Here is a 115,343-nt window from a genome sequence, read left to right as displayed (position 1 = left end):
AGGTCATGAGCCTAAATAAATTTATCCACCATCTTCAAATCATGCTTCAACTGAGCGAAGGGGATAGTGGCTAGAGGTACCTCTATGGGTGAACAACGGCTCGTCACCCCCTACTTAGCGCAAAACCCCGCCATCCGTTTCCGAAGAAACAGAACAGCAGGGTTCACTGCGAAGTCCCGCAGGACTGTGTTCGGCTTATAAACGCCGTATCCCATCACGGGATACCGTCAATTTCTCGTATCCATCTTCGGTGATCAGATACGTATCTTCTACACCGACGACACCTCGCCCAAGGAAGGTGAACTTGGGCTCGATCGCGATGACCATGCCGGGCGCCAGCGGGTATTTGAAGCCCTTGGCGAGAACGGGCAACTCGTCGATTTCGAGCCCGATGCCGTGACCGAGGAATTTTACTTGGTCAGCGCCGTACCCCATGAAGTGGGCGCTCAGCCCTGCTTCCTGGACTTGATCCAGCGCGAGCAGATACAGATGCTCGGCGATGGTGCCCGGCTGCAGCCTGGCTTCCGTGGCGCGGAGGACCTCCTCCGCCACGTCATAGGCTCGCTGCAGCTCAGGGTCTAGATCTCCGATCACAAGCGTACGCGTCTGATCGATTAAGTACCCGTCGATGGTGCAGCCGATATCGACGAGGATCGGTTCGCCGCGCTGAATCAGCGCGCGGCCCGAGCTCTGCGGGCTGGACGGGTGGAGCCCCGTGCCCCCGGCCGGCCCGTCAAAATAGGTGGGCACCGCTGCCGAAGCGCCTGTAGCGACCATTCCGGTGATTAACTCGGAATTGTACGCGCGCATGCGCATCAGCCCTTGGTGCCCGCGCAGCCTGAGCTGATGCTCGATGAGCGCCATCAGCTCAAATTCCGCCATCCCCTCACGAATGTGGGGGATGACCGCCTCCAGCGCGCCGTCCGCGACGCGCGCTGCCTCCCGAATCGCCGTGACTTCGTCCGGCGATTTGATCATGCGCTGCTCTCGCACGAGCAGCGAGCCGTCCTCCCAGACCGCGCCGGGCAGCGCGGTCTGTAAGCGCATGTACAGCTGGACGGGTAATACGTCCAGCTCTGTCGCCACACGCAGCGGATCTCCCGCCGCTGCGTCACCGCCAATGCGAGCGCGAAGCCGCTCGCCGAGCGTCTTCCAAGAGCCGAGCGCTTCGACGGCCGCTGCCGCTTCCTCCTCCGCTCGGACCAAACTTCGACGGACGAGATAGATCGCTTCGCCCTCCGTCGGAATGAACAAATATCCTGTCTGCATCGAGCCGCAGTAGTAATATATATCAACATTGTGCGTGACCAGGAAGCCTGACCACCCTCGCTTACGCATCTCATTTTGCAGCCACTGCTGCCTTTGCTCAAAAATTGTCATAGAAATCGACTCCTATACGCCGTAGATTCACACCTCACCTCCATTATACATCCAAATAACCTTTATCGCTCTACCGGTACTCTAACTGTACTCTACCGGTACTCTAACTGTACTCTACCACCACTCTTCCACTAGCTACATCTACCAACTCCAACGAAAATAACTGGATTTCCTGTATCTAATTTGTTCACTTTTGAGCTCATTTGCAGAATAAATGGATTTCCTCCAGCTATTTTCATCGAACTTTGCGTAATTGAGTGTTTACGAGGAAATTACCTGTACATTTTCCATCTATACTTCAATACTTGTCTTTTTCACTCGAATTAGCTGTATGTTTTCCAGTTAAACGGCGCTGGCTAAGCCGATCTCACTCTTACTCTTACTCTTACTCTTACTCTTACTCTTACTCTCTCTCTCTATCTCTCGTTTTCGTTTTCGTTCTCGTTCACCCMCTGCGACATGGGGGCGTGGGGTATAATTGAGAGGGGCGAGTGTGATTCCGAGTGCGAATGAGGATGGAGATGAAGTTGTAGTTGTAGTTGGAGTTGGAGTTGGAGTAGCAGTTGCAGTTGCAGTTGCAGTTGCAGTTGCAGTTGCAGTTGCAGTTGAAGTTGATGTTGAAGTTGAACTTGAACTTGTAGTTGAACTTTGAACTTGAACTTAAAGCCCTAGCTCAATACACCATCTCCGCCGAAGACTTAATCGTCCACGTAATCGGCTGCAAAATCGCATACGTCCGCGGAAAAGCCAACCGAATAAACATAATGACACCTGGTCGTTCCAGCGTAACCGTGTAATCCTGTGCATCATCGCGATACGTATAGGGAAATATTTCCCCCTCATTAACAACCTTAAATAAGTCAACCACCACGGAGCTCTGCAAAAACGTATCCGGCAAGGGCTCATTATCCGCATTTAATCGTAAATTAGCCTGCAAGTACGCCATTGCAGCCTCTATTGCTCTCGTCTCATCAATCGCATGAATTCCTTGTGCAAGCTTCGCTGCATCACTTTGCTGAGCAGCCGCATGCACAGCATTATTCAGCCCATGTTTTCCCTGAAACACGGTATGCATGGCCAACTCTTCATCCGTTTGTAGCCCATAGAGCGACATAAACACTACGCTCATTAGCACCATTAATAGCAGCTTATACACGCCATTCCCTCAACTCTCACGGCACATATTCACTCATTTTCATACCCGTCGCACCCATTCGATCGGAAGCCATCGGCACCGAAATGCCGACCAGCTGATCAATGACAAAAAGCCGCTGATACGGATACGTAATCGTTAACCGCAAGCCCGTTCCTCGCCAGACTGGTGCACTTGCATCCATGCCACCAACACCTGAGTTGGTAGCCACCATATAAGCAAGCTCATCAACCAAGAAACCTCTTTCCGCCATACGCTCCTTGGATTCGGCTATCATCGCTGCATTGATATACCCATGGCTGCCATTCGCTCCGACCTCGAGCAAATAATCGACTTCCTTTTGCAGCACCGCCTGCCGAACGATAATGATATGCTTGTACACTGGCGCGAACATGAACCAACAGAGCAGAGACGCAAAAAGAATAAACACCAAAATCTGTTTCATGGATTAATCCGTTCAATGGATCCACTAATTCTAGCCCCGCTGTCGCTAACCTGCTTGCGAGTTCCCGTACTTCCCCCAACAACATCCATATAGATGCCGATAACAACAATCATCAGCAGCACTGTTACAAGAATAGACCTCATAAATAACCTGCCATCTCTATGGTGTAAGTGCTGTAATATTCGTATTCGCTGTCGTCCCATGGGTCCCGATATTTCGTCTCATTCCTGTTGATCCATCATTAATAATCGTTGTAAACAATAAAGCCACCACAATCAACATCATCACCGTTACCAAAATATTTCTCATCTTCTCGCTCTCCCATCGCATGTTAGTTAATTGCATCAAATAATCGTTGCCCTTCGGCGATCCAAGGGTACATAAACACCCGAAAAGTATTCAGAATCGGCAGACCTGCAAGGACAAACAGCACATACGATACCGTTTCCTTCTTGCTGTCGCGAATCAACTCCATCTTCTCTTTGTAATCCTGAATGCGCTGCTTTAGCAGCTCATAATAGCCCCCATGTTCATTCAACCTGAGCGCATTCAGCGTTTCGCCAAAGCTATGAGCTTCTTCCGTTCCTAGTCTCTTTTTAAAATGGGAAATCGCTTCTTCAGCCCCTTGATACCATTCATTGAGCAGCAGCTGAACATGAGCTCGAGTCGATGTCGTCTGACCGACACATAAAGACAATTTGTCATGCAAATTCAATTTCGAATCATTATAGTACAAGAGCTGTCGACTGATCGCATAAATATCCCGCACGATGCGCTGAGATCGCTTTTCTTTGAGCTGTGCAAGCACTTTGCCATCCCATATAAGAAAAATCGATACGACTGCCGCTCCAACTAACACATACGCAGGCTGCATATGCACAGTGATCCAAGGTCGATCGAAAGCCGCATATCCCATACAGCCTGCCAACATTGTTCCTGCTAAAAGAAATCTTCTCGCACCCTCATACAGGTTCGCATTCAGCCAAATTCCGCATCCCAACAACAATTGGCGCTTCGCCTCCACCGCTTTCGTGCTCATCCCAAGCATTTTATATAACCAGTGAGGTATTTGAAACTCTCTTAGCGCACTTTTTACTCGTAATAATCGCCATCTTCTCTTGCGTGCTGGTATGTACCTTAATCCCTGATAAATCATGATCATTAAAAGTATAAATAAGAGCAAACGCGAAGCGTACTGCAGCATTAACAGTTGGGTATTGACCAAAACCAAAGCATTCACCTCCTCACATTCTTCGCATAGACAAATAGATTCCCATCAGAAATGATACAAAAATTAGTAATAGTGCATCCAAAATCATATTTCTACCAGCAGGATCGATCACATAATATAAATAGGCGTTATCCGCATTTACTTTAAAGTTAATCCACATGAATAAGACCATAAACCCGATTGGTGTAAAATTGGCAATGCGAATTTCCAATAGTCGATTTCTTTCCATCTGATCAAAACGCTGTGCTTTCCGCATGTCGGTGATCAGTTCCTTCAAGCTATCTCCGACAAAGCTCCCCTCTTTCAAGGCCACTCGCATGATTCCTGTAAAATAGTCCGCCCAGATGTGCCCCAACGTCAGATTGAAAATGCGCAAGCTTTCCTCGGTATCCCTTTGCGTCATTAGATGTCGATATAATTGCTCGAAAACAGGCTTAATCGGGTACAAAATACGATTTTCCTCTATACAATACTTCAGCGCAATTTTCATATTTTGATTAGGGTCCATCATGTAAGACTGGAAAAACACCTCAACAGCCGGAAGAAACTCTAGTCTCGTTCGCAAACGAACACTTACCAACTTCACCCGCAGCAGCAAATACGGCAGCGAAGCGCCAATCATCGTCATAATAAGTGCGCCTTTGAAGGTTTGAAAAAAAACGCCACCAACCAACAAGCCGAATAACAATCCAATTAAACTTATCGTCAGCATGGCTTGCATGCTTAGTCTAGATTCGACGGATTCCAGCAACTCCTTCATATGCTTGTATAGCCAGCTATATGTCTCCAAATAAGTAGATATTCTCGCGCTAACTGTGGCATTTCTTACATAGTGCAGCCTGAACCTAGCCTTGCGTTGTCTAATAACCAACTCTAACAGAGCACGAAAACCGACATAAATGAGCACAAATAACAACAAGAGAAAGACATATTTGGCGAAAATCACGGTTCAAAACCGCCTTCTTTCCCTTCATTTTCGATAAATCCGTGCTCCCGGAGCAGCGAATACTGTCTACGATCTACCTTCCTTATTTTTCGCGATGCATGAAGCGACAATTTCCCGGGAAATGTCCATTTGCCTGTCGAGTTGTCATAAAGTGCTAAATCCGTGACGAATACGCATTCATTTTCATAGCGATATTCGACGATTCGCACAATCTTTCTCTTCCCGTGAACAACCTGCATTTCAATGCCGATATGAGTCACAAATTCCGTAATCCTTTTCGTCAAACGCTTCGAATCCATCCCTCTGCCATCCAGCATACACATGTCAGTAATCGCATCCGGTACATCTTCCAGTTCACTCACATGGACTGTCGTCAAACTGCCCTCATGGCCACGCGTACAAGCACGAACATATAAATTAGCATCTTCATCCCTAATTTCTGCGTGACAGATGCGCTTTGGAGACTGCCGCAATGCCAGTTTAAAGGCCTGTAAACCCGAATGCCTCGGATCTTCCTCGTCAATTTCGTATTCGACGATATTTTTATGAGGAAAATCTCGCTTTAAATTCAACTCGAATCGGGATTCTATCGTGATAATTCGTTCGGTATCGTCCATTTCGGCAATGAGCGCCTTAATTAAATTGGTTTTTCCTGAATTTGTCGGTCCAATGACGACCAAATTGAAATACGTGTGGATGAAACAACGAAGTAACACTTCCATGCGGGAATCCATCGTGGCCAAATCTGGGGAAGCAAGCGAAGCTAGGTCAAATCTTTTTACCGTATAAAAGCGTATCGTTAAGGTAGGTTCCGCTGTAAATCCAAAACCAGTCATGGTCACACGCGACCCATCCTGCAGAACAACCTCCGCCCAACGCTTTCTAGGATTGAGGGTATCGTGGTTAAATAACACTAAATTTTGTTGAATTCGCTCTAATTCTCGGATGGATGGAAGCTCGTAAGATGATGGCGTCGCCATTCCTCCACGCACTTCAAAAATCTGCCTCCCCACAACCTGAATCTCTTCCAATCCTTCCTTCTGTTTGAGAACGAGTTCAAGGACATTTAAGCCAATAATTTCGGCAAAAATCGCTTCAGGAAGCGTCGTATACCCACTTGTCCGAGGCGGGATGTCCGAAAGTCTCCTTTTCGACACGAGATCATGAATAATGGCCAGCAGCTTGCCACGATCCTCTTCATAGCCTAGAATCGCGCGATTTAGCGTCTCGTTATACAGTTGCTTTTCAGTCTCTGATCTACCTTTCAGGGCAACCAGCTCACTGCGAATCTCTTGCACCCATTGCTGGAAAAAGGCTTCCTCACCTGCGCTCGCTTGATCCTGAACGCTGCCATTTCCACGTACTCCGTTAGTCTGTTCGACCACTCTATCGCCCAAATCATTAGCGTCAGCTGTGTGTATTGTCGGGTAGCGACCCAATCCCAACACAGCCTCTTCCGTCCTACGTTCATGCATGTAGGTAATCATCGAAAACCTTTTTCCACTCACTCCCTTACCCTCCTGATCATGATTTAGCTGACCGCGCGTTTGCCGGCAATGAGCTTTTGGAACCATGTTTCCTCACGCACACTCGTCTTCTGAGACAGCTTGTAAAAATCAGCAAATTTCCGCGCTACTGCCTTCACCTCATGATGCATGGGATGGGCCGGGCTCAACAGTTCCATCAGTTTACCTTGGTTGCAACGCGCAAGCGCATCCCCGTGTCGACTGACATGTCCAATTAAATGAAGCTGCGTTTCTTTCCGAATATCTTTGAGCGTGAACTCGCTTTGCTTCGCATGCCGATCCGTTTGTACGGCCATAAGCTCAAAAGCATCTGGCTGCAAGCCGAATACAGATCCAACCTGCCTAATCCACCTCGAGAAATCCTCCTGAAAATGTGAAATATCCCCTGTCGTGACGACAATTTTGCTATCAGCTTCCAGCAGCCCGCTTACGGTCGCTGCATTATCCCAATACGCGCTAACTTCGATGATACAGATGTCAAAAGCGCCTCGCGCCACACGCAGCAAATGAATTATTTCTGATGGCGTAAAGAATTCCGCCTGTTCACGCAGCATATTGCCATAAAGAACATGTAGGCCATGTGCCTCTTTCGGCTTATCACAAACGTGGAGCAACCTTTCTGGCGTTAAGCTTTGAGCCTTCAGTTCCGCCCTCAATCCATCTAACGTAAAAAGGTGCTCTTCACGCCCCAAATACCGATGGAGCTTTGAACTTTTGAGATTCAAACACAAATATCCTACCTTCTTTGAAGTCTCCATCGCGAGTGTACAAGCCACCCCAAACGACGCCAACGTCGTTCCAATGTTCGGTGTAGAGCCAACGAACGTTATTAATTTACCAGAAAGCGCCTGATTCAATTGCCCCCCGTTTGACCCATCTACCCAGGCGCGGATTTCATCCGCAATCACAGCCGTACTGCGCCCTGGAAGGATATAATCCAACTTCATCAGCTTGCACATTTTCACATACTTCTCGTTGATTGAGGCATCGTGATAATTTGAAAGCATCACAATGATTTTCGTTGTTGACTCTTGCCCTAGCATGGCTTCAAGGAACTCCTCCAGCTCCCCGTACGAGAGCTCCCGATCCGAAAGGATGACATGGGAGTACGACTGTTCCAATGATTTAGACTGTAAATCATTCGCCTCCGTAAATATTCGCCACCCGAACGGTTTGGCATACACCACATTCGTTAGCTCATCTATTAATCGCTGATCTTTCGACACCAGCCCGATTTGCACTTGGTTTCACCTCTCTTTTTGCCAAACTTCATGTTACTCTTGGACTTGAATTGACGTGGAACTAAAAGCAATGACCAGCTTAGCCTTCTTCCCTGAGCATAATTGATCAATCTGGAGCCATTCATTTTCCGTCAAATTCAAATTGATCTGATCTATAGCACCATTAGCTTCCAGTCTGGAGGTATACATCTTCTGCTCATCTCCCTGGGCCTTGGATAGCAAATTGGAGTTCTTCGGATTGTCTACCTCGACATTGGCGGATGACTTCACAGAAGCCACCGTAATTTCCTTGTCACCAAACAACCTGCGTGAACTGCCATCGCTCCCCGACACGTACATACGAACACGATCTCCCGCACGAATACCATTCGAAACCGTAAGCAGATACTCTTTGGGAATTTGAAAAGTGGCCTGTTGCTCATTAGGAAGGAGATGATAACGATTCAACTTCCACTTCAGAATGGGCTCCTGTGTGCCTAAAGGAATCATGGATTCCTGCCCAACAACATCCGTAAGCTTAGTCATCATACTCGATGTGTAACTGCCTTTCTGAATCGCCTTGAACTCGACCATATCTTCATGAATGAACTGACCCGCTCGAATAAAGTCCTTCGGCACTACAACCTGAACCGTCTGCTGCAGCTCGACCTGATTCACTTGCAACACATATACCCCGTATACGAGCAATCCAGCCAGCAATGCTGCAACCACACTAATCAGCAGGCTTCTCCTGCGATTCAATCGATCACCTCCTTCCTCCCAGCTATAAACACAACGAAAAAACGCAAACCCCGGAGAATTCATCTCCGACATTTGCGTTCTTCGCAAATCAAACTATATGATCATCAGTTCGAAACAATACACTAAAAGTATCACATAAACTTCCAAATTTCAACATCTATTTACATTAAATTTAGGGGTAACAAATGAAAGCGCTCTGCTATTTGTTATACCCGAGCGCGCGCATGATGAATGCCGTCGTTTGCCCGATCAGCGTCTCCATGTCTGGACGTTCCTCTGTAAACATCGGTTCGAAGAACTCTCGTTGCTTGTAAAAAAACATAGCTCCCAACACAAACATGAGCGTACTATCCAGCCCTTCAAACTCATAGATTCCATCTTGTCTACCCTTGTCCAATAAATCACGAACCTTTTTCCACAGCGGGAAAACAAGCTCCMTCATTTTATCCACTCGCGGTGTAATCGTGATAATCTCCATTTGAATCAAGCTAATCAGCTGCGGATCTTCGTTTCGGATTTTGACAACTTCTCTAATCACCTGTTGGATGCCAGCAAGTGGATCTTCCACTTCATAAAACTCCGTTAATTTAATAATAGGAAAAAACTGCTTAAATATTTCATGGAAAACGCTCTCTTTTCCACCAAAATAATAAGAAACCAGAGCCACATTGGCCCCGGCCTCCTCACATATTTGACGTACGCTAGTCGCATCATATCCATGCTGTGCAAACAGCTTTTTCGCGGCCAATAGAATTTTCATTTTCATATCTGACTCTTGATGAACCATGCCTAGCGCCCTCCTAATTCTACGTTAAGCGTTTGATGGAACACGACCTACCGCTGGAGCTGTCTTTACTTTTTTCGCAAATACAACCACCATATCAATAACAAGCGCCACCGCGGCAATCACAAATAAAAAGCCAACTTCGCTGCCAACACCAGGTCCACCGAACAAAATATTCATCAACCCGTTCACTGCATACGTTGCCGGGAAGAAATTACTGATCGAATGATAGAAATCTGACAGAAGCTCTCTCGGCACAATCGCACCGGATGAGACCAACTGCAGGGATAACATTGCAATGTTAAATAGCATACCTGCGTTCCCAAACAAAGTCAAAAACATTTGAGCAACTAGAGCAAACGTCAATAAGAACAACGATTCAAAGCCCCAAAGAGCAACAAATCCTTTATCTACATGCCCTCCCAACGAAACAACCATGATGGCACTGATGAGTCCAACGACAATCGCAGCAACCACCGTAATCCCGATACGTGCAGCCATTTTTTGCGTTTTAGATAGAGAAGCACCTAGGAGATTTGTCGTTACACTGAAGTTCATCCMCATAATCATCGTACCCACGATGGAAGCTAGCACAAGCATCATAGGCAGCATTTGATTTGGCATATCCTTTACTTTATTGGTGCTTTGGATATCTGAACTCACTTTACTCGCTAACCCTTGTGCAATCTGAGTCGCTTGCTCAGCCGGTAGCTGTGGGTTCATCTGTGTCAAGACAGCCGATGCCCCAGCCGCTACTGCTTCTTTATTTACCGTTGCCGTAATGTTCCCCGCCACAGCTTGCATGACTGACTTCGTCATCGACGGATTCGACTCATTAACCGTATAGGTGATTGGGGCAGTCTGTCCTGGCGTTTGTAATTTTTTCGAAAAATCCGGCGAAATGTGCATAACCATTTGCACTTCACGCAGGTTTAGCTTGCTCTGAGCTTCTTCATTTGACGCGATAACCTCCGTTTGGAAAGGGAGATTGCTTTGCAGGCTTTGAACAATTTTGCCACCCATGGCTTGATCTTCATTCACGATCGCAATCTTCAAATTCTTCGTATTATCCGAAACTCCCGAATACCCAGTCATCCATATGATGCTAAACAGCAACTGAAACGTAATCGCTGTAATAATCCCTACCTTGGTTGTTGCAGGCTTCAAAAAAGCCGCTATTGACGATCCCATTTCTACCACTCCTCTTATTAAACAATCATTTAAAACGAATGTTTAAATGATACGGGAGGAAGGATTTTTTGTCAACTGATTAATAAGAAAAAAGCCATGGCTATTTTCCATGACTTCTCCTATACAAATGACTTGAAGGAGGAGCTTTCGTACAAAACGACAGAGTCAACAAGCGGGTTTGGATCTATCTGACTAACCTGTGGTCAGTCATTATTACAACAGCCTTCTTCTCCATTCAAGTGCCCGGACCGCTCGATTTTCGTTTTCAAATATTTCTCGTTATACTCGGAGACATCTCCCCAAAGCTGCACCCGATCCTCTACATCCAGCCCCGCTTTACTAAGCGCATCTAATTTTTTTGGATTATTTGTGATCAGTGTGACCGGCTTCGTTCGAAGTGCTTTTAACACCTTTATAGCGTCGCTATAATCACGTGAATCATCCACAAAACCAAGCTGAAGATTGGCATCCACGGTATCATATCCGTTTTCTTGTAAAATATAGGCAAGCGCTTTGCTGAAGAGCCCAATACCTCGTCCTTCATGATTAGCCAGATAAAATAACGCGCCGCTTCCATGATCGGCAATATGTTTCAACGACTGATGAAGCTGATATCCACAGTCACATCGCTTACTGCCAAAAATATCTCCGGTATGACAGATGGAGTGAAACCGAATCAAGGCATGATCTGTATGTTGAAAATCTCCATGAACAAGTACACTCGATTGTTGATATTCCGCTAAATTAGCAGCAGATAATTTGGCGACAATACGCTCAAAGTCTTCCGTCACTTCATTGCAATTGAGCCAGCAGTACCAATTAAACTGGATGGTCTCCCCAAATAAGTTAACCGGCAGCTTAATGGGTCCGACAAGATATACCGCCCCTTCGCCCTTTTTGATCAGTTTTATTTTCTCTTGTAAAAGTGAAATCACTTTAGGATCAAATCTTTGAGCCACTGGCATGGATATTTCTCCTTTTCAATTTGCAATTGGGATTTCCGACACATGATCATCTATCTTTCTTAATTCCCTAACACAACCATCAAATAAATAATGAGCACGATTGCCATACAGCCAGCGAATTTGTAATTTGGCACGGCCACCTCAAACACCGGCTTCTTAAACAAACCCGCCAGTAAATTGTTCACGGCCGAGGCTGGTGATATGGGATTGGATAAGCTCCAGCTTCCCAACAGCAGCACTCCGAAATACAATGGACTTATCTGCACGCTCGCCGGATCGATGCCGCCTGCAAGAATGGTTACCGGCACAATCGGGTGAAGACCAATTAACGATGATCCCGCTATAAGAACCACCGTGAATAGCGAGAATGTAATGGTTACCGACAGTGGTATTTGCTCGAGCATTGCCGGAATTGAGGAGCCGAAACTGGTTGCGCCAATTGAACCGCTAAAAAATCCGGCAGCCAAAAATAGCGTGATTTCCTTCTGCAAGGCGGGTAGCGTAACGGTAACATGATTCTTCAACCCTTGCCTGTACACGGCCATCGCTCCCTTAGCCATGCACCAAATCAGCGGAAATAATACCGCTGCCATACAAATTAACAACACCATTGGCAACTGGACAAACCGTTCCAATATCAAAATGGCGATAATTGTGGATATTAAATATATGCCAAGCCCTTTCGGAAACACCGCACTCCCCTGCTTCTCAGCCATTTCCTGTTGAGGTGGCTCCGTTTCAGCCGCCCGCAGCTCTCTGAAATCGACCGCCAAACTTACGACAAGACTTAGGACAGCTAATCCGAGCATATAAGGAAGAACGGAAGACCAAGACAGATGAAGAGCCGATGTCACGAGCGTCATCGCAGCAAAATACGGCGACCATAGTATCGCCCCCGCGAATCCCCTGTTTAATGCATTGGCAAGCAGCCGAGACATACCGGGTTGCGGCTTTACAAACACCATTTGATATACGACAGGAATCGAACCGACGTTGATAAACACACCCATAATTTGTGTAAGAAATTGCGTTCCTATGAATAAAGCTGCTTTGCTGCGAAAGTTTTCTTCGTAGAAACGCTTCAGAGCTTCGACGTATTCGGGAATCCGGACTGGAATCCCGAACAACGGCGCGAATAGAAAAAGCGTTACGATCGTCACGTTAATTCCCGCTGACTCAAACCAAACCGAAGCCTCCACTTTTTGAAACAACATGAGGACAGTTCCGACAACCATAAAGGATACTGTAAGCCAGAAAGTTACCCCCTTCAGATTCGGCAACAATAGTGCGATTGCCAAAAAGACAAGGCATCCCAGAACAGGAGTTAGCATCTCCAACTGCGTCAGTTGCTGAACAATATAAACCGCGGCAATGGAGAAAATAATTATTCTCTCCATTGCCGCTTTACCTGCGGATTTCATCCGATCCGCCCTCTTTCATTTAGCTTCATTAGTTAAATTGCCAACAGCTTAAGCTTAGGTTGCCGTATTGGTAGCTGCGGTGAAGCAGCTTTGCCTGGCGATTGGAGTCCCCGGATCCCATTGCAAGCAACAGCGGAATAAAATGTTCGCTCGTTGGCACGGCTGCTTGGGCATTGGGAGCTAGCTCTTGATATTGAAATAACGCTTCTGTATCCCATGACTCAAGCTTATTCTGAAGCCATTTATCGAACTGCTCGGCCCAATCGTCGTTACCTTCAGACTGCCAATTCAATCTTCTTAAATTATGAACGGTTCCTCCGCTTCCGATGATGAGAACATCTTGTTCCCTAAGTTCCCCTAGCGCTTTGCCGATCTGATACTGTTGCTCGTTACTCAGATATCGATTCACGGATAATGCGACAACCGGGATATCCGCCTCCGGATACAGCAGCTTCAAAACCGCCCAAGCTCCATGATCAAGTCCCCTACTCTCATTCAGAACACTCTGAATGCCTTGCTTTTCAAATAGTGCTCGAACATGCTCGCTTAGCGAACGATCGCTCTTAGCCGGGTAGGTCATCGTATAAAGTTCATCTTGAAATCCGCCAAAATCATAAATGGTTTCATACGCCTCAGCAGCGCTGACCGTCTGTTTCGACTCTTCCCAGTGAGCGCTAAAGAGCACGATTGCTTTCGGTCTAGGTGTATGGTCCTTAAAGTTTTTAAGCATTTGTGTGTATGCGTTGTCCTCAAGTACGATCGACGGGGCGCCATGCGCGAAAAAATAGGAAGGCATCATATCGCTTCTCACTCCTTAATTATAGTCAAACCAGCATCCTGCTTAAGCCAATTCAGAAAATCAAATTGGTTCTCTTCCGAAACGCCGTGGTCGGTAGGATATAATTTAAATGTTAGGCGCGGCGCTTGATCCTTGAAATATGCCGCCGTCTCGTGACCGATCCGAACTGGGAATACGGAATCATACTCGCCATGTGAAATAAATACCGATACATCCTTCACACTTCGCAGCGGATACTCCGACTTCACAAAGTCAGGAACGTACCCGTTCAGGGAAACGATTCCCTTCAGCTCAACTCCCATCGTAAGTGCTAATGTCATCGACAGAATTGCACCTTGGCTAAACCCCAGCAAATACCGTTTGCCTGTATCGATTGGATATTTTTCCGTCGCATAATAAATGAAAGCTTCGAGTTGTTTTGCCGCTTCATCAAACATCTCACGGATGGGATTGCCTAAGCTTTTCAAATCATAATACTGATAACCCGAGCCAAGGAGTAGATTGCCGCGGATGCCGATTATGATGAAATCATCTGCCAACGGAGCGACCAAACCGAACATATTTCTTTCATTAGAGCCCTTGCCGTGCAAGGTAAAGATGACTGGATATTTCTTGTCCGGGTCCATATTGGCTGGTAAATGAATGTCATAGTGATAAGTGGGATTCATAAAAATCCTCCTTCGTTGTAAGTTATGCTCAGCGTTTGTTCATAATAAGACGGTCGACTGAGAGCGTCGATTGCTCACCAACAACCAGATACAACAAAACCAACATAAATCCAAGATCCAATTCATAACCAGCCATTTGCCCATCTCCCAGAAGTCCTACCGAAAGCTTCGTTGTTACAATTGCACCCATTAACATAATTACAAGCAAGCCAGATACATAACGAGTAAACAATCCCACAATCAGCATAATACCGCCGACAAGTTCAAGTATTGCTACGAAATAAGCTACAAATCCTGGTATACCGATTGAGCTAAACCACGCCTCAACATTGCTGAGTCCCATTTGAAGCTTATCGATTCCATGCATCATAAATATGATTCCTATCACCACACGCATAATGATTGAAATAACTGCTGTTTTCGTCATTCGTAATCTCTCCTCTATAAAATATATTAGTAATAAAGAAATAAAGTTTATATAACTAATTTAATGCAAAATACATTGACTTGTCAATATGAAAATTGCTAATATAAAATTATAATTCTTATTACTAATATTTAAGGGGGGTGCATGAGGATGGATATCGGCTCAACTATTCGAGCGATTCGGAAGAGAAAAAATATCACCATCGCTCAAATTTGCGAAGAGACCGGCTTGTCCCAAGGCTTCATGAGTCAGGTTGAAACTAATAAAACTTCCCCTTCTATAGCAACGTTGGAACATATAGCGCAGGCTTTGAATGTGCCATTAGCTTATTTGCTCCTAAAGAAAGAAGATCGCATGAATATTGTTCGAAAGAATGAACGAAGAACCACAACAAGCGGCTCCGAATTTCTGAAGGTAGAGCACCTGAGCTCTACGAAGAACGTTAGAATGATGCTTGTAGAGCTCCCACCCGGAGCCTCTACAGGAGATACACCTCATGCACATGAAGGTGAAGAGGTCCATTTAGTTATTAAAGGCAGCATTTACGCAGAGCAAGGAGAGGATGGGGCTGAATTCGGAGAGGGCGATTCGTTCAGTTGGAACGCATGCACACCCCATGTGGTAAGAAATATAGGGGAAGAGACGGCAATCGTACTTATATCGATCTATACAGAAAGTGACAGCGGACGAGACCTTATATAAAAGTGTAAACTAAAAAAACGCCATCGTTTGAGCACAAGCGGCCAAATTGAGGGCGTTTTTTATAGTAGTTACTAATGCAGGGTATACATAATGATTTCAACGCTGGGCCTTGGCATGAACGAATAATAACAAATTATTTTTATTGGCGTTTCGTTTCTATGATTTAGATGACTTCTTTTCTCTTATACAAATGTACGTATAAAATAAGTCCCGTTATTGCACATAATGCTGCACATAATCCAATAAAGCCGTAGCCAGCTTGAAGTCCTCGAAGCAAGCTTATGGGCGAATCCTCCCCCACCATGTGTTTGACGAGCCCTGTGATTCTCCCAATGAGATAATTGCCTATTACGCTGCCTATTCCCATCAACGTTACCGTGAATGTGATAACCGTATCACTACCCTTCGGATATCTCTTGGCGATAAAAGCCATCACTGTTGGATAAATCATCGCAATGCCTATACCAGAAGCAGCAAACATGAACGCGACACTTTCCCCACCTATTATGGCAACTAGGGTACATAATGCCGAAAACCCTGAAGAAATTATGAGGGATAATACAAACCCTATCCGGTCTGTTAGTGGTCCAATAAATAGCCGGGCCAGTGAGAAGCATAAGAAAAAGATAGACAACATGCCAGAAGCATTAACGGTATCCCAGTCATAAGCTTTTTCTAGAAAGTTAACGAGCCAGCCGCCTACAGCCAATTCTGATACAACTCCAAACGTAAGGACCAGTACCATTAACCATAATACCCGGTCTTTCAACAAGGCTTTTAATGAAATACGGTCTTCATGCGAGACATCATCTACTGGGAATGTACTGAACAACGCAATCATAATCGGGATCACAGACAATAGCAGCATCACCAGGTACATCCCGCGCCAATCCAGCGTGTGGCCAGTAATCGTCACCTTCATAAGGCCAGTTGCGATAAGTGGAGCGACCGTTGAACTTAAGCCGTAAAAGCCATGCGTCATATTCATCATCATGCCCGTGTTTTTCACGAAAATCCGAGCGCTTAGAATAGCCAGGCCAATCTCCAACATCCCATTGCCGATATACATTAGGAAATACGATGCTGAGAACAACGTGTAAAAATGAGAGAAATAGATTAGGATGCCGGATACGGCCATAGAGGCGAACGCGGCAACGGTGACCCATTTGATCCCCCATATTTTGGTCAAATATGCTGTAAAGGAACAGGCTATTAAATAACCTAGGGCATTCAAAGATAATAAAGTGCCGAGCTGGGACTCATTCAACATAAAATCGAATTGAATACGTGGTATAGCCGGACCTTTTATATTTTCCGAGAACCCGAAGATGACAAATCCAATAAAAATGGTTGCCAGCTGCATGGCGTAAACTTTATTGAACATGCCTAAACTTTTCTTCATTCTTTGTTTACTCCTAACTTGTTATCTTTTCTGGCATAATACCATTTGTTGAAAGCCATTAAAGAAAGTTATATGAGTAATTTGGTCATTACAAAATCAATTTGTTCTTCATCACCCATATAGAAAGAGTGAGATCCTGTTTGCACAAATCCCATTTTCTTATAGAAAGCAATAGCATTCTCATTCTCTTCCCATACCCCTAGCCAAACTTTCTTCTTATCACGTTCCATTGCAGTATCTATCGCTTTGTTTAGCAAATATTTGCCAAGTCCATGCCCTTGAAACTTGCTTTTTATATAGATCCGCTCAATCTCAAGTGAGTCGTCACCCATCTCTTCAGATTGAGCATCATTGGTGTTGACCTTTAAATACCCTGCAACTTCATCATTCAAATAAACAAAAAAGAATTCCGAAAAGGGATCAGATAATTCTTTTTCTAGCTGTTTTAAGTTATATGCCCTTTCTAGATAAGCTTTCAAACTTTCAGGTGAATTTTGATCCTTAAATGTCTCGGTAAATGTTTCAACACTAATTTCTTGAAGTTTGCATAAGTCGTCAAAGATACACTTTTGTAGATGTATTGTCATTCCACTTTGTCGCTCCTTTTTTAAAATCAATAATTCCTCTTGTTTCCCTTTTTTACGAATTCCCAGTCTTTAACAACATTTTTTCTTATTCTCTGAAGAAGAAAAAAAATAGTTTCTACTTCTCTTTCTGATAACCCGTTTAGTGCAACGCTATTAGAATAGTCATGTTCACTTTTTATAAAAGGATACACATTTTCGCCTTTCTCTGTTGGAAAGAGCTTTTTAATTTTTTTGTTCAGTATGTCATCTCTCTTTTCAATAAACCCATTCATTTCGAGTTTTTGAATGGCACGAGCTGCTGTTGTTCGATCTACCTTTACCATTTCAGCTAACTTTTCTTGAATGATTCCTGGGCTTTCACATATCCGTACAAGATACAAAAACTGACCTTTTGTAAGGTCATACTCTTTAAATTCGATATTACTAATTGAATCTAATGCCCTAGCGATCATTCCAATCTCACGAAGGATTTCTTTCATAATTAAGCTCCTTAAACCATTTATTATGTTGCAAATTCAACATAATCAGTAGAACTATACTACCCCAATTATGTTGCATTTGCAACATAATAACATTCATTAGATCCAAGATATAACAGAAAATATGCAAAAAAGCCCCTATAAAGGGGCGTGGTCAAAAAAAAGGAAAAAACATGTAATCAATGCAGAGCGCACTCGCGATGAAAGAAACTAAAATCTAATGTCCTCCATGCTCCCTCTGAATTTACTCATATTTATACATTTCAACGTTCAGCGCCGATGGTTTATTTTTTATGGAGATCCTACTCGCTTCATCGCCGTTAAGTATACTACTTGTCATCCATACATCCTTATCGAAGGTCCCTTCTTCTATTCTGATATAATCGACCTTAGCGTTCTCACCACGTTTAGGAAGCCACTCTGCCGTGAACCTTATTCCTGCCAAAATAAACTCATCTTCGGATACTTCAATGACAAGTCCACCGGAGATCGGTTTACCTTCTTCTTCTCTTTGGTAACTAATTTTTATTTAATCACCCGAACAGGACCGATAAGTCCGCTTGGTTCCTGCTGCGCATAAGCCGACAAGAAATCAGGGCACTCTTTCACCATCGTATTCGTAACTTCTACGACTAACTTATTTTTACCCTTGTGTATAAGGCCATCGATTGCTAAAGAGTATGGAGGACAAATACGAACACCCGCTTCTTGACCGTTGATCCATACTTGTGCGGTTTCATAGACCTCACCTAACTCTAAATGAAGACCTTGATTCGCCGTATCATGCCACTCAAATTCTGTTTCATAACGGAAGGTTCCCGAAAATCTCGGCAAGCAATCTGCTCCGCTCATATTGGTTAAAGCCACTGTTTCTCCCCATTCCTCAAAATGAGGATATTGTTCCGCCGTAGCAATGAACACCGTCCATTCGCTGTTTATCTCAACTTCCGAACCACCTGCATATTGCGGTGATCGATCATATCCTTCAAGGTCAGTACCATGGATAAGTACGATGGATTCATACGGATGAAGAACAATGTCCACTGTTGCGTTCGCACCGTTCTCCTGCTCTTCATTGATCCTTGTCAGTCGATTGATAAAGGCATCATAAGCATATACATCACCTTTGAGAGGCAAGACAATCTTTCTGCGAATGGTTTGATGCGGATGTTCGTTAAAGAACATAAACACGTCCAAACCATCATGTGCGTATTGGTAATTCCGAAGATAGGGTTCATAAGCGTCAGTCTGAATCTCATAATGTCCATCCACGATAAGCTGTTGTGCCAAATCGTCTAGTGCAACAACTCTTACATGTTGGTGACCAGCAAGCCCAGCTAGTTCAACGGAAACCTCACTGCCTTCACTCGATCGTATCGGCAGCCCACCGACAAAACGTATAGCTAAACCTAGTTCGGCAAACTCAGCCAACCGGCGAATCGCCGCTGCTGGGAGCGCTTCTGCATATGGCACGATAAGGCATGCAAAATCCTCGTTATGAACATGCAGCTTGCTGTCCTTCACGCTTGCTGCTTCCAGAAGTATATCGATAGGCAAGATATCGCAGTCGATCTGATGCTGCATCAATTGCTTCACTGGCTTCTGAAAAAGCATCGCTTCCCCCGACCATTCAGCTTCCGCATGATATACGACAGCCGCAGTGGCTACATGCCTTCCGCCTGAAATCAGGTGACTCATCCGATTCATGTAATGATTTAAATGTTTATAATAGCGGTACTGAGGATTTTTCCCGCCCGCATACATATGCGGTGGACAATCTGGATCCGGATCCTTTTGGGTAAAGGCATGCGGAACAAAATAATTGACGCCGCGGACCAGCATATGGTCTGTCAGCCATTTCATGAGCTTCAAGCCCTCCGCCCAGCCGTACGCCCCATACACTTCACACATCGTCCTGCCTTGCTTCTTCGGATCGAGGTGCCCAAGAGATACCCCAAGCTTGGCAAGCCCGTAGTGGAAAAATTCACTATCCGTATCCCCGCCCGGTTTGCTAAAAGATAGTTCATCAAAGCCGGGAACGATCTGCCAAAGCACCACATCGAGGCCAGACATATCTTGTCCCCACATGGAACGGAAAAAATGTCCAGCTCCTGAGCCAAGTCTGGCATGCACGTTGTTGTCTTCCAGAACATGTCCAATGTATTCGACTCCACGGGCTCTGCACCACTCTCCGATTTGGCTGCAAAAGTTGACCGCGTAGAGATTGCTAACTATATTCATATAGGTGTACCGCACAATTTGTGTCTGTTCTCCTGCGTCATGCCAGAGTAGATGAAGGTGTTTGCGGTAATCTGCGCCTAGCGCACGCTCAAACATTGCTGGCAATTCACTACTCCATGGAAGTGGCACGCCTTTTTTGCCTGGTCTTGAAGTGAAGTCGAAAGTTGTCTTGTCATTGTAAAATCCAGGTTCATCCGAGAAAAAACCAGCAAACGTTTTGCCGAAATCAGCCTTGTATCTTTCATACACAGCCTCATACACCGAATCGAGCAGAATACGAACGGAATCTCGATCCAGCGGGTTCAAATAATCTTCCTGTTGCAGACTGCCGCCATCCTTATTTTCTGTGATAATAAATACGCGCCAATACCCTTCAGGGATATCCCAGTACAGAATACCGTCTTGCACAAGATCCGTGATATCTATACTATCGCTGAGTAAATCTCCACTTGTTGGATGACGGCGGACCGCGATAACAAAGATTAGTTTATTTTTTCCAGTTGCCCGCTCCGGAAGTGAGATCGTTGGTCGAAGTCCACGCATCAACAAGGTATCCAGCAGCAACGATGTGCCTTTGGCAGGGCCGAGCGTATCGATGTAGCGTTCAGCCAAAAACTTGCGATGAAGATCTTCAGGAGCTTCCTTCACCTTGCCTGCCGCATGTCCTGTTGGAAAATGATCATCATCCAGCAACCAAACCTTCATGCCCCGATTTCGAGCCTCATCCATAATAATGTCCATATCCGCCCACCATTTTGGCCCGAGAAAATCCGGATGAGGACGAGCTTCAATGCATACCGCGCCGATGCCTGATTCATGAACACGGGCTATTTCTTCCCGGATCACCTGCTCTTCCTCCCCATGCTGCCAGAGAAAAGGAAGGATGTAATTACGTTCTTGACCTTCAAGCACTTCCCTAAGTCGATTGCTCATGCTAGCCTCCTGTTATTGAAATATCCGCCCGTCTTCGAATCGAAGCAAGGCGGATATTCTTGATCAAACGATTATTTTTTTAATTTCGCATACCATTCTCTCGCGAGCTTCGTTGCTTCTTCGCCGCCTGATTTGTTCCATTTGTCTACAAATTCGTCGAATTTGCTGATCGGATACTGCCCCGTAATAATCTTGCTTGCGTATTCGATATACAAGTTGCGATTTTTGATGTCCGGGAAGCCCTCATAGATGGTAGCCGGCAAGCCATCACCGGCAATGGGCTTGACGTATTTCTGAGCTTCTTGCATATTTTTGACAGTCTGATCAATCTCCCACATGGTGTCTGCCGATGCAGTACTCTTAAGGAGGTCGATCGTAAAGTCAAGTGTCGCCAAACTTGAAGTCGTATTAAATAGCCCAATATTCTCTTGAGTACTCTTGTCCTCCGGAAGTTTCACGGCCTTTCCATCTTTCATCGTATAGTGCATTCCTTCTACACCAAGATAAAGATCTTTCCAAATCTTCTTATCGTACATATTGTTAAGCAGCTTTAATGAGGCCATCAGTTTCGTCTGGTCTTTGTTGTTCTTGACAACCCACTGTGGTTCAATCCTCCTCTTCTGCGTATAAAAGCCCTTATATCCTTGGACTTCCGGTACGGGAAGTATAGAGAACTGGCCCTTCACACCAGTGTTCTTTTGCAAAGCATCCAAATTAAGATTTTGTGTCTCCACCCATTGGAAGTAGTTACCAGCCTTGTCAGAGTTAACCTTACCCTCCCACTTGGACTTGTCGTTAAGAAGAGTTTCCTTATCCAATAATCCATCTTTATATAATTTTGCAGCGAATTCCAAAGCAGCTTTCATATTCGGCGTTACCGCGGAATAAGTCAGTTTACCGTCGTACAAGTCCCAATCCGGGTAACCTTCGAGCATGGCTACACCGTACATAGCAAACAGATGGTCCATCCATCGCGCCTCTTGACGACCGCCGGTCGGAACTTCATCTTTCTGACCGTTTCCATTGGGATCCTTATCTCGAAATGCCTCAAGTACTTTTACATATTCCTCTTGTGTCTTTGGCATCTGTAAGCCCAGCTTATCCAACCAATCCTGACGAATCATGCTAGCGTATCTTCCGTAGTCTACTACCAAAGGAATGTAATAAACTTTGCCCTGACCAGTAGGGTCATTTGCTTTGACAACATTCCAAACATCCTGAGGAATGGCTTGCCATACATTCGGTGCATATTTGGGCAAAAGTTCTGTCAGATCTGCGATAGCACCGTTTTTGGCCAAGGTGGTCTCGGAGCCCCCATAAGGTAGAAACAAATCGGGGGTTTCACCAGCTGCGATCTTCAGGTTCAACTGGTTTRAGTAGTTAGTACCTCCACCCCATTCCACATACGGGTTAATTACGCCCACACCTAACTTTTCCTTCAGAAATGTGTATGTCTTGCTGTCTTTGGTGATGGGCTTGAAGCCGACATTGGTTCCCCATACTTCAATATCAACAGAAGATTCTTTGCTATCAGTAGTTTGGTTCTGAACGGATGATGTAGATCCCGCTGAAGAGTTCGTATTTCCGCTACAGCCAGTTGCAGCAGTTATCGCAAGGATACTTACCACTGATAATAACCCCATCTTTTTAAAATTCATGTATTCTTCCCCCTCAAATCAATATGATATGTTTAAGGCTGTTTGCCTATAAACCGGTATGGGCGTTTTACCCTTTTACAGAACCAATCATGGCTCCTTTGACAAAGTACTTCTGCAGGAAAGGATAGACCAAAACGATTGGAATAATTGCAAAGATAACAGTCGCAGCTCTAAGTGTACGCTCGTTATAGTTCAGATCACCTATTGCAACGGGACCTGCCATAATCGCGTTATCATCGGTAATGAACTGCCGTATCTTAATCTGCAGTGGGAACCAATTCGGATCTTGCAGGAAAAAGAGCGGGTGCTGGAACTGGTTCCACAACACGACACCGTAGAATAGCGCAAGTGTCGCCAATACAGCTTTGGACAGCGGAAGAACAAACTGGAACAGCATTCGGAAATATCCACTGCCCTCAAGGAAGGCCGCCTCCTCCAATTCCTTAGGAAATTCCTTAAAGAAGCTTCTCATAATGATCAGATTAAACGGATTCAATATATGCGGTACGATCAGAACCAGCGGGTTATTATAAAGCCCGATGCCCCGAACTGTTAGAAAGTAAGGTACAATAGGTGCCTTGAAAATCATCGCGATCACCACTCCAACCATAATGACTGGCCCCCACCGAAACTCCGTCTTCGAGAGCGGATACGCGAGCAAAGCAGTCATCAGCAAAGCGAGCACCGTGCCGATTAGCGTCGATCCGAGCGTTAAGAAAAATGCCTTCCATAGGTCGGGGCGATCGATGATATGTCCCCAGGAGGCTAACGTAAATTGCTTCGGCCAAATCGTTACCAGATTCATATCGACAGCGCTCTTGGAGCTAAACGATGTAGAGATCACGGATAAGAGCGGTATGAGAGCTATGATTGACAATAGGATGAGAATAACCGTAATGGAAGCACCGAATGCTTTTTCCCGTTTCGATTCAAACATGTCTACCAGAGCCCCCCATCCGAAAACTTCTTCGATAGCTTATTAAAGATGAATACAAGAATAAATCCGATCACTGACTGAAACAAGCCTACCGCAGTAGCGAAGCTATATTGAGCTTGCTGAATGCCTGCTCGGAACACATAGGTATCGATAATATCTCCAACGTTGTAAGTCATCGGTGTGAGAAGATTAAACACATGATCGAAACCTAGATCCAGGAAGTTACCGATTTCCAATAGAAACAGAATCAGCACAGTAGGCAGCAGAAGCGGAAACGTAATGTGTCGGATTTGCTTGAATTTGGACGCGCCGTCAATCATAGCTGATTCATATAGCTGGGGATCGATAGAGCTAATCGCAGCCATATATACCACAGTGCCCCAGCCTGCATCTCTCCATATGGCAGTGATCACATAAATAGGCCGGAAGTATGCGCTTTCTTGCATGGCAAGCACAGGATCAACACCAAACCACCCCATGACGATATTGAATAATCCGCTGGTAGAAAAGAAGTCAAAGACGATACCGCCAACAATAACCCAAGACAAAAAGTGCGGAATGTACAATGAAGTCTGAATTCCTTTTTTCAGCGTAGACTTTCGAATCTCATTGATCATCAGCGCCAACAGAACGGGTACCGGGAAAACCAAAACGATCTTAAGAAATCCCAACATCAGTGTGTTGCCAAACACCCGGACGAAGTCAGGATGGTGAATCAGGGTCTCAAAATGCTTGAGCCCTACCCAGGGACTATCGATAAATCCTTTGAAAACCGAATAATCCTTAAAGGCGATAACGACACCAGCCAAGGGAATGTATTTAAAAATAAAGAGAAAAATCAACCCCGGAATCGCCATGACATAAAGTGGCCAATATACCTTCATTCGATTAAAAGCCATTGTTTTCAACTTGTTCCCCCCAGTATCTAGTTGCTGAATTCGCTTACACAGTTACTATACATTCTGGCAGAAAAGCTCTCAACGGGACAATTATGTGAAAAAACAGGTCATTTTTAAGGTGCATTGAAAAACCATGTCTTTTGGAGTGTCTGGACTGCCTAAGTACCCAAAAATTCTCCAAATAATAAACTGTGACAACTTCTGGGCAAATAAAAAGATTGCTACTATTCGGCCTCCTTAAGCCGATGGTTGCAATCTTTTCCATGTCTAAGCGATGGTTGTCATCAGTCATACATTTAAATTTTAGGAAGATTTTTACGATATTCACTTGGCTTGCAACCTGTTAGCCTCTCAAACAATCGGGCAAAATGCTGCGAATCGGAGTAGCCTACCATTGAGCTGATTTCGTACACTTTCAAATCGGTATTCTCAAGCAATTCTTTCGCTTTGTCGATTCGGATCCCCGTCAAAAAATTCACATAGGTATCACCCGTTTTTTGTTTGAAAAACTGACTTAAATAATGGGGGCTGATGAAAAAGCGTGCGGCTAGATCGGCAAGACTAATCGGCTCATTATAATGAGTCGAAACGTATTCCTTAATCTCGTCGATGATAATCTTCTTCTTGGGTATATTATGCTTCAATTTGAACGAAATAATTCCACGGATAACCTCAATCATCCATTCCTCCAAATGTTCCAGCGTCCGAAACCGCGAGATGCCTTCTAAAGACAGGATATGGCGGCTCAGGAAATCGTTATGCTGCAACTGCTGAAAAGACAATTTGCGCACGCTCGATAAAAGGATATTTAAGCAATGAAATTGAAGATCTGCCGGACTTATGCTAGCTTGCGCTTCCATCCCACGAAATACCTCTCGAATGGTGTCCACGCATCCCACTTCGTCCATACTGTCGAGACCAGCCTCCAGCTTGGCTATCATATCTTCAGGAACAATGTGACTCCGTCCCGTCAGACTCACGATCTCTTGAAACGGAATCACGGCACCTGCTCCCTTGATAATTTTGTAGCTTAATGCATGACGTGCTTCATCAAAGGATTGTCCGATTTCGAAAGCCTGCTTCTTAAGAGTACCAATTCCTACTGTCATGGACAGGCTTAATTCCCGGTACACTCCCGCCTTCATAACATATATCGCCCGGATCAATTCCTCGTAATTGATGGATCTATCATGGGTAACTACCACGGCCACCTGAGCTCCTGTATAACGAAAACGGTACACTTTCCGGTACTGCCTCAGGGAATTGTCTATTTTAAAATAGAAGGATTGAAGTCCAAATTCCTTCAACGCATCAACATTACCGTCAAATTCAAGCAGAACACATGCGCAGTTTGTCCCTACCGTTGGGATCTGGGCAATCCGAAGAAGCTCTTCCACAAGGTCTGTGTGATCACTTCCGAGATCAAGAATGTCGCGCAAAGCGCTCTCCTGTATCCGGCTGTGAGCCTCTTGCTTTAAATCGTCAACCTCCCGAAGTTTCGCTCTCTCCGTACGAATCGAGTCCATAACCTGATGAATACAGTCACGCAGTTGCTTCTCAATCACAGGTTTATTAATATAAAATTGCACTCCGAGTTGCATGCCTCTTCGAGCGTACTCAAAATCGGCATATCCGCTTAGGAGAATGAATTTAGTTAGACTGCCCTCGTCTTTTAGCATTTTGATCATGTCGAGACCGTCTGCTTGCGGCATTCGAATATCCGTAATGACAATGTCCGGCTGCAGCTTTCGAATTAAATGGGACCCTTCCAAACCGTTATAAGCCTCACCGACAACCTCACATTCCGGAATAGAGCGACCGATCATTTTTTTGAGACCGTTCACAATGCCCTTCTCATCGTCCACCAAGATCAATCTCATCCCAAAGCACCTCTTTTCTATTTTCGCACCTTACTCTCCCTGAACCTTGGGGATTAAAATCTCAACCACCGTTCCGCGATGAACTCCGGAACGAATCGTCAAATAATACCGGTCTCCATATTGAAGTTTAATGCGTTCAGTGATATTTTCGAGGCCTAACCCTTGATTTTTCGGCTGATCGATCTCCTCGAGCTTGTATTTGTCCGACTGCGCATTCTCAAGAGTAGCTAACAGCTGGGCTTGCTTCTCTAAGGACATACCGCTCCCATCGTCTGTAATCCGGATGAGGATATCCCGTTCTTCGGTCCAGACACCTTCAATCTCAATATGCATAGGCCGACTGTAGTCCAAGAAACCATGATTGATGCTGTTCTCCACGATAGGCTGAATTACGAGGGGGATGATATGGCAATGCAGCATCTCCTCGGGAACCCTAATATTTAATTGGAACATATTATCAAATCTGATATTTTGAAGCTGCAAATAATTAGCCGTATACTCCAATTCATGCTTCACCGAATGGTGGCTGCCTTCCTTGCCTAAAGCAAGCCGAAACATGCAGGCCAAAATCGTTATCATATCGGCTGCTTCCTCGTCATCATTCACTAGAGCCTTCATGCGAATCGATTCGAGCGTATTGTAAAGCATATGCGGGTTGATCTGATTCTGGAGCGCAATGAACTTGGCTTGGCGCTGTTTGATCTCCGCGATATACACGTCTTTTATCAAGGAGCGTATCGTTAAAATCATATTGTTGTAACTGTGTACGAGACTTCCAATCTCGTCGCCCGCCTGCTCTTGCTCTATGGGCATATATTGGCCTGCTTCCGCCTGCTTCATGCTTCTGCGGAGCGCTTTAATAGGTCTTGTGATCGTAAAGCTTAATCCAAACGAGATGAGCGTTATGATCAGACTGCTCAACACGATTACGATTACGGTCATTCCTTTGATCTGATTAATTTTCTGCAGCAGTTTTGAGCGCGGGATCTCCGTTTTAATTAACAAATTTCCTTGAGCGGTACTTCCAGATAAAATAATCCGATCGTCGTCTCCGTTATCCTTGAGGTCTCCGATGCCGGATTCGAGAACCTGCTTCCATGACAACTGACCACTGGCCGCGTCGGAATGGTAAACGATTTCACCTTGACGATTACTTATGATGACACTCATACCATACTTATCCCGAGCCAGAACGAATTCATGTTCAAGCTGCAGCAACGCGGATGGATCCAAATCTATGAGAAGGAGGCCCGCGTACGCTCCCCCTGAGTTGAACAGCACCCTTCCTACAGTCACTACGGCCCCCGCCGCTTTATCCTCATAATAAGACCGGTCATGCAACCCTGTAATAAAAAACGGCTCAGCTGAATTGCGAAGGTGCTTGTACCACTCCTGGGATAACAGCGCTTCCCCATTCACTCTGCTCGTTGCCGCCGAATAATGATAAACGCTGTTATCTCGGCTGACCAGCATCACGGTACTGATTTCCGATTTAAGCATTGTAACTCTCATCAGCATGCTCTGGACGGCAACCCTCTGGTTAACCAGCTCGTTCATGGATAAACTTTGTTCATCTCCGAGGCTGTAAATCAATTTATTGTCAACCAGAACTGACTTCGTGACCTTATCATATTCTTTCACAAATTCATTCAAAGATGTTCTAATTTGGGACGTGTACAAAGCGGCGAATTCCTGAGAGGAGTTTTCAAGGGCAGCTGCCGATTGGTAAAATATAATGGAGCTTACACAGAGCAGAGGGATGAGACAAGCCAGAAGGTAACCTGCCATTAGTTTGTTTTGGAACTTCATGTTTCTTATCATGAGATTTGCCCTTCGTCTCCAACTTTTCCCCATAATTTTTACCCTTCCTTTGCTTAGCTATGTACATGCCTAGAAATCGACGCTACCGAAGTATCTTATGTAAAAAGTGGGTATTCAATTATTCTTGCGTTTCACTGGTGATGTAAATCAGCACATTTTGTATTCGTTCACAACAGAATATACTTTAATAATCTTTAGATATCAAAGGGGCATTTGTACGTTTTTGCAGGGTCATTTGTACGTTTTTTTGATTTCACTTTCAAAATGGCCATGGAAAAATGCAAATGTTGTTGATTTCATGCATTCCGGCTCTCATTCTTCTCGAAGCAACACGTAGAGCATACTTGTACCTCTTTACAGAAAATACGAAAAAGCCGGAATTACCGGCTCTGTTCGTTACACTTAATAGAAGTTTAAATCAGCAAAGTAGTATTATTACTTGCTCTTGTTAATTCTGGTGAGCTCTCTATTTAGTGCATATAATAGCTTGTCAGTGAAGTGTTCAGGTGCCATTTCAGCCAAGGTATCAATCTTAAATCCTTGCGTCATGCTAAACGTTGGTCTCTCCCTAAAACTTTCCCCTAAATATTTATTTAAGACCACTTCCGCATCTTTATTCTCAAAAAGCTCTTTAAACGTGCAACGCGTCGAATAAACAAAGTCCGTGAACTGTAAGTCTTCGATCTCTCCATCCAAATCAGGAATTTGGAACCAGTTCGTAACTTCGCCGCCTTTTTCCTCCACAGGAGCTTCATAACTTGGATTCGATTCTTTAACCTTATTAAATTTGGCCATATCTACGTATTGAGCATTATTTCCGGTAGCTACTGCACGTATGTCATTCATGCCTTCAACCAAGGATACATGCTCGAAAATGAAGACCCTATCCGTACTGGTTTTATTTTGAAATTCGCTTCCATTTACATATAGCACTACGTTATCACAGTTTGAATAGACCTTAACGGTAATGTTGCTCTCCGCTCTATCGACAAAGCGCTTACTGGTGATATGAACGAATTTCTCCTCAGACCAATGCGCTTTGTACATATAGAACGCATCCTTCTTGATCTTTCTGTCATAGGAGACAAGCCCCTTGTTGTTCCTTCCCTGGACGCCACCTTCATCTCTAATATTCGCTCCGAAATCAAACATGTTCCATACATACGTGGCCCAAAGATAAGGTCTCTTCTCGAAAGTCTTCCAAACCGTTTCGTGGAACAATGCATGATATTCTTCCGTGTAGTCTTTTACCTTGGGATCCGCACTATGGTATTGGACAATACCTTCTGCCCCGTATTCGGATATACAAAGCGGCACATCAGGGTTAATGCGGTGAAACTTATCAAGCCAAGGTGCAAAATCATCCGCGTGACCGTGATACCAACCATAATATTTATTGTATCCGATCACATCCGTCATACGATTATATTCATCTTCCTCACTGACAAATAAAACATTAGCCATTGTCGTCAGGCGAGTGGGGTCCTCTCTTTTCGTTAAGTCATGCAACTCTTTAACAAGTTTTCTGACCTCTGGTCGCTCACCGCCGATTTGAATTTCGTTCTGTATCCCCCAGAATACGATGGAAGGGTGATTATAGTTCTGCCTGATCAATTCGACCATCTGCTGCTTCGCATTGATCCCTTCTAATTCGTTCTGTGACATTACGGAAATGAAGGGAATCTCAGCCCAGACCACCATACCCTCTTTGTCGCATAAATCATAAAAGTATTGGCTGTGCTGGTAATGGGCTAATCGAATGGAAGATGCTCCGATTTCCCGAATGTAGGCCATATCTTCGACTTGTTCTTGTTCCGTAATTGCCCAGCCCATATCCTTCCTGTCTTGGTGTCTGGATACACCATGCAAAGGCAGATGCTCGCCGTTTAAGAAGAAGCCCTTTTCAGGATCAACATGGAAGTATCTGACGCCAAAAGGAATTGATACTTCATCGATCGTGTCATTAAAGCTAGTCATCGATAGATTGGCACTGTACATATAGGGATTTTTTCTACCGTTCCAAAGTGTTGGATGGTCAATGACGCAAGGCATCTCTTCTGATCGAGCTTCTCCTGCAGCCAGTATAACTTCCTTAGAGGCATAGGTTACACGATGATGATCAGCATCAAAAATATCTGCCCACAGTCTCACTTTTTTCTCTTCATTACTGTCATTTACAAGATTTGCTCTAATGCTTAGTTGAGCTCTTTCCTTTGATACTTCTTCCTGAACAATATAAACCCCCTGTGAACCATGGTCCATCAAATCAAAATGAACAGGATTCGTGACCACCACTTTCACATCGCGATAAATCCCCCCATAGAAGGTAAAGTCTGCTTTCTGAGGATACACGTCATCCACAACTCGATTGTCCACTTTTACGGCAATTACATTTGTAGCTCCATGTTTAACTACGTCTGTCATATCAAACCTGAACGTGGAGTACCCGCCTTTGTGCTGCCCCACATGCTGACCATTTACGTAGACATCCGTAATACTGTTAGAACCATTGAATTCAATAAACAACTGACTTCCCTCGTAAGACGGCTCAACCACAAAAGCCTTTCTGTACCAACAAGCGCCTTGATAATATTCGTAGCCATTCGCCCCATCGATCGCATTCCAGGAATGGGGAATATTCACCGTATGCCAATGATCATCCTTGTACAATTCGCTTGCAGCGTGTTCTTCGTCCCCACGAATAAATCTCCAAGTCTCGTTAATCTCTATACTTTTTCTCATTGTACAGCCACTCTCCCTATCAAAATTGTAAACTGATATTCGCCGCTTCCTGCCGTACATACAATTCGGCCATCTTCATACCGGGCATCTGGGAATTCGGTGAATACTTGCTTAAGATCGTCTTGATTGCCTGGAAGCATGATCGTCGCCGTCGTATTCGCCGGTATCTCGAAACGATAGGTTACAGCCTGATTCGTCTTTTCCCAGCTAGATGCAATGGTTCCATAGAGGGACTCATACGTCGCGGATGCATGCGTCAGCGTTCCTCCAACCATGGGTTTCAATATGAAATGCTTGTAGCCTGGTTTCTCCCAAACAGGACGTATTCCGGCTATGCCCGCAAATAGAAAATCGCATACAGCCCCATACGAATAATGATTCAATGATCCTGATAGTTCACCGTCAGGCTTAATTCCTTTCCAACTCTCCCATATCGTTGTCGCACCATTGCTGACGGCGTACAGCCACGAAGGACACGAGTCCTGCTCTAACAATCGGAAAGCGATATCAGCATGACCGTAATCCGCCAACACCTGAAGGATGAAAGGTGTCGATAGGAAGCCAGTGTTCAAGTGATAATCCTGTTCAACAACCAACTGCGCCAGCCTGTCGGCGACTGCTTGTTGTTTATCTGCATAAGCCAAGTCAAATGCTAACGTACGAACATTAGGTGCCTGCCTGCCTTCCAATATAGAGCCATCAGCTTTAATAAAATACTGATTATATACGCGTCTAATTTTCTCATAAAGTGCTTGGTATTTGGCTTCTTCCTCCGTCTTCCCTAACACAGTCGCCATTTCAACCAACAATCGGGTGGAATAGGCATAGTAGGCAGTTGATACATCAGGGTGGTTTCCTTTGGTTTTGCTCAAAACAGCCATGAGATCACTGAACTCCGTATCCGTTTCAAGCCACTCTCCCCAATGGAACCTCGTATCCCAGATGTAATCAGCATCACGTTCTCCATCTGTATAATTTTGATAAGCAGGCGTATCTTGGTATAGCTCATTCGCATTCTTCGCGCTAGTATCCATGTAATCGACCCATGCCTTCGCTGAGTCAAACTGTCTCTCTAAGATAGTCTTGTCTCCATAACATAGATACATTGTCCATGGAATGATAACAGCCGCATCGCCCCAGCCTGCAGAACCATCAAGAATACTGGCAGTTCCAGGTTTGGGCCTGCGCATGCCCACCATCGGGTTTTTATTTTGCTCCATGAATCTTTGCCATTCCTCCATGCTGTGATGCCCGATAACAGTTGGCACTGTGCTGCCGACCGAACCGTCAGCAAATTGTTCCGCTGCAACGTCGGCCATCCACTTTTCAAAGAATGGATACACGTTCATGAAATCAGAAGCCGTTCGACAGAATACTTGGGCATCCCCTGTCCATCCCGCTCTTTCCCGGGTTGGGCAATCGGTCGGCACCTCCATAAAGTTGCCCTTCTGGCTCCATTTGGAGTTAGCTACCAACTTCGTGATTAGCGGATTCGAGCAGGTGAAGTCACCCGTTTCGTCCAAGTCGGAATACACGGCCACTGCTGTAAAATTCTCAGGTGTTAGTTCTCCCGAATAATTCTTAACGAGAACATAGCGAAAGCCGAAAATCGAAAACCGTGGATGATAGCTCTCCATACCATGTCCAGACATAATGTAACGAACCTCTTGGAAATCCTCCAATGTTCCATGATCTGAGAGATTCTGTAAGGTAAAGTTTCCATGCTTATCTAAGGCTTCCCCATGGACTAGAATAATCTCAGTTCCTGCATCGCCTTGAACCTTCATGTCAACCCAACCTGCGATATTTTGACCAAAATCGAGAATCGTCTCGCCATTTGGTGTTCGGATTACTTGTGGCGTAAATCTTTCTTTCTGTTTTACCGGTACGCTTCGGGTAGCAATCAAATTGTCGAAACCATCCTCAGCTGCGAGTTGGACAGGATCCCAAGTCGAATCGTCATAAAAAGGTTGATTCCATCCCTCTACATTAATTCGGGCATCATAAAGATCTCCGGCTTTCATATCCGATTTCAACAAAGGACCATGGGAAGTCTTAAAAGAGCCGTCACTGCCGATGATCTCGCGGCTTCCATCTTCGTAGTCCAACACGAATTGCCCCAGAAAAGCTACTTGATAGCCAAAATTGTTCTTTAAACTTGCTCCACCCGTAGTCCCTCTCCACCAGCCATCCCCGAGAATGACACCTAGCGCATTGGTACCTTCGAGCATGAATGAAGTTACATCGTAAACTTGGTATTGCAAGCGCTTGTAATAGGAAGTGAACCCGGGCGTGAACAGTTGATCCGTACCCTCGATTCCGTTCAGATAAAAGCTGTACAACCCTTTTGATGTCAGGCAAGCTCTAGCCGATTGGAGCCCTTTCTTTACCGTAAATTCCTTCCGGATATACGGAGCCGGCTTATAGGCGTGAATATCCACTTCTTTCTCCGGTTCAATCCAACGAGCCTTCCAATCCGCAGCGTTCAACAATCCAGTTTCAAAGAAAACAGGATCACTGAACGGTGACTCCTCCTGATTACTCCAAACTTTAACTCTCCAATAGATCCGTTCAAGCGATTTTAATTCCTGACCCTCATACAGAATACCCTGCGATTGGTCCGTCTCAACCTTGCCGCTGTCCCAAATCATGTTAGTGAAGCTCTCGGTTGCAGATGCTTGCACTTGATATCCGGTTTGTATGACGTTCCTGCCGTCACAATGGAGCTTCCAGCTCAGACGCGGCTCTTTTGTATCCAATCCCAAGGGATTTTCCAAATACTCCGTTCGCAATGACACTGCTTTCAACATTTCGGTAACCTCCCAAAGCTAAGATTGATAATTAGGTGTATATTGAAACCAATCGTATAAGGCAGGAGCTACACATGGTTTGCCATTACCCGTCGCATACAATCCGAAAAACACACCTGTAAAGCCGCCAGCTATCTCGGTGGAGACGAGCGAGCACTCCCCCGTACCGAAAGCCTTACGTTCTCCATTCGGTATTTCGTAGAAAAATGAATACTGGAAAGGATCTGCATCCAAACCGAGAATGATTTCTGAGCCTTCAAACTCTTCTTCCAGCTCCACTTTCCAAAGTGATCCGATTCGCCTGCGAAAGATTACTTGGCGACGTCCTTCAACCCCACAAGTAAGTGCTATTTCATAATGGAACCGCTCATTCATATAAACCGTAAGCCCAGCTTCATCGCCTTCCTGTAAAGGATCAAATGACATTAGCGTAGAAACGCTGCATCGAAAATGCTGCTGTCTCCGTCCGATAAATGCCGGAGAACCGATATCATTTAAGGTCAATGCTGAGCCTTGAAGTGTCAACCAACCCGGTCTTTTTTCCAAAGACCAGTCCGCGTCCTGCGGATTTCTTAAGAAGTTCCACTCCAGCTGCAACCGGTCGGAATTAAAATCATCAATACCAGGCGCCAGCATCTCATCGCCTACAAGTGGAAGCGTTCCAGCATCCATCTTCTCGGCAATTCTACCGTCTACCCCGATCACAGGCCATCCGTCCTCAGACCAGGTAACTGGAGCAAGGAAGGTCTCGCGTCCCAAATGATGGTGCCGCCCGCTAAACGGAACGGATACGGGACGAATCCCTAGGAAAACGGCCCACCAGTTACCATCCTCCAGTTGAACGAGATCTGCGTGGCCCGTTGCCTGGATGGAACTCCCCGAACTTCGGTGGGTCAGGATAGGATTGTCAGGATTGCTCTCAAATGGCCCGTATGGCGAGTCGCTCCTTGCGATCGTAGCCATATGACCGTACTCAGTTCCTCCCTCTGCAATCATCAAGAAATACTCCCCGTTTATTCGATACAGATGCGGGCCTTCCGCCGATTTACCGCCTGTGCCTTGCCAGATGAGACGCCGTTCCGATAACAACTTCCCTGACTCTAGGTCGATTTCTGCTTGATAGATCCCCTTTGGCTCGTCCCCGAAGAAACCGCCGGTTCCTGTAATGTAAACACGCCCATCTTCATCGAAAAATAAGGACGGATCCACGCTCGGCCAATCCGGCCATATCGGTTCAGACCATGGTCCTTCTGGATTTTCCGCCCAAACATAGAAATTGCGGAACATTTTAACATTCGTTGTAATCATATAAAAACGGCCATTATGGAAGCGAATGGTTGGCGCATAGATGCCCATTGAGCTTCTGCACCCTTCCAAATCCAACTGGCTTTGGCGGGTAAGGCAATGTCCGATTTGTTTCCAGTGGACGAGATCGCGGCTATGAAAGATCGGCACTCCCGGGAAGTATTCAAAAGAACTTGTAACCAGATAAAAGTCTGCTCCTACCCGACAAACACTTGGGTCAGGATGGAAGCCGGGAATTACCGGGTTTGAATATTGAATCGTCGAATCAACCATGCTATCGCCMTTTCTTTGTTTAAATCTCTACTAACATCTTAATGTCAATCTAGATGCGGCACTAACACTCTCACGACACATCCATAACGTTTTACCGACTTCCTGAGATGAATTATTTTGCCAATAAAAAAACCAGGCCCATTAAAATGGAAACCTGGTCTTAACGTTCTTATTTTTTGTTTGCAACCGCCCAAGCATCAAGCTGCCTTTGCTTTTCCGCAATAACTTTATCGATACCCGCTGCTTTCAGTTTAGCTCTGAAATCGGGTAACTTATCGGCTGGATCGAGTGTTCCTGACTCTAAACCTTTTGCATACTGATCTGTTACATTTTTAAGAGCAATAACCTCATTTTTTACTGGTTCCGAATTGAATGTAAATCCAAGTGCTTTAGATTTGATCGCTTTTTGATTAGCTTCTGCAGTCAATTTCCACATGTCTTGTAAGTCTGACTTCATTAGATAGGCGATGGATGGATTGGCGTAAATCCAACTTTGAATCGAATATCCAACTGTCTTGGAATCAATTCCTGCAGGGTAATCGATTGAATTCTCTGACGCCTTCACATAGTGCTTTCCTTCAATGCCATAAATAAATAAATTAGCAAGATCCTTGTCCGTGTACATCAAATTCATAAGCATCATGACACGTTCAGGATTCGTAGAATTTACGGAAATAGTCCATAAACCACCTTGCGTATTGGACGTAGTCGAATAAATATTAGACATCAAGGGCGCATACACGAGCTCTTTGCCGTTCGCACGGATTTCCGATTCCAAGTTGCCAGGTCTAAGGCCGATGAAATAAGAAAATGCCTTGTCAGCCTTCAACAAATCTGAGGCGTTAGCTTGGGTTGTAGCAGCATCCTTGTTGATATAGCCTGCCTTAGCCCAACTATGAACTTTATTCAAATAGTTTTCATACTCTTTGGTCTCGAACAAATTCACGACTTTCAAACCATTGTCATACTCAGGCAACACACCTAAGCGATCCCCCAGTTTATCATACCAGACATAAACATCTGATGGCATGGATAGTCCTGCTCCAAGTGGAGCGATCGTTGGCTCATTTTCCTTAATCGTCTTATACACCTGATCCAAGTCATCAATCGTCTTAATGGATGCTATATTAATTTTGTACTTTTCCACTAAGTCTTTCCGCATCAGTACGCCAGGAACTCCTGTCGTGTAATCCTTATAGACAGGCACGCCATAGGTCTTCCCATCTATTTTAACACTAGACAAGAAGGCAGGATCGATCTGTTTTTTAATTCCGTCGCCATACTTATCTAACAGATTGTCGATTGCAACAAAATTTCCAGTTGCTACACTCGAGCTGTACCCAGCACCAAATTCAAATGACAAATCCAGTTTCTCACGGCCAGAAGTCATTAAATTCTTTTGTTGAGCCCATGCCCCGATACTAATAGGTATGATTTTGACAGTTGCGTTAATTTTAGCCTTTGTAATTTTGCTAATTTCATCTTGCACGGCTTGGGTATCCTTCGGAACTGCTCCGAACGCCGGCATGGCAATTGCGATCTCATAAGGATCTTTTGTCGCACTGTTCGGAGTTGTGCTGGAAGCTGCAGTTGCACCACTATTTTCATCCGTTTTCGAAGATGAACACCCAGCAATGACTCCTGTTAACATAACTGTGACAAGCGACAATGTCGCCAACTTTAATTTCCTTTTCATCTCTTATCCCCCCAAAGTATCAATCATTTACACCTTCATCATATCGTTCAATGAAGTGGGCGACTAACACTCTACCGACATCATAATAGCGTTTTCACGACTTATTGATCTTTGTTATTTTGACTTCGATATTCCATAGGCCCTAAGCCAACGTGTTTTTTAAATAGTTTTGTAAAATAGGAAAAATTCGTATATCCCAGCGTCGATGCTATTGCGCTTACAGGACGATCTGTATGTGATAATAACTCTTTCGCCACTTTGACTTTTTCAATCACAATATAATCCGATAAAACGTATCCCGTCTCTTTTTTGAAAATTCTCGTTAAATAATCGGGATGTAGAAAGACTTGATCTGCGATCATTTCACGTGTCATATCTTGATCCAGGTTATGTGAGATAAATGTTTTCACAATCTGGACTATTTTCTCTGTTTCTTTGATCGCTTCTGCATGAATCATCGCTTTGTTAACAGCATGACGAGCCCAGATGAGCATATCTATGATAGACCGCCCCGCCGATTCCGAGATCTGTCTTGATTTTTCATCACCAAATAATTGATTGGCTTCAATCCCTTTCAAGTTCAAAAAGGAGTAGACGACTTGGGTAAAATTTTGATTGAATTGGTGTAAAATATCAGCATTGATTCCTTGGTTTTTGACAAGACTGTTCAAAAGCGTTTCCACTTCATGAACGACTGCATCCTTCGTCGCTGTTTTCATAAGTGAGGCGACTATGCTAAGTGTTGGCAGCTTTGTTTGGGGCATAGAAGTGCCGTTATCAGGCTGAAGATAGACTTGGTTTACGAAAGCAACATTATTCCGATCTTGTCTCCTTAACTCTGCTACCATTTCGGCCATTTCATAAGCTTCTACGGCGTTTCCAAAATAACATGAGAGATCACAGTAAAAATAATCGTTACACGAATCGATATATTCTTCACAAGCTCGGAATAGTTGTTCGTACTCCCAATTCGTGCCCTTATTTGCGACCATGATCAACAAGAGCATTCCCCGATCCAAGTGAAAACATATGCCGTTTGAACCGTTACCGATGATCATTTCTTCGGCTGAATTTTTCAGGGCATACGCTAGAATCTTCTCGTCTCTTCGATTCAACTCTTTTTTCCACTTTTGAACCGAAATGAGAATAGGGAGAAAGACCGATTCTTCCGTTATAGGAATGTGATGCAATTCCACTTGATCTCGTATCGCGGAGGGCTGGCTCGGTATGGAATGGCTGATCAAGTCCACCCAGAACCTTTCAATAATAAAGGAATGATGCTTGAGCCATAGTTGATGGGATTGACTGTTTCTATTGAACTCACTGTTTCGATTTATGATGTCCTGCGCCTTTCGAATGGCATTTTCCAAGTCAGTTGCACGAACAGGCTTAAGTAAATAATCAACACTACCCAGTTGAAGCGCTTCTTTCGCATATTTAAAATCAGCATGACTTGTGAAGAAGATCGTTGCTGTATTCGGATGATGCTCTCTCACCCAAGTTAACAAATCAAAACCGCTGCCTTGGGGCATTTCGATATCACACAACAAAATATCGATCCTTTCCCTTACGAAAAAGTCTTTGGCTTGTCTGACATTAATGGCTGTATGCAGTCTGCTGATGCCTAATTTATTCAGATCAAGGTCGGATTTAACCCCTTCAATAGCCAGAACTTCGTCGTCTACAATGAGCAGATGATATTTCATCTCGTTTCCTCCAATCCGGGGTTAGTAGGAATAATTATTTCTATTTTAGCTCCAAAGGTTTGAAGATCGTTATCATATAAGATAGATGCGACTTCACCGTACAAGAGTCGTAATCGCCGTTCCACATTCCAAATCCCAGTATGCTCACCTCGCTCATTTTCCACACTTCTGCCTGCCTGCAGTTTCTCTAGTATGTCGTTCTTAAATCCTGGTCCTGTATCTCTTATGCTTATTTTCATTCTGGAGCCATGCTCTTCAATCAGAAATTCAATCTGAATCTCAATGGTGAGCGGCTCATCCAACGTAACGGCATGCTTAATTGAATTCTCAACAAAGGATTGAATGACGAGCGGAGGGATCGGGACATCTAATAAGTAATCCGGTGAGTGGATTGTCCACTTCAATTTTTCCGGAAAACGTAAATTCTGGATCTTTAAATAATTGCACGTATGTTCAAGCTCATCTTTAAGCGGCACGAAAGACGTATTGCTCCGGAACATAAATCGGAAATATTCGATTAGAGACATGGTCATATCCAAGATCAAATCATAATTTTTAATTTTAGCCAGATTATAAATAATATTGAGTGTATTCAAGAAGAAATGAGGATTGACCTGCAGTTGAAGCCGCTGTAATTCCTCTTTTTGCTTATTCAACTGCTCCTCGTAGACGTTAATTCGGAGCCGTTCAACCTCGGACATCATGGCATTAAACGCCCCACCCATCAGTTGAAATTCTCCCGAAGTATTGCTAAGCTCTACCCTACTGCTCCAGTCACCTTCTCGAACTTTCTTCATTGTGCGCAGTAATCGATAGAGTGGAACTAGAACAGATTGCCTCATGGCATACAGACCTATAGGGATAAAGAGAAATGCAGCGATCGTGATAAACCAAACTATAGACTGCAGATAAGGAAGCTTGGCTAATATATAATGGTCGGGTATCAATACATTTAAACTGAAATCCCCTCGATGAGACAGAGCACCAACCACAAGAAATTTCTTTTTCGTGCCTGAAATGTAATATTCATTTGCTTTCTGTTGAAGTTCAATCCCATATTCACTTACTAGTTTTGAATCGGAAATAGGTTCACCTTGTGTATTGGCTAATATAACCTCTCCCTCTTCTCCAATTTGAAGCGAATGAAAGGGGGTTACCAATTCCTCCGTATTAATCAAAGCGCCAAGGTAGGTGTCCCCAGCACGTACAATATCAACAAGGTAATTAACCTGGTTAATTTGGACATATTTCCAAACCTTAGAAGGACTTCCCTTTGAAAATAACTCAGAATGCATATAGGCAATCAGATATTTTTCAATAATGTCATTTCCCTTAATGTCTGAAGCATTCTTCTTAGAAATAGTTAAGAAATCTTGCCGATGATCCGTATAGGCAAAAAATGAAGTAATGGGATCGTACAAATTAATATCTTTACTTAACTTGTTAAACAAATATATTTTAGCACTGTAATACTCGCCATCAGCCTCCTCTTGGCTAAGCGATAACAAATCGTATCCGGTACCGGCAACCGTACGCATATACGAATCAATGTCGTCTAATTGAGAATCACTCTGGTTCGTATAAAGGTTCAACGTGTTCTTATAAGAATCCGCAACTTGACCCCTAACGACATGAATAGCATAGTAGTTGTTGTATAAGAGCATCCCCACCAGCGGCATCGTCATTATGAACACGCTGACAATTAACTTAACTCTCAACGAGGCTCGTCTCCAGTACCATGCGGGTGTATTCATGATCGTTTCGGCTCCTTTTATTACTTAAATTTAAATTTCAGATCTATCATACTCTTATAAGAACAGGCAACGCCACAACCATAATAAGTCAGTTGTGGCGCCATCGCATATAGGGGAATCCAATTGGCACCTTATCCTTTTACAGCACCAATCATAATTCCTTTGATAAAGTATTTTTGGAAGAATGGGTAAGCCACCAAGATCGGGAGAACCCCAATGACAGCAATGGCCATTTTCACAGCATCTGTAGGCATTTGTTGCATAGCATCACTTGCATTATTCGTCATATTCGTGCTTATGAATTGGATATCCTGCATGATTCGATTCAGCAGATTTTGTACACTGTACAGATTAGGATTGGTAATATAGATCATACCTAGCTGCCAATCATTCCAGTACATGATACATTCGAAGAGCCCGATCGTTGCCAATATAGGGCCCGATAGCGGAAGTACAATGGACCATAAGGTCCTATATTCGCCGGCTCCGTCTATTTGTGCGGATTCGATCAAAGCGCTAGGAATCGTCGTCTGGAAGAAGGTTCTCATCAACATCACGTAAAATCCGTTCATCAGGAGCCCCGGTACAATTAGTGCCCAGATCGTATTTTTAATATGGAAGATCTGTGTATAAACCAAGTAGGAGGGAACCAGTCCTCCATGAAACAACATGGTAAAGAAGACGATAAACATAATCAAATTGCGATATGGGGTACCACTTCTGGATAACGGATAAGCTAAAAGAGCCGTCATGGTTACCCCTAAAACAGTTCCGACTATCGTAACGAAGATTGTCACTCCGTAAGCCCGGGCGATCTCTCCCCCTCTTTCGTATAAATATTCATACGCAGCCGTACTAAACGTATGCGGGATGAACGAATAACCATACGCGATGATATCATTCTGATCCGTTAACGAAGCGGAAATGAGCAGTATGAACGGGAGAATACAAATGACGGTGAACAAGAACATCGTGATATGGCTGAGCCATGTTAAACCTCTACTCTCTTTTTTCATGGGTGTCTACCTCCTTAAAGTTTTCTGCGGTACTTCCTGATTACGCATCTTGACGAGCAGAAAACTCGCTTCGGAAGCATTCGCTTAGAACAATGCGCTATCTTTGCTGTATAGTCGCACCATATAGTTTGCAAGCATAACAAGTAAGAATCCAACGAGAGATTGATACACTCCTGCTGCTGTGGACAAGCCAATATCGCCATTGCCCGTTAATCCTTTAAATACATACGTATCGATCGTGGCGGTTGTATTAAATAATGCACCTGAATTCATCGGAACCTGATAAAATAAACCGAAATCCGAGTAGAAAATCCTTCCGATACTGAGCAGCGTCAACATGATAATGACTGGTGTTAGAATCGGCAAGGTAATATGTCGGATCTGCTGCAATCGGCTTGCACCGTCGAGTCTAGCAGCTTCATAATACTCTTCATCAATTCCCATCAATGCTGCAAAGAATACAATGCTCGAATAGCCAACACTTTTCCAGAAATGAACCATTGTTAGTATCCAAGGCCAATACTTTTCCTCGGTGTACCAAGAAATTCCATCCTTTATTCCGAACCATGGAAGTACGGTGTGATTTATGAATCCCGTATCCGCACTTAAGAGGGCGTATACCAAATAGCTGACGATGACCATGGAAATCAGATGCGGCAGAGTAATCACACTTTGATAAAACTTAAGTAATACTTTGTTTTTGATCTCATTCAACAAAATTGCACAGGCTAAAGATAAAAAGGTTCCAACGACTATAAACAATAAATTGTAAAGAATGGTATTTCGGGTAATAATATAAGCGTCCGATGTCTTAAAGAGATATTCAAAGTTTTTAAATCCAATCCAGTCACTTTCCAAGATCCCCTTAGCAAAGTTTATTTTTTTGAAGGCAATGACGATCCCGAGCATCGGGATATAATTATTGAACAACAAGTATAGAAGTCCAGGTGCCATCATAATTAGAAGTGGCAGGTATTTACGGAAACGATTTTCTTTTTTCTTGTACGGGATACCCACCCGCGATACAGTTGCCGATGCTTTTTCCATCTTAGAAACCCTTCCTTTCCGTTTATTATTTCTCTCATGTCTTACCTTGATTTTAAGGGATACGATCCCTTCCATCTAACAATCTAACGACCACATAGTAACGTTTTAACGACTTTCGCTTCTTCGAAAAAAAAGACTGATCGGGAATAACCCGTTCAGCCTATTATTTGCTTTAATACGACGTCCAACCACCGTCAGCCGTGATGACAGTCCCATTCACAAACTTAGAATCCTCAGATGCAAGGAATAGAGCAACGGTAGCAATTTCACTAGGATCTACAGGTTCGCGCCGTTGCGTACCCGCTCCAATTTGGAACTCCTGTAAAGCTGCCATGTCCATATTGCCCATCGAATTCATGATACTGGTTAGAACACCGCCTGGTGCAATAGCGTTACAGCGAATGCCGGATTTCGCGTACATGTAACCAACATTTTTAGTAAGCCCCACTAGACCATGCTTCGAAGAAGTATAGGCTACTCCACCTTTGCCCCCAGTTATTCCAGCGGCGGATGCAATATTTACAATGACGCCCCCTCCCTGTTTCAACATGAACGGAAGCGCTTTGCGAATCGCACGCATTGGACCTGTCAAATTAATGCCTATTACCCTGTCCCACAAATCGTCTTCGATTGTTTCGATTAATCTGAAGCCATCCATGATTCCTGCATTGTTTACGAGAATGTCGACTCTTCCGAATGCTCCGGCAGCTTTGTCCACCATCGCCTGGATCTCCTCTTCCTTCATGACGTTAGCGACCACGCCTATAGCAATCCCACCATTTTGCCTAATCGCGTCCACAACTGCCGAGATAGCTTCTTGATTCAGATCAGCTACTACGACCTTGGCGCCTTCCTCTGCATAAAGTTCTGCTATCGCTTTACCAACACCTGAAGCGGCTCCTGTTACTATCGCTACTTTACTTTGCAGTTTCATACCCATTTCCCCTTCCTCCTCTTTTTAGATTGCGTTTTCTTTAGCGATGTTTCCAAGATGAATACCACTAGGCTTCGTGGTACGCTCCTGTGTATTACGGTCCACTTCAATTAATCCGAAAGTCTTGGAGAACCCAAGCTGCCACTCAAAATTATCCATCAAGGACCAATGCATATAGCCCAAAACTTGGAATCCGTCCGCAATACAATCTTGGACACCTTTCAGAGCTTGATTAATGAAAGCAACACGTCGCGTATCATCATCCGTTCCTATACCATTTTCAGTAATCATAATCGGCATTTTAAGATGCTTACTTACATAACGAACAACTGCCCCAAGTGCCTCCGGGTAAAATTCGTTCCCCATCTGTGTCGTCTCTGCATCTTCAGGTATGGGAAGAAGACCATCCGGTCCATATACAGCACGCGTATAGTTTTGTAACCCGAAAAAGTCATCATCATTCAGGTATGGAACAAATTGAACAAATTCCTCTTGCCATGCATCCCTCGCATTTTCTTCACCGCCAGGAACACTTTGGATGTCGTAGAGTGACAAGGTAACTCCTACTTTGGTTTGCGGACTAATCTGCCGAATAGCTGCTCTTGCTTCCACATGCGCCCCAAAAATAACTGCCAAGCCTTCCTCCGAACGTGGAGCTAAAAACGAGTGAACTTCGGTAGGAGGGACTCCAAATGATTTACTTAATCCCGTAAAGTATTTTTGCATTTTCTCTGCCATGTTCTCCATATTCATGCCGACTTGTGCACCAGGAGAACCAGACTTCATTGCGTATCGCTTCATAATCTTCTTAATCCCAATGGAGATATTCGCCTCATTAATTGTGCATACATAGGGGATCAACTCGCCTAATTCACGCATGACATGGGTACAATATCGTGCAAAACGGGCAGGCGTATCCGTCGACTCCCAACCCCCTAGACTAATGAGCCATTGTGGTGAGCTGAAATGATGGAGAGTCACAATCGGAGTTATGTTATTTTCTTTACACGCGAGTAGAACTTCCCGATAATGTTCGATCTCTGACGCTTCAAATCGTCCCTCTTCTGGTTCAATTCGAGCCCATTCAATGGAGAATCTATAGGAATTCAATCCCAATCTAGCCATCTCAGCAATATCACTTTTAAATCGCTTATAGTGGTCTACTGCGCTGCCTGATGGTTCCTTGAACACCGAGCCCTCCAAGTTTTCCATCAGCCAAAAATCAGAATTCGTATTATTGCCTTCCACCTGATGTGCTGCAGTGGATGCCCCCCATAAAAAGCCTTCTGGAAAACGTGCCATGTTTGCTCCTCCTCAATTTCGATTAATTGCTGCAATCTCATTTTATAAGGATCTTATAGCGGCAACTAACAATCCAACGACTCTTCACTAACGTTTTGACGACTTTCTAAAAACGAAAAAGGAGACCTAAACGCTAGGCCTCTACAATGAAAAATATTTATTAGAATAGTCGTTTGAGTACCATTATGATGTCGTCAAAACGTTAGTGAAGAAACATCGATTAACGTAAAGTTAAACTGAAAAGTTATACTGAGAAACCCGAATTACTAAATCTACTTGAATCTTAGGAGGATTTTATTCATGACAGACTTCACTAGTGTACAAAACAAAGTAGCCATTGTTACTGGCGCTTCAGATGGCCTTGGCAAGGCAATTGCTATGTGCTATGCAGAAAATGGGATGAAGGTCATTGTATCGGATATTAATGCCGAAAAGGGTTCTAAGGTAGTAGAAGAAATTAAAGCTACAGGTGGAGAGGCCTCTTTCTTTCAAACGGATGTCAGTCAAGAGGAAGATGTAAGAGCAATGATCGACTTTGCTATTGAAACCTATGGCCGTCTAGACGGTATTGTAAATAATGCCGGAATCAGCGCCGAGAGTAGGCCGACTCATGAATATTCAATATCTGAGTTTGATAGGTTAACATCTATTGACCTAAAGGGTGTCTTTCTGGGAATGAAGTTTGGAATCGAGGCGATCCTCAAGTCCAAATCACCATCAGGATTCGTAGTCAATGTTGCATCTTTAGCTGGTTTGTTAGGTAATAGTTCCATGGCTATTTATACTTCGGCCAAGCATGGTGTTGTAGGTCTTACCAAGAGTGCAGCACTCGATTATGCACCTTACAATATTACAGTCAATGCGATTTGTCCCGGCACAATCAAGACTTCAATTTGGGGAGATGCACCTGAAGAAGTTATTCAACAATATGCAAAGTTATTATCCCCGAATGGAAGATTAGGAGATCCTACAGAAGTGGCACATTTAGCCTTATTTTTAGCCTCAGATTTGGCACGTTACATTAGTGGTTCAGCAATCACAGTCGATGCGGGCTCAAGCGCTGGTAAGCTTACTCCTACTCAATGGTCTCATCCAGAGATATTGGAATAAATGTATTCTTTACGAGTAGATCCCCGCAAACTCCGCACGCGGCAATTGCTTAGGGATGCCTATGTTGACTTGCTTGGTTCTTCAGCCTTAATTGACTCACGATAAAAAAACCCTTACAGTAGGCAGTATCTAAGCTCATGAGCTCAAATACTCTCCGCCGTAAGGGGAAGATTTATTTCTAGGCTGTTGCTTCGACTTCTTCATGCACGGTTTTGATTTGAATCATAACCGTATTCGCATCCGTCAACACTTCAATGCCATCCTTGAAGATTAGGTCGGAAACGAGAAGCTTGTCGCCAGTATCAAGGCCACTGATATCCACTTCCATGGAAGTCGGCAAATCACCAGGCATACAACGCACTTCTACTTCATAGATTTCGATCTGCAGAACCCCACCGGATTTAACCCCGATTGCCTCTCCAGAAAACTGGATAGTAACTTTGCTATCCATAATTTCAGTCATATTCACATGATGAAAGTCGATATGCAGCAGATTGCCCGACATCGCATCCTTTTGGACGCTCTGAACAATAACTGGAATTACTTTCTCATCGGATGTATTGCCTTGTAGGATAGCTCGTGGATGTTTTTTCAAAATATCCAACATTTCTTTTTCATTTACTTCTACAGACAAAGTATCTTTACCAATCCCATACAACACAGCCGGGATGCGCCCCTGTTTTCTTGCTTGATTCATGTGGGACTTTGTTTCACCAGTGCGCTTGTTCAATTGAATAAATTTACTCATTTGTTTGTTTCCTGCTCTCTTTGACCATAAATTCTTGTCAAAATGATTATACCATGACCATAAAATCTAGTCAAACTTTAATAAATCAATGACTTGCATATAAAAAAGAAGACTTGAGAGAACTCACTATCCCGTTCCTCAACTCTTCCTAATATGACTTCCTCCCTGTCGTACTGAAACKGGGCCATTATATTGTATACATCGCGAAGGGTTATCATAAAACGTTTCCAGAAGCTGTTTGCAACTCTCCGTTTTAATCGATTTCCATGTCATTGACGTCCTCTTGATAATCCATTGATGCATCTATCGTCCAATCACTTTCCTCATCCATTTCGATGCCAATGAGCTGCCCAGGCTGGACATTAAAATACAGACAAAGCTTTAGCAATAATTCCCTAGGATACTGTACCATCTCATCCTTATACATACGACGAACGGAGTCAAAGTGGTAGTTAATCTCTTTTGCAAGCCTACGTATCGATAATTTAGGATCATGATTTTCCATGACTTCTTTTAGTTTACTGCGTATGACTGACACACATACACCTCCTCCATAAATATACAGGGTGTGGATTGGAGAGTCAACAAATTGACAAGAAAAAATGGTCATGTTATAGTGATAATAGAAAGAATTTTGAATTTTCTGAAAATAACACACCCCTTCGAATTTGAAAAAGGAAGTTAAATAGCTAATAAAGAGGACATAATGATTTAATGAAGCGAAAAAATCGAACAATGGATGAGGTAGATTGAATGTTATATCCTTCAATTGATAAGCTACTTGAAATTGGTAGCAAGTATTCGCTAGTTGTCGCTTCTTCCATGAGAGCAAGATCTCTACGTGACGGTGCAAAATCAGATTTGAAAGGTCAAAAGTCTCACAAACATGTGGGTGTTGCGTTAGAAGAACTTTACGGCAACTATATCATTTTTGAGAAAACGGAGACGGAGATAAAAAAGTAAACCACATTTATTTTCTGTATCAATCATTTGCTAAGCCATTGATCGACTTGCGCTTGCACGGCAAAAGCATCTGCTTCCTCGGGTAGGTTTTTATACTCTGCCAGTGTACGTTCAAATTGTTGTTTTTTTTCTTCAGCAATTTCTTTGAGTGCTGGTAGTTCTGATCTTTTACTCAATAATTCCGTTTGTTTAAGTTTAGCAATTTGCCTGTCCTCCTCATTTTTGCTCTTATCGAATGTCTCTTTTAGTTTCCGAAATTCCTCTCGCAATGTTTCTACCTGCTTATTAGCATCAAAATATGTTTGAGCTGCTAAGATAAAAGCCTGTTGTGTATAAATCTGTGTACGCTTCAGAATATTATTTCTTTCTTTCGCGCCACTACCGAAAATACTCGTATGATAGCGTTGTGCAGCCACATTTTCTTCCTCAGTCAGCTTCGATCTAGCATTGGCATCAGCCGCCGCGATCAAAACATGATCAGGAATTTGTTTATATGGCGGATCCGGTAATTTTTGCGCGTGTATATATCGAGCAATAAGGAAATATTGCTCACCATGCCTCGCTTCATGGTATAGCGTAGAAGCCGCCTTTTCAGGCTCCTTCTCTAATGTTTCCTCAGAAATGCCAGCCGACCATGTTGTCGAGTCGAAGTTGCCATTCTGGGCAGTTCCTTTCGGAATTACACGTAATGTCGGCACTGGAACTCCGCTGCTCGCAAACATCGGCTCTATACCCTCTACTAATTTTGCAGCCCTTGTTTGGGCATTCATCGCTCTCCAATCACTTTGAACGCCTTTAACATGACCTGCATAACTTTTCATTGCATCCTCTGTATGCAAATTGGGTCTAGATGGACGCTTGTCTATCTCATCTTCTAGATCCATTTCTTCTTCGCCATATCCCGCTGATCCACCCCAGCCCGGATTCATCGTCCGTTCCACATTACCCCTAATAATACAGAAATGGTACTCTCGATTATTTTTATTATGTCCTCGGAACCAATGCCCGCGAGCATCTGTCCCCAAATACGTACCAATCATTGTATTCGGGTTGCCAAATGGCAGTGTCACGACATACCACTGCCCAACATCGCTGGGCAGTAATGTCTCTGATGGTTGACGTTGTATCACATCTGATCTCATCATTTGAGTAACTGCCCTGTTCCCAATCGTTCTCTGCAGGTGATGGATGTGGGAGGCAGGTCCTCTTGATGTCATGTTTCTCCGCACAATGTTTTCTTGGTTGGCCGAATTAATCTGTGCTTCGTTATTTCGATAAATCGGAGATTTCATTCTGGCTCCTTTAAATCTTTTATAGGGAAATTATTCTATATTTAATTCTACCAATTCTAGTGTTTTCATGACAAGTGCTGATACACCAGAAGCCCTCCCGCCACAACGCTCTTATTTTCTTAACATTTGCGAAGCATTAAAGTTTAGTCAAAAAAAGAGCTGTCCCTATGTAATATACATAGGAGACAACCCCTTGCCTGCTATAGAAGCGCTAGCTTTGTTTCATGTATGATGCCTGTGTAGCCTTCAGGCACGGAAGCACGAACAGCTATGCTCTCTGGATAACTGATGTGAAGTACTATCGTTTTGGTGGATTCGTCCACCGTCCAAGCCACGTCGATTCTTCCCCCAGCAGGATGCGGAACACTGCCCTTCGCCCACGTCAAACCGCTTGGTACAGGCGCAATTTCTACCTCTGTCCAACCTGGTGCGAGACTTCGTACGCCAAGCACTTCCCTTCCCAAGAAGTACGCCGGAGCGGAAGACCAAGCATGACAATGGCTGCGCGTAAGCATGTCGGGATTCGCACGATTTTCAAGAAAATTAGGATACTGTTCCCAACAAGTTGTTGCCCCATTGCGAATCATCATACCGTAATTATGACGAATATCCCCAAGCACACGTTCGACTTCTCCTAATTTAGCTAGTGCTTCATAATAGAAGAACGACATAAACGGGCTGCCAATTTGGACAAATTTGTCCGGCGGGGACACAAGGTAGCTGTCAATAATCGCTTTCCTGTTCCCTTGTGCTACACCCGTTAGGGAAGCTACAACATGTGTTTGCATACTCAGCACATCGGAGCGCCTTCCATTGGCGTGGATGCAATCGATGTACGCCAATTTGTCAGCGTCCCAGAGATGTTCATTGATCGCTGTCTCCAGATTTAGTGCCGCTTCATCGAACGAAGCTGCTCCCGCTTGATCCCCCGATATGCGAGCCATACGAGCTCCAACTCTAAGGGTATGCGCGAGAAACATATTCTGATGAGACACAACGCCGTCATTTGGTTGATCGATCGGCGACCAGTCGAGCAGATTCCAGCCTTTGACAGCAAAGAGACCCCGATCATCGATCTTCGCTAGATAATGTTGCAAGGTGAATTGGATATGCCCGTACATCTCTGCAGCAAATGCTTCATCCGCAGTTTGTTCATAGTATTCCGCACAGGCAATCGCCCAGAAGAACGTCCAGTTCGGGATCACACTGCTCCATCCGCTCGGTACTTGGTCCGCGAATAACGGGGTTTGGTGACTGGAACCTGGCACAAGCTTCAAACAGCGCTTGAGAATATCCTGTACCCCATATAGATAGTTGCTGACAAGCGCCTCATTCCGGCTGTCCCCCACCCAGAATACCTGCTCATATGCCGGACAGTCTACGAATGTATCTTCCATACATAGCTTCGTCGTGTGCCGGGAGATTTCCCAGATATCATTCAGGAGTTCATCGGGGCAAGTAAACTGTCCTACTTCCGCTACAGGGTAATTACTCTGTATCATGTTGACGCCGTAGAGCTTGATCGGTTTCTGTGCACCCCGTACAGTTAGGGAAACATAGCGGAAACCTCGGCGAATCGGTGTTTCATAACGCTGACGGCCAGCCTTACATACATATCTGAGCGTATGGTCAAGCCCGAACATATCCTGCCTGTACGCACCAGACATATATTCGAAGCCATACCAATCCAGTACAACGCCCTCCTCGGCTTCTACTTCAAAGCCTAAGTAACCGGAGTATTCCTTCCCTAAATCGAAGAGTACCTCGGTATCATATCCTTCAAATACAGGTACAATCGCTGCTTCAGCGTGCGGAATGACCGCATTCTGCAATTGGGCAGGAACAGCGTACCGAATGTTTTCTTTTCTCCAAACACTCAGAGCGAACACATCAACCTCAGACACATATTTAGAATCTATCGGCTTGATCCACTCTTGGTATGCGCGCAAATCTTCTACACTTCTCACCTTGTCGCGGAACTCCAGATAGGTGCGATGCTCCCGATTCAGTTCACGTGTATGTTGATGATCAAGCAGCTCGACGGCATCAAATGGTCCTATTCGCAGCCAATCCGAAGTCAGCTCGTCACTGTATGCAACTGGTGCTTGAAACGACACCACATGGTCTTCTTCCGCATATAAGCCGATTTGGAGCTTACCCGTGTGAATATCACTCGACACGTCGATGAACAACAGATTGTCTCCTGCTTGCAGGTCGATATCGACATAGCGTTCTGGAGCAGAGCCGTACATCTGATCACTATCGATCCACTCGCCATTCAGAGACAGTGCCTTTAAACACTCCCTACCTTGCAAGAACCCTATAGTTGCCTGACCCGCTTGGGTGGAACGAATCAAGGTTGCTGCGTAGCCTAGAAATTGAATGCGATTCGCATGATCCTCACTACCGTCTATCCAAGCGTTACGGACATCAAGGGTCGCAGTGACTTGAAATGACTTTACCTTCGCAAGTGATTCAACCCGAACGGGTGCAATGATTTCCTCTGTCAGCAGTGGTATGTCACGCGGCTTTAAAGCGATCCATGGCTCCATGCCGACAGGGCCGAGCACAACGGAACTCGTCCAGTCTGCCGTGTCATACACCTGCCCTGTCCATGCCGAATCCCATAAGGATGCATCCACATATTCCGCAAAGGCGTGCTGACAGGATGCTCGCGATGAGCGGGTATGATGCCCCTGATGTAAAGAAGTGATCCACGTAGCATCCGTCGCCGCGAGCACATTTCCCTCGGAATCGTTCAATTCCGCCAACAATCCACCGCGCCCTCGCACATAGTAAAAGGTTGCAACGCCGAAATGGTTCACGAAAACGGCTACCGTATTGCTTTCGCCTGGTTGTAGCAAATGTCCAATTTCATACGTATCATAAGACTGTTCAAAAGGCCAAGAACGAACCGGACCCCGCCCGACTTGCGTGCCATTCACATAAAGAACGTATCTCGAATCCGCCGTAATTCGGAGTGAAAAGCCGTCACTTCCACCTTCACCAGCTGGAACCATGAACGATTTGCGAAAGCATCTCCATTCATTCCTCGGGCTCTCTTCCCCTTCGCCCCATATCCACTTTGCCTGCCAATTCGTCAACATCATCCAAGTAGACCTCCTAGCATTCCTGATTGCTTCATTCTCCTCTAATTATAAAAAATGGTGTGAGCAATGTTATAGGTTTATGACGACATCTCGTGGGTATATGATGACACTATCCTAACCAAATCAGCTTCCCATGGAAAACGGCAGCCAATGCTGGCTGCCGTTTCAACACTCTTATGTGGTTTGTATGTATGATTTGGTGCCCTAACCTTATTCATCCTATTTCAAAGGAATGACCATATTCCATGTATTCGCAGCACTTGTAAATTCACCAGGGCCGTCAGCTGTCGCAAAAAACATATGGGTGGGTTCGTTATTTTCAAATAAAATAAACGGCCGCTCCAGGCTCCCCATGACCTGCTCCGTGCCATCATCCCACTTGATACTCCGAGAGTATGACTTTTCTCCCTCAAGAGCTTCCCAGTGTATTCCATCCTGTGAACTTGCCAGAATTCCGCCATGATATTCACCGCAAATGTTGCCAATCATATCCTTCGCGATCATTTCATAGCCGCCCGGCACCTGATAAATAAAAGGATCCTCCAAGCAGAATTTATCTGTTGGAAACACAGTCTCATCTGCTAAAGCCGTGTACGGTCCCCTGTAATGATCGGCCTTCGCAACCCCAAACGACATGGTTTGACTGTGTAAAAAGGTAGAATACGGCCTGGATTTGTAGGTTCTAGTCTTATACACCAGAAGTACGGATCCATCTTCATGAATGCACGGCGCAGGATTAGAGGTGAAGAAATTATCGAACTTATCCGGTCTTGGCTGTAAGATGGGAGAATCCATTCGTTCCCACGGCCCGTATACGCTCTTGGAAACAGCAATGCCAATCCGCTTATTGGCTCGCGCTACGATACATCTTGGATCATGAAGATCATAGGTCTCTGCCTCTTCAGGCGATACATCCATAAATGGGTGCGTGGACCCCATATAGTACAAAATATACGTATCCTGATGCTTCACGATATGCGGGTTATGCGTACTTCTGCCGTCCCAGTATTCCGCTCCTCTGAAAGGAAGAACCACTTCTTCAAATTGATAAGGTCCTTCAGGCGTGTCCGAAACGGCTCGCACCACCTCTGACGCGACTAGCCAGCCCGGATGCATCGGCAGGTATTTAGGCCATCTGGAAGCAAACATATGATACCGGTCATCCTCGCCCTTCACAACAGAACCGCACCATACCCAATAGTCATCCATTCGGAATCCACCAGATCGTGGTGAGGGCAGCATTTGGTTAGCTAACATACATCTTTCCTCCTTGGGTAACGAATTGGATCAGCAGCGTGCCTAGATGGACTAATCATTCCATATATCCCGAGTCGCTGCCAAAGCAACATCCAGTTGATCCCTTAACGCCTGTACAATATGCATGTTTTCCTGTTCATTTGCGATATTGTTCAACTGATACTCATCGCTCAGATCATCGTATAACAGATACGATTCTTGCTCTGCATAGTTTTTGCTAACTAGAAACGTGTATTGCCGGGTCTTCAAACCCCGCATATTCGTAAACGGATTAATGAATAAGCCTATTGTCTCCCCATACTCGACCCCATAGAAATAGCCCGTTTTGTTATCTCCCTCACAATCATTAGGGATGTGATCGGCAAGCCCCATCATGCCTAGCAAAGTTGGCATAATATCGGGAACATTGAAAATAAAATCAGCTCGGCTAGGTTTGATTTTCCCCGGATACCTGATCACGAAGGGAACTTTAAAGCACTCCGCATACCAATGCGGTTTCCCAGCTAAGTTATGACTCCCCATCATATCGCCATGGTCTGACGTAAAGACAACAATCGTCTCGTCCTTTATCCCCTTTTGTTCGATGGCTTCCAAGATTCTTCGGAACTGATCGTCAACCCCTGTAATGGCCGCAAAATAATTTTTCACATGTTCCTTGCCATACTTCAAGCCATCGTGGGGATGGGATCCGATACGTGACAACGCCTCCGGCGTTTGATCGGTCACATTCGGTCTAACCAATAAATCCTCCGCGCTTTTTCCTTCATACATCGCCACATAGTTGTCAGGCACCTGATCGAAGGGCGGATGCGGGGGATTATAAGCGACAAATAAAGCAAAGGGCTTATCGTCATCCCGATACTTGCCATCTGCATTCCTAATATATTGAACGGCTACATCCGTTTCATGCTTGACGGACCATTCGCCTGGCTTCTGTTTGTCCTCAATACCTGCATTATTCTCCCAGTAGTGCGGGTCCAGATGATTGTCACTAGCACCGTAAGCATGCCAAAAGCGAAAATTGTGCCTCCGCTCTGGCAGCGTATACGAGTCCCACAGTACGCCGTCTTCTCTGAATCCCTCTGTCAGAGACGCTTGGGATGGCTCTACAGGATCTAGATGCCATTTCCCAATGTAGCCCGTCTCAAATCCTTGCTCACTCAACACATCGGAAAAGCAACGCTCGGATTTTTTCAGATATACGCCGTAGACGTTTCGGTTGCTATTGCAGTTTGCAATAACCCCAGTTGAATACGGATATTTCCCCGTAAATAGCATGCCTCTGTAAGGGCTGCAAATTGGAAAGTTGCTTAGCGCATTATCGAGCACCAAGCTTTCTTGGCTAAAAGCGTCCAGATTCGGCGTGATGACCGGGTCCGCATGCATGAAGCCTAGTGATTGCTGCCTCAATTGATCTGGGAACACATAGACCAAGTTAGGTCTTTTCATTGCTGCATCTCTCCCACTTGTGTTACTTAAAGGCGCTGCCTTCGGTAATCCCCACCCCAAGCGGTGCTAATTGGCCGTTTCCTGTCACGGGTGCAATCCGGCCATCCTTACTTGGATCTGTGTATTTCCCGAACCATTCCCCGAGTCTTCGTCGCAAATCTTTCAACACCGACTCGCATGCGGCATCATCAATCCGGTTCACATCCTCATTCGGATCATTTTGCAAATCATATAACTCGTGCGGACCGTAAGGATAACGATGCACATATTTCCAAGCTTGGGTGCGGATCATACGAACCGGTCCGTATTCGTCATAGATGACAATATCCTCATGACCGTCGTCCTCTTCTCCCCGCAATAGCGAGAGAAAACTGCGACCCGGCAGCGGGTACGGATCGGGATTGGACAATCCCGCATAGGCCAGCAGTGTAGGAAATATATCGTATTGGCTAACCAGTTCACTACGAACAAGTCCGGCAGGGATTACGCCAGGGTGACTGAAGATGGCGGGAACCTTAACGGACGTATCGAACATATTGAGTGGGAACGTTCCATTGCCTTTGCCCCAAATGCCGTGATGCCCCATATTCATACCGTTATCGCCCGTAAAAATAATGAGTGTCTGCTCCCTTAATCCCTGTTCCTCCAGCCTTGCGATGATTCTGCCTATGCCATCATCCATAGCCGTAACAGATGCATAATAGCCGCGAAGCAACTCCTTACGTCGTTCACCTTCGCCATGCGGTGCAGAAGTGATTTGATTCACGTGCAGCGGCAGCTCAGGAACAGAGTCGAACGGGCAGTCCTCATACATGGACACATAGGAATCTGGGTGCTCAGAGCGATCCCAAGGAGAATGCGGGGCTGTATAGTGAACGCTCAAATAAAAAGGATTGTCTTGCTGGGAAATTTCATTCAGAAAGTCCAGTGCCCGATCCGTAATCAAATCTGTCACATAGCCATCCATTAGTGTAACCTCGCCATTTTCCACCATATCAGGCTTCATATACGAGCATCCGCCTCTGGCGATGGAAAACCAGCGTTCGAAGCCTTTCTGCGGGACCGCGCTTGCGCCCAGATGCCATTTCCCGCTCAAAGCACAAGCATAACCAGCTTCGGCTAACAGCTCCGAATAGGTCAGCTGACCAGCCAAATATTCAATAGCTGTACGCTCGTCAGCAAAAATCGGCTGACTTTGCACCTCTTCCCGCAATTCACTCCGATTCACATTGCCGGAGCAAATCCAGTCATGAACGCCGTGCTGCGACGGCATACGGCCAGTCAATATAGAAGCACGCGCCGGCGAACATACCGGCGACGTGCAGAAAAAATGATCGAATCGCATCCCTTCGGCTGCAAGCCGATCGAGATTCGGAGTGTGGATTTCGTCGTTGCCCGCGCAGCCTAGAGCCCAACTCCCCATGTCATCAGCCAGTATCACAATGATGTTCGGTTTCCCACTCATTTCGTTGATTTATACCGATCGTAAACTTGTTGGTAAATTTTCACCATTTTATCCATACCCATGTCGTTCAGCTTTTTCACATAATCGTCCCACTCTTTGTCGATACCACCGGAAAGCATCCATTTCGCGTACATTTTACTTACATAGGCATCAATATCTGTCAAGTAGCGGGAAATCTGATCGCTTTCTTCCGCCGTAAAGTAGGTTTTTGGGAACGCATTGTCAACCAGGTATTTGCCGTATAGATTGTCGATGTCGACCTTCGAGCGAATTGATGTCTGTGGAGGCGGCACAATCTTATCGGTGACAGATTTAGTGAGTGCCCAGACAGAATAAGCGGTTGGCGGCACCTTCATGAAGTCTTCCGAGTTAGCTCCTTGCGGAAGGGCAATCGCATCGTATTTACCATCCGAGCGCTCTTTTAAGCTGTCGCCTCCGATAACCCCTCTGCTCATTTGCATCGAAATTTTCGGATCATAGGTGTAGTCAATCCAGCGAATCGTCGCTTCCGGATGTTGATTCTTGTTCGTAATGGCGAATGATCCTCGCAGCAAAATACCGTTTGCATATTCCGCCCATACCGGATCCTTACCGTTGGGCCCTTTCAGCGGCGGCAGCGATACGTAGTCCTGGTTGGCTGGATTCCAATCGAACACGACGCCTACAAGCCCTTTGCTTTCTTTGGCCGTGAGCACCTTGCCATCCTGTGTAAAGCTTTCTGGATCTGCCAAGCCTTCGGCGAAAAGCTTGTTGAAATATTCAATGGCCGCCTTGTACTCCGGCTGTACCGCTGTGTAAATAACTTTATTATTTTCAACAGCTAGGTGATTATTACCCGCTTTATGTACATCGCGATCAATTCGTCCGAAGGCGCCGAAGAAGGAATTTACATCACTGTTCCAGTTTTGCAGGAACGATAGCGGGATTTGATCCTTCTTACTGTTACCGCCTAAATCGTTCTCTTTAAAAGCTTTTAGCGTTTTATAAAGCTCGTCGGTCGTTGTCGGCATTGGCAACTTTAACTGGTCAAGCCACTTTTTATTGATAAACATCGTCGATTTCGTCCGTGAATAGCTTTCGTCGATCGTAGGCAACGAATAGATGTGCCCATCCGGCGCGGTTAATTGCTTTTTATAGGTCGGATTATCTTGCAGTAGTTTCTTCATATTAGGGGCATATTTCTCGATCAAATCCTCAAGCGGAATGAGAATACCCTGAGAACCGTACTTCACAATATCCGTGTCTTCACTGAGAATACCATGCGCATAGAAAGCGTCAGGCAGCTCACCGCCGGCGAATAAGAGGTTCTTCTTCTCTGTCCAACTGCTGCCCGGGGTCAAATTCCAATTGATATGAAGGTTTGTCGTAGCCTCTATATCCTGGAATAGCTTGTAGTCGTTCAAATCCTTGCCTGAAGGCGGTTTAAACCCCGCAATATTTAGCGTCAGCTTCTCTTTGGCGATCGGGAAGCCGCTCACGTTCATATTGGACGGTACAGTTCCTTCCGACTTGCCGCTCACCTCTGGTGTGCCTTTGTCTGAACTGCAGCCTACAAGTGCAACTGACATGCCTAACACTAATCCTAGTGAAGCTTTTGACCATTTGTTTTTCATCTTTTTTTCCCCTTTCTGATTAAGAAATGAACCTGCCTATAGTAAGCGAAGAAAACGCGATTACCCTTTGACGGAACCGACCAATGTGCCTTTGACGAAATACCGCTGCAGGAACGGGTACAAAATCATAACGGGCAAGCTGGATATGATAATAATACCGTATTTCATCAACTCCATCCGTTTCTGCTGCTCCTGCGAACCATCGAGCATACCCTGCATATCGGAGCCCTCATTCATAATCAAGATATTACGTAGTATGATTTGCAGCGGCTGCTTGGCGTTGCTTTTCAAATAAATGAGTGCTTGGAAGTACGAATTCCAATGTCCTACGGCGTAGAAGAGAACGATCACCGCTACGATCGGCAGTGCAAGTGGAATAGCAATTTTCCAGAAAAATTTGAGATTAGAACACCCGTCCATCTGAGCTGACTCGAGCAATTCCCCCGGTATGTTGGTTTGAAAAAATGTCCTTACAATAATCACATTAAAGACCGAAACCGCATTCGGAATGATCATCGCCCAAGTCGTATCCAGCATGTGCAGCTCTTTGACAAGCAAATAACTGGGAATAAGTCCGCCGCCAAAGAACATCGTAAATACAAGCAAGAACATAAACACATTTCTACCAATTAGATCCGAGCGGGACAGCACGTACCCTGCCGTGATCGTGAGCACGACGTTAATCGCCGTTCCCGTGAGTGTATACCAGAGCGAATTACTGAAGCCCATCCAGATGGAGGACTCGGCAAGCAGCCGCTTGTAACCGTCCCAGGTTATATGTTCAGGAAAGAATAACAGCTTCCCGGAATACACCAGATCAGGATCCGTAACAGACGCGGTCAACACAAAATAAAGCGGATACAAAACTAACAACACCAGAATAGAGATGAGCGTATAGTTGCAGATATCAAACAGGAGATCCGCTCTTGTTCTCGCCAGTTTCATCGGTTCTCCCCCTTACCACAAGCTAGTTTGTTTTAACGATTTTGCGATTTTGTTCACGCTGATCAGCAGAATGAAGTTAATCACGGTATTGAACAGCCCTATGGCTGCGGAGTAGCTGTACTGCCCCTGTACAAGTCCGGCTTTATAGACATACGTCTGAATAGTCTCCGACGAGTCAATGTTGAGCTGATTTTGCATCAGATACACTTTCTCGAATCCAACGCTCATCATATGGCCCATATTCATGATTAGCATAATGATAACCGTCGGCATGATGGATGGAATATCCACGTGGTAGATACGCTGCAGCTTGGATGCACCGTCAACGGTTGCCGCTTCATGCAGATCTGGGTTGACGGCAGTTAAGGCTGCCAAGTAAATAATCGTCCCCCAACCAACGCTTTGCCATACGCCTGAGAATACGAAAACAGTTTTAAACCATTCAGCACTCCCCATAAAGAAGATTGGCTTGATGCCAAATATCCCGATTAAGCTGTTGACCGCACCTGTTTTAGGTGATAGCAGTAGATATACGATACCGACTACGACAACGGTAGAAATGAAATGGGGCGCATACGTAACCGTTTGCACAAAACGTTTGAATCTTTCACTCGTTAACTGATTGATCATCAGTGCGAGAATGATCGGCGCCGGAAATGCGACAAGCAATTCATAAATAGAAATGCCTAGCGTATTTCTGATAATGGTAACAAGCTGGTACGATTCAAAAAATCGCTCGAAGTTATCGAATCCTACCCACGCGCTTCCCATGATGCCTTTTACCGGGTTGAAATTTTTGAAAGCAATTTGGAGCCCGTACATCGGGAGATAGTGGAAAATAATGAAATAGGCCAGCGTAGGCAAAAGCAGTAAATATAAATCATAGTTACGGATGATACGCTTAAAAATTTGTTGTTGTGTCATGTTGTTCATTCACCTCCGCTAGCTGTTGACCATTTGGTAATATTCATTCTTCATGCCTCATTTGTACCACCCTTTTAGACCGTCCGTATATAAGTGAGATCGCTACATGGACTATGCCATTCTTGCTATTGGCCTAATTCGGCCAATAATAAGCTATTTTTAACTTGTCTATATGCCGATTTCAATACGAAATAGTAAAAAACGCCTCTTCTAAGAAGAGGCGCCCCAAGATCATACCATCATCGATGCTGTTTCCGATACTCACCCGGTGTGACACCAACGGTCTGTTTAAACTTGCGAATAAAGCTAGAGACATCACTATAGCCAATTTGCTGAACAATATCTTTGACGGAGAAATCCTCTGCCTTAAGTAGTCGTTTGGCATGATCGATTCGGACCTCGTTCATATAGTCCATGATGGTCCTGCCCGTCTGTTCCTTGAAATATCTGCTCAAATACGATAAAGATAACGAGAAATGCTCGGCGATCCTCTGCACAGAAAAATCATATTCCCCACAGTGCCGTGAAATGTACTGCGTGATTTGCTGGATCAATGCGGATGGATTCGCCGGCTTCTTCGATTCAAGCAAATCACAGAAGGTCGCACAGGCGGTCGTCAGAAGATCCACGATTTCATCCAATGTCATATACTCCGTCAGCGTCAGCACGTCGGGAAAGCTGGCGGTTGCCCCGCCTGAATTGCGTTTATCCGCGTAGGCAATAAACTTACGAATCATATCGTAACAGAGCTCTCTAGCCACAAATAGCGTAAGTCCACTCTGTTTCATCCGCGTGCCAATTTGATGGACGGTTTCGGCGACTCGGCCAGCGTTTCCGTGCTGCAGCACGATTTCCAAGTCCTCCAGCACTCTTCTGGGGCTTAATAGATCAGCATGGTCGTGCACGAGCAGTTCATCGAAGAAAATGACCCGCTGATTGCCTTTGATCAGTTTATAATCGATCGCTGTTGAAGCCTCCAGATAAGAACGGCCCGCTTGCACCAACTCCGCATATCGGTTGCCCACTCCCATCGTGATGGGAGCTTGGAACACGGCTGTCAGATGCTCATGCATCTGATTCAGCCACTCCCTCCAAGATTCCGGCGAACAGCCTGATGATACAATAAACAGCATACGGTGATCTTCGAGACTTTCTTTGCGATACCCGACAATTTGCCCGCCGAACCAGGCTTCCACCTCTTCATGCAGCCTGCCTTTCATTGGTACAAAAGAAGCCGGAAATTCCAACATTAACACAGCGGTTTCTGGGTAAGGAAGCAGGAATCCAATCTCTTGCCCCTGTACATTTAAAGCTTCGACTGAGGCGAACTCGCCTTTCAATAAACTGGCAAGCAGGTGCTCCATAACAGCTGAACGATTGGCTTCCAGCTTCAGCCCTAGACTTCGGTTCGAATCAGCCATATCATGAATGACGTTACCGATCATTTCAAAGACGTTCGCTCTGCGGAGTGACTGACCCCGAATCGTCTCCACAAGCGCAGCTAGCCTTTTAACCGGATTATAATTAAAGATCATGAGCACATAGACGAGCACACAGCCTGCAAGGAAAATGACAGCCATCCAGGTCCCCCACTGCCAAATGGCTCGGTTAATCGGTGCCACCAAGGTAGATTTAGGAAGCATCGTGACGTAAGTAAACCCACTTTTGTCCGATTTCTTGTAAGAGGCTGCATAGGTAATATGCTGAATCGTAATATCCTGAGATTTGGCATTGCCGTTCACGATTTGGCCGAAGAAACCGGGATCTTGCAAGTAGTCAGTAGGCGTTTGAGCCGCTATGACACGCCCATATTGGTCGAACACAATAGCGTTGCCATCCGGTACCGGCAAACTCTTGAGCAGCTCGTTTTCTTTTAATATGAAAAGTACCGTACCGTAAGGGTGTAGACTGTTAATCGGAATCGGAACGATGTAGCTAACAAGCCGCTGATCGGGAATTCCTGAGATTTTAACGTCCTCCGCTGGCCTGAGCCGAGGGGCTGTCAAAAGATTCATGTCATCATTAAACTGCACGGAGGTCCACTGCTTATACTGATAAAATTCACCAATGAATGCATTGACCTTATAAATACTTGTCGATGAAAGCAGAAAATCGGTCCCCCGAATATAGAGGGCAATCTCTCGGATACTCTCATCTACAACCTTACTTTCCAGCACTTTCTTACCTTGATACACGTTGAAGTAATCATGAGTCAGCACATATGGAGATAGCTCAGATACACCTTCTAATTGACCTGCAATCCGATTCAACAGGATCATCTTCTGATCCATCCCATCCTGCAATTCATTAAGAAGCGCCTGATTGTTCCTTTCTACATCGCCGCCAACGATATGAACCAGTTGATAGTAGCCAGTCACCCCTAATACAAGCAGCGGAAGCAAAAATAGCGCCATGTAGGAAAAAAGATAACGATAAAAGACCGGTAGTTGGTTAATTGCCGTTTTCATCTTTTCGCCCCCATCTCGATTTTGTTTGAACCGTTTCTAAATGATTACACGATTGGAACCAAGACAAGTTCCTTTGGCATGCCATCTTGGCAGATTAGCTCAACGATACTGCAATCCCCCTCACCTGCCAAAACTTGAATTCCTTGATCAGGTGACGATAGCATCCACTGTCCTTTTAGCGTAATTCGCATGGCATGGGTTATGCTTTCTGCATGCACCCACTTGCGTGAATAAACACTGACTTCTTTCTGAATCCCGCTTCTATCGTATTGATCCGTTTCGATTCCTTCATATAAACGAAGATCCGGATCTACTGCACTCATCGTCAATGCTCCGCCTTCCTCGCGGATCATGACCATCGCTGGCGTATCAACTGCCGTCACGTACCCGATCCCCAGACAATCGTCCGCTTCGAACAGCGCGTATGCGGTTGTACAGCTCTCTGCATCGAACACCACATGTGCTGATCGATCCCGACGCAGTACCTTATAAGGGGCTGTATCCGAATGCGCCATCTGCTCATAAAAGCGCTGAACCTGTTCGCGATCCGTATCAACCAGGATTGCATACTCGTAGCTGCCCTCATTCGGTGAAGTCCCATGATCCAACCATGCTGCAGCAAAATCGCCTTGTGTATCAACATCTGTTGATTGATGTTTGGAATGTTGTGTTGCTTTCGAGACAGAAACCGTCTGTCCGGCTGCCATATAATACCCGTTTCCTTTATTGTCCAACATCCATGCGGGATTGTCTAATTGCTTTTTTTGGAAATAAGGGAAATCATAATTCGGCGCCGCTTCGTCAATCCAGAGCGGATCTTCCCTGATAGGCAAATGATTCTGAAACAGCGTCGTTTCTGTCACACTGGCTTCATTATCGTTTTCGATGCCAGAACCCAAGCAAATAATGCGATTATCGAAGAAAAACGCCGACTTGCGGGCTCGATGACTTCCCTCATATTTGGGATGCTCATGCAGCTTCATGGCAAACATCCCGTTGTGCCCTTCCAAATGAAGTCCGCCTGCAAAGGTCTCATCCGAAAGGAGCATTTCCTCAAAGCCGCTGAATGTATCTACATTGCAAACGTTAGCGCGCAGCTCCTCTAGCGGCTTATGCACGGTTGTCGTCCCCGGCCATCTATTCCAATCCCAACCATCCTGCTGATAGCCGCTATCTTGATGATTGACCGGCTCACCACGGCCCATAATCTGGAGATGACCGTGGGAAATGTAACGGCCGTACAGATTCGCGTTCACATACGTTTCGTTCGCCCACAGATAGCGGCTGTGCCCGCGCATGCCGGCAAGCCAGGAACCACGCCGATGAATGGCCAGCGCGGCGTAGTTCATCGTCCAGTGACCGTTGGGTTCTGGTTCCTGTACAATACCCGCTTCTTTAAAGCGATGTGCCGCTTCCGTTCGCTCTCCTGGGTCTAGCAGCCGCAGGTAAGCTGCAGCGACTTCTGTATCTACCTCGCTGCGACCATCAGGCGTGCCACTCTCAGCTAGAAAAGCAAAAGGCTCCGGGTCGAGCACCCACTTGCCTGTAGGATGTCGTGCAGATAAGGAGATCAGCCATTCCCGTTTGTTGCTGTACAGCCGCATAGAGAGAAGGGCTTTTCGTATCGTCTCATGTGCTTCTTGGCTTACACGGAACCGGGTACCTTTCAATACGTACATCAACGGTGTCACGCCTTGAAACCCGCCTACTGCATAGGCAGGGTAATGATTCACGTGATGATAGGCAGACCCGTCGATTTTATACGCTGCACGCAGACCTGGAGCAGGCAATAACGACTGGGAGAGCCAATCGCGGAACGCTTTCAGGTCCCGTACTTTTTCAGGTGTGTCGTCCATGATAAGCAAGGAAGCGAGCATCCCGTGCAGTGTCGTGTTGTAGATGTCGATGTTGCCTTCTACTTCTGCAAGAGGCGTATGTGTGCGGCCCACGCCGCTGAACCAGCGCATCGTCCGCTGTGTACGCTCCAGGATTCCCGCCTCTTGAAGCTCAGCTCTCATAAGAAAAACGGCAGGATAATAATCACGGAAGTTATAGCCAAAATGATGGACGGTTCCTTGCGAGCTGCCGTACGTCCAGCCTTGATCCTCCATGTAGTCCAGTACTGTTATAAACATTGCCTGCAGATCAGCTCGCTGTTCCGCCTCCTCGCAAGACCGGAAACAGACCGCCGTTTCCAGCAGGAACTGAGTAATCTTACTTAGCGGTACACCGTTGGAAAGGCGTTTCAGCTCCTCCTTTAACAGAGGCGGATAATGATCAAAGAACAGCTCGATTGGACGGCCTGTGAGAATTCCACCTTTGCGCGCGATCCCATATTCGGCGAAACGCTGCTGAAGCAACGTGATCTCATCCTTCAACGCACTCCTTTCCTTGAAGAAGAGCGCCTCGAATCGCTCGTTCATCAGCTCAAAAGCCTCTTTCTCTTCCTGCATGACCGCTGATGGGATCGCATGCTTCGGAGTCAACTGTTCAAATGCATATAACGCAAGCCAATGTGCGTTTGCAGATACATCGGCGCGAAGGTTTACCAACGGCACCTGGAAATCCCTTGTATGGAACCTAGGATCGATCGGCGTGTTCAACATCATCTGATCGATGAACAACGTTCCTGGCTGTACGCCCATTGGCATCCGAATTGTAACCGTATCCATTTCTGGGTGAGGGATCCCCGTCATATCCCGTTCATAAGCAACCCAAGCGGTTCGCCAACCACTGAAATTCAACCCAAATTGAAAGGAGCAGTCCACCGCTTGCCCACCGCGCCCGAACTCGAATACAAGTTCCCCCTCTACTGGAGAAGCGTTATAGATCCAGATCGTAAACGAGTCGCGCGCCTGATCCTTCGTTCCTTCCTGAAACGGGCGATACCCTATCGATTCCGTGACGATCACGGATGAATTTTCTGTATAATCCCACTGCAAGCTGTAGTTGCCATCCTTGTAGTACTGATTCGTAATGGACAAGCGAGAATGCCTGTCACAGGCAAAACAAGCTGGGATACCGCTTTCAAAACTGAAAATAGTCATTCGTCTTTCCCCCTCTTCTACACCTACTCTGTCAAAGTGATTCATAAGAAAGTGTAGAACAGTGCCCACCCGCGTGTAAATCGGCGGTTTCCTTCCACGCATATGCGAAATCTGAACACAGAGCCGAGGCAAATCCAACTTTATTAACTCCTAGCCCTGTGGTTTGCGATAAACATGAGTCCGAATGAGATGAATATGATAGTTGCTGCCCAGCACCAGGCAAGAGTTTGATTACCAGATTCAACAGCGATATAGATGGCGGTAGGCAAAGTTTGGGTTTTGTGAGGGATGTTGCCCGCAATCATAAGTGTGGCACCGAATTCTCCCAGGCCTCTAGCAAATCCAAGAATGTAAGCTGCCGTGACAGAACGCCACGCCAAAGGCAAGGTTATGTAGCGTAGAACTTGCCACTCATTTGCACCGATGGATCTCCCCGAGTCCTCCAAATCTTTGCTGACTAGTGAAAACCCTGTTTTCATCGTTTGATAAACTAATGGAAAAGCCACCACGATCGATGCGATCACAGCAGCCCCCCATGTAAAGATAATAGACTGATCGAAAAATCTCTCCATTAGGTATCCAATCCAACTCTTTTTGCCCAATAGGACTAATAAGATAAAGCCTACAACTGTCGGAGGGAGCACTAGTGGCAGAAGAATGGCCGTTTCAAGCAACGTTTTCCCACGAAACTTACGCCGCGACATTCCCCAAGCTGCTATTCCCCCTATGAACAGAACGAAGATGCTGGATACAACGGATACCTTTAACGAAAGTAGGATCGGTGAAACAAATTCTGTCCAATTCATCTGTTCCATCCTCATTTAGGAATAGAAAATCCGTATTTGATGAATACATCTTGTGCTTCTTTCGTTTGGAGATAACCATAAAAGTCAGCCGTTTCTTTGCTGTGTTTTGTTGCTTTTACAATACCAGCAGGGTATTCAATCGGTGTGTACGATTTTGGATCAACACTGAATGCTACTTTGACACTTTTGGAAGTCATCGCATCCGTTTTATAAACAAAACCTGCTTCCGCATTCCCAGACTCTACATAGGTAAGTACTTGGCGTACATCTTTGCCCTGTACGATTTTGGCTTGAAGCGTGTCCCACAGTTTCGCGTTAGTCAAAGCCTCTTTAGCGTAGCTGCCAGCCGGAACGGTCTGAGGTTCTCCTACTGCCAAATGTTTGATATTTTCATGGGTTAAGTCTTCTGCTTTTTGAATGGCTACTTTACCATCTGCTGGAACTACGACGACTAGTTCATTGATTAACAAGTTTTTTTGTTGTGTTGGTTCGATCAATTGCTTGTCGATTAGGGTCTTCATATTTTTGGTTGCTGCCGAGAAATATAAGTCCGCAGGTGCCCCTTGTTCGATTTGCTGTTGCAGCGCCCCTGAAGCTCCAAAGTTAAAGTTGAGTTTAATTTGTTTGTTTTTGGTCTCATAGTTGGTTTGAATTTCTTTAAATGCATCCGTTAAGCTTGCAGCTGCCGATATAGTCAGCTCTACTTTCTCGGTCGGCACTGGTGTTGCTGTAGGTGCCACAGTTGCCTGTGTTGGTGTTGTACTTACTGCGGGTTGTTCCTTTTGACTGGAGCAACCTGTGATGATCATGGTTGCGACAACAAAACAATATAAAACATAACTAAACCTTCTTAAACTTAACATTATGTCCCCTCCAAGGTTAAATTTATATCTATTTGATTATAAATAGAATTATATAATTACTCATAATTATATAAAACCAGAATTAATTAGTAAACAACAGGATTGAAATACCCTATTTATCAGCTTATGATAGATGATGGTGGTTCCGTACGGATGCAGGAGTAAATCTACGCTACTTTTATAGAAGACAAGCTTATGGAGGTTTACAATGACAGCTGACATGTCCTATACAACGGAAGAAATTTCTAAACTTTTGAAAATATCCAAACTAACCGTTTATGATTTAATAAAAAAAGGCGATCTACCCGCTTACCGTGTTGGCAAGCAGATGCGCGTGGATGCATCGGATCTTGAAGCCTATAAAACACGTGCAAAAGATGGTATGGTTTCTACGATTAAAAGTGAGTATGTCGAACCCGTTACTCATCCTTCTTTCCAAGCCGTTTCATCTTCCAGTCGCTCTCTTGTGATAACTGGACAAGATGTTAGCTTGGACATTTTAGCCAAACATATCGAAAAAAACATATCTCATTACAGACCACTTCGTTCGTATGTTGGTAGTATGGACAGTCTAATCTCCATGTACAAGGGCGAATCCGATATTGTCAGCACGCATCTGCTGGATGGAGACACTGGTGAGTATAACCTTCCTTTTATCCGAAAATTACTGATTGGTTCTTCGTACATTGTTGTGAATCTCTTGTCACGATCGGCCGGTCTATACGTTCAACCGGGAAATCCTAAACAATTACATGGTTGGGCTGATCTTAAAAAGCCTGGGCTTCGATTGGTTAATCGCGAAAAAGGCTCTGGTGCACGTGTTCTGCTAGATGAACAACTCCGACTTCATGGAATTCCACAACAACAGCTACATGGTTATGAGCAGGAGGAATCTAATCACTTAGGCGTGGCTGGTAAAGTTGCTACAGGTGAAGCTGATTTCGGTGTGGGGATAGAGAAAGCAGCCTCTATGGTTAATGGCGTTGAATTCATTCCGCTTATTCAAGAGCGTTATGATCTTGTCATGCTAAAAAAACCACAAAATCTTGCATGGATTGAACGTGTCAAGCAAATCTTGCAATCGGAATCCTTCCATAAAGAGCTGCGTCCTATCCAAGGCTATGATTTATCGCAGACAGGACGCATTTTATTCGAGACTTAACTTAGCTTCTAAAAAAACTAAAAACGGCAGTCTATGGCCTTTACTAGGTCTAGTCTGCCGTTATTTTATTTTCGTATGTTGTAGGGATATTCAAGCTTTTAGACTAGATAGATCTATTGGGTGAATCGTCGTTTGATCATCCAACTGCATTCTTTGATCAATTCGCATAAAAGGAATACCTTGATTTCTGCATTCTTCTACGAATTCCTTCAATGCTTCCAACATGTACATCGGTGCATATGGATTCGCCCCTAATGTCTGTCCACTATCGTGCAGCACGATGATGTCGTTATTTTGCAGCCTCGCAAACAGCTTTTTCTTGATCCTATCTGTTCCCCCGCTGCATCGCCAGTCGCCAACCATTAAGGACCATAATACGAGTCGAAATTGTTTCATGTGCAGAAAATCAAATATGTTAATAATCCCCCACGGCGGTCGATAGTAGATTGGTTTGATTCCCAATATGTTGTCGATCACGTTTACGGTATCTTGCAATTGCTTTCTTACCTTTTTCGGGGTCAGTACAGCATTGGTCCAATGCCTATAATTATGAATGCCTATCAAATGCCCTTCTGCATGCATCCTTCTGATGATTTCCGGATACTTCGCTGCTTTAGCACCAAGTATAAAAAAAGTCGCTTGAATACCATGTAATTTTAATATATCTAAAAGTTGAGGTGTGAATGCCGGATCTGGCCCATCATCAAACGTCAGCGCAATCCCAGTCACTCCCTTCCCTTTACGATAAGCGCTAAAACCACCTAATCGAACAATGGCTGTCGGTATAATTGTATAGACTAGAAGTCCGATAAGTATCGTCCATATGATATGCGATCCATAATGGCTGTTGTGTACATGTATCCTCATCTGGGCCCTCCTACGTAACTTCTAGATCGACAATGGGATCGCTTCCCTAGCCAATCTATGTGTAATATCACTGACGATATGAGCAGCTGCTTGACTTCGTTGCATGTCTGCCATACGTTTTCTTACCTCTTCATATAGGCTTGGACGTCGGAATAAATAATCCATATTCGAGACTAATTCCTCTAGGCTATTCGAAATCGAGGCCATTCCCCGACTCGAGAGGTATAAAGCATTCTCTTTTTCCTGTCCTGCATGCGGCTTATAAATGAAAAGTGGCAAGCGAAGGACAATGGCCTCGGTGATTGTCAATCCTCCCGCTTTCGTTATGATACAGGCAGCTTGTGACATCCATTCGTGCACGTTGTCGACATATCCTAATATGCGAATACGAGGGTTCGTTGCAAATATTTCAAGTAGTCTTTGACGTAACTTCTCATTGTGACCACAAATGACAACCAAACGAAATTGAGCAAACATGGCTAAGGCGCTAATCATGTCCTCCATATAGCCATTTACGCTGTTATCGGTTGCCATGATGAGAATGAGATTTCCTTTGCGACTTCGAGCTATTGAACTTTCCATAGCAAATTCTTGACGAATTGGAATGCCACTTACCTCTACGCGTTCCTTATTAACGCCATGAAAAACAATCTGCTGCTTTAATTCCTCTGTAGCCACATAGTATTTATCGACACTCGGATGCAGCCAACTCGCATGCAAAGCATAATCCGTAAGTACGGTGAAGTTCTGAATCCCCATGGAGCTGCACACTTCAGGAGCCGCCCCAAAGGGGAATGTATTAACGACCACATCAGGTTGCTCTTCCTGAATGAGCTCTTTTAATTTCTTTTGACCTAAATAGGTCATCGATTTCTGAAAGAGCGCGGTCTGCTTCGTTTCACGAGTTAAGTAATAGCACCAGCCATAATAATCAAGACCAAAGCGTGAGCTTCTAACACTGGTGTTAATCAATGTAGTCGTAATTAAATTGATGAACGGATGCCCCTCTTTCATGAGGTTAACGATTTTTACATGCTCTATTCCTTGCTCTATGAATTGCTGATACAAGGCCTTGGAAGCCTGTAGATGACCATTCCCGTAGCTAGCCGTAAGAATTAATACACGAGGATTAGCGTTCATGCAAATGGAAACCACCTTTCATCATCAACATTTCAGGAGAAACTCCTTATTGCGTCTAAACTTTACTTGATGAACATGAGAGGAAAATGAGAAACTAAGCATCCACTATCTGGTGGAGAGGGAAAGTCAGTTGTACACGTGTTCCTTCACCTTCCACACTCGATATCGCCAGGCTTCCCTGATAATTGAGAACGAGTTGCTTTGCTATCGCGAGACCAAGTCCCGTGCCGGCAATCTCACGATTTCTCGCTTTATCGACCCTGTAGAAACGATCAAATACGAATGGTAAATCAGCCTCCGGAATCCCAATGCCATGATCTTGTACACTGATTTGCACCTCATTTTTCAGGCGGATTCCTTCAATAACAATCCGTTTCGTCAAACTCGTGTATTTGACTGCGTTATCCAGAATGATCATCAGCATTTGCTCCACATGCAACGGATTCATCAGTAGCATAACGTTTCTAATGGTTTCCGTGTTCGCAATAAATTCGAATTCAGCATGCATGACTTCAAAGCGTTTCAACGTCTCCTGAATGAGCGGCTCCAATTGGATTGGCGTGATGCTATCGCTTATTAAGTTGGCTTCTACTTTCGTTAAGGTTAGCAGCTCTTGTACCAACTTTTTCAACCGCCTAACTTCTTGAAGTGAAGCCTCCAAGGATTCATCAAGAACAGCAGGGTCTGATTTCCCCCATCGATTCAATAGAGACAAATGGCCTTCCACGATCGTAATCGGTGTTCTTAGCTCATGTGAGGCATCTTCTACAAATTGTTTTTGCTGAAGAAAAGAAAACTCAAGTTGATTCATCAATTCATTAAATAGCTTGGCTAAGCTAGATAACTCGTCACCATTTTGAATATCGGTAACACGTTCGGAAAGTCCTTTCTCTTTGACGCTGCGAATCGTTGACGCCAGTGCTCGTATCGGCCGCATAAACTGCCTAGAAATCGCTAAACCACTGATCACGCTGATAAACACCGCCAAAATACCACCGATCAACATTACCCATAACAAGGTGTCACTGAAGTGATCGAAAGTTTCCAAGTTACTCGCCAGCTCTATGGTTCCAACGAAACTCCCCGCGACTAACGGACTGCGGTATATGAGAATATGATCTTCTTTGTGCGTCGTCGTGTCGTAAAGCTCTGGAATAACCACTGACTTGGGTACAACCCAGTTCGTTACAAAATGATTCGCAACGGCTACTAGCGGCTTACCCTCTTTGTCGAGGATACGCACCAATTGGTTTTTCCCCGACATTTTCTCGATATAAAGTTGGCTGTCCGCAATGGGAAAGTCGCTAGTTGCAGCTAATTTATCCTGGAAATAGTCTTGGAGCTGTACCATATTGACTTGGATTTTATCTTCCTCTTGTTTCATCATCCACTGTTTCAGTACTAAATATTGCGCAAAATTATAGGAGGCAAATAGCAGAAAGATCAGCAAAGCAGCTCCCAGCATGAGCTTCCATTTGATAGGAAGACTTTGAATTAACCTCGTTAAGCGTCCTCTCATCGCATCACATATCCTATTCCCCGAACAGTTTGAATACAGCTATTTTCGCCATCTAGATCTAATTTGTTGCGTAAGTATCTCACATACACATCAACCACATTCGTTTCCACCAGGGAATCAAATCCCCATACTTGGTCCAGCAGCATATCTCGCGTAAGAACTAGATGATGATTCTTCATAAACATGACTAATAAATCAAACTCCCGCTTCGTCAGTTCAACGAGCTGCTTATCTTTATAAACCAACCTCGCATCCAAATCCACCATTATATGTTGAAAAGTAAGCTGTGCATGCTGCACATTTCCCTCAAGTTCCATGCGGCGAAAGATAGCCCTGATACGTGCTAACAACTCTTCAATGGCAAAAGGCTTCGGAATATAATCATCCGCACCGCTGTCTAAACCAGAAACACGATCCTCAATACTATCTCTCGCTGTAAGCATGAGGATTGGGGTCTTTTGGGCAGCGCGGATTCGACGACAGACCTCAATTCCGTTCATTTGAGGCAGCATGATATCTAGAAGTATCAGATCCCAATCTTCTTGAAGGGCAAGTTCTAAGCCCGTTTTCCCATCGTAAGCAGCTTTCACCATGAAAGCTTCGTGTTCGAGTTCCAATTGGATGAATCGGACAAGATTTTTTTCATCTTCTATTAATAAAATGCGCTTCATTGCGGCATCTCCCTTCACGTACTGTTCTCCTTACTATAAGTGAAGTATATGAGAAAACAATGAAAATACAAAACCTGCCAATCGGCAGGTGGTTAGATTGATTTTATGCAACTTTGATATCTGCATGTGTATCTTGTGACTGTGCAGGAAAACCTCCACGGAACACAACGAGGATAACAATAAAGATGGTTAATACCAAACTAACCGCACCGCTGCCAAACCCCATTCCTCCATTACTTTGCGAGGCCGATAACCAGTCCGCAAACGAAGCACCCACCGGGCGCGTCAAGATATACGCGAACCAAAATGCGAAAATTTCTTTCATCCCAAACATGAAATACCCCACAACTGGAATGATAAGCATACCTGTAAATAGCAGCCCGGAAGTGAAGTATCCCAAGTGCATGCTCGTCGCGGTCATATCTCCTGCAGAAGTACCAAGAGCAAATGTCGTTAGAACAGTAAGCCAATAGAAAATCTCACGGCGACGTGTGAAAATACTATGCACCGATAACGTTTTTTCCTTGTAAAACCAAGTGATGAGTATTGCAGCTAGCGCCGCTATAAAGAAGATGGTCGAAACGATATAGGGAATGCCCAGTCCTACTCGCACAACGTCCGCGGCCATTGTGCCAAAGATGCTAACCATGATGACGACTAGCCAGTAGACCCCTGGCACATATTTGCGCACTTTGAACTGTAAGATCATAGCTGCTACGAATATAAGAACACTAAGCGGAGCTGAAATCAGCGGATTTAGATGCTCAAATAGGTAGTCAGAGGCGACTTCTCCCATGCCAGTTGTCAGCAATTTGGTGATCCAAAAGTAGAGTGTAATTTCAGGAACCTTGGCAGCCAATTGTTTAATGTGATTAATTGTAGGTGATGTAGAATTACTCATTATTGATCTCTCCTTACCCTTGAAGTTCCGAAATATTATGTGGCGACATATTAACGTCTTGAATTTGCTATACTATCCTTATCTTACTTATCAGAGAATTGGAGCTTACTTGGCAATGAACTCAAAATTAAAAGTCACTATTTTCCTTATTCTAAGCATTATTTCTGTTCTTTGCTTTGCCGTGGTGGCTTCCCTGTTAAAAGGGCAGTCGATTGCACAATTCGACAGCAGCGTGATCTCTTCGATTCAAGGCCTTGAAAGACCCTGGCTGACTTCCGTCATGAAAATTTTTACGTTCATCGGTTCTACGCCAGTGGTTGTCGTCATTTCAATAGTCTGCCTATTCCTCTTCTTCAAATTCCTGCATCACCGACAAGAGTTAGTTCTATTTCTAATCCTTGTGGCGGGGACGGCCATCTTGAATTTGATTTTGAAAATGATTTTTCAAAGAGAGCGCCCTTCTCTTCACAGGCTCATTCAAGAAACGGGATACAGCTTTCCCAGCGGTCATTCCATGGAAGCTTTTGCGCTGTATGCTGCACTTGCTTTTCTACTGTGGCGACATGTCCCTACAAGACGAGGCCGAACGATCGTCATTTTGATCAGTATTCTCATGATACTTATGATTGGTATTAGCCGAATTTATCTCGGCGTCCATTATCCGAGTGACGTTGTTGGCGCTTATTTTGCCAGCGGCTTCTGGTTTACCTTTAGTAGTTGGATCTTCCAATGGTATATGGAAAATCGCGCTAAAAGAGTTCGTACATCAACCGCCAAATAATATAATGACTTCGCTTGGAATTGGAATACAGGCACTTTCTAGAAGCATGCCAATGAAAATACCAAAATCCCATAGCTTCGTTATGCAGTAACGTCTTTTTTCCTAAATACAAGCCATGAGCAAACATTGAAAATTATAAAGTAGCCGATAATAACTTTGACCGAGAAAGCGAGTGTCATTCCTGCTATATTGGGAGCACCATTCAAATATTGTGTTAGATCCGTATTTTCAAATAAGTAATATTTCGCCCAGTTATATTGGCTCAAGAATCCAACGATGCTCGTCCCCGCAAACATAATACCGATAGAAAGCGCGATAGCGATCGAACTGCTGCGTGAAATCGTAGAAATCATAAAGGCCAACGTGACAACCAACACCATTTGAATACATTGATATAAATAGGTACTAATGGCATGTTTCACAATGCTGGTTTCATGAGCAATCGTATCGCTTGATGCGTAGACATACGGAGCACTTATATCTTTGAATCCATGCAAGAGGCCTGACACTAAGAAGGCTGTAGCGAACAAAATAACAAATAACAAAATCGAGAAAGTAAATGCAGATATATATTTGGACAGAAGAATTTTGGAGCGAGATGAGGGCCGTATAAGTAGAAGTTTGATCGTACCATCGGTGAATTCTCCGGCTACACTATCGGCTGCAATAATAACCGTCATCAAGGTGACCACAATCATAAGACTTGAAGCATTAAGCATGTTCCCCCAAAGTGTTTCTTCCGTAGGCGGAATATTATGATCAATATGATACTGATTCACATTGATACGCGAAGTAACACGTGTTTTCCATTCAGGCCCTCTGTTCATATTAGTTAATTGCACAGTATCATTTTGAATCTGTTGCTGCATATTGACTTTCCAGTTCGCATCAGCCACTTGGGTAGGCTTCACACTGTATTGTTGGGCAATCAAGAAGCATACCGTCGTGAGTACGAGACCAATGATTAATAACCACGTACGCAAACGTTGGTATATCTTCATATTTTCATTTAAGAGCAGATTAACCAATGGACTCACCGCCTGTCATTTTCAAAAATTTATCTTCCAACGTAGGGGAGTTCTTTTTAATCCCATAGAGCTTGATACCAGCTTTCATTAAACGTTCAGCCACCAAGGCAATTTGCTCTCTTTCTAGCCAGCAGACTAATCCGTCCTCCGCTTTCTTGGCCTGTGCCTCTGGGAAATCAGTAAGTGATTGTACAGCTGCATCTAAGTTGTCTACTTCGAAAGTTACCGAGCTGAGGAGTCCCTCATTCATTAAATCTTTTATGGACTGCACCTCGACTAATTTGCCATTTTGGATTATCGCTACACGATCACACATAAGCTCCATTTCGGAAAGTAAGTGGCTAGACACAAGAACAGAAATTCCTTCTTCTCGTGTTAAGGTGTACAAGTAATCCCTTAACTCTCTAATCCCCGCGGGATCCAGGCCATTGGTTGGTTCGTCTAGAATGAGCAGGGATGGTTTATGCAAAAGCGCTTGTGCAACACCTAACCGTTGTCTCATACCTAACGAATAGGTTCTAACTTTATCTTGGATGCGATTTTCTAAGCCAACCAATCGAATGACTTCTTCGATTCGTTCCTTGGTCACACCGGGCACCATTCGGGCAAAATGGATCAAATTCTTATATCCGCTTAAATACTTGTACATTTCAGGGTTTTCAACGATCGCCCCTACTTTGAGGATCGCGTTATTAAAATTCCTTGTAATGCTATCCCCATCAATGAGAATATCCCCATCCGTGATGCTCATTAGGCCAACCATCATCCGAATGGTCGTTGTCTTTCCAGCCCCATTTGGCCCCAGAAACCCAAATATTTCGCCTCTAGGCACATTAATATTTAATTTATCGATGATCGTTTTATTCCCGATTCGCTTCGTCAAATTTAAGATTTGAAGAATAGGTTTTACCATGACAACAAGCCTCCCTTTGCATACTCACACGCAGTTCTACTGCCCTTACTATAAAGATGAATCATGAGAATCTTATGAGAAAAAGAAAACGAACCTACCACCTTTCCGAAGCATAAAATGCATGGTCAATGCGTTTATAGCGATAGGTAGAAAAGAGTGGTATCCCATGACATGCAAAATACTCGTCATCGAAGATGAAGAGCGAATAGCAAGGCTTCTACAGTTAGAACTCCTACATGCCGGATATTCAGTTGAGGTTGCCAATGAGKGGTCTGATGGTTTAAAGAAATCATTGCATGACGATTGGAGTCTTATTCTTCTTGATATTATGTTACCTGGCATGAATGGTTTTGAATTCATTACTTCCTTCCGTAAAGTGAATACAGAAACACCTATCATTATACTAACTGCTTGCGGTACGCCTGCCGATATTGTGAATGGCCTTGATCTTGGCGGGCAGGACTATGTAACTAAACCCTTCCACATGGAGGAGCTATTAGCGCGTATTCGTGCTTGCATACGCCATCATAAACGGCCGCGTGAACCTTATAAAGACTATAATAAAAGTGATGCATACAGGTATTCGCTTCAAGGAACTAACGTGAACCTTAGGACACGAGAAGTATTAGTAAACGGCGTTAAGATCGATTTAACACCCAAAGAGTTCGAGCTTCTTATCTATTTGATCGAGCATCCGAATGAAGTTCTCAGCCGGGAGCAAATCATGAATGATGTGTGGGGATATGCTTTTCTGGGGAATTCCAATCTGGTGGATGTCTATATCCGTTATGTCCGCAAAAAACTGCATACTTCTTTCCCACCGATCCGAACCATTCGCGGCGTTGGTTATATTTTGGATATGTAACCTATGAAAATAAAAACAAAAGCCGCTCTGCTGTCCTTCGTTTGGTTAATCGGAATCTTATTACCCCTCATATTTGTTATTTACTATTTTTACGCACAGTTCGAAAAAGACGAGGAAACCGAACTCTTACAACATGCCGCAAATGAAATCTTCAAAAACATATCTTCTATAGACTTGCTATTCGAGGAGAATAACCTGCTTCTGAATTCCTATCTCCCGAATCACACAATGATTCGCGCCATAGACAAGACATCTGTGATAAAAAACCAAGCTTCAAACCGTTTTGAATTATTGGCTATACCTCCTCAACACGCGGATATCCAAGAGGCTTATTTAGATACGTATCACCAAGAAAAAGTCATGATTGTTCGAGAACCTATTCGCAATGGAACAGAGATTATCGGAACCTTGGAGATCATTTCAACGCCAACTGAGTTAGAGCAAAGCTTATATCGCTTAATTCTAATCATTGGTTATGTTGCATTAGGCGCGATACTTCTATCACTTTCAGGAAGCTTCTTATTGTCTAGACTGCTTTTCTTACCCCTTTCTCGCATGATAAAAATTATGAAAGAGATTGAATCCAGTCTGGAGTTTAGAAAATTGCCCTTAAATCCCAAGTCAAATGATGAGCTTTACCAACTGTCAGAGACATTTAATCATATGATGGAACGAATTGAGACTAGCATGCGGAAACAGCGGCAGTTTATTTCCGATGTCTCTCATGAATTTAAGACCTCGCTTACGATTATTGAAGGCTATACCTCCCTTATTCAGAGATGGGGCTTTGAAAATATGGAGCTTCATCGAGAAGCTCTTGAGGCTGTGCATGCAGAGAGCAACCGAATGAAGCATGTTACGTATCAACTGCTCGAATTAGCCGAATTGGAACATGAATCGAAGCTCATCTATTGTAACTTTGATCTCATCTCACTTTATACAGAGACTATTCAGCTTCTGCAGCCACTCTCAAGTAAGAAGATCCTGCTTTTCCCGGCTGATAAAAGTCTATTCATAGAAGCGGATCGTTTACAGATCAAACAAGTACTGCTAATTACCTTGGATAATGCTTTGAAATATGCGAATCAACGTATAGACATATACCTCGAACATCAGGAATCACATGTCTGTATCCGAATTGTCGATGATGGCATCGGTATTCCTTCCGAAGTTTTACCTTTCATTTTCGACCGATTTTATCGTGTAGACCGATCTAGGAGCCGGCAAACAGGTGGATCTGGCTTAGGCCTAGCCATAGCCAAATCGATCATAACCTTGCATGGTGGGACCATCCAATTGAATAGCGAACGGAATTGCGGAACTGAAGTTATCATTTCCCTCCCATGAAGAAACCCTCTACGAGTTAGAGGGTTTATGATTCTTTTGATTCAATACATACTTCGCATATTTCATTGGCGTTTCATAGGTCCGATAAAAGGTTGATCTCATCTTTGCCTTTTGGAAGGAATAGCGCTGATCTCGCCCGTTGATTTCTATTAATTTAATAGCGCCTTGCCGATCTACTCCGATATCTAGACCGACGTCCGCCAATTGAGGCAATTTCCCGCTCAAATAAGTCATAATCTGCAGTGATGCTTCACGGATAGCAGCCTTCATCTGTTCGGGCTCAAACCCGCTCGCTCGGAACAACTCCTCGACCTTTTTTACCTTTCCACCTTTGGCCACATTCGTTACATGTCGTCCTGTCGCAGCAATCCTGCCAATCATTCCGATGAGTTGCCAACTCCCCGTGCTGCCGCGTTGTACAGTTACGCGCAAATCATAGGGTCTTCCCTCGTAGGTTGCTACAGGAATGGCTTCTTGAATCATATATCTCATCTTCCCCACATACCTCGTGATCGTAGAGACAGCTTTTTTACTAGATAGCAACTTGGGTGACCCTTTTTTCCAGTAAAACAGCCATTTCCCGCTCTTATGCTTTTTAAGTTTCATAATCCCTTCGCCCACACTGCTATTCGTAGGCTTGATATATAAAGAGGAATAATTCTTCATTGCCGATTGCAGCTGAGCTTGTGTAAATGGCATTGATACAGGCAAATAAGCTCGTAACATTGGATTCTGATAGATCAGTTTATAAATCCTATACTTGTCATATCGATTTTGTCGATTGAATACAAAGCTGGCTTGCGATAATTGCTTGAGCTTCCCATTCTCCTTGGACGAAAAAGTAATGACGCGGTTATGTGTTACTTCAGGAATAGGACGGCGTTCCAGCTTGTATGTCTTTTTACGATAAATAAACCCAGATGCTGATCTACTCCCTAAATGATCTAACGACATGTAAAAGAGTCTTAAGCCAAGCTGCTTTGCCGCTTTATTATAGAGAGCAAGCCGCTCATTCCCCGTTCTTCTGCTTGGGATTCCTTTGAATGTTTGCCGATCTACTAAGATACCAACCGTATCAAGCATAGGTGCACCACCATTCAGATATGAACTATGGTACAGTATATGACCCTGCGATTTCAGCCATCACGGTAGCTACCTACGAAGTTAGATTAGAATGTTATCATAAACGGGATACATGAACTAGGTTTGTGGGCCTTTTTTGTGATGTCAATGATTTTATGCTCAGTAAACTCTCATCGTTTTCTAATAAACCTTTCTCTAGCCCTGTGAGCCCTCTATTACAGCGCTAGTTAGAAATCCTTAGGAGGTTATAAGTGTGTTAAGGTTATCCCAGGCCAAGTGAACGCCTAATACACGATCCTTAAGGAGGATATCCAATCATGAATACTATGAAAACGAATCGCCTGAGAAAGTCGCTATTAGGAATTACACTTAGTGTTTCCTTATTTGCTTCTATGACTGTCATGGCTGTCCCACATGCAGCTCACGCAGCTACATCTAATACGGTATCTACGGCATCAACTTCCGCCTCTACCAAGGCTAACAGCATCATTAGCTTGGGTAAAAGATACCTTGGTGTACCTTATAAGTTCGGCTCTCAGAAAGGAACTACACGTACATTTGACTGTTCTTCCTTTACGCAATATGTCTATGGTCAGTATGGAATTACGTTGCCACGTTCTTCTAAAGAGCAGTCACAAGTAGGTACTTATGTACCGAGAAATCAACTACAACCAGGAGATCTAGTCTTCTTCTATTCCCCAATTCATCACGTCGGTATTTATATCGGGAATGGCAAGGTTATGCATACGTACGGCAGCCCGGGTGTAACGATTACGGATATGAACGCTGGTTGGTGGAGCACGCATTACAAGACGGCTCGCCGCGTAATTAAATAACGATAACCTAAATAACAAGACCTCCTTCACTTCATTAGTGAGGGAGGTCTCTATGCCATACATCATAGTAGATTCTTCGCTTCATGATCTCTACACTTTCCGGGAATGATAAGAATATGCTCTAAGATACACTAAACGCGAAAACGATAGCCAGCTCCCCATACGGTTTCTATATACTGCGAGTTGGACGGTTCGATTTCAATCTTCTCTCTTATTTTGCGAATATGGACCGTCACGGTTTGGGAATCCCCCACGGCATCCATGCCCCAGATACGTTCAAAAAGGTGATCCTTACTAAACACCCGATTCGGATTCATCGCAAGGAAATACAGCAAGTCGAATTCCTTGGTCGTTAGATTGATTTCTTGCTCGTGAACGAATACGCGGCGCGATCCGTTATCAATGAGCAGTCCATGAATGCGGATCTCATCCTTATATTCCTTCGTCCCTATTAAACGATCGTATCTTGATAAATGCGCTTTGACCCTAGCGACCAACTCTACAGGCTTAAATGGCTTGGTAATATAGTCATCCGCACCTAGTCCAAGACCACGAATCATATCGATATCTTCTTTTTTGGCGGTAACCATCAGGATAGGAATTTGATGCTTTTCACGGATTTGCTTACAGACTTCGAACCCGTTAGTCAGTGGCAGCATCACGTCAAGTATGATGAGGTCATACTCCCCGGTTAGCCCCAGCTGCAGGCCTCTCTCCCCATCCGTCGCGATATCGACCTTGTAGCCACTCACTTCTAAATAATCCTTCTCGAGTTGCGCAATAAGTTCCTCATCTTCGACAATTAGAATTTGTTTCATGCTGATCCACCATCTTTGAGCCTTCTAAGCGGCAATTTTATGGAAATACAAGTTCCTTCATCCTTCACACTGCGCGCCCCAATAGTTCCTCCATGGCCTTCAATCATTTGCTTCGAAATCGCGAGCCCAAGTCCGCTTCCACCTTGTTGACTGTTACGAGACGGGTCTGCCCGATAGAACCGATCAAAAATATGAGGCAATGCTTCAGCGTCAACGCCAATTCCGTTATCCGTGATTTCAATCATGACGTATTCCCCTGTTATTTTCGCATGCAAAGTAATGTATTTCTCCGATTTGTTCAAATATTTCAACGAATTATCCAAAATATTAGCGAAAACGCGTTTAATTTTATCCCGATCCAGTGAGACCAGAACCTGTTCCTGCAGAGTGATTTCCGACTTATAATGAACGCCTTTTTTACCAAGTTCAAAATCCAATTCATCTGACCAGTCCAATAAAAATGAGGCGAAATCTACGATTTCAAAGTTAAAAGGTACACGCTTCAAATCCAATTTGGAATATAAAAATAATTCATCAATTAAATGATCCATCTCTTCCGCTTTGGCCGAAATAATTTCAATATATTTCTGCTTTTTATCTGGTGTATCCGCAATCCCGTCGCCTAAACCATCCACATAGCCCCTAATGGCCGTAAGTGGTGTACGAATGTCATGCGAGATGTTAGAAATCAGCTCTTTCCTATTTTCTTCATATTGAATCTGGGTTTGGATCGATTCCTTCAATTGTTTCCGCATTTGTTCAAAAGCAATGCTTAGTTGCCCGATTTCATCTTTATTCGTGATGTGTACTTGAAAATCAAGATCTCCAGCTTGAATCCGTTTCATGGCATTTTTTAGCTTACGAAGCGGCTGGACAATACTTCTTGAGACATAAATCGTTAGAAGCGTATGAGTGAGAATCAGAATAATAAACAACATTAGAAATAGGATCGGAAAAAACTTTTGGGTAAAGTTAACGAGAGGGCTAACTGTGGTGATAATAAACATACTGCTGGGCTGCTGCCCATTATCCAGAAAATCAAATGAATTGACTTCCAACAATTCCTTGCCATAACGCTTAGCATCTTCATGCTCCGGACGACCCGGGTGCTTAAATTCAGGCAATTGCAAGAGAATATCCGAGCTTTTTAAAGTCGGGGATACATAGATCAGCGTATTGCCCTTGCGAACAATTAAGTTTGCCTGATTGGTTTGAAGATCTTGATCAAGTTCTGCCAAGTAGCTCAAATCTGTCAGGATATTCGGATTTTTCTCCGAAGTTCGCTTCAATTCTTTAAACGTATGCTCCACATTCTGATCCTCAAAGAGTCCGACCCCTGTTCGCAGTTGATCACGAATGCCCTGGAAATCACCGCGGAAAACAAGAACGAGTAATGCAGCCGTAATGATCATCATCACGAGTGGAACGAGCAGCATGGCCGCATAGGATAGCAATAATCTCAGCCGAATGGACATGTTTGGTTTCCCCGCATTAGACTTCTTTTTTATCGAATTTATAGTAACCTATTGCCAAAAATAATAACCAACTAGAGAGTAAGAACAAAAGTGAGGTCACTAATCGACCTGATGGAACGGTCTGACTTAACCATAACACATGCCAGTCTGTATAGGAAAATGGTGAGAAAGCAGATACAGAGCTTAATAGGAATGGCGCTATTTTCGCTGCCGCGTACAAGACGATGGAGAAGACCATAAAGCTGCTTGCGCTTTTAAAAAACTGTGCTACAAAAATAAATACGGCTGACAAGGCAAACATCGAAACGAACGCTGCTAGATAAGCAATGAAGATGTGGAAGGTATCTGTGAAACCAGCTGATGTCCCCGTAAACAGGTTGCAAATGAAGGTCACGATGCCAAGAATAATCAGTATGCCTGCTATACCTGAGCCTAGCGCAGCGATTTTCGTGCCATAGACTTGATAGCGTGAATTCGGGCGAAGTAAGGCAAGTTTTAATGTTTTAGCCGCGATTTCATTCGGGAACAAATCGCCTACCATGGTGAAAATAAACAGCGGAATCCACAAGCTTGTATAAATGCTCAGCATTTGTATCGGGAAAGTCTGGCTCACGGCAATAAGCCCTAGAATAGGCTGTAAGGCATGGAGCGAAAGGGCAAGCAAGATCGGCAGTAAAGCTGAAAGAACGACAAACAGCACAATTTTCTTTCGATAGAACATTAAGTAAAGTTCGTTTAAGTAACCAGCGCGCCAACTATGCACAATCGAGCCCCTCCTTTTCCTCCGACAACTGCAGTTCATCAATATAGAATTGTTCTAAGGATTGATTGCTTTGCAATAAGTCAGACACGTACCCTTCTTTTTTCAACTGTCCTTCTACGACAATCCCAACGCGATTACACAACTGCTCCAACTCATGAATCATATGGCTCGAAATGAGAAATGACGTCCCCTTCTCAGAGGAAAGTTGATTAATTAACTTACGGAACATTACCGTGCCTTCAATATCCAAACCATTGGTTGGTTCATCCAAAATGACTAACTTCGGCTCTGGAAGAATGGCTGCGGCAAGTGCTAACTTCTGCTTCATGCCCGTTGAGAAGCCTTTAATTTTCTCTTTGCGAACCTTGAACAGGCCAACTCTTTCCAACACTTCTTCCATGCGAGCGCGTGTGACTTTGGGGTAGAAGCGTGCAACAAGCTCTAAATATTGCCAGGCACTTAGGAATTCATGGAAATCAGCAGATTCAATCATACTGCCAACTTGCTGCATCCCTTGTGCGAAATTATCGGCAAGATTGGTATTAAACATAGAAATCGTCCCTTGATCAGGGCGAATAAGTCCCGTAATTAGCTTAAGAAACGTCGTTTTACCAGCGCCATTGGGCCCAAGTAAACCATAAACATCCCCTTCATGCAACTGGAGATTCATATCTCGAATTCCGCGATCATTCTGATATACCTTACTTAAATGGGATGTCTCTAAAATCGTATTCATCAGGCTTCCCCTTTCTTTATGAGATAAGCAGATAGGCTAGAATCCTAACCTATCTGCTTGATGACATGACTAATTGCGATTAATCGTTCGCGTCATGCTCTTTTCCATGTCTATCATGCTTCACCGTTTGCATGGTTTTGCCCGTAAGATCAATTGTATCCGGTGTTGTATTGTTGTAATCGGATAGATCTGCTTGCAAATGAAGCGTAACTTGATGTGCAACACCGCTATCATCTTTACCAGAAACCGTTAGATCCGCTTCTTGATGGGAGATATAATTCGCAGCATTAACGGTTGCTTTAATGGATACACTTTCAAGTTTAATATCTTGTGTCAACTGCGGCGCAGCATTTTTCAAGAAATCTTCATTGAAAGGTAATTCGTTCGCATCCGTGCCATTCGCTTCTTTTTCGCCATCGTGTTCATCCTTGGTTGCTTCTTTCAAAGCGATTGGTGCTAGGGCATTAACAACCGTAGGGATTTGAGCATTCGTCAGTTGAACCGAGATATCCTTGGATCCATCAGCTTTCGTGTCAACAGTTACAAAATCCTTCAAATTCCCAACAAGTGCATCAATCACGGTTTCAACTTGTTGAGGAATCTCCGTTTCGTTCACAGATTTCTCCTGTTTGTGTCGCTTCTCCATTTCTTGATTTACGAAGTACACATCGCTTGCATCAGTCTTAAGTACGGTTTGATTACTTTGCTTATAGAAGCTGAGCGACTGGTCTGTCCCATTGGCTGTCACTTTTGCAGTACCGCTTGCCGTTTCTGAATCCAAGCTAAGCTTGAAATTGCCGCTTGCATTTGCAAGCACTTTGCCATTGTCTTGCAAGGAAGCTGCCGCTTGAACCGCTACGTTTTGGATCGTTTTCGTATTCTTAAGTGCTGACTTATAAGCGTCATAACCCGATGTACTTGCTAATGCACTAAATCCCGTTGTTACCATGACAATAGAGCTAATGCCAACAGCGCTGCCTAACAAAATCCACTTCTTTTTCATGTTATCCTCCTAATAGTTGGTATGATGGGCTTACACCTAAAGGATAGACAAGAGAAATGAAGTGCTTATGAACCGTTTCTTAAATCTTTCTTAACTCTGAGGTTTGCTAGCCAAAAAAAATAATTTCCTTTTAGACTCCACTCCAAGTCACTCCACTTTATTTGAATATGATAATGGGTATGATCCAAGCCAATTCCCAAGTAAAGGTGCTGTGTTGACAATGAATCGTGCAAGAACAGTAGGAAGTAAATGGGTAAAAACGAAAGTTCTATTACGCCATAAAGAACTGCGCAAATTTGTTCCGGAAACAAGAACCTACAGTCAAACCAACCTGCTTCAGATGTTAATCAAACATAAGATGGTTTATGTGAAGCCCGACCATKGTACTGCTGGGAATGGCATTATTCGAGTGGTGAAAAGTGATAAATACCACTTAAAAGCCGGTAAAGTTGCTAAATCATTTGGAACGTTTCAAAGCTTATTCGCTGCTCTGAACAAAGCCAAGTTAAACCGATCTTACCTCGTTCAACAAGGCATTCATCTGCTAACCCATCACAAGCGAATATTCGATATACGTATTATGGTGCAAAAAAACCAGATGAAAACTTGGGAGACTACTGGTTATATCGGTCGAGTGGCGCATCCCAAAAAAATAGTGACGAACTTTCATAATAGCGGGAAACCGTTACCCTTAGAATTGCTGCTTAGTTCCTATGTAAATGGACAGAAGAAAAAGGATTATATCCATAGCCTGCGAAATTTAGGATATCGAATTGCTAAGCACTATCAGACGAGTTATCCGAGATTCAAAGAGATTGGTATCGACATTGGCATCGATAAAAAATTGAAACCATGGGTACTAGAAGTTAATACATCACCGGATCCCTTTATTTTCAACCAACTACAGGATAAAAGGATGTTCTTCAAAGCTCTGCATTACGCGCGAGCAAACGGTCGGTTCTTACGTCTGCGACGGAAGTAAACCCAAAAACTCCAATCCATCTTAAACATGGGATTGGAGTTTTTTTGCTTTGGAGGAGAATCGAAGCTAGCAAACCACCTCTTTAGCTCCCCTTTCACTTTCTACTAATCTTTCCAGCTCGGAGAGCTTTCAAATAAGTATTTCTTACGCTTTTAATTTTTCGATACATCGTTTTATCTTTGAGTTTGTTAAACAACTCATGAGATGGATAGTCAAAATTGACTTCAATGATCCATAGTTTGTGATGTTGATCAATACCAAAATCGATGCCAATTTGAGAAGAATATTTGTATTTATTAAATCGATTACATATACGATGGCTTAAACGAATTAGTTCATGAATAATTCTTTGTTTCTGAATAGGGGATAAACGAAGTGATATGTCTAACGCATTCCCAATCGAAGTTGCATATCCCCCTCCCCTATTTACGTTCGTAATCACACTAGATCGCCCAGCAACTTTGGCTAACATTCCTGCATACTGCCACTGATTCTGTGCGTTTCGCATCATCATGACTCTGATATCAAAAGGTCTCGTATTGAGTATTGCTAAATCAATCGTTCTCTGGATGATATATAGGCCTGTGGATGTTTGCTTTTGTATGGCGTTATACGTGGACTCAAGGTTCCTAAAGGATCGGACATCCCCTTTTACTTTAACAAACCTAAACTCTTTTTTCGTAGACCAAACTTTTATTATACCTTTGCCCATGTGAGACATATTCGGTTTTATGAAAACGGATTGATACCGTCTCATTAAACGATAAAAAGAACCCCGATTCAATACCGATGTCGGCGGTAAGTAAGCTCGGATCTGCGGATCCTTTGAATAAAATAAGTGCAAACCTAACTTACCAGGCATGCTATCCTCTCCCCTATCTCAATCTCCACTTTTAAATCTCAATTACTTCTTTATATTCTTAAAGGAAGGGGTTTGAACCCTGGAAAAACACAAAAAAGAAGATGGTCGTTATAAACGTCCATCTTCCAGCTTCATTTCGTATAGTCAATGTCTGCGTATTCTTTAGATTAAGACAAATCTAAGAATTTGACGAAGAAAAAGAAATCTAAACACGATAAAACCTCTTTCATTCATGAATTTAATTCTTATTCTGTTTAACCCTTTTGCCACGACGCGCGCATTAAAAACGGTGATTGTTCCATTGGCGTTTCTATAAACTATGCCATAAAACTGGTTAACAAAAAGCATCATATATCAACTCCTTTCAAATGAGTTAATATATCTTATTCTTTTGATTCATAGATGTGAGGGCGAGTTTCATAGATTACTATGGTTAAATTCTCTAATTATATTTCTGCGCAGCATACGAAGAGTCTCCAGAAGGATCACGTTCAAGCTGAGCCATATACCACCAAATACATAACCCGCGACAACATCACTTGGATACTGGACATAAAAGAAGATACGACTGATCCCGACTAGCAAACATAGCGTAATTACTACMAAGGTCACTGTTATGCGAATGTTTAGATTCCCTTTATGTCTGACTAGTAAGTAAGCTGCGAAGCCGCATACCGTCAAGGAAATTAAGGTTTGCTCACTAGGAAATGTATAGGGAAATTCATGACTACCTGTGGAAGGTCCAACATGCTGAAATAACACACGCAATCCCTCATCCAGCGCTTCTCCTCCCATAATAACGAAGGCAAAACACATCAATTCAAGCATGCGATCCTTGCCCTTCCATACTATCAAAATTATGGTTAGCCCAATTAATGGCGTGAACACATAATAAGATCCCAGCAGAGCAAATCGATTCATCCAGTCCCCCCAGCTTGGGTCAAACGCCTCATGAATAATAAAGCTAACGACTTCATCAAAAAGCCTGAATTCATTCTCTAAGTACTCCTGAATCATGCCAATCATGAGGGATAGGCAGGCAGCAAACACTGTAAAAGCAGCAATGACAATAAACTTTACTTTCCCCATCGAATGAAAATGAGATATCCCCTTCTGAAGGCTGCTTGTCAGCAGTTCAATAAATCGAATCTTATTTCTCCGATAGACATATACGAGCAGAAAAATGAGGGCCGCAATAATCCCTACATAAATCAGGTATCGATTAAGCGTATGGTGGTATTGCTCCCACTGTGGACCTAATACCTTGCCGAGCGATATAAATACTGTCACCCAGATGAAAGCTCCAGTATAGGTATAGCAAGCATAAATCCGGAAAGGGATCCGCGTGATCCCAGCAAAGTATCCAGTAAAATGCCGAACGCCAGGAATAAAGCAGGCTACAATCAACAATTTATTGCCATACTTTTGAAACCAATTAGATATTTGGGAAAGCCTGTCAGGTCCAACATGAAAGCGAGCGCCGTATTTATTAAAAAATGGTGTGCCTAAATGAAACCCAATCCAGTAGGATAGCGTCACCCCGGTGGATACACCAGCACCAGCTGTCAATATGGCAACGATCCAATCTAGCTTCCCCTGAAAGATAAGTAGGCCTGCATAGCTCATCAAGACTTGACCGGGAAACGGCAAAGCCAGCATTTCAAGTAATAGGGCAAAAAAGAGCACCCAATAGCCATATTGCTCTAACCAATTTGTTAAAAATCCCAAATGAACCGCTCCTTCCCCTTGTATTCTGAACGTATTCCATGCAAAATAACCCATCTTAAAAGAAAATAAAGCGATCGAGCTATCCAATCTTCCTACTCTGAAAACTTCTGAACTGCTTAGGAAGTTAGATCAAGTTGCCTTACATGGCGCGGCTAAACTAGGTCCTTCCTATCGATGGGTAAATACGTTTGGCTTCGATATGGCTCTCGATACGAAAGGACGCGTTTGGATCATTGAAGTCAACCTAGCCCCACGCTTGAACTCAAGACATGAAATGTGTATGCGGTGGTACCTTACTGGTCCATTATGACTTAGAATTTGTTGCCAAAACAATGACCAAAGAAGCTCCGCCGAGCCTTCAGGCGATGAGGAAATACCTTGCGAGCCTAAGGTTTGACCAGCTTCAGCAATTTGTTGCTTGGATAAAGCGATCGCTGTGCCGCCGCTTTGTTCCACAATGGACAGAATGAGGTTCTTGGGCAGGCTTATTGGCCCTTTGTGATGCGGCTGGCTGCGTCTCTCCGATTCCGTAGTCCTTTTTAATACTTCGCATGCCATGAAATATGCAGCTGGCGGTGTGTCAGATTCATTACCTATCATCAAAAACTATGAGGAGTATCTCCGTTTGCGCAATGCATAGATGAACCTTTTTGAAGCAGGATGCGTGCATGAAAGCAAGTTAACCCATTAAAAAAATATCCATAGGCTGATCACTTTTCAAAGTGTCCAGCCTATGGATATCTACCAAACTCACGCCCAATTTGAGATACGTCTTCGCTTGCCTTTTAGCAGCCAACTTATTCCTACGAAATTAATCATAGTCTTATTAATTCCTGAATCTTTACATAGTTAATCTTCTGTTTGCAGCTTTAATTCCTCCAAAGCTTTTTCAATATTGTCTTTGAGGCCTGGATCCAAATATTGCGGTGCGGACCGGTTGACAGGCGATTGAAACCGCTGCATAGCTTCCAATTCTGCTTCAATCAACATGACTTTCTCTTCTGCGCGTGCAAAGCCTTTAGATACATTCTCGGTTTGGAAGGAAACGACGGTTTGAGACATCTCCTTCAAGGAGCTAGCCACATTTGCTCGTGACGCTAACAATAAACGACGATGGTTGAATTCTTCAGATTGAACAAGCAATTGAGCGATTCTTTCCTCAAGCACCTTCGTCTGCTCTTGGATCGTTGCATATTGTGATTGGTAAGTGGCCAGTTTTTTCTCTTGCAGCAGCTTCTCCTGAATGGCCAGCTTTGCAATGTGCTCTTCGCCTTGTTTTACAGCAAGCCTAGATTGGCGGTCTCTTTTTTCAATTTGATTTTCGGTCTCAGCGATTAGCGCGGCTTGTCTTCTTTCTATGAACAACTGATTCGCTAATGCTTTTTGTCCTTTCGCAAGTTCTAGATCGAATTCGCGCATATATTGATTCACCATATTGAGAGGTTGTTCACACTTATCTAACAGTCCGTTCGTCTCCGCTAAAAACAACTCTTTCACTCTTCTTAAGATACCCATATTAGTTTGTCTCCTTTGAATTGATTTGTTTGTTTTCCCATTGATCCAAGAAATCTGATGTGTTGATTATGGCATGCGTACTATTCGTTTTGAGCATTCCGCCATTTCTCTTTCTTCTTCTAATAATCCAGAACAACAGTCCAGCTGCTAGGACGGTTCCGCCTATCGCCATGCCAGCTTCCATTCCATCATGATGCTCATGGCCACTTTCTCGCATGCCTTTCTCATGTTGTTCACCTTTACCTGCCAACGCCTTATCGTTACCTTTCGGAATATATTGCTGGGCAATTTGTTTATCATGGTTGAAGGCCTCCTTAAAGTCAGGCCTGTCCATCTTTGCTGCCACACCTACACCGGTTCCGATTACTCCGGCAATCACAACGATAAGAAACACTTTTTTTATCCAAGTCTTACGTGGTTTCATTCTCTACATCCATCCTTTCGTTTCGTAGTTGATCTTGTTCATGTTCTTCACATAAGTAACTATAACTTTGAAAAGTAAAAGTACGGTAAATGAAAAACAAAATGCCCTCCTCTTTGATATCAAGAGTAAGGGCACCGCTTATTCAAGGTATGTGAACTTCACTGTAAAGGTACTTCCCTGATTGACAACACTCTCAACTTCAATTGAGCCGTGATGTGCTTCCACAATCCACTTTGCAATTGATAATCCAAGTCCCGCGCTACCTTCATCCCGAGAGCGATGCTTCTCTACTCGATAGAACCGGTCGAATATCCGCTGCCTTTCCTCTATAGGTATGCCAACACCTGTATCTTGGATAGCTAAGCTCCATTGTTTAGATTGTTGATCGACGGCTACAACAACGTTCCCATTCTTAGGTGTGTATTTGATCGCATTATCCAAAAGAATATATACCAGCTGCTTAATGCGCTCAATATCACCTATAACGGACAACTCATTCGGCAAATGCGCGTTCAAAACAATTCCCTTCTGGTTGGCAATTGCTTCAAAGGCTTGTACCCACTGGCGCATCCTAGGGACTAAGTCAAAAACAACAATCTCAAATTCGACAGATCCAGAATCAGAACGCGCTAATAACAGCAAATGCTGAACCATACGGCTCATCCGTCCTACTTCTTCTTTCATATCCACGATGACTTCTTTCGTATACGAAGTGAAATCCTTCCCGTTTTCTAGCTCTATGACATCCAGTGAGGTGTTCATAATACTTAACGGAGTTCGAAGTTCGTGTGAGGCATCCGCAAGAAATTGCTGCTGCTGCCGATATGACCGCTGAATGGGAATCATCGCCTTCTTGGACATGGTCAAGCTTAACCATACCGCTGCGATAAAAAAGATCACAAGAATACAAAGAAACACGATTAGAAGATTTTGAAATACATCCAAATAAAAAGTCACATCTTTAGCAACGTAAATCATACCTTTCTGGCCGTCTTGCAGAATCGCTGGACGTGCCCCAACAAATAGCAGCCTGTCCCTATCCATTAACGTTTTACCCTCACGATGATTATGAGGAACAGACAGCCATTTTAAGCGAAACTCCTCCTTATTTGGTCGCCATTCTTCAATCGTTTCTAGATTAATGCTATTGTTCGGCGGAAAAACTTCACTGCCCCCAGCCACTTTCCCATTGCTATTCACCAGATAGTAAAAGTATAAATCCTCATGATCTGAACTAGCTAGATCGGGAATCAGTGGGCTGCCATTTTCCGTCGCATACATCGTAGTTCGAATCAATTGACGATTCTCTCGGTATGCCATGGCACCAAAGAAGACAGAAACTATGATCGAGAATAGCACCAAGAATAGAATGATTAGCCAGGTGTAGGTAAAGGTTAATTTTCGCTCAGTTTGAACAAATACATCAGCCTTTTTCAGATATTTCATTTTCAAATCGATAACCAACCCCCCTGATGCTGTGAATCAACGGCTGTTCAAACTCTGATTCCAATTTATCGCGTAGCATCTTTACTGTAACATCCACATTTTTATAGGATACGTCACTGCCAACTCCCCATATACGATCTAAAATAACTTCCCGCGTCAAAACGTAGCCACTATTTTGAAGAAATAAATCAAGCAGTTGATACTCCCTCTGACTGAGGATAATCTCTTCATTATTTTGAAATAATTGATGGGAACTCCGATTTAATGAAAATGCTCCGAATGTCACAACATCCGTTTGAATAGGAGCAAAATTGCGCCGTGTCAAGGAGCGAAGACGCGCGAGTAATTCATCCATCTCAAAAGGTTTCGTTATGTAATCGTCTGCTCCGGCATCCAAACCAACAATCTTATCTTGAAGTGCATCTTTTGCCGTTAACAACAGAATAGCTCTACCATAATTTCCGGACCTCAGTTTCTTGCAAACAGCAATGCCGTCCATTCTGGGCATCATCCAATCAACAATTAGGACATCATACATGGATCCTTCTGCATAAACCAAAGCATCTTCTCCATTTTCTACCCAATCAACTTGGTACCCGCCTTTTTTTTCAAGGACATATTTCACCAGCTTTCCAAGCTTTAGATCATCTTCTGCAAGTAGGATATTCACTTCATTCACGTCCCTAAGAAATAATGATAAATTAGCACATGGAGCCGCGTGCTGTTCAACTCCTTATTGCAGTTGGTATTTAAAAAATTAAAACAAGAAAAGAACTCCTTTCGGAGTCCTCTTCGACGGTGAATAAATTGATGGTACTCTTGCCTTGAACCTTACTTTGCTCGGTCTCTACCTCATCACACTAATTGCAGTACAAGACTACATTAATGAGCTCACGGCACATCGCCTCGCTTCAATATGGATTCAAAAACAACTTCCCTGGTGTTTTATCTTTGAATGTTCTGGGACACGACACCTCGCTGTTTTCACCGTCGAAAAGTAGTATGTCCGCTCTGAAAAGGTTATATGTAACATGACTTGATTATCGTATTGTATCACCACTTATGACTCTTCGTTACCGATTGAACCCTGGAAGATTAACAGTAGAACTGAGTATCCATACAAAAGTCTTGAGTAACGATGTATTCTATCAATTCCTTTCTCCAATCCACTTAAATTATGAGTACAAATTAATACTAATTACTCCATACCATTTCTTTCTCTCGACATATCATAATAAATACATTTGATTATATGGAGATGAGCGAATGACAAACCAAATTGAAGTGTTAGTCCAACGAATTCTGGTGATTTGTTCAAAAAAGCAGTGTAGATTCGTTCATGAAAATACGGTTCACAATCGTAAAGGCTATCTGAAATCCAACAAGCTGATGTCAATATGAAGCCCTATTCTGTTGTCTGGAAAGGACCTATACACAAAAGAAGCGGGCTTGGTCGTGCAAGCAGAGCGTATGTCCGATCACTAAAGCGCCAGGGTGTTACTGTTGGAGTTGGTACTTTAAGACATGGCATAACGGTAAAAAGACGAAAAGCACTTATTTATCATCATATTCCTAGTCATATTCAATGGAAGAAAGAGCGAAGTCTTTATGGTCGAATTATTTTGAATACCGTTTGGGAAACAAGCAGGATCCCCAAGAGATGGCGTCCCCATATGAACAAATTTGATGCGGTTTGTGTACCTTCACAACATAATAAAAGGGCATTAAAGAATAGCGGTGTAAAAATACCGATTTTTAATGTTCCTCATGGTGTAGACATTAGGGAGTTTCATCCGAACAATAAGAAGTTGACCTTGCCTCGTGCGGCGGGAAAATTTACATTCGTGTCTGTCTTTGGCTTCCAGCATCGTAAAAATCCAGAAGGCTTGCTGAGGGCTTACTGGGAGGAATTTTCATCAAAGGACAACGTTATTCTTGTAATCAAAACGAATGGATATGCAGCTTATGAGAATGAGCAATGGATTAAGCGTCAGATATCGACATATAAAAAAAGGCTTGGTATCCGCAAAGATACAGCCCCTGTTGTCATCATTGGCAGGCGACTCAATGAAAGCCAGCTGAAGGGTTTGTATACGCTCGGTAATGCCTTCGTTCTCCCCACTCGTGGCGAGGGTGTCGGACTACCTTTTCTAGAAGCGTTGGCGAGCGGTGTGCCGGTTATCGCAACAGGTTGGGGCGGGCAAATGGACTTCCTTACACCCTCCAACTCGTTTCTAGTTCCTTTTAAGTTGAGGAGCCCATCAATCAGCATGAAAAGTCGGCATGCCATCTCAAGAAAGTTCAGCCATCTTTTTGCGCAAAAAGGACAACTATGGGCGGAACCGGACCTACACAGCTTGAAGAAGATCATGAGGAAAGCTTATGAGAATCCAGGACTTTGTAAAGCAAAAGGACTCCAAGGCAGAAGAGATATGTTTCAATTATCATGGGATCGAGCGGGAAAGTTACTGAAGCGTGCTGTTGAAATTGTAATGCAATCTAAGAATTAAGAATGCAGGGTGATGTTCCCCAGGGAAGGAGAAATTGGCATGCGTATAGTACTATTGTGCGGGGGCTCGGGAAAAAGGCTATGGCCTTTATCCAACGAGATTCGCTCCAAGGTGTTTCTTAAACTTTTGAAAGCCGAAAATGGTGCCAGCGAATCGATGATTGGGCGAATATGCAGACAATTGGATGAGGTGGGCCTACTACAATCCACATGTATTGTCACTCATCAAAGTCAAGTTGAAATTACGCGTAACTATGTTGGTGAACACATTCCGATCATAGAAGAACCTTATAAAAGAGGAACATTTACAGCAGTCGCTTTAGCTGTATGTTATCATCATGAGATCATGCAAGTGGATCCGAATGAAACCATTTGTATTCTTCCAGTAGATACTTATGTTGATACCGATTTTTTTCGGCTACTCCACTCCTTTCCTGTAGTCCTTTCACATTCTAAAGCAGATCTTGCTCTCCTTGGTACGAAGCCAAATCAACCCTCTGATCAGTTCGGATATATTGTTCCAGTTCTCCCAAAGGAGAATGATGAATATGCTTTCGTGCGCCAGTTCATTGAAAAGCCTAATATACTTGCTGCCAGTCAATTAATTGAGCAACACGCTATGTGGAACTGCGGTGTATTTGCATTCAACTTGGCATTCATGTTGACGTATTTGAAAGACAATGGACATCCTGTCAAAGTTGAGTCTTGGTTAGCAAATTACGAAAAACATGCAAATCTAAGCTTTGATCGAGAAGTCGTTGAGCACATACAGCCTGTTGTTGTCATGGGCTATGAAGGTCAATGGACTGATTTGGGAAGTTGGACCTCGCTTAGCAGTCATTTTGAAAATAGAGTTATCGGATCGGGACGGATATCAGATGATTCCGTGAGTTCCCATCTCGTCAACGAACTTCCCTATCCCATTGAAATTATTAGCGTTCCCGATATCATTGTTGCTGCAAGTTCTGACGGAATTTTGATCGCTAATAAAGATAAAGCTAATCAAATCAAGGATTTACTCGCTCAAGTGCCTCAGTTACCGATGTATGGAGAAAAAAGATGGGGTTCCTATCAAGTACTGAATTATTGGAAAAATGATAATGGCATTGAAACAATGATCAAGAAAGTGTGTCTCAACAAAGGAACCTCTACGAGCTATCACCTGCATCTCAAACGCCAAGAAATCGTGACGGTTTTGTCAGGTAGCGCGGAAATCCTTATGGAGGACAAACTGTATAGGCTTGTGGCAGGCGAAGCTTTACAGATTCCAGCAGGCATTAAACATGGAATCAAGGCAGTTACCAATCTTGAGTTGATGGAAGTCTTGTTAGGTGATGAACTTGTACAAGAAGATACCACTCGTTTTACTATAAACTGGTAGAAAGATCTAGCTGATTTTCACAAGAGGCTACAAATTTCAATTTACCATTACGGACTAATTATTAAGTTTTTCTGAATTTAGTAAGAGATATGGCATATAAGACAAGCCAGGACTGAGCATTCTCTGTCCTGGCTTGTCTATGTTGCTAAGGCTTACATTCCTTATGTTCAATGGATTCATAGAGACGGATTACGGACTCCGAAACCTTTTTCAGCACTTGCAGACGCATAGTCTTATTAATGAAGATTCCGACGACAGTCCCAGAAATCGCGCCTCCAATAATATCTAATGGATAGTGAATCCCAGACCAAATCCGGGAAAATTCGATGAGCGCGGCAAGAACAAACCAAGCCCGTCCTTCTTTTCGGCGCTAAAGCCAAATAGAGGCAGCTACCGCAAAAGCTGCAGCTGCATGAATAAACGATTTCTCATTCTCTTCTCATCTGGAGCAAGTAGACTAAGTAAGTCTAGGGGTTTAAAAAATCTTGAAAAGGGGATTGAGGATGAAACCGATTCAATCGAATGAAATAAAACGGATGTTAAGTAAAGTCCCAGAGGTCACCATTTATTTTTGGATCATAAAAATCTTATGTACCACAGTCGGGGAAACTGCTGCTGATTTCCTCAACGTAAATCTCAATTTTGGATTAACGGGTACCTCCATTGTAACTGGCGTCTTGTTGCTTGCAGCCATGTATGTTCAGTTTAAGTCCAAGAAATATATACCGGGCATCTATTGGTTAACGGTATTCTTGATCAGCATCTTTGGCACACTTGTTACGGATAATTTAACAGACAACTTGGGGATCCCTCTTGAGGTAAGCACGATCGTTTTCAGTGTAGCCTTAGTATTGACCTTTGTTTTCTGGTACGCCAACGAGAAAACACTCTCGATTCACTCCATATTTACGAAGCGAAGGGAAGCCTTTTATTGGTTAACCATCTTGTTCACATTTGCACTGGGGACGGCAGCTGGAGACCTCATGGCTGAAAGCTTGGGACTTGGTTATGTCGTAACAGGCGCCATCGTTTGTGCGGTGATTGCCGTCATGACTGTCGCGTGGCGAATGGGGCTTGATGCTGTGCTAGCCTTCTGGATTGCTTATATCATGACGCGTCCATTGGGTGCTTCAATCGGGGATTTCCTTTCCCAAACACAAGATAATGGCGGGTTAGGCTTAGGTGCAACGGTAACAAGCGCAATATTCATTGTGGCGATTCTGCTATTGGTCATTTACCTTTCTGTCACGAAGCGAGATTTGATACCAACGCTATCAACATCAGCCAAGACAGCAACGGAACCCAAACGATCCACCGTTCTGTGGCAAGTTGTCGTGGTAGTAGCTGTGCTAGTGATCGCGGCAGGTACAGGCTATTATTTACGGCATAATAGTCTCCAAGATGCCTTACCGCAGGGGTCTTCCTCTAGCTCCGTCACGCAAGCTTTCCCACAAGATGACATTTCGAATTTCCGTAAAATTACGGAAGATACATTAAGTCTTGTTCAAGCAGGAAATCCTTCAGCCGCAAAGACACGCGTGACTGATTTGGAGACCGCTTGGGACAAAGCTGCGGCCCGGCTTAAGTCAATAAATAAAACGAAATGGAATACGGTTGACAGTGCCATCGATAAAGTATTAAGACAAGTACGGGCTGTTCATCCAGATGCTAATGCGTGTAAAGCGTCACTTGAAGCACTGGTATCCGTACTTAACTAATACATTCGAAAGTTTAACACACTTACTTTGAGACAGAAAAGAAACGAAAGGCAATTGGCCCTTCGCTTCTTTTCTGTCTTCATTTAAAATTTAAATTAAGACCATGTTTGTCAAAAATCCTCTTCATGACCTCAATGGCATCCTTTTCATCAGGTCCATGAATATCAAGCTTATACGCTTGATTGTTGAATAGCGTAACGCTCAGACCCAGAATGCTTTTCACATCAATAAACCTCTTGCCCACCTGAATGACAATACTGGATTGAAACTGATTCGCCGCTTGATTGATTTCTACAATGGCTTTTGTTTCCAAACCACCCATACGAATCCCTCCACTTTAGTTCCATCGTTGGCATCCGTTTCGGTAGGACTATTCCGCCTGTCGGAACTCACGCGGTATCCGCCTGGCTGTCCCTGTTTGAATAGCCGCACGGATGACGGCTTCACGAATCCGTCTAACCACTTCCTGATTAAACACACTTGGAATAATATATAACTTGTTCAATTCCTGCGGTGTGACCACCGACGCAATCGCGGCGGAAGCGGCCAGCTTCATTTCTTCATTGATTGTAGAGGCTTGGCAGTCCAAGGCTGCACGGAATATACCTGGAAAGCACAGCACATTGTTAATCTGATTCGGGAAATCCGAACGCCCCGTTGCAACGACACCTACGATATCTTCGATTTCATCGGGATGAATTTCAGGCGTTGGGTTCGCCATCACGAACACCACGGGCTTAGCCGCCATCCGCTCAACATCCCCCCGCTTCAGCAAGCCTCCTGCTGAGAGGCCGATGAACACGTCTGCTCCTTCGATGACGTCATGCAGGGAGCCCGACCGGAGGTTAGGGTTCGTCCGCTCCGCGTATTCCGTCCAATGCGGGTTGGCGTACTCTTTCGTACGTACCAACGCACCTTCTCGGTCAACCCCGATCAGTTCCTTCACGCCTGCAGCCAGTAAAATGTTGGAGCAAGCCATTCCCGCTGCGCCAATACCGCAGACGACAACTTTAGCTTCACTAATCTGCTTGCCGACTACTTTCAACGCATTGATGAGCCCTGCATACAACACAACGGCCGTACCGTGCTGATCATCGTGAAACACAGGGATGTCCAGTTCCTCACGCAGCCTCGACTCAATTTCAAAGCATCGTGGAGAGGAGATATCCTCCAGATTAATACCACCGAAGCCTGGTGCCAAATGCTTGATGGTTGCGATAATTTCTTCGGTACTTTGCGTGCTTAAACAAATTGGAAAGGCATCAACATCAGCAAACTGCTTGAACAACATCGCCTTGCCTTCCATGACAGGCATCGCCGCATAGGGGCCGATGTTCCCAAGACCGAGCACGGCGCTGCCATCGGATACAACAGCGACCGTATTTCGCTTGATCGTCAGCTTATAGGCGTTAGTCTCATCTTCATGGATAGCCATACAGACCCTGGCTACATCCGGCGTGTACACACGGGACAAATCGTCCCTGTTTTGGATCGGTGATTTGGGCTTCATCTCGATTTTGCCGCCGAGATGAAGCAGGAATGTGCGATCCGACACGTGAACGAGTCGTACACCAGCGAGATCCTTCATCCTAGCGACAATACTGTCCAGTTGGGACTGTTCAGAAGCGGATACGGTAATGTCTCGAACCGTCCAATTCACACCGGTTTGAATAACGTCAATCGCGATTACATCCCCGCCGTTTTCGGTAATTAACGTAATTAATTGACCGAAATGGATTTGCTCAGTTAACAATTCCAGACGTAAAATAATACTTTTGCCAGCCATCGTATTTTTCATATTGGTTACCCTTCCTCATTCACAAGTACATTTTTACCTCTAAGCTTCATTATTAGTGGAATGGTAATCCAGATCAGACCGATGATGAGAAATACAAGTGAAACCGGTTTTTGCAGGAAGATCATGAAATCACCATTTGAAATGGTAAGTGCTCTACGCATGTTGTTTTCCATCATTGGCCCCAAAATAAGACCAAGCACGAGTGGTGCTAGTGGATAGTCGTTTTTAGACAAGTAGTATCCCACAAGACCACAGCCCATAATGAGCATTAAATCAAACGTCGAATACTGTACGGCATACACGCCGAATACTGAAAAGACGATAATTAACGGAATTAAATACTTAGCAGGTGTTTCAATGACTTTGGCAAACACTTTGACCAGCGGCATATTAAGAATCAGCAGCATGAGATTGCCGACGAACATACTTGCAATAACACCCCATGCTAACTGTGGGTGATCTTGGAATAGCAATGGACCTGGCTGGACGTTGTACATAATGAAAGCACCCATCAGAATAGCCGTCGTTCCTGAGGATGGGATCCCCAATGTCAATAGCGGAATCATCGCGCCACCCGATGCAGCGTTATTCGCAGCTTCTGGTGAAGCCACTCCTTCAATGGCTCCCTTACCGAATTTCTCTGGATTTTTACTAATCTTCTTCTCCACGATATAAGCGAAGAAAGAAGCAAGAATAGCACCAGCGCCAGGCAGTAAGCCGATGAAAAAGCCAAGCACAGAACCACGCGCAATCGGTGCCGCGCTGTCTTTCATATCTTGTTTTGTCGGTAGAATGCGATTGATCTTAGCAATCTCGCCATCGTTTCCTTCACGCTGAAGGATGGTTTTGAATACTTCACCGACAGCAAATGTACCCACGGCCACAGTCAGGAATTCCAAGCCTTGATATAGCTCAGGAATACCGAATGTGAATCGCTCCACGCCTGACACGTTATCGATGCCGATCGTTGCTAACAACAGACCAAATGCCGTCATCATGAGCGCCTTTACCATCGATTTCCCAGCCAGTCCGCTGATTGCGAGCAAGCCAAGCACCATCAAGGAGAAATATTCCGCAGGTCCGAACTTGATCGCGACTGCCGATAAAGGACGGGCCAAGAAGATAAGACCGATCAACGAAATAATGCCGGCAGCGAAGGAACCGATTGCTGAAATCGCGAGCGCTGCTCCGGCTCTTCCCTGTTTGGCCATTTGATAGCCATCGAGTGTTGTGACGACTGAAGACGATTCTCCTGGTGTGTTCAACAGAATCGACGTCGTCGAGCCTCCGTACATCGCTCCATAATACACACCTGCCAGCAAAATGATGGAACTCGTAGCGGCCTCTTCTGGACCTAAACCAGCTGTCATTGTTGCCGTGATCGGGATCAAGAGAGCTACACCGCTCATCGGACCAATCCCAGGAAGAACGCCAACTACCGTACCAATCAATACGCCCAAAAATACAAAAATAACATTATGCCACTGCATCGCCGTGCCTAAACCGTTCAACACATAATCCAACGTGCTCATCTTATGCCCCCCCTAACCATGTTGGAAATCCGGGAAGCGATCCATCCAGCAGATTCACATATAAATAATACACGCCATATGAGAAGCAAGCTGCGATCAGCAAGGAAACCCATACTCTACCTTTTTGCATCGTTTGAAATCCAATCATTAGGAACAGGAACGTGGAGATCACGAACCCGATATCTTCAAGGAAATAGGCATATAACACAGCCGCGATGAAAATAATGAGAAATCGTTTGTAATCCAAATTTTCTTTGCCCTTCTCAGCACGCTGCTTACGGAACGTCTCATAAATAAGACGCAAACTCATCAAAGACAAGAACGAACCCAAAATCATCGGAAAAATATTAGCACCTACATTACTACCATAAGCACTTGTTGAAATACCTAAGGAACCGATCACAAAGGCAAGGCCAATGGCGAAAAAGACGATGCCTGCATATCGATCAAACGTTGTATTCATTTCTCTGCCTCCTACCCTACTAAGGGCAAGGGAGAAGAGGTCCTCTTCTCCCTTGTCTCGTTAGGTTTTATTTCTGCATACCAAGCGCTGTCAGCATGTCTTTAAGTTGCGTTTCTTGCTGGCTCAAGAAGGCTTTGAAATCATCCGCCTTCTTATAGTCCGTTTGCCAGCTGTTCGCTTGCATTTCTTTTTTCCAAGCATCGGAATCTACCATTTTCTTAATCGTATCTTCCCAGTATTTTTTGGCATCCGCTGACATGTCCTTCGGTCCGAAGAAACCACGCCAAATCAGGAATTCGGCATCAACGCCTTGTTCCTTCATCGTCGGAACATCTTTCAGGCTGCCACCAAGACGGGCAGGTGCTGCAACAGCAAGTATGCGGATTTTTCCGGCTTTCACATATTGATCTAAGGAAGAAGCATCTGTACCTAAGACATCCGCATTACCGCCAAGCAAGGCAGTTACGGCTTCTCCGCCACCGTCATAGGACACGTATTTCACCTTTTTTGGGTCAATCCCATATTTGAACGCGGGTAGAATCGATACCAAGTGATCCATGGAACCGGGTGCCGAACCGCCAGCAACCGTTAGCTTCGTAGGATCTGCTTTCATATCATCAAGCAGCGACTTCAGATCTTTGTATTTCGAATTGGCCGCTACCGCGACAGCGCCATAATCTTTGGTCAATTGCGCTAGCGGCGTCGTATCATTATATCCGTAAGGCGTGTTTCCTTCTTTTTTCAAATGGTTAATGAGAATTGGAGGCGAACTGACGAACAGTTTGTAGTTATCTTTGATATCTTTGGTCGCGTATTCCGCCATAAATACCGTACCGCCGCCGCCTGGTTTATTTTCAACCGAAACGGGCTTATCGACTGCTTTCGTTTCCGTTAATACTTTAGCGATCGTACGCGCTGTCATATCCCAGCCGCCGCCAGCGCCAGATGGCGCGATAATGCTTAATGCTTTGTCTGGATAATTGGATTTCGAAGCTGGTTTAGCTGTGCTATTACCGCAAGCTGCCAAACTTACTGCAAGTACACTAATGGCCGTTACTTTCCAAGATGCTGAAAAAAGTTGTTTTATCAAATGAACCCCTCCATATTTGATTAATAGTTGTCATGTATCCGCTTTCTTTAAAGCGTTTTCAGAATAACACCCTCTTGTGCCTATTGGGAAGTTTATGGCGATTAGTTGTAATAACAGCGTTTTGACCATTTTGTTCATATTGTTCACGGATCTGGAGACCCTATAACCATCAAAATGAGAACGCTTTATGTTACAATACCAAACACATACATTCTTTTAAATGAAACGAGAAGGGGAGGCTTGCGTGGAAAATGAAGCTTCAGACCAAGCTTATCCTCATTATTTGTTCGTTCCTTTCCATCGTCATCATCAGTTTAGGCAGTATATTTTATTACATGATGACCACAGCATTAGAAGATCAAATCGGAACTCGTGCCTTAAAGGTGGCTGAAACCGTTGCAAATATGTCGGATATTCGGATGGCTTTTCAAACTTCGGATCCGTCCAAGATCATCCAGCCTCTCGCCGAGAAGATCCGAGATCAAATCGATGCCGAGTATATCGTTGTAGGGAACCGCGAAGGCATTCGCTACTCACACCCGCTCCCTGAACGAATTGGGAAAGAAATGGTCGGCGGGGACAACGGTCCTGTGCTTGCAGGGCAATCGATCATCTCCAAGGCCATCGGCTCACTCGGCCCTTCACTTCGCGGTAAAGCGCCCTTATTTGATGATCAAGGCAATGTCATCGGCATTGTGTCCGTCGGATTTCTTACAAAAGATATCAATTCGATTACCTACACGTATCAGTCGCGAATCGAGCTCATTTCCCTCATCGTCCTTGTCGTTGGCCTGATTGGTTCCGTCCTAATCGCACGTAATGTTCGAAGCTCCATACATGGACTTGAACCTAAGGAAATCGGTGAGCTGTATACCGAGAAACAGGCCATTCTACAAACCATCCGTGAGGGAATTATCGCGGTAAACCGAGATGGCATCATCACAATGGCTAATCGCTATGCCCTGCAGCTTATGCAGTTGCCCCTCAGTGCGAAAATCACAGGCAGACACATTGAAGATGTGATCCCGAACACGCGATTACATGAAGTGGTACGTACGGGCGAAGCCGAATTTGACCATGAAATGCTGATCGGCGATCATGATGTCATCGTCAATCGCGTGCCGATTGTGAGCCGGAAACACGGTGTCACTGGTGCGGTTTCAAGCTTTCGAAGTAAATCCGAGCTCTACCGGTTGGCCGAGGAGCTGTCTCAGGTGAAACGCTTCGCTGAAGCACTGCGCGCTCAGACACATGAGTTCTCCAACAAGTTGTATGTCATCTCTGGACTCATCCAACTGGAATCGTATCAAGAAGCTGTCGATCTCATCTCCAAGGAATCAGACGTGCATCAGAACTGGGTGCAGTTCATCATGACCGAAATTCCAGATCCCATGATCGGGGGGCTGTTGATTGGCAAATTCAATCATGCGCAGGAGCTAAAGCTAACCTTTGAAATTGACCGTGAAAGCTCATTTCGAGATATCCCTGCGGAAATTGATCGAAATTTACTCGTCACCATCATCGGCAACCTGATTGACAATGCCATGGAAGCGGTTCTTGCCGTTGAGGTACAGCAAACGCCGTATGTAAAATTATTTTTAACCGATCTTGGCGAGGATTTGATTATCGAATGCGAGGACTGCGGCATCGGTATTCCCGACGAGTTAGGCAATGCCGTATTTGAGAAGGGATTCTCAACCAAAGCAGGTGAACATCGCGGTATCGGCTTAGCCTTAGTCCAACACGCTGTCCATAAGCTTAACGGGTATATCACTTTCCATAAAAACCCGGAATGCGGCACACTCTTCACCGTCGCCATACCGAAACATCCGATGTCCACAGAAAGGAGTTCAACCTCTGATGGAATACCAACAACGGAACATTGAAGTTTTGATCATCGAAGATGATGTGAAAATCGCCGAAATTAACCGAAGGTTTATTGAAAAAGTAGACGGCTTTCACGTTGTCGGTATCGCGACAGACGATATTCAAGCCAAGGAACAGCTAGACATTTTACGCCCAAATTTAGTTCTGCTGGATATTTACATTCCTGGCTCCAATGGCTTGGAGTTGCTCTCCTATATTCGTCAACATTTCCGAGATACCGATGTCATTATGATCACGGCTGCCAAAGAAGTCGAGGCTATACGGGAAGCCGTTCGCAGCGGAGCTTTCGATTATATTATGAAACCGCTTGTTTTCAACCGGCTGCAGGAAACACTCCTGCGTTATCTAGACTTTCACAGTGAGTTGAATCGGCTTCATCATACAGGCTCTATTAATCAAAGCGATGTCGATCGCCTCATTTTGGGAACGAGTAAAAAGGATTCCCGCACTGAGATTGCGTACCTCCCTAAAGGCATCGACAAATTAACGCTAGTCAAAATTGTTCAGGCGATTTCTACCGCGGCAGACGGGATGACTGCGGATCAAATCGCCAAAGAAATAGGCGTCAGTCGTTCAACTGGACGCCGATATTTGGAGCATCTGGTCTCCTCTGGCGAAGTTTTCGCCGATCTGACATATGGCGTCGTGGGTCGCCCCGAGAGAGTGTATCGCAAACGGGAGTCGTGATGTGATCTCCTGGTTCCCCAAAAAAACCTGCACAAGATGTGCAGGTTAGATCGACCGATTCAGTTCCTATAGCATCAATCTGGCAAATTACCGGAATCCTTCCCCTTATATCGCTTTTTGTGAGACAGGCTTCCGTTTTATCGAATCGGGGGCTTTGCATAATAATTGCCCGAACAAGGAAGCGAGCAGTTGTTGAAAAAGCATACACATAATAACAGGCATTGCGACAGGTGGGGGGAAAAATGAAATGGCCAGAACGGCACCAGCGCTATTATTTCTCATCCCGGTATTAAACACCATGGTAACCATGATATCGCTGTCCCACTTTAGCCATCTGGCGATCAGCCAACCAATGAGATAGCCAGATGAAGCCATAACGACAATCACACAAGCTGTCAGGACCAATTTACTGTCAATTTTTGTGAAATAAGGTGCCACCACAGCGCTGTTAATCGCAATAGTGAAGGCTAACCCTATTTTGGAGAAGGGCGATAAGGGGCGCCCCCATTTCTCCTTCACCTTGCCTTGCGAAAGTTGATTTAGCAGCATACCCAATAAGGACGGAAGGACGATCATCAAGAAAAGGCCTTTCATCATCCCAAACACATCCATCTTCACTTGTACGCCGAGAAACGCATCCATCGTAAGGGGCACTAGAAACGGCGATAATAGTGTATCAATCAAAATAACCGACAACGTCAGCGCAATATTCCCCTTAAAAATGGAAACCCACATGAAACTTACAACACCAGTAGGAATGACGACCATTAGAATTAGTCCCGTTCTCAGATAAACATCATCATGAAAAAACACATTGCCAATGAACCATGCAATAGCAGGCATCAACACATGCAGAGCAAACAGCGAGACGAAAATCGGGAACGGCTGAATTAAGACTCTTTTTAAATCCTTAAAGTTCATACTTAAGCTGCCTGTAAATGTCATAAAGCCGAAGATCCACGGTACTAAGTAAGTAAAGGACTTTAACCATACTGTCAAAATAATTCCTAGAATAACACTTGTAGGAGTAATCAGCGGAAGCCATTTCTCCAGGCTCTTGTTTAATTTATTCAGCATTGGTTTCTCTCCTAACATGACTTTAAAGCTCTGAAAGCTTAACCTCGGTATACGCCATAATCAGCGGTGCAACGCCATGTCCATTATTACTCACGATGATTTCGTTCTCGGTGTAGTACTTAAAGGTCCCATCACGAACCTTGCCCGTATCAGGATTTGTGCCAAGTCCTGCACTTCTACAGATGCCACCAAGCAGCACTTCTCCATTCTCCTCACGGAGATATTGCCGGACAGTACCGTCAAAGGCAGACTTCCCGCGCTCGGCGTATTCGCTAGCAAGATAGCCAAGGCGCGAACCTTTCAACATCGCATAAGCCATCATCAAGGTTCCGCTAGATTCCAAGTAATTCCCAGGTCGGTCCCCCATATCAACGATCTGATACCACATCCCCCCGCTATGCTGGTAAGGCAACATACCGTCTAGCGTTTCCTGCAACATCACTTTCAGAGGCTCGCTGTCCACCTGTTCATCCTCCAGAAGTTCAAGCACGTCCACCAAGGCCATCACCAACCAGCCCACAGCACGCCCCCAGACATTCGGAGACATGCCCGTCGTTTTGTCGCACCAAAACATCTCTCTACTTTCGTCGTAAGCATGGTAGTATAGGCGATTCTCATCATTGAAAATAAACTTTTTTACGTTTAAAAATTGATTTATGGTATCGGAATAGTCCTTCTTTTCCTCAAATTCCTTGATGTAACGAACCAAGAATGGTTGTCCCATGTAAAGTCCATCCAGCCAAATTTGGTTTGGATAATTTTCTTTGTGCCAAAAGCTTCCTGATGCTGTTCTTGGATAGGTTTTCAATTGCTCATAGATCAAATCAAGCACATGCTTATATTTGGCATCGCTCTCTCTTTTGTATAAGTCAAAAAGAATGGTCGCTGGTCTAATTTGATCCATACTATAATAACGCACATCAATAGCCGGGATTGTGCCATTCTCATCATATAGACGGTCGACGAAGCTTTTGACGAACTGGTAATAGTCTTCTTTTCCCGATTGCTTATAGCTGTCCATATACGATTTGAGAATACAGTTCTCAATATAGTGCCATCGCAAAGCAAACCATGTTCCTTCACTTTCCATATAGTGATCTCTAAGTTGATCCAGCAATTGATATGTCATATGATCCTCTCCCGAATGGTTAACATGGTTAACTTAGGTGTCCCGATATTGGCCAGGTGTCATGCCTGTCAGCTTTCGAAAAGTCCGGATAAAACCCGTAGAATTGGCATAATTCAGCCTCTCCGCAATTTCCGAAATCTTCATATCCGTCTCTTTCAACCATTTCTTCGCCATGTTAACCCGATAGTTGGTTAAATAATCAATAAAAGTAACACCGATCTCTTTCTTAAAAACACGACTGACATAAACAGGATGATATTTGAGCTGCGCAGCACACGATTCAAGTGTGATATCCTGCTCGAATCCTTCATGAATCATTGTAAGCATTTGATGCGCGAGGTTGATATATTGCGAATCTGCCCGTCCTTTGAAGAAGGCGAGTGCTGGCGGCAGCAATTCCGTCTTAAACCAAGACGTAATATCTTGTACCGTGTTCAACTTCATAAAAGAATGGAGCACGGATTTCGTATCAATTAAGCCTTCCAATTTACCGCCTTGCTGCTGGACTAAGCCATGAATCTCAGTAATCAGTTCAATCTTCACGAATTGAAAATCGTTAAACCGGATCTCTCTTTCCATGATCAACGCAACGTATTTATCAAAATGTTCAAACGTAGATGTGGAATCACCCGTTTTTAATGCGTTTACGAAATAATCTTCCAAATAATTCAGCGATGCTGCGAGATGCTTGCTATTCTCATGAACCGTTTCAATATCATCATAATGAATGATGATATCACTCCCCAGACGAATCCTTCGCTTCAGCGCTTCCAAAGCCTCTGCATGCGCATTCATGGCATCCGTGTATCGGGAAAATACGCGGCTGATCCCGATGCTGACTTTCAGCTGAAGAAGCTCGTGAACCTTATCTTTAATTTCCTCGGCCGCCTGGTGAAAACTCAATTGCAGTTCCTGCAGATCTTCGACATCCCCAGTAAGCAGGGATACCTGAGACTGATCCAACAATAAGGACCCAAGCAAACGATTAGCTGGCAGAAGCTCACTGACGATGTTATGGATAGCAAATAACAGCAATTCCTTATCGCTTTCCATGTATCTCGTATCCTGAAGGGAATCGATCTGCAGCGCAATCACACCCATGGGCTTCCCTTTTTCCGCAAAGCCGTAGGTTTCACACTTGAATGCAAATTCGCTCTCCGTCACCTGTCCCATGAACAGTTTCAACAGGAAGAACTCTTTCATCTGTCCCGTTTGACCTTGAAGCTGCTGTTGAAACTGCTTCCGTGTCCGGAATAACGCATTAAATCTATCCTCGATATAAGCAAATTCATCTTTCCTGCGAGACTCAGTCGTTTCGCCACCGTACTGCTCCATCGTCTGAAATAAACGTCGGATCGGAGAATACATCCGTCTGCTCACATAGAATGCGGCAGATGCAATTACAAGGAAGACGATCAAGCAGACATTTATTGTAACGAGTGCAATCTTCTTGGATTCCATCGTCACTTGATCAATGGAAACAACGGAAGCATAGATCCAACTATTGGACGATACTCTGTAATTTACAGCCGTTTTTTTGCCTTCATAATAACCGTTTGTATCTGTCACTGTTTCCAAAGGCTCCAGGATCGAATCAGAAATGTAGTCTGCTCCCGCGTTACTTAAGAATGGGATGTGATCGCGGTTCAGTACATAGATGTCGCCCAACTGCTTCGTTTGCGCTAACCCTTTTTCCAATTCCGTCTTCGACATTTCTATGATCAGTAATGCCTTCGGAGCTGCCGACGGAGCAATCATTGGGAGCTTTACAACCATCCGAATCCCGTATTCGTCTGCTAACCAGAATAAATTTTTAGGATTTTTTGCGTAATCTTGCAAAAGCTTTTTATCGGAATAATCCGCCGTATGGGTGAAGCCTAAATTGCTGATCATCCAGTCCTGTTCCAGGTTAATGAGGTGCGTGTCAGCTACGCCCGATAAAGAGTGCAAGTTATATAAACCCTTGGCAAGGCTTGTAATCGTTTGGAAATCATCCTGTGTCAACGCATTGTAGAGGTTGTCTGTTACAAGCGGAGAATTTAAATATTGCACGGCACCCATTTCTACATTTTTCAATATTTGCTCAATTCTCATCTGGTTCTGCAGCAAAATTTGGGAATTGCTTTCTTTAACCTTTTTCTCTATATCCTGAGAGGAAATATGATAGGAAATCATTCCGATTGTCGTGACTGGAATGGCAACCAGCAACATAGCGAATAGGATCATGCGATATAAATAGGTGGGCAATGTCATTCCTCACTTCTGTTTACTTTCGTGTCAATGACCCTTATTATATCAAAACCAGCCGTCCGGTGTTACTGTGCGGACGGCTGCTTGCATGCTTACTTCTTGGTTTGCGAGGTACGGTCCTGAAGCTGATGAACGGATACGTTCCCCCAGCTTAGATCGTCCACGCGGTATTTGTTGATTTGATCCCAGTCAAGCTCCATGCCTAGACCAGGCAAGTCACGTCCCGGAACAAGAAGATATCCGTTCTCGTATTGAACTGGACTTTTAACAATATCGCCAATATACAATTCAGGTCCAGTCGGATCTGATGTATAGTTCAAATTCACAAGCGAGCTTCCCAGATGTGCCATAGCCGCTGTACCTACAGACAGCTCCTGCGTCGTGCCGATCAAGCAGGATTTGCCAGCGACTTCCGCAGCAGCAGCCGCTTTCCTAGCAGCGGTAATTCCACCGATAAAAATAGGTGAAATATTAAAAATATCGACCGAATCGTGCTTTATCATTTCGGACTGCTGACGGAAGCTCCATACATGCTCACTTACTGGGTATTCCGTGTTCATTCGGTAATGATGAAGCCCCTCGAAATCATTCTGAACGGCTGGGCTCTCCACCATCTGGAAATCATATTGCGACAATCGCTTCGTGGCCTTCAACGCCGATTTCCAGTCCAGCAAATGGCTGAAATCCAGCGATTTAATCGTCACTTTCGATCCAAATTCCTTTTTCACGCCATCCAGAAATGCTTCATCAGCATCCAGGTTTTTGCCAACATAAAGTCGGAAAGTATCAAAGCCTTTACTCAGTCTCTCGCGGACAATCGCCAGATTTTCTTCAACTTCTTCCATAAAGCGATGTCTGAAGATCGGATAGCAGACTTTAATTTTCTCCTTGATTCTGCCGCCAATAAATTCAGCTACGGAAATACCAAGCGATTTCGCGCAAAGATCGTGTAAGGCCGCATCAATCCCGTTACGGATAAAGTTACCCTTTTCATAATAAAACATCGTTTCTGGAAAATTGCTGAGCAGTTCCCTATTGAGCAGTGAAATATCAAATGGACTCTGGCCTAATAGGATGGACTTGAGCACCACGGCCATGTCCTGAATATCTAATGAATAATGAGGAAGATGAGAAAAGTCCGACATTTCACCAATACCTGTTAATCCGTTATCCGCATCAATCTCCACGATGACATGCTTGCAGACAAACCCTGTATTACGCGGCATTGCGATAACCGTAAGTCTAAGATCTGAAATTTTCATGTTGTTAGCAGCCCCCATGCGCTTAGTAAGTTCGTTACTTCCTTCTTATCCGCTTCATTCAAAGGATCAACAGGTTCGCGCGTAACACCTGCACGAAGTCCCAATTGTTCCATCGCTTCCTTCACAGCGACCACATTGTTACCGGCATTATATTTGGCACGCAGGTTCTCGAAAGGCAGAACATCTTCCCACAGCTTCCATACGGTAGGCCAGTCTTGATCGCGCAATGCTTGCAGCATCCCCTGTGAAATACCGGGATTGACATTGATTAAGCCCGATGTAAATCCCCTTGCGCCTGCATTGTAGAAGTAAGGTGCCCACTTCTCAGCAGTGCCGCAGATCCAGGCAATGTTGTACGCTGCGCTGATCTTGCGCACCGTTGCGGTAAAACGCGGAAGATCGTTGATCGCATACTTCACGCCCACGCATTTATCCAACGGCGCTAAGCTTAACAAGATATCGTCCGAAACATGAGCATCTTTCAAATAAAGGATGGACGGAATATCCAAGCTTTTAATCACATTACGGTAATAGGACACCGTGCCAGGCGTCGTAATATAAGGATGAATAGGCTGATGGATCATCACGCAATCCGCTCCCACCTGCTGGGCATGCTTACCAAGCTCTACCGCCGTTTCAACGGAATATCCGATGCCAGCCATAACAATAGCACGATGATTTACGATTTCAACGACCCGTTTGGTTACTTCCTTGGCTTCTTCCAGCGTTAACGCATAGAATTCGCCCGTGTTTCCGCAGGGCACAATCACTTCGGTACCATTCGCCAGCAAGAACTCGATATTCGCTTCCAATCCTCCCCAATCAATCTGGCGTGTCTCTTCATCAAAAGGTGTAATATTAATAGCTGAAATCGTTTCCAGCCTTTTACTGAATGCAGCATAATCCATCTGAGTTCTCTTCCTTTCGTATCGTTCCMACGACTATGGTGTAATCACGACGGTTTTGACCTGTGTGAAAAACTCAATTGCTGCACGTCCTTGTTCACGAGAATAGGAGCTGGATAGCTTCATCCCGCCGAAAGGGGCCTGAGGTTCCACACCAGCGGTTTCACCGTTCACCTTAATCAGGCCTGCCTCAATACGATTCACAAAGTGATGAACATGCTTTTGATTTTGTGTAAAAATAGCAGCTGCTAATCCGTAACGAACGCTATTAGCCAGATCGATCGCATGATCAAGATGATCAACCTCGTTAATCACTAAGACAGGTCCGAAAATCTCCTCTTGTGCGAGCGTCGATTGCGGGTCAACATGATCTAGAATCGTAGGCTCAATATAGTACCCTTTGGCAAACTCGCCATCCGTCTTCGCTTTCCCTCCAGCAAGTACTTGAGCTCCTTCTTCAATACCAATTTGGATAAATGCCAGAATCGACTCGTATTGGCGTTTGGACACAACAGGTCCAAGATAGCAGTCATTTTCCTGCGGATTAGACAGCTTAATCCGGTTCGCTCGCTCGATCAATAAGGAGGTCAATTGTTCCTTCACGGATTTCTCGACGATAACACGGCTAGTCGCCGTACACTTCTGACCTGCAGATCGCATGGCAGCGCTAATGATGACATCAGCCGCTTTCTCCAGATCGGCGTCCGCAAGCACAATGGTCGCGTTCTTCCCGCCCATCTCCAATTGATATTTCGCATGACGGGACGATGCGGCTTGCGAAACTTGCTTGCCGACAGCATCTGAGCCCGTGAATGAGATTCCCGTCACATCAGGATGATCTAGAATACGTTGTCCGACAACAGAGCCAGAGCCGCTGACTAACTGGATTACGCCTTGCGGGAAGCCGCTCTCTTCCAAGAGCTGCATGAGCTTGGCTGCTGTAATGGTAGAATGCTCTGCAGGCTTCCATACAACGGTATTACCGAATATTAAAGCTGGAGCCATCTTCCATACAGGAATGGCGACAGGAAAATTCCAAGGTGTGATCAGACCTACGACGCCAAGCGGTACCCTCGTCGTGTATAAGTGGGATACTCCGTCTGTGGAAGGCAATACCTCACCAATGCTGCGTAGTCCCTCACCTGCGTAATACCGGAACAGTACGACAGCGCGATTGACTTCACCTCTTGCCTCGCCGATCGGTTTTCCCATCTCAGCTGTAAGAAGTTGTGCCAATTCCTCGAGATGATCCTCAATCTTCTGTGCGGCCTTAAACAAATAAGCAGCTCTTTGTGTACCTGACAAGCTAGACCATTGTGGAAGCGCTTGCTTAGCACTCGCAACGGCTAAGTCAACGTCTTCCTTGCTCAATTGGAGGCTTCGTCCTACTAACAACTCCGTATTTAGGGGACTGTAATGGTCCTTAGCAGGGCGGCTGCCGAGTTCTACCCAGCAGCCATTGATATAAGCGGTTTTTTCGATAGCATCTACATTTGTAAGCATGTACTCACTCCGTCTCTCAGACTCTATATTTATGGATCACTCTATTTCTTCTGCTTCGCGTATTCTGCCGTGTACTCAGCAATGACCTTCTCGCCGCCTGCTTTCATCCATTTATCGAGCTCGGCCTGCCAGCCAGCATCGTCGATTTTACCCATAATGTATTTGGTTTGGGCATCACGAATCATGTTATCGAGCTCAACGCCTTTTTCAGCGTAGGTCTTCGAATTAAATGTCTGGGCCACATTCGGAACGACGCTTTTCAGATTATCCTGAGCGATCTTCGAACCTTTTGCCTGCAGCTCGTTTTGCTTCAACGGTAGTCCTTTTCCTGCTGTTTCAAATGACGGCAAGCTATCACGGTACGGTTTAACCTCAAGGTTGAACAGTGTCAAATCTTTAATTTGACCCTTGCCATCCTCTGTTTTGGTAAAGTGTTTGCCTTCAACCCCTCTTGTCAGCAGCGTTGACATTTCAGCATCTAGCAGCTTATCGAAGAAGCCTAATAGGCGCTTCAGTTCCGCTTCCGTCTTCACGCTTGATTTAGGGAATAGGAAGAAACCGTTGTTTCCAGACTCAGCCGGAACTTTAAGTCCAGATGGACCTTCAAAGGGAACGACATCCACAACCGCGCTTGGCGTTGATTTCGAAACATTATCAAAAGAAAGTGCAGCAGCTGTCGCTACCGTGTTAACACGGATGCCGACTTTACCCGCGTTCCATTTATTATCGGAATCCGCTGTTTGCACAATGGAGAAATCCTGATTAATTAATTTCTCAGTATACAAACGTTTCAATAACTTCAAGGAGTCCATGTATGGCTTCGTCATAAATTCAGCTACGACTTTACCATTTTCAACCCCCCATTTATTAGGTGCGCCATTCGGAACCGATAGACGAGTTAAAAAGCTGCTGCTAAGCACTGGATCGTTATAGTTTTTATCCAAGAAGAAGCCGTAAGTATCTGCTTGACCATTCTTATCAGGATCTTTTTCTGCCACTGTTTTCGCCATGTTGTACCAATCGTCTAGTGTAACCGGAGGCTTTAAGCCGAGCCCACTAAACCAGTCTTTACGATAAATGATGCCTGCACGTCCAATGTCTCGGTATAACGGCAGCCCGTACAGCTTGCCATCCACTTTAATGTTGTCGTAATACATCGGACTAAGCTCCGATAAATTTTTGTAATCTCTTAATAACGGGCCAATTTCCCAGAACAAGCCGGACTGAATGGCATTTAGGGTCGAAGCGTTAGCTTTCACTTTAAAAGCTTTCGGCATTTCGCTAGAAGCAATCATGATGTTCTTCTTGTCTTCAAAAGCAGCATCTGGAATCCATTGAATATCAATTTTGGCATTCGTATATTTCTCTATCGCAAGCTCAATATCGCTGCCCTTTTTAGGCGCTTCCCCTACCTGCGGCGTAGCAATGGTTACCTCTAGTGGTGTGTTATCCACCGTTTTTTCTTCTTTCTTCGGATCTGTGCTGTTTCCACAACCTGCAAGTGTACCTGTTGTCAACGCGATGGAGCAAAGTAAAGCCATATACCTTTTTTTCATCATTCTTACCCCTCCATGATTATGAATAATATGGTACATATGCAAAGATGAACCCTTATAGGTTATCCCTTTACCGAACCTAATAAAACGCCTTTCGCGAAATGCTTCTGTAAGAATGGATAGACGAGAACTATCGGTATTGTCGCGACGACAATCGAAGCCATCCGAATCGTTTGAGGCAAATAATCCGTCGGATCGGACTGTGAGGTCGAATCGCCAATTTTATCTTGAGACATGAGCACAATTTGCCTAAGCACAACCTGTACGGGCCATTTCTCAGAATCGTTGATATAAATGACGGCATGGAAGAACGTATTCCAATGTCCCACAGCGTAAAACAGTCCGAAAGTCGCCATAGCTGGCATGGACAAGGGTAACACGATTCTGAATAAAGTCCCGATATCGTTGCAGCCGTCAATTCTCGCAGCATCTTCCAATCCATCTGGAATTTGCTGAAAAAAGTTTTTTAGAACGATTAAGTTAAATGCACTAATGGCTGTTGGAATCATAAGAGACCAATACGAATTAATTAGACCAACCGATTTGACGACGAAATAGGTCGGAATCATACCGCCACTGAAAAGCATCGTAATGAGGATTAATAGCATAAAGGTTTTACGCCCACGCAA

99 protein-coding genes and 2 pseudogenes (1 of these 101 only partly in view) are annotated in these 115,343 nt (G+C 44.3%); 16 read left to right on the top strand and 85 right to left on the bottom strand.

Annotated elements, in window-relative coordinates:
• Positions 1–195 precede the first annotated feature (195 nt).
• The gene (locus tag AB4114_RS06245; protein ID WP_441987651.1) at positions 196–1,380 is read right to left on the bottom strand and encodes a M24 family metallopeptidase; all 1,185 of its coding nucleotides are present in this window, start codon (positions 1,378–1,380) and stop codon (positions 196–198) included.
• Between the two features lie 493 nt (positions 1,381–1,873).
• On the opposite strand from AB4114_RS06245, the gene AB4114_RS06240 reads away from it, so the two are divergent.
• A complete protein-coding gene (locus AB4114_RS06240) occupies positions 1,874–2,032 on the top strand; it encodes a hypothetical protein (RefSeq protein WP_441987650.1) in 159 nt (52 codons plus the stop codon).
• A gap of 21 nt (positions 2,033–2,053) precedes the next feature.
• On the opposite strand, the gene AB4114_RS06235 is transcribed toward AB4114_RS06240, so the two are convergent.
• The 16 genes from AB4114_RS06235 to AB4114_RS06160 form a co-directional block, all read right to left on the bottom strand.
• Positions 2,054–2,536 (bottom strand): hypothetical protein, encoded by a 483-nt coding sequence (locus AB4114_RS06235; protein ID WP_441987649.1) that lies wholly within the window; start codon positions 2,534–2,536, stop codon positions 2,054–2,056.
• 16 nt (positions 2,537–2,552) lie between these two features.
• Complete coding sequence (locus AB4114_RS06230; RefSeq protein WP_441987648.1) at positions 2,553–2,978, bottom strand: hypothetical protein; 426 nt, start codon at positions 2,976–2,978, stop codon at positions 2,553–2,555.
• Positions 2,975–3,121, bottom strand: a complete 147-nt coding sequence (locus AB4114_RS06225) for a hypothetical protein (RefSeq protein ID WP_171628622.1) — start codon at positions 3,119–3,121, stop codon at positions 2,975–2,977. Before AB4114_RS06225 ends, AB4114_RS06230 begins: the two co-directional genes overlap by 4 nt.
• Before the next feature lie 16 nt (positions 3,122–3,137).
• On the bottom strand, positions 3,138–3,287 hold the full coding sequence (locus AB4114_RS06220; RefSeq protein WP_171628621.1) for a hypothetical protein: 150 nt from the start codon (positions 3,285–3,287) through the stop codon (positions 3,138–3,140).
• 22 nt (positions 3,288–3,309) lie between these two features.
• A complete protein-coding gene (locus tag AB4114_RS06215; RefSeq protein ID WP_441987647.1) occupies positions 3,310–4,209 on the bottom strand; it encodes a hypothetical protein in 900 nt (299 codons plus the stop codon).
• 13 nt (positions 4,210–4,222) lie between these two features.
• Complete coding sequence (locus AB4114_RS06210) at positions 4,223–5,155, bottom strand: hypothetical protein (protein WP_441987646.1); 933 nt, start codon at positions 5,153–5,155, stop codon at positions 4,223–4,225.
• Positions 5,152–6,663, bottom strand: a complete 1,512-nt coding sequence (locus AB4114_RS06205) for an ATPase, T2SS/T4P/T4SS family (protein WP_441987645.1) — start codon at positions 6,661–6,663, stop codon at positions 5,152–5,154. Before AB4114_RS06205 ends, AB4114_RS06210 begins: the two co-directional genes overlap by 4 nt.
• 23 nt (positions 6,664–6,686) lie before the next feature.
• On the bottom strand, positions 6,687–7,922 hold the full coding sequence (locus AB4114_RS06200; protein ID WP_441987644.1) for an AAA family ATPase: 1,236 nt from the start codon (positions 7,920–7,922) through the stop codon (positions 6,687–6,689).
• A gap of 33 nt (positions 7,923–7,955) precedes the next feature.
• Positions 7,956–8,663 carry a flagellar biosynthesis protein FlgA gene (locus AB4114_RS06195; protein WP_441987643.1) on the bottom strand — a complete coding sequence of 236 codons (708 nt, stop codon included), beginning with the start codon at positions 8,661–8,663 and terminating at the stop codon, positions 7,956–7,958.
• Positions 8,664–8,862: 199 nt separating this feature from the next.
• Positions 8,863–9,450 (bottom strand): TetR family transcriptional regulator, encoded by a 588-nt coding sequence (locus AB4114_RS06190; protein ID WP_441987642.1) that lies wholly within the window; start codon positions 9,448–9,450, stop codon positions 8,863–8,865.
• A 24-nt stretch (positions 9,451–9,474) separates the two neighbouring features.
• Positions 9,475–10,638 carry a YhgE/Pip domain-containing protein gene (locus tag AB4114_RS06185; RefSeq protein ID WP_441987641.1) on the bottom strand — a complete coding sequence of 388 codons (1,164 nt, stop codon included), beginning with the start codon at positions 10,636–10,638 and terminating at the stop codon, positions 9,475–9,477.
• A 203-nt stretch (positions 10,639–10,841) separates the two neighbouring features.
• A complete protein-coding gene (locus AB4114_RS06180) occupies positions 10,842–11,603 on the bottom strand; it encodes a GTP cyclohydrolase II (RefSeq protein ID WP_441987640.1) in 762 nt (253 codons plus the stop codon).
• Between the two features lie 59 nt (positions 11,604–11,662).
• Positions 11,663–13,024, bottom strand: coding sequence for a hypothetical protein (locus tag AB4114_RS06175; protein ID WP_441987639.1), 1,362 nt, complete (start codon positions 13,022–13,024; stop codon positions 11,663–11,665).
• A gap of 28 nt (positions 13,025–13,052) precedes the next feature.
• Entirely contained in the window at positions 13,053–13,823 is a 771-nt protein-coding gene (locus tag AB4114_RS06170) for a DODA-type extradiol aromatic ring-opening family dioxygenase (protein ID WP_441987638.1), read from the bottom strand.
• Positions 13,824–13,831: 8 nt separating this feature from the next.
• Positions 13,832–14,491: an alpha/beta hydrolase gene (locus AB4114_RS06165; RefSeq protein WP_441987637.1), complete on the bottom strand. Its 660-nt coding sequence runs from the start codon at positions 14,489–14,491 to the stop codon at positions 13,832–13,834.
• Between the two features lie 28 nt (positions 14,492–14,519).
• Entirely contained in the window at positions 14,520–14,918 is a 399-nt protein-coding gene (locus AB4114_RS06160; RefSeq protein WP_441987636.1) for a DoxX family protein, read from the bottom strand.
• Between the two features lie 150 nt (positions 14,919–15,068).
• On the opposite strand from AB4114_RS06160, the gene AB4114_RS06155 reads away from it, so the two are divergent.
• Entirely contained in the window at positions 15,069–15,620 is a 552-nt protein-coding gene (locus tag AB4114_RS06155) for a helix-turn-helix domain-containing protein (RefSeq protein ID WP_441987635.1), read from the top strand.
• A gap of 163 nt (positions 15,621–15,783) precedes the next feature.
• On the opposite strand, the gene AB4114_RS06150 is transcribed toward AB4114_RS06155, so the two are convergent.
• The 20 genes from AB4114_RS06150 to AB4114_RS06055 form a co-directional block, all read right to left on the bottom strand.
• The gene (locus AB4114_RS06150; protein ID WP_441987634.1) at positions 15,784–17,022 is read right to left on the bottom strand and encodes an MFS transporter; all 1,239 of its coding nucleotides are present in this window, start codon (positions 17,020–17,022) and stop codon (positions 15,784–15,786) included.
• 68 nt (positions 17,023–17,090) lie between these two features.
• A complete protein-coding gene (locus AB4114_RS06145) occupies positions 17,091–17,609 on the bottom strand; it encodes a GNAT family N-acetyltransferase (RefSeq protein WP_441987633.1) in 519 nt (172 codons plus the stop codon).
• A 26-nt stretch (positions 17,610–17,635) separates the two neighbouring features.
• On the bottom strand, positions 17,636–18,088 hold the full coding sequence (locus AB4114_RS06140; RefSeq protein WP_441987632.1) for a MarR family winged helix-turn-helix transcriptional regulator: 453 nt from the start codon (positions 18,086–18,088) through the stop codon (positions 17,636–17,638).
• Between the two features lie 244 nt (positions 18,089–18,332).
• Positions 18,333–18,611, bottom strand: a complete 279-nt coding sequence (locus AB4114_RS06135) for a DUF5597 domain-containing protein (protein ID WP_441987839.1) — start codon at positions 18,609–18,611, stop codon at positions 18,333–18,335.
• Between the two features lie 2 nt (positions 18,612–18,613).
• Positions 18,614–21,262 (bottom strand): glycosylhydrolase-like jelly roll fold domain-containing protein, encoded by a 2,649-nt coding sequence (locus AB4114_RS06130; RefSeq protein WP_441987631.1) that lies wholly within the window; start codon positions 21,260–21,262, stop codon positions 18,614–18,616.
• A 71-nt stretch (positions 21,263–21,333) separates the two neighbouring features.
• The gene (locus AB4114_RS06125; RefSeq protein WP_441987630.1) at positions 21,334–22,920 is read right to left on the bottom strand and encodes an ABC transporter substrate-binding protein; all 1,587 of its coding nucleotides are present in this window, start codon (positions 22,918–22,920) and stop codon (positions 21,334–21,336) included.
• A 67-nt stretch (positions 22,921–22,987) separates the two neighbouring features.
• Positions 22,988–23,857 (bottom strand): carbohydrate ABC transporter permease, encoded by an 870-nt coding sequence (locus AB4114_RS06120; RefSeq protein WP_441987629.1) that lies wholly within the window; start codon positions 23,855–23,857, stop codon positions 22,988–22,990.
• 2 nt (positions 23,858–23,859) lie between these two features.
• On the bottom strand, positions 23,860–24,756 hold the full coding sequence (locus AB4114_RS06115) for an ABC transporter permease (RefSeq protein WP_441987838.1): 897 nt from the start codon (positions 24,754–24,756) through the stop codon (positions 23,860–23,862).
• Positions 24,757–25,052: 296 nt separating this feature from the next.
• Complete coding sequence (locus tag AB4114_RS06110) at positions 25,053–26,636, bottom strand: helix-turn-helix domain-containing protein (RefSeq protein ID WP_441987628.1); 1,584 nt, start codon at positions 26,634–26,636, stop codon at positions 25,053–25,055.
• A 30-nt stretch (positions 26,637–26,666) separates the two neighbouring features.
• Complete coding sequence (locus AB4114_RS06105; protein ID WP_441987627.1) at positions 26,667–28,457, bottom strand: cache domain-containing sensor histidine kinase; 1,791 nt, start codon at positions 28,455–28,457, stop codon at positions 26,667–26,669.
• A gap of 435 nt (positions 28,458–28,892) precedes the next feature.
• Entirely contained in the window at positions 28,893–31,199 is a 2,307-nt protein-coding gene (locus AB4114_RS06100; RefSeq protein ID WP_441987626.1) for a glycoside hydrolase family 2 TIM barrel-domain containing protein, read from the bottom strand.
• Positions 31,196–34,009 (bottom strand): family 78 glycoside hydrolase catalytic domain, encoded by a 2,814-nt coding sequence (locus AB4114_RS06095; protein WP_441987625.1) that lies wholly within the window; start codon positions 34,007–34,009, stop codon positions 31,196–31,198. Before AB4114_RS06095 ends, AB4114_RS06100 begins: the two co-directional genes overlap by 4 nt.
• An 18-nt stretch (positions 34,010–34,027) precedes the next feature.
• Positions 34,028–35,587, bottom strand: a complete 1,560-nt coding sequence (locus AB4114_RS06090; RefSeq protein ID WP_441987624.1) for a glycoside hydrolase family 43 protein — start codon at positions 35,585–35,587, stop codon at positions 34,028–34,030.
• Positions 35,588–35,756: 169 nt separating this feature from the next.
• Positions 35,757–37,283 (bottom strand): ABC transporter substrate-binding protein, encoded by a 1,527-nt coding sequence (locus AB4114_RS06085; RefSeq protein WP_441987623.1) that lies wholly within the window; start codon positions 37,281–37,283, stop codon positions 35,757–35,759.
• Positions 37,284–37,384: 101 nt separating this feature from the next.
• Positions 37,385–38,989: a response regulator transcription factor gene (locus AB4114_RS06080; RefSeq protein ID WP_441987622.1), complete on the bottom strand. Its 1,605-nt coding sequence runs from the start codon at positions 38,987–38,989 to the stop codon at positions 37,385–37,387.
• Complete coding sequence (locus AB4114_RS06075; protein ID WP_441987621.1) at positions 38,986–40,743, bottom strand: sensor histidine kinase; 1,758 nt, start codon at positions 40,741–40,743, stop codon at positions 38,986–38,988. Before AB4114_RS06075 ends, AB4114_RS06080 begins: the two co-directional genes overlap by 4 nt.
• Before the next feature lie 131 nt (positions 40,744–40,874).
• Positions 40,875–41,759: a carbohydrate ABC transporter permease gene (locus tag AB4114_RS06070; protein ID WP_441987620.1), complete on the bottom strand. Its 885-nt coding sequence runs from the start codon at positions 41,757–41,759 to the stop codon at positions 40,875–40,877.
• 84 nt (positions 41,760–41,843) lie between these two features.
• The gene (locus AB4114_RS06065; RefSeq protein WP_441987619.1) at positions 41,844–42,806 is read right to left on the bottom strand and encodes an ABC transporter permease; all 963 of its coding nucleotides are present in this window, start codon (positions 42,804–42,806) and stop codon (positions 41,844–41,846) included.
• Positions 42,807–42,978: 172 nt separating this feature from the next.
• Entirely contained in the window at positions 42,979–43,740 is a 762-nt protein-coding gene (locus AB4114_RS06060; RefSeq protein ID WP_441987837.1) for a glucose 1-dehydrogenase, read from the bottom strand.
• Positions 43,741–43,764: 24 nt separating this feature from the next.
• Positions 43,765–45,042 (bottom strand): glycoside hydrolase family 1 protein, encoded by a 1,278-nt coding sequence (locus AB4114_RS06055; protein WP_441987618.1) that lies wholly within the window; start codon positions 45,040–45,042, stop codon positions 43,765–43,767.
• A 300-nt stretch (positions 45,043–45,342) separates the two neighbouring features.
• Between AB4114_RS06055 and AB4114_RS06050 the strand changes: the two genes are divergently transcribed.
• Entirely contained in the window at positions 45,343–46,152 is an 810-nt protein-coding gene (locus AB4114_RS06050; RefSeq protein WP_441987617.1) for an SDR family NAD(P)-dependent oxidoreductase, read from the top strand.
• A gap of 178 nt (positions 46,153–46,330) precedes the next feature.
• Here the strand turns inward: AB4114_RS06050 and AB4114_RS06045 are convergent, their stop codons facing one another.
• The 3 genes and pseudogenes from AB4114_RS06045 to AB4114_RS06035 all read right to left on the bottom strand — a co-directional run bounded on the left by AB4114_RS06045 (position 46,331) and on the right by AB4114_RS06035 (position 47,438).
• The gene (locus tag AB4114_RS06045) at positions 46,331–46,900 is read right to left on the bottom strand and encodes a 50S ribosomal protein L25 (protein ID WP_171628596.1); all 570 of its coding nucleotides are present in this window, start codon (positions 46,898–46,900) and stop codon (positions 46,331–46,333) included.
• 98 nt (positions 46,901–46,998) lie between these two features.
• Positions 46,999–47,106 (bottom strand): annotated as a pseudogene (locus AB4114_RS06040) (DUF1861 family protein); the annotation flags it as partial.
• A gap of 47 nt (positions 47,107–47,153) precedes the next feature.
• Entirely contained in the window at positions 47,154–47,438 is a 285-nt protein-coding gene (locus tag AB4114_RS06035) for a helix-turn-helix domain-containing protein (RefSeq protein WP_441987616.1), read from the bottom strand.
• Positions 47,439–47,653: 215 nt separating this feature from the next.
• On the opposite strand from AB4114_RS06035, the gene rpoZ reads away from it, so the two are divergent.
• A complete protein-coding gene (rpoZ, locus tag AB4114_RS06030; protein WP_441987615.1) occupies positions 47,654–47,863 on the top strand; it encodes a DNA-directed RNA polymerase subunit omega in 210 nt (69 codons plus the stop codon).
• 23 nt (positions 47,864–47,886) lie between these two features.
• Here rpoZ and AB4114_RS06025 read toward each other — a convergent pair whose 3' ends face one another.
• From AB4114_RS06025 to modA, 12 genes are all read right to left on the bottom strand, one after another.
• The gene (locus AB4114_RS06025; RefSeq protein WP_441987614.1) at positions 47,887–49,155 is read right to left on the bottom strand and encodes a hypothetical protein; all 1,269 of its coding nucleotides are present in this window, start codon (positions 49,153–49,155) and stop codon (positions 47,887–47,889) included.
• A gap of 200 nt (positions 49,156–49,355) precedes the next feature.
• Positions 49,356–52,265, bottom strand: coding sequence for a family 78 glycoside hydrolase catalytic domain (locus tag AB4114_RS06020; RefSeq protein ID WP_441987613.1), 2,910 nt, complete (start codon positions 52,263–52,265; stop codon positions 49,356–49,358).
• 219 nt (positions 52,266–52,484) lie between these two features.
• Entirely contained in the window at positions 52,485–53,522 is a 1,038-nt protein-coding gene (locus tag AB4114_RS06015) for a glycoside hydrolase family protein (protein ID WP_441987612.1), read from the bottom strand.
• A gap of 51 nt (positions 53,523–53,573) precedes the next feature.
• Entirely contained in the window at positions 53,574–54,971 is a 1,398-nt protein-coding gene (locus AB4114_RS06010; protein WP_441987611.1) for a sulfatase family protein, read from the bottom strand.
• Between the two features lie 22 nt (positions 54,972–54,993).
• Complete coding sequence (locus tag AB4114_RS06005) at positions 54,994–56,436, bottom strand: sulfatase-like hydrolase/transferase (protein ID WP_441987610.1); 1,443 nt, start codon at positions 56,434–56,436, stop codon at positions 54,994–54,996.
• On the bottom strand, positions 56,433–58,049 hold the full coding sequence (locus AB4114_RS06000; RefSeq protein ID WP_441987609.1) for a hypothetical protein: 1,617 nt from the start codon (positions 58,047–58,049) through the stop codon (positions 56,433–56,435). Before AB4114_RS06000 ends, AB4114_RS06005 begins: the two co-directional genes overlap by 4 nt.
• A gap of 60 nt (positions 58,050–58,109) precedes the next feature.
• Positions 58,110–58,994, bottom strand: a complete 885-nt coding sequence (locus AB4114_RS05995) for a carbohydrate ABC transporter permease (RefSeq protein ID WP_441987608.1) — start codon at positions 58,992–58,994, stop codon at positions 58,110–58,112.
• A gap of 12 nt (positions 58,995–59,006) precedes the next feature.
• Entirely contained in the window at positions 59,007–59,918 is a 912-nt protein-coding gene (locus AB4114_RS05990) for an ABC transporter permease (protein ID WP_441987607.1), read from the bottom strand.
• Between the two features lie 239 nt (positions 59,919–60,157).
• Complete coding sequence (locus AB4114_RS05985) at positions 60,158–62,386, bottom strand: helix-turn-helix domain-containing protein (RefSeq protein WP_441987606.1); 2,229 nt, start codon at positions 62,384–62,386, stop codon at positions 60,158–60,160.
• 44 nt (positions 62,387–62,430) lie between these two features.
• Complete coding sequence (locus AB4114_RS05980; protein ID WP_441987605.1) at positions 62,431–65,433, bottom strand: chondroitinase family polysaccharide lyase; 3,003 nt, start codon at positions 65,431–65,433, stop codon at positions 62,431–62,433.
• Between the two features lie 143 nt (positions 65,434–65,576).
• Positions 65,577–66,248: a molybdate ABC transporter permease subunit gene (modB, locus tag AB4114_RS05975; RefSeq protein ID WP_441987604.1), complete on the bottom strand. Its 672-nt coding sequence runs from the start codon at positions 66,246–66,248 to the stop codon at positions 65,577–65,579.
• Between the two features lie 2 nt (positions 66,249–66,250).
• Positions 66,251–67,102, bottom strand: a complete 852-nt coding sequence (gene modA / locus AB4114_RS05970) for a molybdate ABC transporter substrate-binding protein (protein WP_441987603.1) — start codon at positions 67,100–67,102, stop codon at positions 66,251–66,253.
• A gap of 208 nt (positions 67,103–67,310) precedes the next feature.
• Here modA and AB4114_RS05965 point away from each other — a divergent pair, with 208 nt between their 5' ends.
• Positions 67,311–68,264, top strand: a complete 954-nt coding sequence (locus AB4114_RS05965; protein ID WP_441987602.1) for a substrate-binding domain-containing protein — start codon at positions 67,311–67,313, stop codon at positions 68,262–68,264.
• A 90-nt stretch (positions 68,265–68,354) separates the two neighbouring features.
• Here AB4114_RS05965 and AB4114_RS05960 read toward each other — a convergent pair whose 3' ends face one another.
• From AB4114_RS05960 to AB4114_RS05940, 5 genes are all read right to left on the bottom strand, one after another.
• A complete protein-coding gene (locus AB4114_RS05960) occupies positions 68,355–69,131 on the bottom strand; it encodes a polysaccharide deacetylase family protein (RefSeq protein WP_441987601.1) in 777 nt (258 codons plus the stop codon).
• A 21-nt stretch (positions 69,132–69,152) separates the two neighbouring features.
• On the bottom strand, positions 69,153–70,271 hold the full coding sequence (locus AB4114_RS05955; protein WP_441987600.1) for an MGDG synthase family glycosyltransferase: 1,119 nt from the start codon (positions 70,269–70,271) through the stop codon (positions 69,153–69,155).
• A 94-nt stretch (positions 70,272–70,365) separates the two neighbouring features.
• Positions 70,366–71,790: a HAMP domain-containing sensor histidine kinase gene (locus AB4114_RS05950; protein WP_441987599.1), complete on the bottom strand. Its 1,425-nt coding sequence runs from the start codon at positions 71,788–71,790 to the stop codon at positions 70,366–70,368.
• Complete coding sequence (locus tag AB4114_RS05945) at positions 71,787–72,461, bottom strand: response regulator transcription factor (RefSeq protein ID WP_441987598.1); 675 nt, start codon at positions 72,459–72,461, stop codon at positions 71,787–71,789. Before AB4114_RS05945 ends, AB4114_RS05950 begins: the two co-directional genes overlap by 4 nt.
• Positions 72,462–72,564: 103 nt before the next feature.
• Complete coding sequence (locus AB4114_RS05940; RefSeq protein WP_441987597.1) at positions 72,565–73,362, bottom strand: COG4705 family protein; 798 nt, start codon at positions 73,360–73,362, stop codon at positions 72,565–72,567.
• Positions 73,363–73,477: 115 nt separating this feature from the next.
• Between AB4114_RS05940 and AB4114_RS05935 the strand changes: the two genes are divergently transcribed.
• Entirely contained in the window at positions 73,478–74,143 is a 666-nt protein-coding gene (locus AB4114_RS05935) for a phosphatase PAP2 family protein (protein ID WP_441987596.1), read from the top strand.
• 80 nt (positions 74,144–74,223) lie between these two features.
• Here the strand turns inward: AB4114_RS05935 and AB4114_RS05930 are convergent, their stop codons facing one another.
• Both AB4114_RS05930 and AB4114_RS05925 read right to left on the bottom strand, forming a co-directional pair.
• Positions 74,224–75,171, bottom strand: coding sequence for an ABC transporter permease (locus AB4114_RS05930; protein WP_171628577.1), 948 nt, complete (start codon positions 75,169–75,171; stop codon positions 74,224–74,226).
• Entirely contained in the window at positions 75,164–76,084 is a 921-nt protein-coding gene (locus tag AB4114_RS05925) for an ABC transporter ATP-binding protein (RefSeq protein WP_441987595.1), read from the bottom strand. Before AB4114_RS05925 ends, AB4114_RS05930 begins: the two co-directional genes overlap by 8 nt.
• 166 nt (positions 76,085–76,250) lie before the next feature.
• On the opposite strand from AB4114_RS05925, the gene AB4114_RS05920 reads away from it, so the two are divergent.
• Entirely contained in the window at positions 76,251–76,949 is a 699-nt protein-coding gene (locus AB4114_RS05920; RefSeq protein WP_441987594.1) for a response regulator transcription factor, read from the top strand.
• 3 nt (positions 76,950–76,952) lie between these two features.
• Complete coding sequence (locus AB4114_RS05915) at positions 76,953–78,296, top strand: sensor histidine kinase (protein WP_441987593.1); 1,344 nt, start codon at positions 76,953–76,955, stop codon at positions 78,294–78,296.
• A 9-nt stretch (positions 78,297–78,305) separates the two neighbouring features.
• Here AB4114_RS05915 and AB4114_RS05910 read toward each other — a convergent pair whose 3' ends face one another.
• On the bottom strand, positions 78,306–79,379 hold the full coding sequence (locus AB4114_RS05910) for a YheC/YheD family endospore coat-associated protein (protein WP_441987592.1): 1,074 nt from the start codon (positions 79,377–79,379) through the stop codon (positions 78,306–78,308).
• Between the two features lie 317 nt (positions 79,380–79,696).
• Between AB4114_RS05910 and AB4114_RS05905 the strand changes: the two genes are divergently transcribed.
• Positions 79,697–80,215 (top strand): C40 family peptidase, encoded by a 519-nt coding sequence (locus AB4114_RS05905; RefSeq protein ID WP_441987591.1) that lies wholly within the window; start codon positions 79,697–79,699, stop codon positions 80,213–80,215.
• 131 nt (positions 80,216–80,346) lie between these two features.
• On the opposite strand, the gene AB4114_RS05900 is transcribed toward AB4114_RS05905, so the two are convergent.
• The 5 genes from AB4114_RS05900 to AB4114_RS05880 form a co-directional block, all read right to left on the bottom strand.
• The gene (locus AB4114_RS05900; RefSeq protein WP_441987590.1) at positions 80,347–81,033 is read right to left on the bottom strand and encodes a response regulator transcription factor; all 687 of its coding nucleotides are present in this window, start codon (positions 81,031–81,033) and stop codon (positions 80,347–80,349) included.
• Complete coding sequence (locus tag AB4114_RS05895) at positions 81,030–82,508, bottom strand: ATP-binding protein (protein WP_441987589.1); 1,479 nt, start codon at positions 82,506–82,508, stop codon at positions 81,030–81,032. The genes AB4114_RS05900 and AB4114_RS05895 overlap by 4 nt, the downstream gene beginning before the upstream one ends.
• A 16-nt stretch (positions 82,509–82,524) precedes the next feature.
• Positions 82,525–83,271, bottom strand: coding sequence for an ABC transporter permease (locus AB4114_RS05890; protein ID WP_441987588.1), 747 nt, complete (start codon positions 83,269–83,271; stop codon positions 82,525–82,527).
• Positions 83,264–84,007, bottom strand: a complete 744-nt coding sequence (locus AB4114_RS05885) for an ABC transporter ATP-binding protein (RefSeq protein WP_441987587.1) — start codon at positions 84,005–84,007, stop codon at positions 83,264–83,266. The genes AB4114_RS05890 and AB4114_RS05885 overlap by 8 nt, the downstream gene beginning before the upstream one ends.
• Positions 84,008–84,086: 79 nt before the next feature.
• Positions 84,087–85,010 (bottom strand): hypothetical protein, encoded by a 924-nt coding sequence (locus AB4114_RS05880; RefSeq protein ID WP_441987586.1) that lies wholly within the window; start codon positions 85,008–85,010, stop codon positions 84,087–84,089.
• Positions 85,011–85,230: 220 nt separating this feature from the next.
• On the opposite strand from AB4114_RS05880, the gene AB4114_RS05875 reads away from it, so the two are divergent.
• On the top strand, positions 85,231–85,992 hold the full coding sequence (locus AB4114_RS05875) for a YheC/YheD family protein (protein ID WP_441987585.1): 762 nt from the start codon (positions 85,231–85,233) through the stop codon (positions 85,990–85,992).
• A 94-nt stretch (positions 85,993–86,086) separates the two neighbouring features.
• Here AB4114_RS05875 and AB4114_RS05870 read toward each other — a convergent pair whose 3' ends face one another.
• Together AB4114_RS05870 and AB4114_RS05865 are read right to left on the bottom strand one after the other, a co-directional pair.
• Positions 86,087–86,854, bottom strand: coding sequence for a YheC/YheD family protein (locus AB4114_RS05870; RefSeq protein WP_441987584.1), 768 nt, complete (start codon positions 86,852–86,854; stop codon positions 86,087–86,089).
• Positions 86,855–87,271: 417 nt separating this feature from the next.
• On the bottom strand, positions 87,272–88,582 hold the full coding sequence (locus AB4114_RS05865) for a bifunctional DedA family/phosphatase PAP2 family protein (protein WP_441987583.1): 1,311 nt from the start codon (positions 88,580–88,582) through the stop codon (positions 87,272–87,274).
• A gap of 52 nt (positions 88,583–88,634) precedes the next feature.
• On the opposite strand from AB4114_RS05865, the gene AB4114_RS05860 reads away from it, so the two are divergent.
• Positions 88,635–88,892: a YheC/YheD family protein gene (locus AB4114_RS05860; RefSeq protein ID WP_441987836.1), complete on the top strand. Its 258-nt coding sequence runs from the start codon at positions 88,635–88,637 to the stop codon at positions 88,890–88,892.
• A 539-nt stretch (positions 88,893–89,431) separates the two neighbouring features.
• Here the strand turns inward: AB4114_RS05860 and AB4114_RS05855 are convergent.
• From AB4114_RS05855 to AB4114_RS05840, 4 genes are all read right to left on the bottom strand, one after another.
• Complete coding sequence (locus tag AB4114_RS05855; RefSeq protein ID WP_441987582.1) at positions 89,432–90,097, bottom strand: PspA/IM30 family protein; 666 nt, start codon at positions 90,095–90,097, stop codon at positions 89,432–89,434.
• A 1-nt stretch (position 90,098) separates the two neighbouring features.
• Positions 90,099–90,521, bottom strand: a complete 423-nt coding sequence (locus AB4114_RS05850) for an LPXTG cell wall anchor domain-containing protein (protein ID WP_441987581.1) — start codon at positions 90,519–90,521, stop codon at positions 90,099–90,101.
• A 138-nt stretch (positions 90,522–90,659) separates the two neighbouring features.
• Positions 90,660–91,967 carry a sensor histidine kinase gene (locus AB4114_RS05845; RefSeq protein WP_441987835.1) on the bottom strand — a complete coding sequence of 436 codons (1,308 nt, stop codon included), beginning with the start codon at positions 91,965–91,967 and terminating at the stop codon, positions 90,660–90,662.
• Positions 91,945–92,637, bottom strand: a complete 693-nt coding sequence (locus tag AB4114_RS05840; protein ID WP_441987580.1) for a response regulator transcription factor — start codon at positions 92,635–92,637, stop codon at positions 91,945–91,947. Before AB4114_RS05840 ends, AB4114_RS05845 begins: the two co-directional genes overlap by 23 nt.
• A gap of 1,003 nt (positions 92,638–93,640) precedes the next feature.
• Between AB4114_RS05840 and AB4114_RS05835 the strand changes: the two genes are divergently transcribed.
• Positions 93,641–94,477 (top strand): glycosyltransferase, encoded by an 837-nt coding sequence (locus tag AB4114_RS05835; protein WP_441987579.1) that lies wholly within the window; start codon positions 93,641–93,643, stop codon positions 94,475–94,477.
• A gap of 39 nt (positions 94,478–94,516) precedes the next feature.
• Positions 94,517–95,857, top strand: a complete 1,341-nt coding sequence (locus tag AB4114_RS05830) for a sugar phosphate nucleotidyltransferase (protein WP_441987578.1) — start codon at positions 94,517–94,519, stop codon at positions 95,855–95,857.
• A gap of 145 nt (positions 95,858–96,002) precedes the next feature.
• Here the strand turns inward: AB4114_RS05830 and AB4114_RS05825 are convergent.
• Positions 96,003–96,194: pseudogene (locus AB4114_RS05825) on the bottom strand (phosphatase PAP2 family protein); the annotation flags it as partial.
• A gap of 166 nt (positions 96,195–96,360) precedes the next feature.
• On the opposite strand from AB4114_RS05825, the gene AB4114_RS05820 reads away from it, so the two are divergent.
• Positions 96,361–97,575, top strand: a complete 1,215-nt coding sequence (locus AB4114_RS05820; RefSeq protein ID WP_441987577.1) for a COG4705 family protein — start codon at positions 96,361–96,363, stop codon at positions 97,573–97,575.
• Between the two features lie 79 nt (positions 97,576–97,654).
• On the opposite strand, the gene AB4114_RS05815 is transcribed toward AB4114_RS05820, so the two are convergent.
• From AB4114_RS05815 to AB4114_RS05795, 5 genes are all read right to left on the bottom strand, one after another.
• Positions 97,655–97,897, bottom strand: coding sequence for an HPr family phosphocarrier protein (locus tag AB4114_RS05815; protein ID WP_441987576.1), 243 nt, complete (start codon positions 97,895–97,897; stop codon positions 97,655–97,657).
• A gap of 48 nt (positions 97,898–97,945) precedes the next feature.
• On the bottom strand, positions 97,946–99,373 hold the full coding sequence (locus tag AB4114_RS05810; RefSeq protein ID WP_441987575.1) for an NAD-dependent malic enzyme: 1,428 nt from the start codon (positions 99,371–99,373) through the stop codon (positions 97,946–97,948).
• A 5-nt stretch (positions 99,374–99,378) separates the two neighbouring features.
• Positions 99,379–100,905 carry a tripartite tricarboxylate transporter permease gene (locus AB4114_RS05805; protein WP_441987574.1) on the bottom strand — a complete coding sequence of 509 codons (1,527 nt, stop codon included), beginning with the start codon at positions 100,903–100,905 and terminating at the stop codon, positions 99,379–99,381.
• Position 100,906: 1 nt separating this feature from the next.
• Entirely contained in the window at positions 100,907–101,368 is a 462-nt protein-coding gene (locus tag AB4114_RS05800) for a tripartite tricarboxylate transporter TctB family protein (RefSeq protein WP_171628560.1), read from the bottom strand.
• A gap of 67 nt (positions 101,369–101,435) precedes the next feature.
• Positions 101,436–102,458, bottom strand: coding sequence for a Bug family tripartite tricarboxylate transporter substrate binding protein (locus AB4114_RS05795; RefSeq protein WP_441987573.1), 1,023 nt, complete (start codon positions 102,456–102,458; stop codon positions 101,436–101,438).
• 251 nt (positions 102,459–102,709) lie between these two features.
• Here AB4114_RS05795 and AB4114_RS05790 point away from each other — a divergent pair, with 251 nt between their 5' ends.
• Positions 102,710–104,344 carry an ATP-binding protein gene (locus AB4114_RS05790; protein WP_441987572.1) on the top strand — a complete coding sequence of 545 codons (1,635 nt, stop codon included), beginning with the start codon at positions 102,710–102,712 and terminating at the stop codon, positions 104,342–104,344.
• Complete coding sequence (locus tag AB4114_RS05785; protein WP_441987834.1) at positions 104,316–105,032, top strand: response regulator; 717 nt, start codon at positions 104,316–104,318, stop codon at positions 105,030–105,032. Before AB4114_RS05790 ends, AB4114_RS05785 begins: the two co-directional genes overlap by 29 nt.
• A gap of 105 nt (positions 105,033–105,137) precedes the next feature.
• Here AB4114_RS05785 and AB4114_RS05780 read toward each other — a convergent pair whose 3' ends face one another.
• The 8 genes from AB4114_RS05780 to AB4114_RS05745 form a co-directional block, all read right to left on the bottom strand.
• Entirely contained in the window at positions 105,138–106,109 is a 972-nt protein-coding gene (locus tag AB4114_RS05780) for a bile acid:sodium symporter family protein (protein ID WP_441987571.1), read from the bottom strand.
• A gap of 22 nt (positions 106,110–106,131) precedes the next feature.
• A complete protein-coding gene (locus tag AB4114_RS05775; RefSeq protein WP_441987570.1) occupies positions 106,132–107,238 on the bottom strand; it encodes a glycoside hydrolase family 88/105 protein in 1,107 nt (368 codons plus the stop codon).
• A gap of 33 nt (positions 107,239–107,271) precedes the next feature.
• Positions 107,272–109,491, bottom strand: a complete 2,220-nt coding sequence (locus AB4114_RS05770) for a helix-turn-helix domain-containing protein (protein WP_441987569.1) — start codon at positions 109,489–109,491, stop codon at positions 107,272–107,274.
• A gap of 89 nt (positions 109,492–109,580) precedes the next feature.
• Complete coding sequence (locus AB4114_RS05765; protein WP_441987568.1) at positions 109,581–110,750, bottom strand: mandelate racemase/muconate lactonizing enzyme family protein; 1,170 nt, start codon at positions 110,748–110,750, stop codon at positions 109,581–109,583.
• The gene (locus AB4114_RS05760; RefSeq protein ID WP_441987567.1) at positions 110,747–111,658 is read right to left on the bottom strand and encodes a dihydrodipicolinate synthase family protein; all 912 of its coding nucleotides are present in this window, start codon (positions 111,656–111,658) and stop codon (positions 110,747–110,749) included. Before AB4114_RS05760 ends, AB4114_RS05765 begins: the two co-directional genes overlap by 4 nt.
• A 33-nt stretch (positions 111,659–111,691) precedes the next feature.
• A complete protein-coding gene (locus AB4114_RS05755; protein ID WP_441987566.1) occupies positions 111,692–113,158 on the bottom strand; it encodes an aldehyde dehydrogenase family protein in 1,467 nt (488 codons plus the stop codon).
• Positions 113,159–113,199: 41 nt separating this feature from the next.
• A complete protein-coding gene (locus tag AB4114_RS05750; protein WP_441987565.1) occupies positions 113,200–114,717 on the bottom strand; it encodes an extracellular solute-binding protein in 1,518 nt (505 codons plus the stop codon).
• 59 nt (positions 114,718–114,776) lie between these two features.
• Positions 114,777–115,343 carry the 3' portion of a carbohydrate ABC transporter permease gene (locus tag AB4114_RS05745; RefSeq protein ID WP_441987564.1) on the bottom strand. It continues 315 nt past the right edge of the window, so only the last 567 of its 882 coding nucleotides appear in the window; the start codon falls outside the window, past its right edge — the gene reads right to left on this strand; it ends in the stop codon at positions 114,777–114,779.

This window comes from Paenibacillus sp. 2RAB27, from assembly GCF_052115445.1.
In the GTDB taxonomy this organism is placed as follows: Bacteria; Bacillota; Bacilli; order Paenibacillales; family NBRC-103111; genus Paenibacillus_E.
Note: the sequence above shows the minus strand (reverse complement) of the source record. Positions and strands in the feature narration are given on the sequence as shown.

Bases quoted from the DNA above. Each gene is read 5' to 3' on its own strand.
- AB4114_RS05815 (WP_441987576.1), bottom strand. From the start codon at position 97,897: ATGGGTGGTTTGGAAACAAAAGCCATTGTAGAAATCAATCAAGCGGCG.
- AB4114_RS06015 (WP_441987612.1), bottom strand. From the start codon at position 53,522: ATGTTAGCTAACCAAATGCTGCCCTCACCACGATCTGGTGGATTCCGA.
- AB4114_RS06000 (WP_441987609.1), bottom strand. From the start codon at position 58,049: ATGAAAAACAAATGGTCAAAAGCTTCACTAGGATTAGTGTTAGGCATG.
- AB4114_RS06150 (WP_441987634.1), bottom strand. From the start codon at position 17,022: ATGAAGAAAAGTTTAGGCATGTTCAATAAAGTTTACGCCATGCAGCTG.
- AB4114_RS06050 (WP_441987617.1), top strand. From the start codon at position 45,343: ATGACAGACTTCACTAGTGTACAAAACAAAGTAGCCATTGTTACTGGC.
- AB4114_RS06070 (WP_441987620.1), bottom strand. From the start codon at position 41,759: ATGAAAAAAGAGAGTAGAGGTTTAACATGGCTCAGCCATATCACGATG.
- AB4114_RS05985 (WP_441987606.1), bottom strand. From the start codon at position 62,386: ATGAAAACGGCAATTAACCAACTACCGGTCTTTTATCGTTATCTTTTT.
- AB4114_RS06160 (WP_441987636.1), bottom strand. From the start codon at position 14,918: ATGACGAAAACAGCAGTTATTTCAATCATTATGCGTGTGGTGATAGGA.
- AB4114_RS06230 (WP_441987648.1), bottom strand. From the start codon at position 2,978: ATGAAACAGATTTTGGTGTTTATTCTTTTTGCGTCTCTGCTCTGTTGG.
- AB4114_RS05950 (WP_441987599.1), bottom strand. From the start codon at position 71,790: ATGAGAGGACGCTTAACGAGGTTAATTCAAAGTCTTCCTATCAAATGG.
- AB4114_RS05935 (WP_441987596.1), top strand. From the start codon at position 73,478: ATGAACTCAAAATTAAAAGTCACTATTTTCCTTATTCTAAGCATTATT.
- AB4114_RS05925 (WP_441987595.1), bottom strand. From the start codon at position 76,084: ATGGTAAAACCTATTCTTCAAATCTTAAATTTGACGAAGCGAATCGGG.
- AB4114_RS05915 (WP_441987593.1), top strand. From the start codon at position 76,953: ATGAAAATAAAAACAAAAGCCGCTCTGCTGTCCTTCGTTTGGTTAATC.
- AB4114_RS05790 (WP_441987572.1), top strand. From the start codon at position 102,710: ATGAAGCTTCAGACCAAGCTTATCCTCATTATTTGTTCGTTCCTTTCC.
- AB4114_RS05775 (WP_441987570.1), bottom strand. From the start codon at position 107,238: ATGACATATCAATTGCTGGATCAACTTAGAGATCACTATATGGAAAGT.
- AB4114_RS05995 (WP_441987608.1), bottom strand. From the start codon at position 58,994: ATGAAACTGGCGAGAACAAGAGCGGATCTCCTGTTTGATATCTGCAAC.
- modA (WP_441987603.1), bottom strand. From the start codon at position 67,102: ATGTTAAGTTTAAGAAGGTTTAGTTATGTTTTATATTGTTTTGTTGTC.
- AB4114_RS05980 (WP_441987605.1), bottom strand. From the start codon at position 65,433: ATGACTATTTTCAGTTTTGAAAGCGGTATCCCAGCTTGTTTTGCCTGT.
- AB4114_RS06170 (WP_441987638.1), bottom strand. From the start codon at position 13,823: ATGATGCCTTCCTATTTTTTCGCGCATGGCGCCCCGTCGATCGTACTT.
- AB4114_RS05750 (WP_441987565.1), bottom strand. From the start codon at position 114,717: ATGATGAAAAAAAGGTATATGGCTTTACTTTGCTCCATCGCGTTGACA.
- AB4114_RS05780 (WP_441987571.1), bottom strand. From the start codon at position 106,109: ATGCTGAATAAATTAAACAAGAGCCTGGAGAAATGGCTTCCGCTGATT.
- AB4114_RS06100 (WP_441987626.1), bottom strand. From the start codon at position 31,199: ATGAGAAAAAGTATAGAGATTAACGAGACTTGGAGATTTATTCGTGGG.
- AB4114_RS05870 (WP_441987584.1), bottom strand. From the start codon at position 86,854: ATGCCTGGTAAGTTAGGTTTGCACTTATTTTATTCAAAGGATCCGCAG.
- AB4114_RS05895 (WP_441987589.1), bottom strand. From the start codon at position 82,508: ATGTCCATTCGGCTGAGATTATTGCTATCCTATGCGGCCATGCTGCTC.
- rpoZ (WP_441987615.1), top strand. From the start codon at position 47,654: ATGTTATATCCTTCAATTGATAAGCTACTTGAAATTGGTAGCAAGTAT.
- AB4114_RS06020 (WP_441987613.1), bottom strand. From the start codon at position 52,265: ATGATGTTGACGAATTGGCAGGCAAAGTGGATATGGGGCGAAGGGGAA.
- AB4114_RS06055 (WP_441987618.1), bottom strand. From the start codon at position 45,042: ATGGCACGTTTTCCAGAAGGCTTTTTATGGGGGGCATCCACTGCAGCA.
- AB4114_RS06085 (WP_441987623.1), bottom strand. From the start codon at position 37,283: ATGAAAAGGAAATTAAAGTTGGCGACATTGTCGCTTGTCACAGTTATG.
- AB4114_RS06110 (WP_441987628.1), bottom strand. From the start codon at position 26,636: ATGAGATTGATCTTGGTGGACGATGAGAAGGGCATTGTGAACGGTCTC.
- AB4114_RS06090 (WP_441987624.1), bottom strand. From the start codon at position 35,587: ATGGTTGATTCGACGATTCAATATTCAAACCCGGTAATTCCCGGCTTC.
- AB4114_RS06130 (WP_441987631.1), bottom strand. From the start codon at position 21,262: ATGAGCAATCGACTTAGGGAAGTGCTTGAAGGTCAAGAACGTAATTAC.
- AB4114_RS05800 (WP_171628560.1), bottom strand. From the start codon at position 101,368: ATGAATACAACGTTTGATCGATATGCAGGCATCGTCTTTTTCGCCATT.
- AB4114_RS05835 (WP_441987579.1), top strand. From the start codon at position 93,641: ATGAACAAATTTGATGCGGTTTGTGTACCTTCACAACATAATAAAAGG.
- modB (WP_441987604.1), bottom strand. From the start codon at position 66,248: ATGGAACAGATGAATTGGACAGAATTTGTTTCACCGATCCTACTTTCG.
- AB4114_RS05755 (WP_441987566.1), bottom strand. From the start codon at position 113,158: ATGCTTACAAATGTAGATGCTATCGAAAAAACCGCTTATATCAATGGC.
- AB4114_RS06140 (WP_441987632.1), bottom strand. From the start codon at position 18,088: ATGAAAGAAATCCTTCGTGAGATTGGAATGATCGCTAGGGCATTAGAT.
- AB4114_RS06080 (WP_441987622.1), bottom strand. From the start codon at position 38,989: ATGAAATATCATCTGCTCATTGTAGACGACGAAGTTCTGGCTATTGAA.
- AB4114_RS06060 (WP_441987837.1), bottom strand. From the start codon at position 43,740: ATGAAACTGCAAAGTAAAGTAGCGATAGTAACAGGAGCCGCTTCAGGT.
- AB4114_RS05885 (WP_441987587.1), bottom strand. From the start codon at position 84,007: ATGAATACGATTTTAGAGACATCCCATTTAAGTAAGGTATATCAGAAT.
- AB4114_RS05940 (WP_441987597.1), bottom strand. From the start codon at position 73,362: ATGAGTAATTCTACATCACCTACAATTAATCACATTAAACAATTGGCT.
- AB4114_RS06175 (WP_441987639.1), bottom strand. From the start codon at position 13,024: ATGAAATCCGCAGGTAAAGCGGCAATGGAGAGAATAATTATTTTCTCC.
- AB4114_RS06155 (WP_441987635.1), top strand. From the start codon at position 15,069: ATGGATATCGGCTCAACTATTCGAGCGATTCGGAAGAGAAAAAATATC.
- AB4114_RS06145 (WP_441987633.1), bottom strand. From the start codon at position 17,609: ATGACAATACATCTACAAAAGTGTATCTTTGACGACTTATGCAAACTT.
- AB4114_RS05900 (WP_441987590.1), bottom strand. From the start codon at position 81,033: ATGAAACAAATTCTAATTGTCGAAGATGAGGAACTTATTGCGCAACTC.
- AB4114_RS05960 (WP_441987601.1), bottom strand. From the start codon at position 69,131: ATGAGGATACATGTACACAACAGCCATTATGGATCGCATATCATATGG.
- AB4114_RS06120 (WP_441987629.1), bottom strand. From the start codon at position 23,857: ATGTTTGAATCGAAACGGGAAAAAGCATTCGGTGCTTCCATTACGGTT.
- AB4114_RS05760 (WP_441987567.1), bottom strand. From the start codon at position 111,658: ATGGATTATGCTGCATTCAGTAAAAGGCTGGAAACGATTTCAGCTATT.
- AB4114_RS05820 (WP_441987577.1), top strand. From the start codon at position 96,361: ATGAAACCGATTCAATCGAATGAAATAAAACGGATGTTAAGTAAAGTC.
- AB4114_RS05830 (WP_441987578.1), top strand. From the start codon at position 94,517: ATGCGTATAGTACTATTGTGCGGGGGCTCGGGAAAAAGGCTATGGCCT.
- AB4114_RS05765 (WP_441987568.1), bottom strand. From the start codon at position 110,750: ATGAAAATTTCAGATCTTAGACTTACGGTTATCGCAATGCCGCGTAAT.
- AB4114_RS05955 (WP_441987600.1), bottom strand. From the start codon at position 70,271: ATGAACGCTAATCCTCGTGTATTAATTCTTACGGCTAGCTACGGGAAT.
- AB4114_RS05990 (WP_441987607.1), bottom strand. From the start codon at position 59,918: ATGACACAACAACAAATTTTTAAGCGTATCATCCGTAACTATGATTTA.
- AB4114_RS06220 (WP_171628621.1), bottom strand. From the start codon at position 3,287: ATGAGAAATATTTTGGTAACGGTGATGATGTTGATTGTGGTGGCTTTA.
- AB4114_RS06065 (WP_441987619.1), bottom strand. From the start codon at position 42,806: ATGGAAAAAGCATCGGCAACTGTATCGCGGGTGGGTATCCCGTACAAG.
- AB4114_RS06180 (WP_441987640.1), bottom strand. From the start codon at position 11,603: ATGCCAGTGGCTCAAAGATTTGATCCTAAAGTGATTTCACTTTTACAA.
- AB4114_RS05910 (WP_441987592.1), bottom strand. From the start codon at position 79,379: ATGCTTGATACGGTTGGTATCTTAGTAGATCGGCAAACATTCAAAGGA.
- AB4114_RS05945 (WP_441987598.1), bottom strand. From the start codon at position 72,461: ATGAAGCGCATTTTATTAATAGAAGATGAAAAAAATCTTGTCCGATTC.
- AB4114_RS06115 (WP_441987838.1), bottom strand. From the start codon at position 24,756: ATGGCTTTTAATCGAATGAAGGTATATTGGCCACTTTATGTCATGGCG.
- AB4114_RS05965 (WP_441987602.1), top strand. From the start codon at position 67,311: ATGACAGCTGACATGTCCTATACAACGGAAGAAATTTCTAAACTTTTG.
- AB4114_RS06095 (WP_441987625.1), bottom strand. From the start codon at position 34,009: ATGTTGAAAGCAGTGTCATTGCGAACGGAGTATTTGGAAAATCCCTTG.
- AB4114_RS06010 (WP_441987611.1), bottom strand. From the start codon at position 54,971: ATGAAAAGACCTAACTTGGTCTATGTGTTCCCAGATCAATTGAGGCAG.
- AB4114_RS05905 (WP_441987591.1), top strand. From the start codon at position 79,697: ATGAATACTATGAAAACGAATCGCCTGAGAAAGTCGCTATTAGGAATT.
- AB4114_RS05845 (WP_441987835.1), bottom strand. From the start codon at position 91,967: ATGAAATATCTGAAAAAGGCTGATGTATTTGTTCAAACTGAGCGAAAA.
- AB4114_RS06225 (WP_171628622.1), bottom strand. From the start codon at position 3,121: ATGAGGTCTATTCTTGTAACAGTGCTGCTGATGATTGTTGTTATCGGC.
- AB4114_RS06075 (WP_441987621.1), bottom strand. From the start codon at position 40,743: ATGAATACACCCGCATGGTACTGGAGACGAGCCTCGTTGAGAGTTAAG.
- AB4114_RS06005 (WP_441987610.1), bottom strand. From the start codon at position 56,436: ATGAGTGGGAAACCGAACATCATTGTGATACTGGCTGATGACATGGGG.
- AB4114_RS05805 (WP_441987574.1), bottom strand. From the start codon at position 100,905: ATGAGCACGTTGGATTATGTGTTGAACGGTTTAGGCACGGCGATGCAG.
- AB4114_RS05850 (WP_441987581.1), bottom strand. From the start codon at position 90,521: ATGAAACCACGTAAGACTTGGATAAAAAAAGTGTTTCTTATCGTTGTG.
- AB4114_RS06105 (WP_441987627.1), bottom strand. From the start codon at position 28,457: ATGATAAGAAACATGAAGTTCCAAAACAAACTAATGGCAGGTTACCTT.
- AB4114_RS06025 (WP_441987614.1), bottom strand. From the start codon at position 49,155: ATGAAATCTCCGATTTATCGAAATAACGAAGCACAGATTAATTCGGCC.
- AB4114_RS05810 (WP_441987575.1), bottom strand. From the start codon at position 99,373: ATGAAAAATACGATGGCTGGCAAAAGTATTATTTTACGTCTGGAATTG.
- AB4114_RS06245 (WP_441987651.1), bottom strand. From the start codon at position 1,380: ATGACAATTTTTGAGCAAAGGCAGCAGTGGCTGCAAAATGAGATGCGT.
- AB4114_RS06165 (WP_441987637.1), bottom strand. From the start codon at position 14,491: ATGAATCCCACTTATCACTATGACATTCATTTACCAGCCAATATGGAC.
- AB4114_RS05855 (WP_441987582.1), bottom strand. From the start codon at position 90,097: ATGGGTATCTTAAGAAGAGTGAAAGAGTTGTTTTTAGCGGAGACGAAC.
- AB4114_RS05770 (WP_441987569.1), bottom strand. From the start codon at position 109,491: ATGACATTGCCCACCTATTTATATCGCATGATCCTATTCGCTATGTTG.
- AB4114_RS06045 (WP_171628596.1), bottom strand. From the start codon at position 46,900: ATGAGTAAATTTATTCAATTGAACAAGCGCACTGGTGAAACAAAGTCC.
- AB4114_RS05880 (WP_441987586.1), bottom strand. From the start codon at position 85,010: ATGAAAAAGAAGTGGATTTTGTTAGGCAGCGCTGTTGGCATTAGCTCT.